Here is a 115,343-nt window from a genome sequence, read left to right on the forward strand (position 1 = left end):
GTTGTGAATGGTATGGCAGGGTCATCCATGCCTGTTTACGGCTATCAACTCATGTCTGTTCGCTGTCTGGTCACAGGAAAGTACGCAGAACTGAAACGACAAGACGGAATGAGCGAAGAGCCAGGAATCTTTCCACTTCTCGTGCGAGAAAAAACGGGAAGTGACGGATAAAACCAGATTCAAACTTAATAAGGTATGTTTAATTCGAAGTCACTACTAACTTAGCACGACTCAGACCGGGCGTCCAGAGATCCTGACAATTTAAGAATAACGTAAGGACAACAGACGCCACGAAACTGCCTGATACCTTAATCATTCGTCGAATGACAGACGCCTGACTATACAGCGCCTTTGTCATTCGACGTATAAAAGGTATTACGCCAGATTGGCGTCGAGAAACTCTTTCAACTGACCTTTAGACAGTGCGCCTACTTTGGTTGCCGCCACTTCGCCGTTTTTAAACAGCAGCAGAGTCGGAATACCGCGGATGCCATATTTAGGCGCAGTACCTGGGTTCTGGTCAATGTTCAGTTTGGCAACGGTCAATTTGCCCTGATATTCGTCAGCGATTTCATCCAGAATCGGAGCGATCATTTTACACGGCCCGCACCACTCTGCCCAGAAATCAACGAGGATAGCCCCGTCCGCTTTGAGTACATCCGTGTCAAAACTGTCGTCAGTCAGGTGAATAATTTTATCGCTCATATATAACTCCACAGGAATAAGCCTGGCGTGTTGGTGTAGCATTAACCAACGAGGTGCTGATGTTAACTTCGCCAACAAAGGTTGACTTTATTTCACCGGATACGCTTTCGTAAAGCAATAGTAAGCTGATATTCTACCACACTATGAGCAAAACACATTTAACAGAACAGAAGTTTTCCGACTTCGCCCTGCACCCACAGGTGGTTGAAGCCCTTGAAAAAAAAGGGTTTTATAATTGTACGCCCATTCAGGCACTGGCCCTTCCGCTAACGCTGGCGGGTCGTGACGTTGCAGGGCAGGCGCAAACCGGTACCGGGAAAACGATGGCGTTTCTGACGTCAACGTTTCATTATTTACTTTCTCATCCCGCGATCGACGATCGCAAGGTGAACCAGCCGCGCGCGCTGATCATGGCGCCGACGCGTGAATTAGCCGTACAAATTCACGCAGACGCGGAGCCGTTGGCGCAAGCGACAGGCTTAAAATTAGGCCTGGCTTACGGCGGCGATGGTTACGACAAGCAGCTTAAAGTGCTGGAAAGCGGCGTTGATATTCTTATTGGTACGACGGGCCGACTGATCGACTACGCCAAACAAAATCACATTAACCTCGGCGCCATTCAGGTCGTCGTACTCGATGAAGCCGATCGCATGTACGATTTGGGTTTTATTAAAGATATCCGCTGGCTGTTCCGCCGTATGCCGCCGGCTGCGCAGCGTCTGAACATGTTGTTCTCCGCCACCCTGTCTTATCGGGTTCGCGAGCTGGCGTTTGAACAGATGAACAACGCCGAATATGTTGAAGTGGAACCGGAGCAAAAGACCGGCCACCGCATTAAAGAAGAGCTTTTCTACCCCTCTAATGAAGAGAAAATGCGTTTACTGCAAACGCTGATCGAAGAAGAGTGGCCGGATCGCGCCATTATTTTCGCCAACACCAAGCATCGTTGCGAAGATATCTGGGGACATCTGGCGGCAGATGGCCATCGTGTTGGTCTGCTGACCGGCGACGTCGCGCAGAAAAAGCGCCTGCGGATTCTGGATGAGTTCACCCGCGGCGATCTGGATATTCTTGTGGCGACCGATGTCGCGGCGCGCGGGTTGCATATCCCCGCCGTAACGCACGTCTTTAACTACGATCTGCCAGACGATTGTGAAGACTATGTTCACCGTATCGGTCGTACCGGTCGCGCTGGCGCCAGCGGGCATTCCATCAGCCTGGCTTGCGAAGAGTATGCGCTGAATCTGCCCGCCATTGAGAGCTATATCGGCCACTCGATTCCGGTCAGCAAATACAATCCGGAAGCGCTCATGAACGATCTGCCCAAGCCGTTGCGTCTGACGCGTTCGCGTCCTGGCAATGGTCCGCGCCGCGCTGGCGCTCCGCGTAATCGTCGTCGTTCAGGTTAAGAAAAGTTATGCCATACACAAAATCAATTAGCCTGTATCAAGGCGGCAAGAAAACAAATCCCGATGAGCTTACTTTAGTAAATGATTCAGGGGAGAGTACGCAGCCAACACGGATACAGGTTGAAGGATGAAGTGTATGAATTCCACCTCGTTGTATGCCGCCATTGATCTCGGTTCCAATAGTTTTCATATGCTGGTCGTGCGCGAGGCGGCGGGAAGCATCCAGACGCTGACCCGAATAAAACGTAAGGTGCGTCTGGCCGCGGGTCTGAACAACGACAACCACCTTTCAGCCGAAGCGATGGAACGCGGCTGGCAATGCCTGCGTCTGTTTGCTGAACGTTTGCAGGATATCCCGCAGCCGCAAATCCGCGTGGTTGCCACCGCAACATTGCGTCTCGCCGTCAATGCGGGTGAATTTATCGCGAAAGCGCAGACTATCCTTGGTTGTCCGGTGCAGGTTATCAGCGGCGAAGAAGAGGCGCGGCTGATTTATCAGGGGGTCGCTCATACCACCGGCGGCGCAGATCAGCGACTGGTGGTGGATATCGGCGGCGCCAGCACTGAACTGGTTACCGGCACTGGCGCGCAAACCACGTCGCTATTTAGCCTGTCGATGGGCTGCGTAACGTGGCTTGAACGCTATTTTAGCGATCGTAATCTGGCGCAAGAAAACTTTGATGATGCGGAGAAGGCCGCGCGCGATGTACTGCGTCCGGTCGCCGATGAACTGCGTTTTCATGGCTGGAAGGTCTGCGTGGGTGCCTCCGGCACCGTACAGGCATTGCAGGAAATCATGATGGCGCAGGGGATGGACGAGCGCATTACGCTCGCCAAACTGCAGCAGCTAAAACAACGCGCGATACAGTGCGGGCGTCTGGAAGAGCTGGAAATCGAAGGCCTGACGCTGGAGCGCGCGCTGGTTTTCCCAAGCGGGCTGGCTATTCTGATCGCGATATTTACCGAGCTGAACATCCAGAGCATGACGCTGGCAGGCGGCGCGTTACGCGAAGGGCTGGTGTATGGGATGTTGCATCTGGCGGTAGATCAGGATATCCGCAGCCGCACGCTGCGAAACATTCAGCGTCGGTTTATCGTCGATACCGATCAGGCAAATCGCGTGGCGAAGCTGGCAGATAACTTCCTCAAACAGGTAGAAAATGCCTGGCATATTGAGCCTATCAGTCGTGAACTGTTGCTTAGCGCTTGCCAGTTGCATGAGATCGGTCTGAGCGTTGATTTTAAACAGGCGCCCTATCATGCCGCCTATTTAGTACGCCATTTGGATCTGCCTGGCTATACGCCCGCGCAGAAAAAATTGCTCGCCACCCTCTTACTGAATCAGACCAATCCGGTCGATCTCTCTTCGCTTCATCAGCAAAACGCGGTACCGCCCCGTGTTGCGGAACAGCTATGCCGTTTGCTGCGACTGGCGATTCTTTTTGCCGGTCGCCGTCGTGACGATCTGGTACCAGAAATTACGCTACAGGCGCTAAATGAAAATCTGACGTTAACCTTGCCTGGCGACTGGCTGGCACATCACCCGCTGGGTAAAGAGTTGATTGATCAGGAAAGCCAGTGGCAAAGCTATGTACACTGGCCGCTGGACGTTCGCTAACCGTAGTTTGATTGCCGGATGACGCTTCGCTTATCCGGCCTACGATTTCGCTCGCTTTGCCGCCATCATGGCTTTCAGATTAGCCAGGTGACTTTGCCCTTTTTGCATTCGCTCCTCAGCGCTTACCACTTTGCGCTCCTGCTCCCAGATTAAATCATCCTGCGGCAGTTCTAACAGGAAGCGACTGGGTTCCGGGCGCACCAGTTCCCCATACTGACGGCGCTCTTTACATAATGTAAAGGTGAGCTCTTTCTGCGCACGAGTGATCCCGACATAGGCCAGCCGACGCTCTTCCTCAATATTGTCTTCGTCAATGCTGCTTTGATGCGGCAAAAATCCTTCTTCCATTCCCACCATATAGACATACGGGAATTCCAGTCCTTTCGACGCATGAAGCGTCATCAACTGTACCTGATCCAGCTCTTCTTCGCTCTCGCCGCGCTCCATCATATCGCGCAGCGTAAAGCGTGTAACCACCTGGGTGAGCGTCATCGGCTCATCGAGTTCGTTGCCTTCCAGCATCTCAGTCATCCAGCTAAAGAGCTGGTTAACGTTTTTCATACGCATTTCCGCCGCTTTGGGGCTCGGCGAGGTTTCGTACAACCAGGATTCATAGTCAATACCGTGGATGAGATCGCGCACGGCGGCGACAGGCTCGCGTTCGGCCAGACGCTGGATTTCCCCCAGCCAGTGGGTAAAACGCGTCAATGAATCGTAACCACGCCCGGTCAGCTTTTGGCTAAGCCCCATATCAAAGCTGGCGGTAAACAGGCTTTTATTACGCGTCATTGCCCATTCACCCAGCTTTTGCAGCGTGGCCGGACCGATTTCGCGTTTTGGCGTATTCACGATGCTCAGGAAAGCGCTGTCATCATCCGGGTTGGTCAACACCCGCAGGTAGGCCAGCAGGTCTTTAATCTCCGGACGGGAGAAGAATGAGGTGCCGCCGGAAATTTTGTACGGAATGCGGTTCTGCATGAGGAATTTTTCAAATACCCGCGACTGATGATTCCCGCGATACAGAATGGCGTAATCCTTGTACTGGGTCTTGTTCACAAAGTGATGGGCAATCAGTTCTCCGGTAACGCGCTCAGCTTCATGCTCTTCATTGTTTGCGCTTAACACTTTGAGTTCCGCGCCGTAACCGAGTTCGGAAAAGAGGCGCTTTTCAAAGACGTGCGGATTGTTGGCGATGAGAATATTCGCCGCTTTCAGGATGCGGCCCGAAGAACGATAGTTTTGCTCCAGTTTAATCACCTGCAGCGCCGGAAAGTCCTGGCTCAGTAACACCAGGTTTTGCGGACGCGCCCCGCGCCAGGAGTAGATAGACTGATCGTCATCGCCTACGACCGTAAAGCGCGCGCGTTGCCCAACCAGCAGCTTAACCAACTCATACTGGCTGGTGTTAGTATCCTGATATTCATCCACCAGTAGATAACGAATTTTATTCTGCCAGCGCTCGCGCACCTCGTCATTGCGTTGCAGCAGCAGCGTCGGCAGCAAAATCAAATCATCAAAATCGAGAACGTTGCATGCCTTCATATGGGCGTCGTAAAGCCCGTAGCAGTGGGCAAAAATACGATCGCGTTCACCTTTCGCCCCCGCCGCTGCCTGTGCAGGCGTTTTGAGATCGTTTTTCCAGTTGGAGATCGTGGAGATCAGCTGTTGCAACAGAACCTTGTCGTCTTCGATCAGGCCTTCGGTCAGCTCTTTGAGCAAGGCGACCTGGTCGGTATCGTCAAACAATGAAAAGTTCGATTTCATCCCCAGCGCAGCGTACTCGCGCTTAATAATATCCAGCCCTAGCGTATGAAAGGTGGAGATCATCAAACCGCGCGCTTCCTTACGGCCGAGCGTCTGCCCGACGCGTTCTTTCATCTCACGCGCTGCCTTGTTGGTAAACGTCACCGCCGCAATATGCCGGGCCTGATAGCCGCATCCGCGGATCAGGTGGGCGATTTTATTGGTAATTACGCGAGTTTTACCAGAACCCGCTCCTGCCAGCACCAGGCAGGGTCCGGTGACGAATTCGACAGCGTGTTGTTGGCCGGGATTTAAACGCATGGGAATAGTGCTCAATCTTCGAACGGGGGAGGGATTGTAGCAGAAAGCGAGGCCCAGAGAAGACCAGGCTGCTTTTTCAGGCAGCCTGGAAAAGGTCAATCAGCAGGCTCTGGCGGCAAGCGGCGTATAGCCATTACGCTGTGCGCTCTTGATCCAACTGAAAGAACCCATTAGCGCGATCGCCGTCAGCAGAACATACTCAAGCGACATCGCATAAACGCCCTGTACTGCATGATTTCCAACGGGCAGTATTTGAGTAATTCATAGAGCACTGGGTCGCGTACGACCTGGCGTAGCCCTAAAAGCCAGTCGTCTGGAAATTCTGCGTTTTTCATTATGTTCATGGTATCTCGCCCCTTGTCAGAAAGGACAGGACCGCCGTCCCGCACATCCGAAATACGCCTGCTAAAAATGCCGCTTATCTCCCAGTTCATTAAATCAGGCGGGACATCTGTCCTGTAATGGCGAAGAGTATATGTCTGACGGCCTAAGGAGTGATAAAGTGACGGCCAATCTTTGCGACGTGAGAACACAATAATGGCAAAAATGGCAGCAGCACTGCATATCCTTGTAAAAGAAGAGAAACTGGCTTTAGATCTTCTGGAGCAAATTAAAAACGGCGGCGATTTTGAGAAGCTGGCGAAGAAGCATTCTATCTGCCCATCCGGTAAAAAAGGCGGTCATTTAGGCGAATTTCGTCAGGGCCAGATGGTTCCGGCATTCGATAAAGTAGTCTTTTCCTGCCCGGTACTGGAGCCAACCGGCCCGCTGCATACCCAGTTCGGTTACCACATCATTAAAGTATTGTATCGCAAATAAAAAACCGGGTAGCGGCTACGCCTTACCCGGCCTACATCGTCTGCTTGATTTTGTAGGTCGGGTAAGCGCTAGCACCACCCGACAAGGTATATCAACCCGCTACCGCAATACGCTTCATATCCGTCATATAGCCGCGCAGTTTCTTACCTACCTGCTCAATCGCATGGCTACGAATCGCGTCGTTCACGTCGCGAAGCTGTGCGTTGTCTACCGCGCCTTCCGGGATAGCACTACCCAGATCGCCCGGTTGCAATTCCGCCATAAACGGTTTCAGCAGCGGTACGCAAGCGTAAGAGAACAGGTAGTTACCGTATTCTGCGGTATCGGAGATAACCACGTTCATTTCGTACAGGCGCTTACGGGCGATGGTGTTCGCGATCAGCGGCAGTTCGTGCAGTGATTCGTAGTAAGCGGATTCTTCGATGATGCCGGAATCGACCATGGTTTCGAACGCCAGCTCAACGCCCGCTTTCACCATCGCGATCATCAGCACGCCTTTATCGAAGTACTCCTGCTCGCCGATTTTACCTTCAAACTGCGGTGCGGTTTCGAACGCGGTTTTACCGGTCTCTTCACGCCAGGTCAGCAGTTTCTTATCGTCGTTCGCCCAGTCAGCCATCATGCCGGAAGAGAATTCGCCGGAGATGATGTCATCCATGTGTTTCTGGAACAGCGGCGCCATGATCTCTTTCAGCTGTTCGGACAGCGCGTAAGCACGCAGTTTCGCCGGGTTAGACAGACGGTCCATCATCAGGGTGATGCCGCCCTGCTTCAGCGCTTCGGTGATGGTTTCCCAGCCGAACTGAATCAGTTTTTCCGCGTATGCCGGGTCGGTGCCTTCTGCCACCAGCTTGTCGAAGCACAGCAGAGAACCGGCCTGCAGCATACCGCACAGAATAGTCTGCTCGCCCATCAGGTCGGATTTCACTTCCGCCACGAAAGAAGATTCCAGTACGCCCGCACGGTGACCACCGGTGGCCGCCGCCCAGGCTTTAGCAATCGCCATGCCTTCGCCTTTCGGATCGTTTTCCGGGTGAACGGCGATCAGCGTCGGCACGCCGAAACCACGTTTGTACTCTTCACGCACTTCGGTCCCCGGGCACTTCGGCGCCACCATCACCACGGTGATGTCTTTACGGATCTGCTCTCCCACTTCCACGATGTTGAAGCCGTGGGAGTAGCCCAGCGCTGCGCCGTCTTTCATCAGCGGCTGTACAGAACGTACAACGTCGGAGTGCTGTTTGTCCGGCGTCAGGTTAACCACCAGGTCAGCCTGCGGGATCAGCTCTTCGTAGGTGCCTACTTTGAAGCCGTTTTCGGTCGCTTTACGCCAGGAGGCGCGCTTCTCAGCAATAGCTTCTTTACGCAGGGCGTAGGAAATATCCAGACCGGAGTCACGCATGTTCAGGCCCTGGTTCAGACCCTGAGCGCCACAGCCGACGATGACCACTTTTTTACCCTGAAGGTAGCTCGCGCCGTCGGCGAATTCGTCGCGGCCCATAAAGCGACATTTACCCAGCTGCGCCAGCTGCTGGCGCAGATTCAGTGTATTAAAGTAGTTAGCCATGATGGTGTACTCCGTGATGTTGTGTTGTCGCGCTTATTGTTCGGTTTACAGATTGCTATCTGTGCGAATGAACCCACATTACAACAGGAAATTTATTGCGGAAATTGATATATTCACAACGTTATGTTGCGGTTTATGCAACGTCAAAAACCGGAGGTCTGTCTGTGGATTTACGCGATCTAAAAACCTTCCTGCATCTGGCGGAAAGCCGCCACTTTGGCCGCAGCGCGCGGGCGATGCACGTCAGCCCCTCCACGCTCTCCCGGCAGATTCAGCGGCTGGAAGAAGATCTCGGCCAGCCGCTGTTTGTGCGTGATAACCGCACGGTCACGCTGACCGAAGCGGGTGAAGAGCTGCGAGTGTTTGCCCAACAGACGCTTTTGCAATATCAGCAGTTGCGCCATACCCTCGATCAGCAGGGGCCATCCCTTTCCGGCGAACTGCATATTTTCTGCTCGGTGACCGCGGCATACAGTCATCTGCCGCCGATCCTCGACCGCTTCCGCGCCGAACATCCCTCGGTGGAAATTAAGCTCACCACCGGCGACGCCGCCGACGCCATGGACAAAGTGGTCACCGGCGAGGCCGATCTGGCGATTGCCGGTAAGCCGGAAACGCTGCCCGGTGCGGTGGCGTTTTCGATGCTGGAGAATCTGGCAGTGGTGCTGATCGCCCCGGCGCTGCCCTGCCCGGTGCGTAATCAGGTTTCGGTCGACAAGCCAGACTGGTCGACGGTGCCGTTTATCATGGCCGACCAGGGGCCGGTACGCCGTCGCATTGAGCTATGGTTCCGCCGGCATAAAATCAGCAATCCGCAGATTTACGCCACCGTCGGCGGTCACGAAGCGATGGTCTCAATGGTGGCGCTGGGCTGCGGCGTGGCGCTGCTGCCGGAAGTGGTGCTGGAAAACAGCCCGGAGCCAGTGCGCAACCGGGTGATGATTTTAGAACGCAGCGATGAAAAAACGCCGTTTGAACTCGGCATCTGCGCGCAAAAAAAGCGGCTGCATGAGCCGCTAATTGATGCGTTCTGGAAGATTTTACCGAATTAGTTTTACGGCCCTACCATTACCCGAACAGGCTTCCCAATACGGCTAAGCATATTCACCAGAGCATCAATGGTGAATTTGCTGCATTTCTTGTTGACGACATCCGAAACGCGCGGTCGGGATATATGCAAAACTGTAGCAACCTCGGCTTGCTTCATCTGGTTTTGCGTAATCCAGAGGGTAATTTCTTCCATTAGCTGTTGTTTAATGGCTAACGTGTTTTCGATTTCATTCAGGGAATCAGCGTAAAACTTTTCTGCGTCCTGCTTATGAAACCCCAAATCAGCAAAAACATTACCGCCAGATGGCGTCACATGGCGAATATCACTATCAGTTTTGGCAATCACAAGCTGTTTCTCCGTTGTTGCACCACCCGGTTATAACGCGTTCTGGCGATGTTTTTATCATGCTGACTGGTTTGTTGCGTCTGTTTTTGGAAACTATGCAAAACGTAGAGTGCTTCTTCAAACTTAGCGACATACATAACGCGATAGATACCATTGTTGTCACGAATACGAATTTCATTTACCCCAGCCCCAATTTCTGAAAACGGTTTCCAGTCATCGGGTTCAATTCCATACTGAATTTTGTGAAGCTGATAACCGACTGCTTTACGTACCGTTATGGGAAAAGCCAGGAGACCCTCCAGAGAAGATCCCACCCATCGAATTTCTTTTTCATTGGAGAGAGCTCGGGTGAGTAACATAACACCCTTGTGTATAAAATTTTATACATTGCTTTTAACAGGTGCAAATGATGGCGGTGCTAACGATATGGTGAGCCGAGTTTCACCACAAGCAGATTGGGCGCCTTCTGGAAAACGTCTCGCAAAATTAAATGAGTGGATGCTCCGGGCTGGCAGAAAAGCCGAATAACTGAGGGAAGATCATATCTGGATATCAGGCCCACTTTACTTTGTGGGCCTGAAAAACTAAACGCTGAATTAACCCGCCAGAAAGAACCGGAACGCCGGGTTATTGCTCTCATCATGGCATTCATAGCCCAGCTCATGCAGCCGGGTTTCGAAATCCGGCTCATGATCGCCTAACTCGAACGCCGCCAGCACGCGGCCATAATCGGTACCGTGGCTGCGGTAATGGAATAGCGAAATATTCCAGTGCGTGCCAAGCGTATGCAGGAATTTGAGCAACGCGCCGGGCGACTCCGGAAATTCAAAGCTGTAGAGGCGTTCCTGTAGCGGATGGGATGGACACCCGCCGACCATATAGCGCACATGCAGCTTCGCCATTTCATCGTCGGAGAGATCCACTACGCTATAACCGCCGTCGCACAGTTGGGTGATAATCTCTTTTCGCTCCTCCAGCCCCTGACTGACGCGTACGCCGACAAAAATACAGGCATTTTTCGCGTCGGCAAAACGGTAGTTAAATTCGGTGACCATACGCCCGCCAAGCAACTGGCAGAATTTGAGAAAGCTCCCCTTTTCTTCCGGAATGGTCACCGCCAGTAACGCTTCGCGCTGTTCCCCCAGCTCGCAGCGTTCAGACACATAGCGCAAGCCGTGGAAGTTGACGTTGGCGCCGGAAAGGACGTGCGCCAGGCGTTCGCCGCGAATATTGTGCAGGGCGATATATTTTTTCATCCCCGCCAGCGCCAGCGCGCCGGACGGCTCCGCCACCGCACGCACATCTTCAAACAGATCTTTCATCGCCGCGCAGATAGCGTCGCTATCGACTGTAATAATGTCGTCGAGATATTCCTGGCACAGGCGGAAGGTTTCGTCGCCGATGCGTTTTACCGCCACGCCTTCAGCAAATAACCCAACGCGCGGGAGATCCACTGGATGACCGGCTTCCAACGCCGCTTTCAGGCAGGCGGAATCCTCCGCTTCGACGGCAATCACTTTGATTTGCGGCATCAATTGTTTGATCAGTACCGCTACGCCCGCCGCCAGGCCGCCGCCGCCAACCGGCACAAAGACACGATCGAGATGCGAATCCTGCTGAAGCAGCTCCAGCGCCAGCGTGCCCTGCCCGGCGATCACCATTGGGTGATCAAACGGCGGCACCCAGGTAAAACCCTGCTGCTGCGCCAGTTCAATAGCTTTCGCTTTCGCTTCATCAAAATTAGCGCCGTGCAACAGCACTTCGCCGCCAAAACCGCGTACCGCATCGACTTTAATATCCGCCGTTGCTTTTGGCATGACGATCAGAGACTTCACGCCAAGCCGCGCGGAGGAAAACGCCACGCCCTGTGCATGGTTCCCCGCCGACGCGGTAATCACGCCGTGGGCTTTTTGTTCTTCGGTCAATCCGGCCATCATCGCGTAAGCGCCGCGCAGCTTAAAGCTATGTACCGGCTGCCGGTCTTCGCGTTTGACGAGAATAACGTTATCCAGACGTGACGAGAGCTTTTCCATTTTTTGCAGCGGCGTCACCTGCGCCGCTTCGTATACTGGCGCGCGTAGCACCGCGCGCAGATACTCCGCCCCTTCCGGCGCGACTGACAGTGGTTGAGACTCCGCCATCATCAACCTCCCAGTTTCGATTTATCGCGCACCGCGCCTTTATCGGCGCTGGTCGCCAGGCTGGCGTAGGCACGCAGGGCAAACGAAACCTGACGCTGACGATTTTTCGGCGTCCAGGCTTTGTCGCCACGAGCCTCCTGCGCCTCACGGCGTGCGGCGATTTCAGCCTCGTTCAACTGCAACTGAATGCTGCGGTTCGGGATATCAATCGCAATAGTGTCGCCATCTTCAATCAACGCAATAGTGCCGCCGCTGGCCGCTTCCGGCGAGACGTGGCCGATGGAAAGACCCGAAGTACCGCCGGAGAAACGCCCATCGGTGATGAGCGCGCAGGCTTTGCCCAGCCCCATCGACTTCAGGAAACTGGTCGGATAGAGCATTTCCTGCATTCCCGGCCCGCCTTTCGGCCCTTCGTAGCGGATCACGACTACATCGCCTTCCACTACTTTGCCGCCGAGAATCGCCTCTACCGCGTCGTCCTGGCTTTCATACACTTTAGCCGGGCCGGTAAATTTAAGGATGCTGTCATCCACGCCTGCGGTTTTCACAATGCAGCCGTTTTCGGCGAAGTTGCCATACAGCACCGCCAGACCGCCGTCTTTGCTATAGGCATATTCCAGCGAGCGGATGCAACCCGCTGCGCGGTCGTCATCCAGCGAATCCCAGCGACAATCCTGCGAGAACGCCTGGGTAGTACGGATACCGGCAGGGCCAGCACGGAACATTTTTTTAACCGCTTCGTCCTGCGTAACCGTGATGTCGTACTGTTCCAGCGTTTGCGGCAGCGTCAGGCCTAATACGTTTTTCACGTTGCAGTTCAGCAGCCCGGCGCGATCCAGCTCGCCTAAAATACCCAGCACACCGCCGGCACGGTGAACATCTTCCATATGATATTTCTGGGTACTTGGCGCCACTTTACACAGCTGCGGCACCTTGCGGGACAGCTTGTCGATATCACTCATGGTGAAGTCGATTTCCGCTTCCTGCGCCGCCGCCAGCAGGTGAAGAACGGTGTTGGTCGAACCGCCCATCGCGATATCCAGCGTCATCGCGTTTTCAAACGCGGCTTTGCTGGCGATGTTACGCGGCAGTGCACTTTCGTCGTTTTGCTCGTAATAGCGTTTAGTCAGTTCAACAATCCGCTTACCGGCATTGAGGAACAACTGCTTACGGTCAGCGTGAGTTGCCAGCAGCGAGCCGTTGCCCGGCTGCGACAGGCCCAGCGCTTCGGTCAGGCAATTCATGGAGTTAGCGGTAAACATGCCGGAGCAGGAGCCGCAGGTTGGACAGGCGGAGCGTTCAACCTGGTTACTTTGATCGTCAGAGACTTTCGGGTCCGCTCCCTGAATCATGGCATCAACCAGATCCAGCTTGATAATTTTGTCTGAAAGCTTGGTTTTCCCGGCTTCCATCGGTCCGCCAGAGACAAAGATCACCGGAATATTCAGGCGCAGCGAGGCCATGAGCATCCCTGGGGTGATTTTGTCGCAGTTGGATATACACACCATCGCGTCAGCGCAGTGAGCGTTCACCATGTACTCAACGGAGTCGGCGATCAGCTCGCGCGACGGCAGTGAATAGAGCATACCCCCGTGCCCCATGGCAATCCCGTCATCCACGGCAATAGTGTTGAACTCTTTCGCCACCCCGCCGGAAGCTTCAATCTGTTCGGCGACCAGCTTACCGAGATCGCGCAGATGAACGTGACCCGGCACAAACTGAGTGAATGAGTTCACCACGGCGATAATCGGTTTGCCAAAATCACTGTCGGTCATTCCGGTGGCGCGCCACAGCGCGCGGGCACCCGCCATATTACGACCATGGGTGGTGGTGGCGGAACGGTACTTAGGCATGCTTTATTTACTCCCCATCTTTTCCCTTCATACTTCACGCCACAGGTGCGTTGGCTGCCTCACTCACCCCAGTCACTTACTACAGTAAGCCCTGGGGATTCGCTGCGTTACCGCCTTCCTGTGACGCAAATTATTTTGGGAAAATATTAATTTTATTTATTATGAATTTACCGGATCCAACCAGCCCCATTTATCCTCGGTTTCTCCAGTGAAGAGACCAAAGAAGGCTTGTTGGATACGCTTGGTGACAGGACCGCAGCGGCCTTCGCCTACCTGGATACCATCAACGCTGCGTACCGGAGTAATTTCTGCCGCGGTTCCGGACATAAACACTTCGTCGGCCAGATACAGCGACTCACGGGACAGCACCTGCTCGCGCACTTCAATACCCAGCTCTTTCGCCAGTTTGATGATCGCATCGCGAGTAATGCCTGGCAGCGCGGAAGAGGTAAACGGCGGAGTAAACAGCACACCATCTTTTACCTCAAACAGGTTTTCACCTGCGCCTTCGGAGATATAGCCGTTTACATCCAGGGCGATGCCTTCCTGATAGCCGTGGCGGCGCGCTTCGCTACCCACCAGCAGTGAGGAAAGATAGTTCCCGCCCGCTTTGGCGGCGGTTGGAATGGTGTTCGGCGCAGCGCGATTCCAGGAAGAAACCATCGCATCGATCCCCTGATCCAGCGCTTCGGCACCCAGGTATGCCCCCCACGGGAACGCGGCGATGATGACGTCAGTGGTGTATCCCGGGGGCGGGTTAACGCCCATACCGACATCGCCGACAAATACCAACGGACGGATATAGGCGCTGGTCAGGTTGTTTTTGCGGATCACTTCGCGGCAGGCTTCCATCAGCTCATCAATACTCTGGGAAACCGGAAAACGATAAATTTTTGCTGAGTCGCGCAGGCGCTGCATATGTTCACGATGACGAAACACTACCGGGCCTTTGTGAGAGTCGTAGCACCGAATCCCTTCAAATACCGACGTACCGTAGTGCAGCGCGTGAGACATTACGTGAACCTTCGCGTCTTCCCAGCGCACCATCTCGCCATTGAACCAAATATAATCAGCTTTTTTCGTCGTCATTTTTCTTCCTTTTGCGCTCAGGCGCGGATTTGTTGTGATGTGGCAGCGCTCTGGCAGATCGCGACATGCGCAACATCTACCAGTTTACTTAACTGACTAAACAGTAAGTCGACCGACCGGGGACTGGCAACGGTCAATTCAATATTTATATTCTGCGCATCGGTCGCGGCTTCCATATTCATGGAGCACACCTGAAAACCACGATGGCGCACCACGCGTAAAACACGTTCTAAGGTTTCTGGATTAAAGCGTGCCGATACATTGACCTGATGTTGCATCATGATAATTTCTCCAGCATTTCAGAGTTACTGGCGCCAGGCGGCACCAACGGCCAGACATTTTCAAGTTCGTCGATTGAGACGTGAAGCAGGTACGGCCCTTCGCTTGCCAACATAGTGTCGAGTGCCGCTTCAACCTGGTCTTTACGAGTAATGTGCTGGCCTGGAATGCCGAAGGCGCTGGCCAGCATGAGGAAATCGGGGTTATCGGTCAGGGTGGTTTCGCTATATCGCTCCTGGAAAAACAGTTGCTGCCATTGTCGAACCATCCCTAACCGCTGGTTGTCGAGTAAGACTATCTTCAACGGTAACTGCTTGCGTTTTACGGTGCCCAACTCCTGAACATTCATCATGAAGGAGCCGTCACCGGAGATACAGATAACGGTATCATTCGGTCGCGCTACCTGCGCGCCAACGGCCGCCGGTAAGCCGAATCCCATCGTCCCCAGACCGCTGGAGGTGATGAAGTTCTCCGGGCGGGTGTAAGTCATATGCTGGGCTGACCACATCTGATGCTGCCCCACATCCGTCGTCACCACGCTGTCTGCGGGTTTGCGTTCCGACAATTGTTTCAACAACAACGGCGCATAGATAGTCTCGCCAGGATGATCATAGCGCCAGGCGTGTTCTGCGCGCAGCTCTGCACAGGACTGACGCCATGCGTCGATCTTCAGCGGTTGCTGTAATGCCGGCAACAGCGAATTTAAATCGCCCTGCAACGCGACGTGTGCCTGACGCAGTTTGTTCATTTCCGCCGGGTCGATATCCATATGGATTACGCTGGCGTTCGGCGCAAACGTATTCAGCTTACCGGTCACCCGGTCATCAAAACGTGCACCCACTGCGATCAGTAAATCACACTCTTGCACCGCGAAATTAGCCGCTTTAGTACCGTGCATTCCCAGCATGCCCAGATAGTACGGATAATCAGCTTCAACAGCCCCTAGCCCTTTCAGCGTGCAGGTAACTGGCATTTGCGTTACCGCGATAAATTTACGCAGCGCCGGAACCGCCTGCGCCATACCAACACCACCGCCGACGTACAGCATGGGTTTTTTCGCCTGTTCCAGCATCTGGCGCACCTGTTCAACATCAGCCTGCGGGAAGGTCGCTTCGTTATCAACGGTAGTAAACCAGGGTTCCAGCTCACCGCTGGCCAACTGGATATCTTTCGGGATATCCACCAGAACCGGGCCAGGACGGCCAGCGTTGGCAACTTCAAAAGCCTCTGCCATGATACGAGGCAGCTCTGCCAGCGACTGCACCAGGAAGCTGTGTTTGGTACAGGCCAGCGACAGGCCTAACACATCCACCTCCTGGAACGCATCGGTGCCGATGAACGGGGCGGAAACCTGACCCGTGATCGCGACGACGGGGACCGAATCTAACAACGCATCCGCCAGGCCAGTGATCAGGTTAGTGGCGCCAGGGCCGGAGGTGGCGATACAAACACCGGTTTTGCCGGTAGAACGGGCATAACCGATTGCCGCCATTGCCGCACCCTGCTCGTGTCGGCACAACAAATGCTCCACACCACCGTCATACAACGCGTCGTAAACCGGCATAATTGCGCTGCCAGGATAACCAAATACGGTTTTCACCCCCTGCGCTCGCAAAGCATGTACCACCCACTGTGCCCCGTTCATAGTTACATCCCCGTCGTAAATCTTGAGAAACAGAACTTTATGCTGTTATTCACGCTCTGCTCCTCGCTTAAGTTTTTCAGGCCAAAAAAAACCCCCGGACCTTTCGGTGCGGGGGTCTTAGTTCGTTAAGGCTTGATTTCTAAGCCTTTCCTCGTCCAAGTGCAGCCCCGCACGGTGGGATAATAATCACCACCACGCTAATCACGACCAGGCTAATCACTCGTAGAAGGGCTGTCATTTTTGTCTATTCTTGCATCTTGTTCGAAGGAATACCTAAAGAGTTACCATAGGTTTTGCCAATAGCACAAGATATTTTTTTAACCACGTTTCAGATAATGCAGGTGAATGCCTAAAAGTGCTTTGTTTTTTATAAGAAAAATTAGCAACTGAAAAATTTTCACGTTTTCCTCCCCCTTTTGGCGCACTCTACACCCTGTTTTCCTTCTTTTCGCTTCTGCGAGCGTTCTCCCAGTTTGATGTTTCTTACCTGAAAATGACGCCAAAATTCGGGAATCAGCCGCTAAAAAACAAAAAGTCAGTAATTCGATTTTCTCTTCTATTCCGCATAATCCACGTAACAGGAGGGATTATGTCACTGGCGATTGTTCATACTCGCGCCGCACTTGGCGTCAATGCGCCGCCTATCACTATAGAGGTGCATATCAGTAATGGATTACCGGGATTAACCATGGTTGGCCTACCGGAAACCACGGTAAAAGAGGCGCGTGACCGGGTACGTAGTGCGATTATTAATAGCGGATATGAATTTCCGGCTAAAAAAATAACCATTAACCTTGCTCCAGCCGATCTACCGAAAGAGGGCGGAAGGTATGACCTGCCTATTGCTGTTGCGCTTCTGGCCGCGTCTGAGCAGCTTACAGCGTCGAATCTTGAGGCATATGAGCTGGTGGGTGAGTTAGCGCTTACAGGCGCATTACGCGGCGTTCCTGGCGCAATATCAAGTGCAACGGAAGCCATCAGGGCCGGCAGAAATATTATCGTCGCAACAGAGAACGCGGCGGAGGTTGGGCTTATCAGCAAAGAAGGATGTTTTATCGCCGATCATCTACAAACCGTCTGCGCCTTTCTGGAAGGGAAACACGCCCTGGAAAGACCTTTAGCTCAGGATATGGCATCGTCTACCGCAACTGCCGATCTTCGCGATGTGATCGGTCAGGAGCAGGGTAAACGCGGCCTGGAGATTACAGCGGCAGGGGGACATAATCTGCTATTGATCGGCCCGCCGGGTACGGGTAAAACCATGCTGGCCAGTCGACTGAGCGGGATTCTTCCACCATTAAGCAATGAAGAGGCGTTGGAAAGCGCCGCGATCCTCAGTCTGGTTAATGCCGATACGGTACAAAAACGATGGCAGCAACGTCCCTTTCGCTCACCTCATCATAGCGCCTCACTTACTGCTATGGTCGGCGGCGGCGCAATACCCGCCCCGGGAGAGATATCGCTGGCGCACAACGGAATTTTGTTCCTTGATGAATTGCCTGAATTTGAACGACGCACACTGGATGCGCTACGTGAACCTATAGAATCCGGTCAAATTCATTTATCCCGTACCAGAGCGAAAATAACGTACCCTGCCAGGTTCCAGTTAATCGCCGCAATGAATCCCAGCCCGACCGGACATTATCAGGGAAACCATAATCGCTGCACGCCAGAACAGACACTACGTTACCTTAATCGGTTGTCAGGCCCGTTTCTTGATCGTTTTGACCTTTCGCTTGAGATACCGCTTCCACCGCCCGGGATTCTTAGCCAACACGCCTCAAAGGGTGAGAGCAGCGCTACGGTAAAAAAGCGGGTCATCGCCGCCCATGAACGGCAGTACCGACGCCAGAAGAAGTTAAACGCGCGTCTGGAGGGTCGCGAAATCCAAAAATATTGTGTTTTGCACCACGATGACGCCCGCTGGCTTGAAGACACGCTGGTGCATCTTGGATTATCCATTCGCGCCTGGCAGCGTTTACTAAAAGTGGCCAGAACCATTGCCGACATAGAACTGGCTGACCAGATCTCGCGTCAGCATTTGCAGGAGGCGGTAAGCTATCGGGCGATAGACAGGTTGTTAATTCATTTGCAAAAGCTGCTGGCGTAAAAAAAGGGCATTACGCCCTTTTTATTAATCATCAGCTTCGGTGTAGTCTTCTGCGCCTTCAACTTGCGGCTTGCCGCCAGACAAGGTGTGGAAGCGTTTTGGACGCTTGATACGCGTCATATACTTGGACCAGACGCGTTCTGCATCCGTTACCGGCTCGCGTTCACCGCGACATACCGCTACAAACAGCTTCTCTTCTTCAGTCACAGGCTCACGCTTGCCAAGATCCAGATCATTAAAGGCATGACCATGACGCTCAAGCAGTTGTGCCTCTTTAATCGTGAAATCACCGTGACGAGAGAATCCACGTGGATAATGTTTATTGTCAAAATATCGATTAGTCGTCGTAAAGCTTTCCGCCATCCTGCACGCTCCTAATTCTTTGTCTGAGCTATTTATGGCGCGGAGTATTAGTTACGCTTGACAGAGTGTAAAACAAAACATTTAAATCATAACGACAAATAATTTTGTGGAGAGCACAGTGGATACGGAATTGTTAAAAACTTTCCTGGAAGTTAGCCGGACACGCCATTTCGGGCGGGCCGCAGAAGCACTTTACCTGACGCAATCCGCGGTGAGCTTTCGTATCAGGCAACTGGAGAATCAACTGGGCGTAAACCTTTTTACGCGGCACAGAAACAATATCCGTTTAACCACGGCTGGCGAAAAACTTTTACCGTATGCGGAAACGCTGATGAATACGTGGCAGGCGGCACGTAAAGAGGTGGCGCATACCTCACGCCATAACGAGTTTTCCATCGGCGCCAGCGCGTCTTTATGGGAGTGTATGCTTAACGCCTGGCTGGGGCGACTGTACCAACTACAGGAGCCGCAAAGCGGCCTGCAGTTCGAAGCCAGAATCGCTCAACGGCAATCGCTTGTGAAGCAACTTCATGAACGCCAGCTTGATCTCCTCATTACTACCGAAGCGCCCAAAATGGATGAGTTCAGCAGTCAGCTGTTAGGGCACTTCACTTTGGCGTTATATTGCAGCAGCCCTGCCCGTAAGAAATCAGAACTCAATTATCTGCGGCTGGAGTGGGGACCAGACTTCCAACAGCATGAAACAGGGCTGATCGCAGCAGATGAAGTGCCGGTATTAACAACCAGCTCAGCCGAACTCGCCCGACAGCAGCTTAGCGCATTAAATGGCTGTAGCTGGCTTCCTGTAAACTGGGCAAATGAAAAGGGCGGATTACATACCGTTGCCGACAGCGCAACGCTTTCACGGCCACTATACGCTATTTGGCTGCAAAACAGCGATAAATACTCGCTGATCTGCGATCTGTTAAAAACGGATGTGCTGGATGAACAATGAAAATGATGAAAAGAAAAAGAAGGGAACTTACGATTACCTGATCAGATAATCAGGTAATTTTAGGCAAAAAAAAATCCTTAGCAGATGCTAAGGATTATTTCTGGCAGGGGCGGAGAGACTCGAACTCCCAACACCCGGTTTTGGAGACCGGTGCTCTACCAATTGAACTACGCCCCTAATTAGGGTGGCGGAACGGACGGGACTCGAACCCGCGACCCCCTGCGTGACAGGCAGGTATTCTAACCAACTGAACTACCGCTCCACCGAATTCTTTTACAACCACTGATTTTTACATCAGTTTACTGCTTAATTTGATGCCTGGCAGTTCCCTACTCTCGCATGGGGAGACCCCACACTACCATCGGCGCTACGGCGTTTCACTTCTGAGTTCGGCATGGGGTCAGGTGGGACCACCGCGCTACTGCCGCCAGGCAAATTCTTTGTGCTCTGTACGCAATTCTTTATCGCATCAGCGGCGTTGCCTGCGCTCGTAAACTCAGTCACATACTTCTGTATGCTCCTTCCTTTCCTTCGCTTGCCGCCTTGCTGCTGCGCAAATTATTGCGTACTCAACTCTGAATCACTGCTGAAAATCGTCTCTCATCCGCCAAAACATCTTCGGCGTTGTAAGGTTAAGCCTCACGGTTCATTAGTACCGGTTAGCTCAACGCATCGCTGCGCTTACACACCCGGCCTATCAACGTCGTCGTCTTCAACGTTCCTTCAGGAGACTCTAAGTCTCAGGGAGAACTCATCTCGGGGCAAGTTTCGTGCTTAGATGCTTTCAGCACTTATCTCTTCCGCATTTAGCTACCGGGCAGTGCCATTGGCATGACAACCCGAACACCAGTGATGCGTCCACTCCGGTCCTCTCGTACTAGGAGCAGCCCCCCTCAGTTCTCCAGCGCCCACGGCAGATAGGGACCGAACTGTCTCACGACGTTCTAAACCCAGCTCGCGTACCACTTTAAATGGCGAACAGCCATACCCTTGGGACCTGCTTCAGCCCCAGGATGTGATGAGCCGACATCGAGGTGCCAAACACCGCCGTCGATATGAACTCTTGGGCGGTATCAGCCTGTTATCCCCGGAGTACCTTTTATCCGTTGAGCGATGGCCCTTCCATTCAGAACCACCGGATCACTATGACCTGCTTTCGCACCTGCTCGCGCCGTCACGCTCGCAGTCAAGCTGGCTTATGCCATTGCACTAACCTCCTGATGTCCGACCAGGATTAGCCAACCTTCGTGCTCCTCCGTTACTCTTTAGGAGGAGACCGCCCCAGTCAAACTACCCACCAGACACTGTCCGTAACCCGGGTAACGGGTCCACGTTAGAACATCAAACATTAAAGGGTGGTATTTCAAGGTCGGCTCCATGCAGACTGGCGTCCACACTTCAAAGCCTCCCACCTATCCTACACATCAAGGCTCAATGTTCAGTGTCAAGCTATAGTAAAGGTTCACGGGGTCTTTCCGTCTTGCCGCGGGTACACTGCATCTTCACAGCGAGTTCAATTTCACTGAGTCTCGGGTGGAGACAGCCTGGCCATCATTACGCCATTCGTGCAGGTCGGAACTTACCCGACAAGGAATTTCGCTACCTTAGGACCGTTATAGTTACGGCCGCCGTTTACCGGGGCTTCGATCAGGAGCTTCGCTTGCGCTGACCCCATCAATTAACCTTCCGGCACCGGGCAGGCGTCACACCGTATACGTCCACTTTCGTGTTTGCACAGTGCTGTGTTTTTAATAAACAGTTGCAGCCAGCTGGTATCTTCGACTGACTTCAGCTCCGTGAGTAAATCACTTCACCTACGTGTCAGCGTGCCTTCTCCCGAAGTTACGGCACCATTTTGCCTAGTTCCTTCACCCGAGTTCTCTCAAGCGCCTTGGTATTCTCTACCTGACCACCTGTGTCGGTTTGGGGTACGATTTGATGTTACCTGATGCTTAGAGGCTTTTCCTGGAAGCAGGGCATTTGTTACTTCAGCACCGTAGTGCCTCGTCATCACGCCTCAGTGTTAAAGTGAACCGGATTTACCTGGAACACACACCTACACGCTTAAACCGGGACAACCGTCGCCCGGCCAACATAGCCTTCTCCGTCCCCCCTTCGCAGTAACACCAAGTACGGGAATATTAACCCGTTTCCCATCGACTACGCCTTTCGGCCTCGCCTTAGGGGTCGACTCACCCTGCCCCGATTAACGTTGGACAGGAACCCTTGGTCTTCCGGCGAGCGGGCTTTTCACCCGCTTTATCGTTACTTATGTCAGCATTCGCACTTCTGATACCTCCAGCAACCCTCACAGGCCACCTTCGCAGGCTTACAGAACGCTCCCCTACCCAACGAACGTATCCTTAAACCGACTCGACTTTGTATACGCTTTGACGTCGCTTCGCTCCGTCAATCGTAACCCGCTGAATCGCTTTAAGTGATACGTTCGCTGCCGCAGCTTCGGTGCATGGTTTAGCCCCGTTACATCTTCCGCGCAGGCCGACTCGACCAGTGAGCTATTACGCTTTCTTTAAATGATGGCTGCTTCTAAGCCAACATCCTGGCTGTCTGGGCCTTCCCACATCGTTTCCCACTTAACCATGACTTTGGGACCTTAGCTGGCGGTCTGGGTTGTTTCCCTCTTCACGACGGACGTTAGCACCCGCCGTGTGTCTCCCGTGATAACATTCTCCGGTATTCGCAGTTTGCATCGGGTTGGTAAGCCGGGATGGCCCCCTAGCCGAAACAGTGCTCTACCCCCGGAGATGAATTCACGAGGCGCTACCTAAATAGCTTTCGGGGAGAACCAGCTATCTCCCGGTTTGATTGGCCTTTCACCCCCAGCCACAGGTCATCCGCTAATTTTTCAACATTAGTCGGTTCGGTCCTCCAGTTAGTGTTACCCAACCTTCAACCTGCCCATGGCTAGATCACCGGGTTTCGGGTCTATACCCTGCAACTTAACGCCCGGTTAAGACTCGGTTTCCCTCCGGCTCCCCTATTCGGTTAACCTTGCTACAGAATATAAGTCGCTGACCCATTATACAAAAGGTACGCAGTCACACAGGTAAACCTGTGCTCCCACTGCTTGTACGTACACGGTTTCAGGTTCTTTTTCACTCCCCTCGCCGGGGTTCTTTTCGCCTTTCCCTCACGGTACTGGTTCACTATCGGTCAGTCAGGAGTATTTAGCCTTGGAGGATGGTCCCCCCATATTCAGACAGGATACCACGTGTCCCGCCCTACTCATCGAGCTCACAGCACATGCGCTTTTGTGTACGGGGCTGTCACCCTGTATCGCGCGCCTTTCCAGACGCTTCCACTAACACACATGCTGATTCAGGCTCTGGGCTCCTCCCCGTTCGCTCGCCGCTACTGGGGGAATCTCGGTTGATTTCTTTTCCTCGGGGTACTTAGATGTTTCAGTTCCCCCGGTTCGCCTCATTAACCTATGGATTCAGTTAATGATAGTGTGACGAATCACACTGGGTTTCCCCATTCGGGTATCGCCGGTTATAACGGTTCATATCACCTTACCGGCGCTTATCGCAGATTAGCACGCCCTTCATCGCCTCTGACTGCCAGGGCATCCACCGTGTACGCTTAGTCGCTTAACCTCACAACCCGAAGATGTTTCTTACGATTCATCATCGTGTTGCGAAAATTTGAGAGACTCACGAACAACTTTCGTTGTTCTGTGTTTCAATTTTCAGCTTGATCCAGATTTTTAAAGAGCAAAACTTCGCAGTGAACCCTTTCAGGTACACTCTGAAGTATTTTTTCGTAAACACTCACGAGATGGTGGAGCTATGCGGGATCGAACCGCAGACCTCCTGCGTGCAAAGCAGGCGCTCTCCCAGCTGAGCTATAGCCCCATCGTGTAGTCAGAACCTCTTTACCGATAATTTTTCCTGAGACAAGGCGTGGAATAACGAAGCATACATCAGTATGTGAGTTATTTCACAACGCAGTATTCAGGGAAAATTTGGTAGGCCTGAGTGGACTTGAACCACCGACCTCACCCTTATCAGGGGTGCGCTCTAACCACCTGAGCTACAAGCCTGTAGAGGTTTTACTGCTCGTTTTTCATCAGACAATCTGTGTGAGCACTGCAAAGTACGCTTCTTTCAGGTAAGGAGGTGATCCAACCGCAGGTTCCCCTACGGTTACCTTGTTACGACTTCACCCCAGTCATGAATCACAAAGTGGTAAGCGCCCTCCCGAAGGTTAAGCTACCTACTTCTTTTGCAACCCACTCCCATGGTGTGACGGGCGGTGTGTACAAGGCCCGGGAACGTATTCACCGTGGCATTCTGATCCACGATTACTAGCGATTCCGACTTCATGGAGTCGAGTTGCAGACTCCAATCCGGACTACGACGCACTTTATGAGGTCCGCTTGCTCTCGCGAGGTCGCTTCTCTTTGTATGCGCCATTGTAGCACGTGTGTAGCCCTGGTCGTAAGGGCCATGATGACTTGACGTCATCCCCACCTTCCTCCAGTTTATCACTGGCAGTCTCCTTTGAGTTCCCGACCTAATCGCTGGCAACAAAGGATAAGGGTTGCGCTCGTTGCGGGACTTAACCCAACATTTCACAACACGAGCTGACGACAGCCATGCAGCACCTGTCTCACAGTTCCCGAAGGCACAAATCCATCTCTGGATTCTTCTGTGGATGTCAAGACCAGGTAAGGTTCTTCGCGTTGCATCGAATTAAACCACATGCTCCACCGCTTGTGCGGGCCCCCGTCAATTCATTTGAGTTTTAACCTTGCGGCCGTACTCCCCAGGCGGTCTACTTAACGCGTTAGCTCCGGAAGCCACGCCTCAAGGGCACAACCTCCAAGTAGACATCGTTTACGGCGTGGACTACCAGGGTATCTAATCCTGTTTGCTCCCCACGCTTTCGCACCTGAGCGTCAGTCTTTGTCCAGGGGGCCGCCTTCGCCACCGGTATTCCTCCAGATCTCTACGCATTTCACCGCTACACCTGGAATTCTACCCCCCTCTACAAGACTCAAGCCTGCCAGTTTCGAATGCAGTTCCCAGGTTGAGCCCGGGGATTTCACATCCGACTTGACAGACCGCCTGCGTGCGCTTTACGCCCAGTAATTCCGATTAACGCTTGCACCCTCCGTATTACCGCGGCTGCTGGCACGGAGTTAGCCGGTGCTTCTTCTGCGGGTAACGTCAATTGCTGCGGTTATTAACCACAACACCTTCCTCCCCGCTGAAAGTACTTTACAACCCGAAGGCCTTCTTCATACACGCGGCATGGCTGCATCAGGCTTGCGCCCATTGTGCAATATTCCCCACTGCTGCCTCCCGTAGGAGTCTGGACCGTGTCTCAGTTCCAGTGTGGCTGGTCATCCTCTCAGACCAGCTAGGGATCGTCGCCTTGGTGAGCCGTTACCTCACCAACAAGCTAATCCCATCTGGGCACATCTGATGGCAAGAGGCCCGAAGGTCCCCCTCTTTGGTCTTGCGACGTTATGCGGTATTAGCCACCGTTTCCAGTAGTTATCCCCCTCCATCAGGCAGTTTCCCAGACATTACTCACCCGTCCGCCACTCGTCAGCAAAGCAGCAAGCTGCTTCCTGTTACCGTTCGACTTGCATGTGTTAGGCCTGCCGCCAGCGTTCAATCTGAGCCATGATCAAACTCTTCAATTTAAAAGTTTGATGCTCAATGAATTAAACTTCGTAATGAATTACGTGTTCACTCTTGAGACTTGGTATTCATTTTTCGTCCGAGGACGTCAAGAATCCGTATCTTCGAGTGCCCACACAGATTGTCTGATAAATTGTTAAAGAGCAGGTGCGACGCGGCTTTCAGCTCACCGTCGCGAGGTGGCGTATATTACGCTTTCCCGCTTCAGAGTCAAGCGTTTATTTTCGCTTTTCTCCGTGAGGTTCTGGTCTGAACCCCGCTGACCCGGCGGCCTGTGTGCCGTTGTTCCGTGTCAGTGGTGGCGCATTATAGGGAGTTATTTCTGCCTGACAAGAGGAAATTTAAAATAATTTCTCAAGTGCCTGGTATTTACCCAAAACGCCATTAAACCGGCAGTTTTTCGAGCGTTTCAAAGCCATAACGCTGTAAAATGGGTAATAATTGTTCAGCTCCTGGCGTCATTGCCATGCAATAAGCAATATTGGCATCGGTTGATTTCGCATCCGGCGCTTCATGTTCCAACAGCCAGGCTGTACGACGCGCTATCGCCGCGCCGGAATCCACTAACCTCGTCCCTTCAGGCAGGACTTGCAAAAGCTCGTCCCGTAATAGAGGGAAATGCGTACACCCCAGAACGACCGTGTCAGGCGGCTCCGGCATTCGTAGCCATGGGCGTAATATGCGGCGCAGCTCTTCCAGCGATACCGAGTCGCCATGTAGTTTAGCTTCCGCCAGTTCCACCAGTTCTGCCGACCCCAACATCGCTATCTGACATTCATTGGCGAAGCGCGCAATCAGCTCGTGAGTATAAGGACGTTTGACCGTGGCTCTCGTCGCCAGTAGCCCGACGACGCCATTTGCGGTCAGCCGCGCCGCTGGTTTAATCGCAGGCACAACGCCCACCACCGGGAAGGCAAACTTTTCACGTAATGCGGGAAGTGAGACCGTACTGGCGGTATTACAGGCAATCACCGCCAGTGAAAGGGGATAGCGCTGCTGTACCGCGGTCGCAATCTCGACAACGCGCTCAACGATAAACGTTTCGCTCTTTTCCCCGTAGGGGAAAGCCACGTTATCGAAAGCATATATATAGTGGAGATCCGGCAGGAGCCGCCGAATCTCATCATAGACCGACAATCCACCGACGCCGGAATCAAATACCAGCACGGTGGGACGTGGTTCAGAAGGTGTAGCTGCCAGACAAGGTGTATTCTCGTCCTGCAGTTTGGTAGCCATAAACTGTCTCGTAATCTTTGTCGAACAGGTTGGCTATTTTACCACGAACTGTCAGATGTGAGGTGACCGGATATGCAACCGTAAGATCCCATAAACTGACGCCGCCCATTTTTACTGTCCGGTATGGGTAAGCGGAGTAATCCGAATCATAGCGGGAACCAAGGTATTGATATGTCACCCCCCAGTCAAAATCGTAAACGTCCCAGTCAAGTTGATATTTTGCCATCTGTTTGGAACGCCGCGGTAATGGCGTATCGGTAACCGCATTACGCGCATCAACGTAATCGTAACTGACCGTATGCGTTAACGGTCCGGTATCGAAATTCGCCGTCGCCTCAATACCTTTAATGCGCGCCTTACCTTCGTTGTAATATTTTTGCAGATGATCGTCATAATCGATCATGTCATTAATATCGTTACGATAACCTGAAATACGCCAGCTGACGCCAGCGGTTAGCCCTTCAAATGCGCCTTCCCACTGTTTACTCTTTTCAGGATTCATGTTCGGATTACCGTAATACCCATACAGCTGGCCCAAATTAGGCGCTTTGTAGGAGGTTCCGTAGGAGGCAATAAAGCGATAACCTTCTATAAACTCCCATCCCGCGCTGGTTTGCCATGTACCATGACGACCAAACTGGGAGTTGTCATCACTGCGCGCCGCCGCTTCCAGAGTGAAGTCACCCAACTGTTGTAATCCTGTCAGGTAAACCCCGGTATTACGCTGGTCATATCCCTCGGGCACATAGCCGGTACCTGGCGTGGTAGTCTGTTTCTGCCAGTCTACGCCCGCCCCAACATTACCGTGCCCCACGACCACACTGTTGGTCCATTGAACATTGTACTGTTTCATCTCATCCAGCGTGGCGGAGGTATCATACCGGCCATAGTGCGGATCATAGTTGTAATCTTTACTGTGGCTATAGCTTGAAACCAGCTGAGACTGAATACGTTCGCCATTAAAGCGCAGCCCGGCGTCCCAGCTTTGGCTATAAAGTTTGCGTGTATCAATCAGCGGCGAGCCCGGCGAGTAATAGGCGTCGTAATCGGTACGGTTATCGTAGCCATAACCACGCACGAATCCGCTCCAGCGATCAGAAAAGGTATGCTCTAACGCGCCATAAAGCGTTTTACTCAAAAAGCCGTCCCGGTCAGGCTGCGCCTGCATCCCGGTACCGCCTTTCGCTACCACGTCAAACCCTTTGGTGTATTCGTAATCGCCGATCAACGTCGCCCGCGTGTTTTCGCCAAGTTGCTGTTGCGTCGAGATGTCGTAATTCTGGTAGCTATTGCTTCCCCATCCAGCGGTTAATTCTGTGCCTGGGTTATCGCGCGTCGTAATGATATTCACTACGCCGCCGATAGCATCGGAACCATAAATAGCGGAGCGCGGACCGCGAATATATTCAATGCGCTGTACCAGCGACACCGGGAACTGGCTGAGATCGGCGGACCCGCTCACGCCTGCTAAATTCAGACGCACGCCGTCAATCAATACCAGTACATGGCTGGAGTTGGTGCCGCGAATGAAAATGGAGGAGTTTTGTCCGGCGCCGCCGCTCTGCGCAATATCGACGCCAGGCAAACGGCGCAGAACATCATTTACGGAGGTCGATTGCCAGCGTTCAATATCCTGACGCGTCACGATGGTAACGGGCGCCAGAACCGCGCTGCGCGGCTGCTGAAAACGGTTGGCGGTGACAACCAGGGTATCCGGGCTAGTGTCCTGCGCCCAAGCGGAAAAGGCCGTGACGGAGAACGCCGTCAGCAGCGTAGCTTTTTTAATCATTGTAAAGCATCCACAATATAAGAAGGATCCCGCAGGCTTCATCGATAGTACGCGATGATGAAAAACCAGATGCGACGTTAGCCGGCAGGTCTTCGGGCTTGGAGGGTTATCCGTTGACTGGATAGCAGAAATGATGACTTCCCGCCGGAGGCAGTGTCTGCTTACGCTCTCATCTCACCTTTCCTTACCGCTGCGCGTCAGCTCCAGATTTTCACTGGATTCCCTATTAACTCACAGGACCGGCCCACGGATGCTACCGTCTGTCACAACACCCTGTCCAGACCGCGCATCACAAATCAGAAATCATCAATAGCTGGACATCCACTGAGCAATCCCTACAATCCCCGCGTACTTTTATTATTCAGGATGCGATATGACCCCCGAACATCTTCCGACAGAACAGTATGAGGCGCAGCTGGCCGAAAAAGTGGCGCGCTTGCAGAGTATGATGGCGCCGTTTTCTGGCCTGGTTCCGGAAGTATTTCGCTCGCCGGTCAGTCACTATCGTATGCGTGCGGAATTTCGCCTGTGGCATGACGGCGATGACCTGTACCACATTATGTTTGATCAGCAGACCAAAAGCCGGATTCGCGTTGACACCTTCCCGGCGTCCAGCCAACTGATTAATACCTTAATGAAAGCGATGATTGCCGGCGTGCGCGATAATCATGCACTGCGGCATAAGCTGTTCCAGATCGATTATCTCACGACCTTGAGCAACCAGGCGGTAGTGTCGTTGCTGTACCATAAGAAGCTGGACGAAGAGTGGCGTGAAGCCGCCACTGCGTTACGCGATGCTTTACGCGCGCAAGGTCTGAACGTACACCTGATTGGCCGGGCCACTAAAACTAAAATCGAATTGGATCAGGATTATATTGATGAGCGTCTGCCTGTGGCAGGTAAAGAGATGATCTACCGCCAGGTCGAAAACAGCTTTACGCAGCCAAACGCCGCCATGAATATTCAGATGTTAGAGTGGGCGCTGGAGGTGACGAAAGACTCAAAAGGCGATCTGCTTGAGTTGTATTGCGGCAACGGCAATTTTTCTTTAGCGCTGGCGCGCAATTTTAACCGCGTGCTGGCAACCGAAATCGCCAAACCGTCCGTCGCTGCCGCACAGTACAATATTGCCGCTAATCATATTGATAATGTGCAAATTATTCGCATGGCGGCGGAAGAGTTTACCCAGGCGATGAATGGCGTTCGTGAGTTTAACCGCCTGCAGGGGATCGACCTGAAGCGCTATCAGTGCGAAACCATTTTTGTCGATCCGCCGCGCAGCGGTCTGGACAGCGAAACGGAAAAAATGGTGCAGGCTTATCCACGTATTCTGTACATTTCCTGCAATCCGGAAACGTTGTGCAAAAACCTGGAAACGTTAAGCCAGACGCACACGGTGTCTCGCCTGGCGCTATTCGATCAGTTCCCGTATACGCATCATATGGAATGCGGGGTATTACTCACCGCAAGGTAAAATGTACGTCGGATGGCCGGTTATACCGCCATCCGGCATTCGCACACTATTCCGCGGTGTCCTGCTTGCGGTTACGCAGTTTAAAGCCAATCCAGAATACCAGAATCACCGACAGCACCGCCGGGAAGAAATTAGAGCCAATATCCGGATATTCTGCACGCACGACGGTGCTATACAGTAAAACGCCAAGAATGAAACAAGCGGCGGCCAACCCCGGCAAACCTACCGGCATAGTACGATTTTGGTAGCGCTGATGCAGGCAATATACCGTCAGCACCAGCGAGATAACCGGGAATACGGAGAACGGCACAATAGCGCTAAACAGCGCCGCGAATGTGCCGTTAATCGATAAGCCAGCGATGAGCGCCAGCAACAGCGTACCTTTATCTTGACCTGACTGTTTCATTACTCGTCCTTCACGTTATTCGGAATGATGTGCTATTTTCTCTTGCTCACGGCGATACCAGTAATACGCTCCTTTCGCAATCATGCGCAGTTGCAATACCAGCCGCTCTTCTAATTGCCGACGCTGTTCAGCACCGATGTCCAACGCCTCTGCGCCCGCGCTAAAGACAATAGTCACCATCGCTTCGGCCTGGGCTTCAGTAAACGCGCGCGGCATATGGTTTTCGAGTTCCAGATAGTCGGCAAGTTCCGCAATAAAATGCTGAATCTCCCGCGCGACGGCGGCACGAAACGCCGCTGAAGTGCCGGAACGCTCGCGCAACAACAGACGGAAGGCGTTGGGGTTGTTGCCGATAAACTCCATAAATGTGGAGACCGACGTGCGAATGACGCTGCCGCCTTTCGCGATGCGCTGTCGCGCCTGACGCATCAACTGACGCAGCATCAGACCGCTTTCATCCACCATCGTCAGACCGAGTTCATCGACATCGCGAAAATGACGGTAAAACGACGTTGGCGCAATGCCCGCTTCACGCGCCACCTCACGCAAACTCAGGCTGGCAAAACTCCGCTCAGCGCTCAGTTGGCTGAATGCGGCTTCCACCAGCGAACGCCGGGTTTTTTCTTTTTGTTGCGCTCTAACACCCATCACAATGTCTGAATCCTTCCATATGCCTTATTCGGTACTATACCAGAGAATAAAAGTAACGGGTTCACACTGGATTGTGAATGATTGTTTACAGACAGTTTGTGCTCCGGCTTCGCAAAAAAGCACAACGATAATTGGGTTAAAGCTGGGCAAATGTTATCATCGTGTTTATTTTATGTATAAAAACAGGTGAGTAATACCATGCCACATTCCTGGGATTATGATGCAGTCGTCATAGGGTCAGGCCCCGGCGGTGAAGGCGCTGCAATGGGTCTGGTTAAGCAAGGAGCACGCGTCGCGGTGATTGAGCGTTATCATAACGTTGGCGGCGGATGTACCCACTGGGGCACCATCCCATCCAAAGCCCTTCGCCACGCCGTCAGCCGCATTATTGAATTTAATCACAACCCGCTCTATAGCGACCACTCCCGTCTCCTTCGTTCTTCTTTCGCCGACATCCTTAATCATGCCGATAACGTGATTAATCAACAAACGCGTATGCGTCAGGGGTTTTATGAGCGTAACCACTGTGAAATATTGCAGGGCAACGCCCATTTTATTGACGAACATACCCTGGCGCTGGAATGCCATGACGGCACGGTTGAAACCCTGACGGCAGAAAAATTTGTTATTGCCTGTGGTTCGCGTCCTTACCATCCCAATGATGTGGATTTCTCGCATCCGCGCATTTATGACAGCGACTCAATCCTGAGTCTCCACCATGAACCGCGCCACGTTATTATTTACGGCGCCGGCGTTATCGGCTGCGAATATGCGTCCATCTTCCGCGGTATGGATGTGAAAGTGGATCTGATCAACACCCGCGATCGCCTGCTGGCCTTTCTCGATCAGGAGATGTCCGACTCTCTCTCTTACCATTTCTGGAATAGCGGCGTGGTTATTCGCCACAATGAAGAGTATGAGAAAATCGAAGGCTGCGATGATGGCGTCATCATGCACCTGAAATCCGGCAAAAAACTGAAGGCTGACTGCCTGCTCTATGCTAATGGCCGTACCGGTAACACCGATTCGCTGGCGCTGGAGAATATTGGTTTGGAAACAGACAGCCGTGGACAGCTCAAAGTCAACAGTATGTACCAGACCGCCCTGCCGCACGTCTATGCGGTGGGCGACGTGATTGGCTATCCCAGTCTGGCCTCCGCCGCCTACGATCAGGGGCGTATTGCAGCGCAGGCGCTGGTGAAAGGCGAAGCGACCGCGCATCTCATCGAAGATATCCCCACCGGGATTTATACCATTCCGGAAATCAGTTCTGTCGGCAAAACCGAGCAGCAGTTAACGGCAATGAAAGTGCCTTACGAAGTGGGCCGCGCGCAATTTAAGCATCTGGCGCGAGCGCAAATCGTCGGCATGAACGTCGGCACGCTAAAAATTCTCTTCCACCGCGAAACCAAAGAAATTCTGGGGATTCACTGCTTTGGCGAACGCGCCGCCGAAATTATTCATATCGGCCAGGCGATCATGGAGCAGAAAGGTGGCGGTAACACCATCGAATACTTCGTTAACACCACCTTTAACTACCCAACCATGGCGGAAGCTTATCGGGTTGCGGCGTTGAACGGCTTAAACCGCCTGTTTTAACGCCTTGTCGAAATGGCCATCCATTGCGCCACGGATGGCCTCTGCCAGTTGCTCATAACGGCTACGCAGCGGCGATCCCGGGCGATAAACCAGCCCCACGGTACGACGCGGCTCCGGCTTAATGCATGGCAGATAAACCACGCCGTCGCGCTTACGCTCCTGCGGTACGGCCAGCGCGGGGAGTAGTGTAATACCACTGCCCGCCGCCACCATGTTGCGCAGCGTTTCCAGACTGGTCGCCCGGAAATGGGTATCTTCATCCGCTCCCGCTTCAAAACAGAACCCCATCGCCTGATCGCGCAGACAGTGGCCATCTTCCAGCATCAGCAATTTCTCGCCCGCCAGATCGGACATCGGCACGCGATCGCGATTCGCCCACGGATGATCCTCATAAATAGCCAGCATCATGGGCTCATCAAACAGCGGCACTTCGATAAACGCCTCGCTCTCTTTCACCAGCGCCAGAATAGCGCAGTCAAGCTTGCCGCTATCGAGTTGCGCTAACAGCTGATGCGTTTGCGCCTCATGCAGATACATTTCCAGCTTCGGGAAAGTCTGGTGCAACATTGGAATGATAAGCGGCAGCAAATAGGGACCAATTGTTGGGATTAAACCAATATGCAGCGGGCCGGACATCGTCTCGCCTTGTTGGCTCGCCATCTCCTTGAGCACCTTGACCTCACGCAGTACGGTACGCGCCTGATCCACCAGCAGTAAGCCCGCCTGGGTAAACAGCACTTTACGGCTCGTACGCTCCAGCAGCATAACGCCCAGCTCATCTTCCAGCTTACGTATTTGCCCACTAAGGGTTGGCTGGCTGACGTGACAGGAGTCCGCCGCTCGCCGGAAATGGCGATGTTCGGCTAACGCCACCAGATATTCAAGATCACGAATATTCATTATTCATCCTCCGTCGCCACGATAGTTCATGGCGATAGGTAGCATAGCAACGAACGATTATCCCTATCAACCTTTCTGATTAATAATACATCACAGAACGGAGCGGTTTCTCGTTTAACCCTTGAAGACACCGCCCGTTCAGAGGGTATCTCTCGAACCCGAAATAACTAAAGCCAACGTGAACTTTTGCGGACCTCTGGTCCGCTTTTTTTTGCGTAAAAAAGCCCGGCGTCGCTGATGCTCGGCCGGGCAGTATTACCTGATAGCGTTACGCTTATAAGGCCTACAACGCGAGGCGCGCCCTGGCATCGTCGATGGCCTGCGCCACCTGCTGCGGAGAAACGCCGCCTTTTGCCGCCCGTTTATCCAGACACGACTGCAAAGACAACATCGGATACACATCGTCGCCAATCACGTGGCTGAATTTCTGTAAATCGGCCAGCGGCAACGCTTCCAGCGGCTTACCCTGGCGAATGGCTTCTACCACCGCTTCGCCGACAATATGGTGCGCTTCGCGGAACGGCACGCCTTTCGCGACCAGGTAATCCGCCAGCTCCGTGGCGTTGGCATACCCCTGTTGCGCCGCGTCCTGACAACGTGGGCGTTTCACCTGAATACCGTCCAGCACCAACGCCGCCATATGCAGGCAGTCAAGCCAGGTATCGAGCGCATCGAACAGCCCTTCTTTGTCTTCCTGCATATCTTTGTTATACGCCAGCGGCAGACCTTTTAAAGTCATCATCATGCCGGTTAGCGCCCCTTGTACGCGACCGCACTTACCGCGAATCAGCTCCAGCGCGTCCGGGTTTTTCTTCTGCGGCATTAACGATGAACCGGAAGTCACGCGGTCAGAAAGCTCTACAAAACCCGCTTCACCAGAATTAAAGAAAATCAGATCTTCCGCGAAGCGTGACAGATGCACCATGCCGATAGCCGCATCAGAAAGCAGTTCCAGTACGTGGTCACGATCGGACACGCTGTCCAGGCTGTTGCGGGTCGCAGACGCAAAGCCCAGCCAGCCTGCCAATTGTTCACGGTCAATTTCATAGGCCGTTCCCGCCAACGCGCCGCAACCTAGCGGACTCACGTCCAGACGTTTAAGCGTGTCCTGCAGGCGGCTTTCATCGCGCGCCAGCATTTCGACATACGCGAGACACCAGTGGGCGAAAGTCACTGGCTGCGCGCGTTGCAGATGGGTATATCCCGGCATTACCGCGTCCTGGTTCGCCTGCGCGGTTTCCACCAGCGCGCTCTGTAGCTGGCGGTTAGCGGTAAGCAGTTCCCTCACCGTCTCTTTGCACCACAGTTTCAGGTCCGTCGCCACCTGATCGTTACGGCTGCGCCCGGTGTGCAGCTTTTTACCCAACTGACCCACTTTGTCGATGAGCTTACCTTCCACCCAGCTATGGATATCTTCCGCATCGCTTTGCAGGATTTGCTGCGGATTCACGCGAACCTCTTCCAGCAGCACGTTCAGCGCCTCTTCCAACTGTCGTTGCTCATCGGCAGTCAGTACGCCTACCGTGACCAATGCTTTGGACCAGGCCACAGAACCGACAATATCCTGCTCCGCCAGACGGTAATCGAAGCGCAACGAATCATTGAATTGTTTAAACCGCTGGTCTGCCGCCTGTGTAAAACGCCCACCCCAAAGTGCCATAATAGACTTCCTTAAATTCTTCGAATTTCACTGCCGGATGGCGCTACGCTTATCCGGCCTATAATTTCTGTTCACGCAGGCCCGATAAGGCGCAGCCGCCATCGGGCGAACAAATAGTTAAGCCAGAATACGCGTGCCAATCGGCGTACCGTTAAACAGCGCCGGCAGTTGCTCCGCATGACGCCAGGAAGCGATATCCACCGGGCGACCCAGCGCCCGCGCAGCATCGAGAGCCGCATTCACTTTCACAATCATCCCGTCGGTAATAATGCCCTGGTCGATAAGCTGCTCGGCTTTGGACGCCGTCATTTCGGCGATACGCTGGCCTTTGCCGTCCAGAATACCGCTCACGTCAGAAAGCAGGATCAGATCGGCCCCCAGCGTCGCCGCCAGCGCGGTTGCCGCCTGATCGGCGTTGACGTTCATCAGTTGGCCGTCGTCTGTTACGCCAATGGAGCTGACCACCGGCAGAAAGCCGTTTTCCAGCAGCATGTTAATCAGCTTCGGCGACCCCGGTTGCGCCAGCCCGACGTGGCCTAACGCTTCATCGAGTTGGGTCACGTTTACGCTGTCGCCATCGCCCAGAAACAGACCAACAGAGGCGATATGGTGTTTCTTCGCCCAGGCCAGCAGAGTTTTGTTAGCGGTTCCCGCCAGCGCGCCGGTAATGATGCCAATCTGATCGGCAGGCGTCACGCGCAGGCCGTCTTTCTTTTTCACTGGCAAATTAAGCCCTTTCATCAGCTCATCCACCACGCAACCGCCGCCGTGAACAATCACCAGCGGACGCTGATGGGACTCACGATAGTTGACCAGCGCGGTAAAAAGACGTTCCAGAGCCTCTTCGCTATCCAGTAATACGCCACCCAGCTTGATAATTAATGGATTCATCATTTCACCCTTAAATAAGAGACTGCGTTTCAGCGAAGCCAAAACGAATATTAGCGCACTGCACCGCCTGCGCCGCTGCGCCTTTCAACAAGTTGTCTTCGGTTGCCACCACAATTAGATGTTCGCCCTGGACGGCAAAACCAATATCGCAGAACGGCAGCCCGACGACGTTCTTTAACGCCGGAACGCCTTTGTCATACAGGCGCACCAGCGGTTTGTCGCCATAGGCTTTTTGCAACACGTCGGCGACCTGCGCATGGGTTACTCCCGCTTTCAGGCGGCAGGTAATGGTTTCCAGAATCCCGCGCGGGAAATTCCCCAGATGCGGGGCGAAGATGACCTCCGCGCCCAGATGGGCAGCGATTTCCGGCTGATGACGATGCGTAAACACGCCATACGGTTGCAAACTCACTTCACAGAAACTGTTCGATATTGCCGCCTTGCGCCCCGCGCCGCTCACCCCGCTGGTGGCATTAATTACCGGCCACTGCGTCAGATCGAGAAGCCCGCCGTCAATCAGCGGTTTTAGCGACAACTGCGCTGCGGTTGGATAGCAACCAGGAACCGCAATCAGATTCGCCGTGTTCAGTTTATCGGCATTCCACTCCGCCAGACCGTACACCGCCTGCTCCAGCAGCTCAGGATATTGATGAGTAAATCCGTAGTACTTTTCATAGAAGGCGCGATCGTTTACCCGAAACGCGCCGGAAAGATCGAATACGACGCATCCGGCCTGTAAAAATTGCGGCGCCAGATCGTGGCTCACTTCATGCGCTGTCGCCAGGAACACCACATCAACATCTGCACTAAAATCACGTACATCCGACATCGGTTGCAATGGCAGGTCGACAATCCCTTTTAACTGCGGATGTAAATCAGAAATTAACTTTCCTGCATCATTGCTTTGCGCTGAGACGGTCAAAGCGGTTATGGTCATATGTGGGTGGCGATTTACGTAGCTTACAAGCTCTGCGCCCGCATAACCGCTAGCGCCTACAATCAGCGTATTCAACATCGGGTTCCTTTATGCTCAACGTTAATGTATTTTTATTCATAATTAATGCATGAATATTGATACTATCATGACCTGAGGTGTGTCAACAATGAAAAACGTTTTACCGCCATTTATCGAGATTTACCGCGCTTTGATTGCCACACCGTCGATAAGCGCAACCGAAGAATCCCTGGATCAAAGTAATGCGTCTTTAATCACTTTGCTTGCAGGCTGGTTCAGCGATCTTGGTTTCAACGTAGAGGTTCAACCGGTTCCAGGAACGCGAAACAAATTTAATATGCTCGCCAGCACCGGACATGGCGCGGGCGGTTTGCTGCTGACCGGCCATACCGACACGGTTCCCTTTGATGACGGACGCTGGACGCGCGACCCGTTCACGCTGACCGAGCATGACAATAAGCTCTATGGCCTGGGCACTGCGGATATGAAAGGCTTCTTCGCTTTTATTCTGGACGCGCTACGTGACGTTGACGTCACAAAGTTGAAAAAGCCGCTCTACATTCTGGCGACCGCCGATGAAGAGACCAGCATGGCGGGGGCGCGTTATTTTTCCGAAACCACGGCATTACGTCCGGACTGCGCGATCATTGGCGAACCGACGTCGTTGCAACCGATACGCGCGCACAAAGGGCATATCTCTAATGTCGTTCGCGTCCTGGGGCAGTCCGGTCACTCCAGCGACCCGGCGCGTGGGGTTAACGCCATTGAACTGATGCACGATGCGATTGGCCATATCATGCAACTGCGTGACTCGCTGAAAGCGCGGTATCACTACGAGGCGTTTACCGTTCCGTATCCAACGCTGAATCTGGGCCATATCCACGGCGGCGATGCCTCAAACCGTATCTGCGCCTGCTGCGAATTGCATATGGATATTCGTCCACTGCCGGGCATGACGTTAAACGACCTTAATGGACTGCTTAACGACGCGCTGGCCCCGGTAAGCGAACGCTGGCCGGGCCGCCTGACGGTGGCGGAATTACATCCGCCGATTCCAGGTTACGAGTGTCCACCGGACCACCAACTGGTTGAAGTAGTAGAAAAACTGTTGGGAACAAAAACCGACGTGGTGAACTACTGTACTGAAGCGCCGTTTATGCAGACATTATGCCCAACGCTGGTGCTTGGTCCGGGCTCAATTAATCAGGCGCATCAGCCGGATGAATATCTCGAAACGCGTTTTATTAAGCCAACCCGGGAATTGATTACCCAGGTAGTACACCATTTTTGCTGGCATTAATGCATATTGCCCGGTGACGTGATGTTTACCGGGCCTACCCCGTCTTGTAGGCCGGATAAGCGCAGCGCCATCCGGCGTCTCTACGCCACATGTTCATAAGCATTTCTTATTTGGCACGATGCGAATTAACTTTAATAAATTACCGCCATTTTTTCGTTTGCTGAACCGATTTCGCAGTAATTGACGCCACGGGTTTTACGTGGCTTTATAAAAGACGGCTAAAAAGCAAAGTCCGAAAAATTTTACGTCACAGCAAGGCGGCAAACGAGCCCATTCCGCAGAACTGGCATACGGGCGAACGCAGCCACTGCCGCTGTGGCATGAAAGAGACAGGGCAATTACATTAAAGATGGGGTGTCTGGGGTCATATGAACGAACAATATTCCGCGTTGCGTAGTAATGTCAGTATGCTCGGCAAGGTGCTGGGAGAAACCATCAAGGATGCGCTGGGAGAACACATTCTTGATCGCGTAGAAACAATCCGTAAGCTATCCAAATCTTCACGCGCCGGCAATGAAGCTAATCGCCAGGAGCTGCTCACCACGCTACAAAATTTGTCTAATGACGAGCTGCTGCCAGTTGCGCGCGCGTTTAGTCAGTTCCTGAACCTGGCCAATACTGCCGAGCAATACCACAGCATTTCGCCAAAAGGCGAAGCCGCCAGCAACCCGGAAGTGATTGCCCGCACTCTGCGCAAACTGAAAAACCAACCGGACCTCAACGACGCAACCATCAAAAAAGCGGTAGAGTCGCTGTCGCTGGAGTTGGTGCTAACCGCCCATCCGACAGAAATTACCCGCCGTACGCTTATTCACAAGATGGGTGAAATCAATAACTGTCTGAAACAGCTTGATAATACCGATATCGCCGACTACGAACGTCACCAGGTGATGCGTCGCCTGCGCCAGTTGATTTCCCAATCCTGGCATACGGATGAGATCCGCAAGCAGCGCCCAAGCCCGGTGGATGAAGCCAAATGGGGCTTCGCCGTGGTTGAGAACAGCCTGTGGCAGGGCGTACCTAACTATCTGCGTGAACTGAACGAACAGCTGGAAGAAAATCTCGGCTACAAATTGCCGGTGGATTTTGTGCCGGTACGTTTTACCTCCTGGATGGGCGGCGACCGTGACGGCAACCCGAACGTGACGGCGGATATAACCCGCCACGTGCTCTTGTTAAGCCGCTGGAAAGCCACCGATCTGTTCCTGAAAGACACTCATGTTCTGGTATCAGAACTGTCGATGGTCGACGCCACGCCGGAGCTGCTGGCGTTAGTGGGCGAAGAAGGCGCGTCTGAGCCGTATCGCTACCTGATGAAAAAATTGCGCGCCCGTCTGATGGCGACCCAGTCCTGGCTGGAAGCGCGTCTGAAAGGCGAGAAGCTGCCCAAACCGGCTGGCCTGCTGACGCAAAACGAGCAGCTCTGGGAACCTCTGTACGCCTGCTACCAGTCGTTACAGGCCTGCGGCATGGGCATTATCGCCAACGGCGAGTTACTCGACACGCTCCGCCGCGTGAAGTGTTTCGGCGTACCGCTGGTGCGTATTGATATCCGTCAGGAGAGCACCCGCCATACCGAAGCGCTGGGCGAAATTACCCGCTACCTCGGTATTGGCGACTACGAAAGCTGGTCGGAAGCCGACAAGCAGGCCTTCCTGATCCGCGAGCTGAACTCCAAACGTCCGCTGCTGCCGCGTAACTGGGAGCCGAGCAACGATACCCGCGAAGTGCTTGAAACCTGCAAGGTTATTGCCGAAGCGCCAAAAGGATCGATCGCCGCCTACGTAATTTCAATGGCGAAAACGCCGTCTGATGTACTGGCTGTGCATCTGCTGCTGAAAGAGGCAGGTATCGGCTTTGCCATGCCGGTCGCGCCGCTGTTTGAAACCCTCGACGACCTGAACAATGCCGACGACGTGATGACCCAGTTGTTGAATATCGACTGGTATCGCGGACTGATTCAGGGTAAGCAGATGGTCATGATCGGCTACTCCGACTCGGCGAAAGACGCCGGCGTCATGGCCGCGTCATGGGCGCAGTATCAGGCGCAGGACGCCCTGATCAAAACCTGTGAAAAAGCCGGCATCGAGCTTACCCTCTTCCACGGCCGCGGCGGTTCTATTGGCCGTGGCGGCGCGCCAGCCCACGCGGCGCTGCTTTCGCAACCGCCAGGCAGTCTGAAAGGCGGTCTGCGCGTGACCGAGCAGGGCGAGATGATCCGCTTCAAATACGGCCTGCCGGAAGTCACCGTCAGCAGCCTCTCGCTCTACACCAGCGCAATTCTGGAAGCAAACCTGCTGCCGCCGCCGGAACCGAAAGACAGCTGGCGTCATATTATGGATGAGCTTTCCGTCATCTCCTGTGAAACCTACCGCGGCTACGTGCGCGAAAATAAAGACTTTGTACCGTACTTCCGCTCCGCGACGCCGGAGCAAGAGTTGGGCAAATTGCCGCTCGGCTCACGTCCGGCGAAACGTCGTCCAACTGGCGGCGTCGAATCGCTGCGCGCGATTCCGTGGATCTTCGCCTGGACGCAAAACCGCCTGATGCTGCCAGCCTGGCTGGGCGCGGGTACTGCGCTGCAAAAAGTGGTGGAAGACGGTAAACAAAGCGAACTGGAAGCCATGTGCCGCGACTGGCCGTTCTTCTCCACGCGTCTTGGGATGCTGGAAATGGTGTTCTCGAAAGCCGACCTGTGGCTGGCCGACTATTACGATCAGCGTCTGGTGGCGAAAACGCTATGGCCGCTGGGCAAAGAGCTACGAGACCTGCTGGAAGAAGACATTAAAGTGGTGCTGGCGATTGCCAACGATTCGCACCTGATGGCCGACTTACCGTGGATTGCGGAGTCCATTCAGTTAAGAAACGTTTATACCGATCTATTAAACGTGTTGCAGGCCGAGTTGCTGTATCGTTCCCGTCTGACTGAAGAGCAGGGCAAATCGCCCGATCCTCGCGTCGAACAGGCGTTGATGGTCACGATTGCGGGCGTCGCCGCCGGTATGCGCAACACCGGCTAACGCAAAAAGAGAGCCGCTCTCACGCAGTTATGTGGGGGCGGCATGAAATACTGCTGTCATCCTCGTCATTTTTTCAATATATTCCTGTCTGCATTTTATGCATTTGTAAATCTTTCTTAGCAAAACGTGCGGCATAAAGCAGGTTTGCTTCAGATTCTTTTAAGGTTCAGGCGTTACGTTTGGCGCTACGATTAAAGACAGGCTCTCATTATGCAATCCACATTACTCCAGACTAAACCCGCGTTTAGCTGGAAAGCCCTGGGCTGGGCACTGCTCTACTTTTGGTTCTTTTCCACCCTCCTGCAGGCCATTATTTATCTCACCGGATACAGCGGGACAAACGGTCTGCGGGATTCGCTACTGTACAGCTCACTGTGGCTGATCCCGGTCTTTCTGTTTCCAGGCCGCATCCGGGTTATTGCGGCCGTTATTGGCGTCGTACTCTGGGCCGCCTCGCTGGCGGCGCTGAGCTATTACGTAATCTACGGGCAGGAGTTCTCGCAAAGCGTGCTGTTTGTGATGTTTGAAACCAACGCCAATGAAGCCAGCGAATATTTAAGCCAATATTTCAGTCTGAAAATTGTTCTTGTCGCGCTGGCTTATACGGTGGCGGCGATTTTGCTGTGGACACGTCTGCGCCCGGTTTATATTCCATCGCCCTGGCGTTATCTGGTGTCGTTTGCCCTGCTGTACGGGCTGATCCTCCATCCCATCGCGATGAATACCTTTATCAAGCATAAGTCGATGGAGAAAACGCTGGATAGCCTGGCGTCACGAATGGAACCCGCCGCGCCGTGGCAATTTATTACTGGCTACTATCAGTACCGTTTACAGCTCGCCTCGCTGAATAAACTGCTGAATGAAAACGATGCCCTGCCGCCGCTGGCTAACTTCCAGGACCACTCCGGCGATGCGCCGCGCACACTGGTACTGGTGATTGGCGAATCGACCCAGCGTGGCCGTATGAGTCTGTACGGTTATCCGCGCGAAACCACGCCGGAACTGGACGCGCTGCATAAAACCGACCCCGGGCTGACCGTGTTTAATAATGTGGTAACTTCGCGACCGTACACCATTGAGATCCTGCAACAGGCGCTAACGTTCGCGGACGAAAAGAACCCGGACTGGTATCTGACGAAGCCATCGCTGATGAATATGATGAAACAGGCCGGGTATAAAACCTTCTGGATCACTAACCAGCAGACGATGACGGCGCGTAATACCATGCTGACCGTGTTCTCTAAGCAGACTGATAAGCAGTTCTATATGAACCAGCAGCGCACTCAAAGCGCACGCGAATATGACAGCAACGTGCTGGAGCCGTTTAAAGCGGTGTTAGCCGACCCGGCGCCGAAAAAATTCATTATTGTGCATCTGCTGGGAACGCACATTAAATACAAGTTCCGCTATCCAGAAAACCAGGGCAAGTTTGATGGTAAAACCGACCATGTTCCGCCGGGATTAAGCAGCGAGAACTGGAATCGTATAACGATTACGACAACGCGAACCTGTATAATGACTATGTTGTCGCCAGCCTGATTAAGGACTATAAAGCGACCGATCCGAACGGTTTCCTGCTCTACTTCTCCGATCACGGTGAAGAAGTGTATGACACGCCGCCGCATAAGACGCAGGGACGAAACGAAGATTCGCCAACCCGTCATATGTATACGGTGCCGTTCCTGCTGTGGACCTCAGAGAAATGGCAGGCAGCGCATCCGCGCGACTTCTCACAGGATGTCGATCGTAAGTACAGCAGTTCCGAGCTTATCCATACCTGGTCTGACTTAGCGGGCCTGACCTATGATGGCTACGACCCGACGCGCTCCATCACCAACCCGCAGTTCAAAGAGACCACGCGCTGGATTGGCAACCCGTATAAGAAAAACGCGCTGATTGATTATGATACGTTGCCGTATGGCGATCAGGTCGGTAATCAATAGCCTGTATGTTGCCCGATAACGCTAACGCTTATCGGGCCTGGCGTGCTTCTCTCCCGTAGTCCGGATAAGGCGCAAAGCGCCGCTATCCGGCAATAATCGCTTGAGGACATCGGTTTTCGACGTTACTGTTTCCTCTGTTTGCGATCGGCAGGGGATTATCATGTATCACGACGTCAGCCACCTTCTCTCCCGTCTCATCAACGGCCCGCTGCCGCTGCGCCAGATTTATTTTGCCAGCGCCAGCGGCCCAGCGCCGGAACTGGCGTACCAGGTGGATTTTCCGCGGCTGGAGATTGTGCTGGAGGGCGAGCTTACTGACATGAGCATTACCGCCCCGCTCATTCCTTGCGATGTTCTCTACGTTCCGGCTGGCGGCTGGAACATCCCGCAATGGCAAACGCCCGTCACCACCCTGAGCATTCTGTTTGGCAAACAGCAGTTAGGTTTCAGCGTAGTCCACTGGGATGGTCAGCAGCATCAAAACCTCACGAAACAGCACGTTGCGCGCCGCGGCCCGCGTATCGGCTCGTTCCTGTTACAAACGCTTAATGAGATGCAGATGCAGCCGCAAGAGCAGCAAACGGCCAGATTGATTGTCGCCAGCCTGCTAAGCCATTGCCGCGATCTGCTCGGCAGCCAAATCCAGACCGCCTCCCGCAGCCGCGCGCTTTTTGAAGCCATTCGGGAGTATATTGATGAACGCTACGCCGCGCCGTTGACGCGCGAATCGGTAGCACAAGCGTTTTATATCTCGCCAAATTACCTCTCGCACCTGTTCCAGAAAACGGGGGCCATCGGCTTTAACGAATACCTGAACCATACGCGACTGGAACACGCCAAAACGTTGCTGAAGGGCTATGACCTGAAAGTGAAAGAGGTGGCGCACCGTTGCGGCTTTGTCGACAGTAACTATTTCTGCCGCCTGTTTCGCAAAAATACGGAACGCTCGCCGTCGGAGTATCGCCGCCAGTATCACAGCCAGCTAACGGAAAAGCAGATTACTCCAGGATAAGGTGGGTATGTTGCGGCGCGGAAAGGAGTTTACGCACAGCGCTCATTACCCGCTGTGGCTCCCGCAAAAAAGCGCTGATCCCCGACTGGACATAGCGACTCCGGGTAAATCGCTCCACGCCCGCCAGCTCGATATCGGTAATGAGCAACACGACATCGGCACGGCGGATATCCTCTTCCGTTAAGCGGTTCTCTGTACCGAGTGCCCCCTGGGTTTCAATCTTGATGCTCCACTTCTCCTGCTGGCAAAGTTTTTCCAGCCGTTCAGCAGCCATATAGGTATGCGCTACACCGCTCACGCAGGCGGTCACTGCCACCAGATGCCGTACAGGTACTGCCATATTAACCTCCTGTGGTGACCTGAAATCCTGCTTGCTCCGCCATCTCCCGAAACAGAGCGATCTCTTGCACCGACGGCGCGGGAATATCTTTCATCATCCATGATTTTCCAAGCAGCCGGTATTTCGGCTCGCCGTACTGATGAAACGGTAGCAGGTGAACCTGCTTTATTCCTAATGATCTCAACAATGTTAACGCGCACTGCAGATTCTCTGCGTTAAGCGTAAAGCCAGGAATCAACGGCAAACGAGGGATCACCGTGATTCCCTCGCTAACCAGTAACCGTAAATTCTCCAGTACGCGCGGCAGATTCATGTTGATCACCTCGCGCGCCCGCTCCGCATCCATAATTTTCAGATCAAACAATACCTCATCACACGCCCTTGCCAACGGCAGTAGACGGCTGGCCGACGTATCGCCAGCCGTTTCAATAGCACAAGGAACGCCCCAACGCCGCAATCGCTGTAAGAAGCGCGTGGCGAACGGCGCCTGCATCAGCACTTCGCCGCCAGAAAGCGTCACCCCGCCGCCGGAAGTACGAAAGAAGATGTCGTCTTTCAGCACTTCGCGTTCCAGTTCATCCAGCGTAATATCACGCCCAATACTCTCAAACGCGCCGGAAGGACATTCGTCGGCATCCCGCAGACACGGCGTGCAACGCAGGCATTTATTTTCCCGGCGCACCGTTTCAATGCGCGGCGAGATAGATTCCGGATTAGCGCACCACGGACAGGTATGCGGACAGCCCTTAAAAAAGACCACCGTACGAATCCCCTGCCCGTCATTCAGCGAATAGCGCTGGATATTGAAGATACGCGCGGTCTCCTCATCGCGCGCCCCCACAACCTCACAACTGATGCGCGGTGCGGCGAATAATGTCATCCTGAATCTCCTTCGACAGCTCGACAAAGAAGGCGCTGTAGCCCGCCACGCGCACCACCAGCCCAGCGAAATCCTGAGGCCGTAGCTGCGCTTCGCGCAATGTGTCGGCATTCACCACATTAAACTGGATGTGCTGCAGTTTGAGCTGGGTAAACGCGCGCAGGAAATCCGCCAGCTTGCGCAGTCCCGCCTCTCCTTCCAGAGTCGCAGGAGTAAACTTCACGTTCAGCAACGTACCGTTCGACAGCAGCGTGTTATCCAACTTACTTACTGATTTTAGTACCGCCGTCGGCCCTTGCATATCCTGTCCGAGCATCGGCGACAGGCAGCCATCCGCCAGCTGTTCTCCGGCAAAACGCCCGTCCGGTGTCGCGCCGACCACCGCTCCCAGCGGCACATGCGCGGAAACCGTGTATGAACCCGGCGTAAACTGGCCGCCGCGCGGATTCTGGTATTTTTCCACCTCTTTGCAGTAATACCGCAGCAGTTCGGCGCTGATGTTATCGACATTATCAATGTCGTTGCCATATTTTTCGAAGCGGTTGATAAGCCTGGCGCGGATCTTTTCCCCTTCTGGCGTGGCGAAGTTGTTTTTCAGGATCGACAGCAGCGCATCAAAACTCAGGCGCTGCTGATCGAATACCAGCCCATTGAGCGCATGAAGGGAATCACTCAGGTTGGCGATACCGATGCCCTGTACGCCCGAAAAGTTATAGCGCGCGCCGCCGTCGGTGATGTCTCGCCCTTTCTCCAGGCAGTCGCTGATAAACGAAGAGAGCAGCGGCACCGGCGCCCAGTCACGATGGCCGATATCGCAAATATTGCTGCCTTCTACTATTAGTGTAATGTAGTGACTGATTTTGGCGCGAATATGCGCCAGCAACGCCTCATAAGTAAGAGTGTCGTTGCCCTCATTTTCATACAAGCTGATTTCCATCACTTTCAGCAGATTAAACATGGCGATGTCATGCAGCCCGTAGGTTCTGCCCGGAATCGACAGCTCAACACATCCCACCACCGCATAATCGCGCGCATCCTCCAACGACACGCCACGGTTAAGGAACGCGGGAACCACCACTTCGTCATTGAAAATCTGTGGAATGCCGGTACCGAGGCGAATGGTCTCGGCGGTCTTGAGCAGGAACGGCGTATCAATCAGCGCGTTAGTGCGCACGCCGAGATTCGGCTGCGGCAACTGCACGCTCTGGTAGGCATCCAGGCAGAGAAAAGAGAGCACGTTTACCGCGCTGCGTCCGCTTTCCGTCAATCCGCCCAGCAGCGCGGTGTAACCCGTCGGGAAACCGGCAAAATAGCGCGCGCTACTGGTGGAGCGCAGCAGCACGATATCGTTGCATTTCACCCACAGCGACTCGAGCAACTCTTTCAGGAACGCCGGATCGTCGCCCTGAGTGAGCGAAGTCTGATAAAACGGCAGCATGTACTGGTCGAAGCGCCCGAGCGACAGCGAACTGGCGTTGGACTCGTACTGCAAAATAATGTTCATGTACCAGAACAGCTGACATGCTTGCCAGAACGTCTGTGGTTTGTGCTGCGCGTTATGCCGCGAATTGGCGGCAATGGTGAGCAGTTCCTGACGACGACGAGCGTCCGGGCAGCGCTCCGCCTGGTGTTCCGCCAGTACGGCATAACGCAGGATGTGGCGTTGCGATGCCTCAAGTAACAACAGAGCGGCCTGATAAAAGTCGTTTTCCGGCTGTTGCTCGCAGCGCGCGCGCATCTGCGCCGCCAGTTCACCCAGCCCGTTATTGAGCAAGCGTGGATAATCAATAATGATATGCCCCTGCCCTTTATCCGTCTGGTTAATGCTAAAAATCTGGGTGCTGACGGCGGCTTTCACCTCATCGGTCATCTGCCCGTTAATAAAATCTTTCATCGACCGTTTTTCCCAGTACGGGAATAGAACCTCACGATAGAGGCGCTTATCCTCTTCGCTGATATCAAAACGGTCCTGCGGACGCGTCGGGAACCGATCCAGCTCGTTAAGCAGCCAATACGGGTCCATTTCCGGCGACATAATACCCGCGCGCGGCTTAACGGTTCGGTTTCCGGCAATCAGCTCCTCGTCACGAATCGAAATTTCAACATGTTCAAGGATATACGCCGTCGCTTTGGCGCGGCGCAAAATGACCGGTTCGCCCTCCGTCTGCTGATGGCTGGCGGTATAAAGCAGCGCGCGCTCCAGAGAAATTTCACGGTGATTCTGAAACAGAGCGGCTTTGAGGCGTTGAATACGATGGGTCATGAGGAGCTCCTGTGGACACGAGCGCCGGATGGCGGCATAAATCTCTTATCGGGCCTGTGAGCAGGCCCGATAAACTTGCGCCATCGGGCATTTTAACGTTACGCGGTTTGCGAAAGATGGGCGTCAATCTTGTTCATAATGGCGTCGGCGCGTTTTACCGCGTCGCTGATATTGACGCGAACGATAGTTTTACCCGCAAACCGCTCTTCGAACTTGATGCCGATATCTTTAGTCAAAATCACCATATCGGCGCTCGCCACATCCTCTGCCGTCAGTTCATTTTCCAGCCCAATCGAGCCCTGAGTCTCCACTTTCACATCCCAACCTTTCGCTTTGGCTGCGCTTTCCAGCGCTTCAGCCGCCATATAGGTATGCGCAACACCAGAAGGACACGCGGTTACTGCAATAATTTTAGTCATGGCTTATTCCTCGCTTAATTCATCTCAAAATCTAAATCCAGGTCGTCTTCTTTTTCGTCAACTTGCGACACATTCTTACGCGTCAGGCTTTTCAGCACGTTAACGCAGACTGCCGTTACCACCGCGCCCACGGCGACTGCCGCGACATAACCCAGCTTGCCTTCCACGACTGGCAGAACAATTAAACCGCCCCAACCGGCATAACACTGCGCGCCAAACAGCGCGGCCATTACCGCACCGCAAGCGGAGCCCACCATAATGGATGGGATCACGCGCAGCGGATCGGCAGCGGCGAAAGGAATCGCCCCTTCCGTTACGCCCACGCAGCCCATGACCAGCGCGGCTTTACCGGCTTCGCGCTCTTCAACAGAAAAATTCTTGCGGCCAATCAGCGTCGCCAGCCCCAGTCCCAGCGGCGGTACGCAGATGCTCACCGCGGCGATAGCCACCACGGTATATACGCCCTGCGCCACGCAAATCAGCATGAACGCATAAGCGACTTTATTAACCGGGCCGCCCATATCAAAAGCCAGCATCAGCCCCATGATCACCGCCAGCAGCACGATGCTGCCCTGCTGCATCCCTTGCAGCCATTGGGTCAGGCTGCTTGTCAGCGCACCGATCGGTTCGCCCAGCCCCCACATCATGATGCCCGCGGTGATAAAAGTGCCAACGATGGGAATCACAAAAATAGGCATCACAGAACGCAGCACCTTATGCACCGGGATTTTCTTCAAGTAATGCACCACGATCCCGCCGATAAGTCCGGCGATAAGTGCCCCGAAAAAGCCCGCGCCGAAGCTGTTACCCACCCAGGCACCAATCGCGCAAGGAGCCAGCGCGGAGCGTTCGGCAATGGAGTAGCCAATGTATGCGGCGAGGAAAGGCACCATCAGCGTCAGCCCGGCGACACCAATATCAAACAGTTTTTTAAGATTCGGATCGGTAGCGGCATCGGGTACGGCGCCCTTGCCATATAGCATGACGGAGACTGCCAGCAAAATTCCGCCAGCCACCACAAAGGGGATCATATGCGAAACACCGGTCATCAGGTGCTGGCGGGTATTTTTCAGGATCTGTACCAACTCTTTCATAAGTCGCTCCCGGGCTGGATAAAGCCCATGTCCATAAAGTTACTGCGGAAAACAATAGGCAATCCATTGTCGCGCAGACAGTGGATAAAAAGGCCATTTACTGGATTTTTGTAATATCAGTATAAAAATGCGATCCGCTTCATAACTTCTGAAAAAGGTAAAACCTGCGCTACCACGCTAAGTTGTGAGACAACTCGCACTTTTTGCGCTACATTACATTTATCCAGCTTTTGACAGATTTGTCACATGGCGTATTCCGGCTACCTCCTTTTATGCTGTAGCGAGAGAATCGTTATGGGAGAGAGGCAATGCCCCTGATTGTGGAATTTACCTGTGAACTGCCGAATGGCGTACATGCGCGCCCGGCAAGCCACGTAGAAACGCTGTGTAATACCTTCACGTCGCAAATTGAGTGGCACAACCTGCGCACCGATCGCAAAGGCAGCGCCAAAAGCGCGCTGGCGCTGATTGGCACCGACACGCTGGCTGGCGACCACTGTCAGCTGGTGATTTCCGGTGCCGATGAACAGGTTGCCTGTCAGCGTCTGAGTCAATGGCTGCGCGATGAATTCCCACTCTGCGACGCGCCGCTGGCGGAGATTAAAAACAGCGAACTGGAGCCGCTTCCGGCGTCGTTGACCCAGCTGAATCCGCAGATTTACCGCGCCCGTAGCGTGTGTAGCAGCAGCGCGGGCGGCGTACTGACGCCACTCTCTTCCCTGGATCTCAATGCGCTCGGCGAACTCCCGACCGCCAACGACACAGAGACGGAACAAGCCGCGCTGGACAATGGCTTAGCGATGTTGATAAAGCATATTGAGTTTCGTCAGCTCGACAGTGACGGTGCCGCCAGCGCGATTCTGGAAGCCCATCGTTCGCTGGCAGGCGACGCTTCACTGCGTCAGCATTTACTGGACGGCGTTCTGCGCGGTTTAAGCTGCGCGCAGGCAATCGTGGAAAGCGCGAACCATTTCTGCAATGAGTTCGCTCGCGCCAGCAGCAGCTATTTACAGGAACGCGCGCTGGATGTTCGTGACGTTTGCTTCCAGTTACTGCAACACATTTACGGTGAGCAGCGCTTTCCGGCGCCGGGCCAGTTGACCCGGCCATCTATCTGTATGGCGGAAGAGTTGACGCCAAGCCAGTTCCTCGAACTGGATAAAACCTTTCTCAAAGGTCTGCTGTTAAAAAGCGGCGGCAACACTTCGCACACGGTGATTCTCGCCCGCTCATTCAACATTCCCACCCTGGTTGGCGTGGAGATTGAGGCCTTAACACCGTGGCGTCAGCAGACGGTTTATATTGACGGCAACGCAGGCGCGATTGTCGTTGCGCCTGACGAGCCTGTCACTCGTTACTATCAGCAGGAAGCCCGCGTGCAAGACGCCCTGCGCGAACAGCAGCGCATCTGGCTGACCCAGGAAGCGCGCACCGCTGACGGCATCCGCATGGAGGTCGCCGCCAACATCGCGCACTCCGTCGAGGCGCAAGCGGCCTTTAGTAACGGCGCGGAAGCGGTTGGCCTGTTCCGCACAGAAATGCTGTATATGGACCGCGCCTGCGCGCCGGACGAAAACGAGCTGTACAATATTTTTTGCCAGGCGCTGGAGTCCGCAAAGGGACGCAGCATTATTGTGCGCACAATGGATATAGGCGGCGATAAGCCCGTTGATTATCTGAATATTCCTGCCGAAGCCAACCCATTCCTCGGCTATCGCGCCGTCCGTATTTATGAAGAGTACGCTTCTCTGTTTACCACCCAGCTACGCTCGATCCTCCGCGCGTCCGCCCACGGCAACCTGAAAATCATGATCCCGATGATCTCCTCTATGGAAGAGATTCTGTGGGTCAAAGAGAAGCTGGCGGAAGCCAAACAGCAGCTGCGTAATGAACATATCCCGTTCGATGAGAAGATCCCACTCGGCATTATGCTGGAAGTGCCGTCGGTGATGTTCATCATCGATCAATGCTGTGAAGAGATTGATTTCTTTAGTATTGGTAGTAACGATCTAACACAATACCTGCTGGCGGTAGACCGTGATAACGCCAAAGTCACTCGTCACTACAACAGCCTGAATCCCGCCTTCCTGCGCGCGTTGGATTTCGCGGTGCAGGCGGTACATCGTCAGGGCAAATGGATTGGTCTGTGCGGCGAACTGGGGGCCAAAGGTTCGGTTCTGCCATTGCTGGTAGGTCTGGGGCTGGACGAGATCAGCATGGGCACGCCGTCGATTCCCGCCGCCAAAGCGCGGATGGCACAACTCGACAGCCGAGCCTGCCGCCAGTTGTTGAATCAGGCGATGGCCTGCCGCACCTCGCTGGAGGTGGAGCATCTGCTGGCGCAGTTCCGCATGTCGCAGCAGGATGCCCCGCTGGTTACCGCCCAATGCATAACGCTTGATAGCGACTGGCGCAGCAAAGAGGAGGTGATTAAAGGCATGACCGACAATCTGCTGCTGGCGGGCCGCTGCCGCTACCCGCGCAAACTGGAAGCCGATCTATGGGCGCGCGAGGCGGTATTCTCCACCGGACTGGGCTTTAGCTTTGCCATTCCGCACAGCAAATCGGAACATATCGAACAGTCCACCATCAGCGTGGCGCGCCTGAACGCGCCGGTACGCTGGGGAGATGACGAGGCGCAGTTCATCATTATGCTGACGCTTAACAAACACGCCGCGGGCGACCAGCATATGCGTATTTTCTCGCGCCTGGCCCGCCGCATCATGCACGAAGAATTCCGCAACACGCTGGTTAACGCCGCTTCCGCCGACGCTATCGCCAGCCTGCTGCAACATGAACTTGAACTGTAAAGGAAAGACTATGGAACTCTATCTGGATACCGCTAACGTGGCGGAAGTTGAACGTCTGGCGCGCATTTTCCCGATTGCCGGCGTCACCACCAATCCAAGCATTGTGGCAGCCAGCAAAGAATCTATCTGGGATGTGCTGCCCAGGCTGCAAAACGCCATCGGCGAAGAAGGCACTTTATTTGCGCAGACCATGAGCCGCAACGCGAAAGGGATGGTGGAAGAAGCCAAACGACTGAATAACGCCATCCCCGGCATTGTGGTTAAAATTCCGGTGACCGCCGAAGGTCTTGCAGCGATTAAATTGCTGAAAAAAGAAGGCATCGTGACGCTGGGCACCGCCGTCTACAGCGCGTCGCAGGGCCTGCTGGCGGCGCTGGCGGGCGCAAAATATGTCGCTCCCTACGTCAACCGCGTTGATGCGCAGGGCGGCGATGGCATTCGTATGGTTCAGGAGCTGCAAACGCTACTGGAACATCACGCTCCCGACAGCATGGTACTGGCGGCCAGCTTTAAAACACCGCGGCAGGCGCTGGATTGCTTACTGGCAGGTTGCCAGGCGATTACCCTTCCTTTAGATGTAGCGCAACAAATGCTCAATACGCCTGCGGTAGAGTCAGCAATAGAGAAGTTTGAGCAAGACTGGAAAAACGCTTTTGGTAATCTGAACCTGTAGGAGAGAAATGTATGGATCGCATTATTCAGTCACCAGGTAAGTATATTCAGGGTGCAAACGTCATCGCGCGTCTTGGCGATTATTTAAAACCAATGGCGAACAACTGGCTGGTTGTGGGCGATAAATTCGTGCTGGGATTTGCCGAAGAGACGCTGCGCAAAAGCCTGACGGATGCCGGTTTGTCAGTAGAAATCGCCCCGTTTGGCGGCGAATGTTCGCAAAATGAGATCGACAGGCTGCGCGCCGTCGCCGAAAAAAGTCAGTGTGGCGCCGTACTGGGTATCGGCGGCGGTAAAACGCTGGATACCGCCAAAGCGCTGGCGCACTTTATGAATGTCCCGGTCGCTATCGCGCCGACCATCGCCTCTACCGACGCACCGTGCAGCGCACTCTCGGTTATTTATACCGATGCCGGTGAGTTTGACCGTTATCTGCTGCTGCCGCATAACCCGAATATGGTCATTGTCGATACGCAGATAGTGGCGGGCGCGCCGGCGCGTCTGCTGGCAGCCGGTATCGGCGATGCGCTGGCGACCTGGTTTGAAGCGCGCGCCTGCTCACGCAGCGGCGCCACCACAATGGCGGGCGGCAAGTGTACACAGGCCGCGCTGGCGCTGGCGGAGCTATGCTATAACACGCTGATCGAAGAAGGCGAAAAAGCCATGTTGGCCGCCGAACAGCACGTCGTCACGCCAGCGCTGGAACGCGTCATCGAAGCCAACACCTACCTGAGCGGGGTCGGTTTTGAAAGCGGCGGTCTGGCCGCAGCGCACGCGATTCATAACGGTTTAACGGCGATTCCGGATGCGCACCACTATTATCACGGTGAGAAGGTCGCTTTCGGTACGCTGACGCAACTGGTGCTGGAAAACGCGCCGGTCGAAGAAATCGAAACCGTTGCGGCGCTGTGCCATTCCGTTGGCCTGCCGATTACGCTGGCGCAACTGGATATTAAACAGGATATTCCGGCAAAAATGCGCACCGTCGCGGAAGCCTCCTGCGCAGAAGGTGAAACTATTCATAACATGCCTGGCGGCGCAACGCCGGATGAAGTGTACGCCGCGCTGCTGGTCGCCGACCAGTACGGTCAACGCTTTTTGCAGGAATGGGAATAAGGTCTGAGCAATACTCCTGACGATAGTCAGGAGTATTTCAGCTTGCTGACCCAACAGAATTCAGTTGCCGAATATCGACACAGGCACCTTATCTGGCCTTGTTATCCAATCATCCAGGCCGGGTAAGCGAAGCGCTATCATCAGGTATTCCATAGCCTGGAATCAGTCCATTTTGTCCTGAAATAGACTTTTTTATCACGCACCATTCTCTCCGCGGAAAGTCAAATGACGTACTGACACACTTCACGGACGAAGAAGATGAAATTCGCACAGGCGCTTATCGGTATTCTTGCTGCTTTTTTTATTAGCCATATCTCTCATCATTCGCCACGCTCTGATACCAGACCAATAACCGTTCAGGCGCAAACTAATGCTGCAATCGCCCAAAGTGCCGGGACACAAATAGGTAAGACGCTATTTTATGATGCTGCCTATGTTCGTCTGGATTATCCGAATGGCGATCTTCCGCTGGAGCGTGGAGTATGTGCAGATGTCGTCATCCGCGCGCTACGCAGTCAGCAGGTTGATTTACAGAAACGGGTACATGAAGACATGCAGGCGCATTTCTCTGCCTACCCGAATAACTGGAAGCTGAAACGCCCGGACAGCAATATCGACCATCGCCGCGTTCCGAATCTGGAAACCTGGTTCCAGCGTCAAAACAAAGCGTTGCCGGTGACAGATAAATATAGCGATTATCAACCGGGAGATATTGTCTCCTGGCGGCTGGATAACGGCCTTGCGCATATTGGCGTGGTGTCCCTGAACGTCACGCCTGAAGGGGTGCCGCTGGTTGTGCATAACATAGGCGCGGGAGCACAGGAGGAAGATGTATTATTTAACTGGAAAGTAACGGGGCATTTTCGTTATTTTTCGCATTAAACGCGGAAAACGTCAGCGACTACCGAATAGCAGCCGCTGACGAATTAACCTATCAGATTATTGCAGATCGAAACGGTCCAGGTTCATCACTTTCACCCATGCCGCGACGAAGTCCTTCACAAACTTCTCGTGCGCATCGCTACACGCGTAAACTTCCGCCAGCGCGCGCAGTACGGAGTTGGAACCAAACACCAGATCGGCGCGGGTCGCCGTGTATTTCACCTCGCCAGTCAGACGATCCCGGCCTTCGAACAGCTCATTAGATTCGTCGGTCGGTTTCCACTCGTAACGCATATCCAGCAGATTAGCGAAGAAGTCTGTGCTGAGCACGCCCGGTCTGTCGGTAAAGACACCGTTCTGGCTGCCGTCAAAGTTGGTTCCCAGCACACGCATCCCGCCAACCAGTACCGTCATTTCCGGCGCGGTCAACGTTAACTGCTGCGCTTTATCAATCAACAGCGATTCGGTCGTCGACACATCCAGACGCGCACGATAGTTACGGAATCCATCGGCAATCGGTTCAAGCAGCGAGAACATCTCGATGTCGGTCTGATCCTGACGCGCATCCACCCGGCCCGGCGCAAAAGGTACGCTGATGCTGACACCCGCAGCAGCGGCCGCCTGCTCGATACCGACCACGCCCGCCAGCACAATAATATCGGCCAGCGAGGCTTTATTCGTCGTTTTCTGGATCTCTTCTAATACCGGCAGAACGCGAGCCACAACGGCGTTGACATCCCAGTCGCGCTGAGGCGCCAATGCCAGACGCGCGCCGTTAGCGCCGCCACGCTTATCGCCGCCGCGGAAAGTAGACGCGGATGCCCAGGCAACCGAAACCATCTCGCTAATAGAAAGCCCGGATGCAGCGATCGCCGCTTTCAGGTTGATAATGTCTTCCTGCGTTGGCTGATAGAGCGGTTGCGGCAACGGGTCCTGCCAGATCAGATCTTCTTTCGGCACTTCCGGTCCGATGTAACGCGCTTTTGGTCCCATATCTCTGTGCGTCAGTTTGAACCAGGCACGAGCAAAGGCTTCATTAAAGGCCTGCGGATCGTTAAGGAAACGGCGGGAAATCTTCTCGAACTCCGGATCAAAACGCAGCGTCAGGTCGGTGACCAGCATGGTTGGCTTACGTTTTTTCGACGGATCGAACGGGTCCGGGATGATATCCGGCGCGTCTACCGCTTCAAACTGGATAGCGCCAGCCGGACTACGGGTTTGTACCCACTCATATTTGAACAGGTTCTCGAAGAAATAGTTGCTCCACTGGGTCGGCGTCTGCGTCCAGACCACTTCCAGCCCGGAGGTGATAGCATCCGCGCCAACGCCGCTACCATAGCTGCTGGCCCAACCTAAGCCCTGCGCTTCAATCGGCGCGGCTTCCGGATCGGCCCCTACATGGGATGCCGCTGCCGCGCCGTGGGTTTTACCGAGGGTATGCCCGCCAGCGATCAACGCCACGGTTTCTTCGTCGTTCATCCCCATATTGCCAAAGGTAGCGCGAATGGCGGCGGCGGCAGAAAGTGGTTCGCCGCTGTGATCCGGCCCTTCCGGGTTAACGTAGATAAGGCCCATCTCGGTCGCGCCCAGCGGCGCTTTTGCCAGCGCTTCAGGGTGTCGGTGAGTCAACCAGGCTTTTTCATCGCCCCAGTTCACATCCAGATCCGGTTCCCAGACATCTTCACGCCCGGCGCCAAAACCGAAGGTACGGAAGCCGGAGTTTTCCAGCGCCACGTTACCCGCCAGAATAAACAGGTCGGCCCAGGAAATTTTCTGGCCATATTTCTGCTTAATCGGCCACAACAAACGACGCGCCTTATCCAGGCTGACGTTATCCGGCCAGGAGTTAAGCGGCGCAAAACGCTGTTGACCACGACCCGCGCCGCCACGACCATCAATAGAACGGTAGGTGCCAGCGCCATGCCAGGCCATACGAATAAACAAACCGACATAGCTGCCCCAGTCGGCGGGCCACCACGGTTGTGAATCGGTCAGCAGCGCCTTGAGATCCCCTTTCAGGGCGGAGTAGTCTAACTTGCTAAACTCTTTGCGGTAGTCAAAGTCTTCACCCAGCGGGTTAGAACGGTTGGAATGTTGATTCAAAAGATCCACACGAAGCTGGTTCGGCCACCAGTCGCGGCTGGCAGTCCCTGCGCCTGCGCTTCGGTCATGCCCCCCCTGATGGAAAGGACATTTTCCAGTGGATAACGTGTTATGGGTATCGTCGGTCGTGCTCATATCTCAGCTCCCTTTTAAAGTGTTACCGTTACGATATACACCAGGAGCAAATAGATATAGTTGAATTAATCCACAGATTCAATAGCTAATACCTTTTATATTTTTAGTTACAGAGATGTAGATCAATATGAGGTGTAATAAAGCTCCCGGCAGGGAGCTGGAGGTTATAAACCCGGTCTTACGCCCAGTGTGTGGCAAATGGCATAACTCATTTCCGCACGATTCAACGTGTAGAAGTGGAAATCCTTCACTCCTTCACGGCTTAAAATTTTCACCATGTCCATCGCAATGTTAGCGCCCACCAGCTTGCGGGTTTCTGCGTCATTATCCAGCCCCTCAAACATCAGTGACATCCAGGACGGAATGCGGACATTGGTCATATCGGCAAATTTTTTCGCCTGTTTAAAGTTAGACACCGGTAAAATGCCGGGAATAATCTCTACGTCGATACCGGCAGAAACACAGCGGTCGCGAAAACGCAGGTAGCTTTCCACATCGAAGAAAAATTGGGTTATCGCGCGGTTAGCGCCAGCATCCACTTTACGCTTCAGATTAAGCAGATCGGCCTGCGCGCTTTTCGCTTCCGGATGTACCTCCGGATAGGCTGCTACTGAAATATCGAAATCGGCCACCTCTTTGAGCAAACCAACCAGATCGGCGGCGTACATCTCCGGCTTACCGCTGTCCGGCGGCAAATCGCCGCGCAAAGCGACAATGTGGCGGATACCGTTATTCCAGTAGTCGCGGGCGATGGTGCGCAGTTCATCGCGGGTGGCGTCAATACAGGTAAGGTGCGGCGCGGCCTCAAGCCCAGTACGCTCTTTAATGCCTTTAATAACGCTATGAGTGCGGTCGCGCTCCCCGGAGTTGGCGCCATACGTTACCGAAACAAACTTCGGTTTCAGACTGCTCAGGCGATCGATGGAGTTCCACAGGGTTTGCTCCATTTCACTGGTGCGCGGCGGGAAAAATTCAAACGAAACGTTAATCTGACCCTGTACTTCCGCCAGGCTCTGATTCAGGGCTTCCCGCTGGTTGGCGTGAAAAAAGCTCATACCTTACCTCATCAATCGCATGTTATTATTTGTTGTGTTGTAAACATCTATCCGTTTAGACGTCCAGATGTAAAAATGACGGAAAAGCAGAAGGACGTCAACTGAAAAATCACGCTAAAGAATGAGGAATATTCAGCAAAGTTGAAAAAACTTCATTCTCCATCATCTTGAGCAATACCTTCTTCATACGGTTCCGGGTGTTCTTCAACACATAAAAAATAAGGCGTAAATGATATGATTCAACGGCTTTGGCGACGCAGGGACGGGGGAACCAGAAGATGAACACAGCGAATTTCGAGTCGATACATATCATGATCGACGCGCAAGTGTGGCGTAACCTGCCGCTGCATCTGCGCCTGTACCACGCTTTTCGTCAGTTGGTCATTTCCGGCGCGCTGGTCGATGGCGCAAAACTGCCGTCCGCTCGCGCGCTGGCGCAGCAGCTTCGCCTGTCCAGAGATACGGTTGAAAATGCCTATTCCCAGCTTCAGCGCGACGGCTTTATGACCCGCAGGCAAGGGGCCGGGAGTTTCGCCAGCCGCCAGGGGATTCCGCATATTCAGGGGCAGCACAGCCTGCCGCCAGGGGATTCCGCATATTCAGGGGCAGCACAGCCTGCCGCCATCGCCTCGCCAGACGCCCACACTTAGCGCCCGCTGGCAGACGATTGCCGATCGCGCCGTATCTTTCGATGCCCGCCGAGTGCAGACGTTTACGCTCGGCCTTGCGGAAACGCGAAACTTCCCGCAAACCATTTGGCAGAATTTTGCCCGCCAGATCCAGCGCGAGCGGGCGCATACGCTAATGCTGCATGGCGATCCGCAGGGAGAGCCGGAACTGCGCCAGCAAATTGCTCATTATCTCAATTTTGAACGCGGCGCGAAGGTCGACGCGCAGCAGATTGTGATTGTCAGTGGCGCGCGTCAGGCATTCTGGCTATGCGGGCAACTGCTGGCAGAGGCCGGACAGTCGGTGGTGATGGAAAATCCAGGCTATCCCGGCGCACGTCAGGCATTCTCTGCCGCACAGCTCAACCTTCTTCCCATTGAAGTCGATAGAGACGGTATTCGGGTGGATAAACTGCCGCCTGCGCCGCTGGTTTACGTTACGCCGTCGCACCAGTTTCCCTCCGGTCATTTGCTCTCTCTGGCGCGGCGTCATGCCCTGATTGACTGGGCGCGGACGCATAATGCCTGGATTATCGAAGATGACTACGACAGTGAATTTCACTACAACGGCGCGCCCGTCGCCTGTATGCAGGGGTTAGATCGCGAGCAGCGCACCCTGTATGTCGGCACCTTCAGCAAAACGCTCTACCCCGGTCTGCGCATTGGTTATCTGGTGGTGCCTGCGTCGCTGGCCGCGCATTTTGCCGCTGCGCGTAATTTGCTTGATGGCGCAACGCCCGCGTTGACCCAATTGACGCTGGCGCGATTTATCGCATCCGGCCATTTTGCCGCCCATATCCGCACCATGCGCAGTATGTACGCGGTACGGCAGGCGTGCCTGGCGCAGGCCATCAATCAGCATCTTAGTGACTGGGTGACGCCGGTCGTGACGCCCGGAGGATTACAAATGCCCTGCTGGCTGCATGAAGGTATTGACGAACAACAGACCCTTAACGCCGCGCGGCGGGCCGGGTTAAACATCGCCGGGATGCGCCAGTTCTGGCTGACGCACCCCGCGCCCACGGGCTGGCTGCTGGGATTCGCCGCGTTTACCCCCTACGAGATTGAAAATGGAGTCAAGCTTCTGCGGGCTGCATTATGCGCCGAAAACGCCCGCCAAGCCGGGTCATAATCTCATAAGGGATGGTATCGCAGGCGGCGGCAACCTCTTCCAGCGTCTGGCTCACGCCAATAAACTCCACAACATCGCCAGGCGTTGGCATGATGGCGCTGGCGTCCACCATAAAGCTGTCCATGCAAACCCGCCCCAATACCGGTAACCGAACCCCGCGCCAGCACACGCCCGCCGGAGGACGCAAATTACGTGGAATCCCATCAGCGTATCCGGCGGATACCGTGGCGATACGCAGCGGGCGAGTAGTAGTAACCGTACTGCCGTAGCCAATCGGCGTCCCAACTGGCACGTCTTGCACACGCAGAATGCTCAGCGTCAGCGTAAATGCCGGTTTTAACGGCGTTGAAAACCACGGCTGGGCGACGCCGAACAGCGCAACGCCCGGACGGCAGAGATCTTCCCGCCAGGCCGGATGCAGAAACATACCGCAGGAATTTGCCAGCGAATAACGGCTGGTTGGGAATGCCTCTTTTGCCTGCTGGAGTAGCGTATGCTGATAGACATTTAACGCATGATCCGGCCTGTCGGCGTTCGCCAGATGGCTGATGATATAGTCTGGCGCAGCCCAGCCACGCTGGCGAAAAATCGCGGCCAGCCGCGACATGCCGGAATCAAGCTGGATCAAAACCGGACGCCGCTGCGACCGCGCCTCCTGTAGTGCCAGCCACGCCATCACCTGGTCAACAGAATTCAGCAACGGCGTGATCTGTTGCGCGCAACAAAGCGGCATCGCCTGCGGCATGACGCCATTAAGCAACACCACCATCGCGTCAGCCGACAGGATTTTACGTAGCGCCACCCCTTCAGAAAGTTGCGCGACAAAAAAGATCCGGCAATTGGCCGCATACAGGGCTGGCGCAATCGCCTCCGCCCCCAGACCATAGCCATTGGCTTTCAGTACTGCGCCGCATTGCGCGGGGGCGACATGGCGCGCCAGCGTTTGATAATTGTCAACGACAGCGGCGAGATCTACACAAAGAACGCCGCACGCCGCCTGAATTTCAGCAAGTTTCATCATTGGTAAGGCAACGGATAGTTGGTGGTTAATTTAGTCACTTTTTGCCGAATATCGGCGCAAATATCTGTAATATTCGGCGTCTTGATGGCAAAAATAATTTCACTGATCCAGCCCGCGATCAGCGTAAAATCATCGGCATTCATTCCGCGGGTGGCACAGGCTGCGCTGCCAATGCGAATCCCGGAGGTAATCGACGGCGGCTGCGGATCGCCTGGCAGCGTGTTTTTATTGACCGTGATCCCCGCCAGTTCGAGAAAGTATTCCACCTGGGCGCCGGTTAACCCCTGCGGGCGCAGGTCGATAATGCCCAGATGGCAGTCGGTACCGCCCGTTAACAGCGTCAGGCCGCGCTGCGCCAGTTGCTGACACATCGCTTGCGCATTTTCGATTACCTGCCCGGCGTAACGTTTAAATTCAGGCTGTAGCGCTTCGCCAAGCGCCACCGCTTTAGCCGCGATAACGTGCATCAACGGCCCGCCCTGCAAGCCGGGAAAGATGGCGCTGTCGATTTTTTTCGCCAGCCGGGCGTCGTTGGCCAGAATCATGCCGCCACGCGGCCCGCGCAACGTTTTATGCGTGGTGGTGGTAATCACATCGGCATACGCCAGCGGCGAGGGGAAACAGCCGCCCGCCACCAGCCCGGCAAAATGCGCCATATCCACCAGCAGTATCGCGCCGACGGCATCGGCAATGCGGCGAAAGCGGGCAAAATCATAGTGTCGTGGGTAGGCCGATCCCCCGGCGATAATCAGCCGCGGGCGCTCACGCTTCGCGATCGTCTCAACCTCATCCATATCAATAAGACCGCTATGCGCATCGACGCCATAATGAAAGGCGTTAAACCATTTACCGGATTGATTGACCGGCGAACCGTGAGTGAGATGGCCGCCGCATTGCAGGCTCATGCCCAGAATTTTGTCGCCGGGTTTCAGCAGCGCCAGATATACCGCCTGATTCGCCTGGCTGCCGGAGTGAGGCTGCACGTTAACGTAACGCGCGCCGAAAAGTTGCTGCGCGCGGGTTATCGCCAGCATCTCAACCTCATCAATGAACTTACAGCCGCCGTAGTAGCGGTGCTGGTAATAGCCTTCGGCGTATTTATTGGTTAACACCGACCCTTGTGCCGCAAGAACGGCAGGGCTGGCGAAATTCTCCGAGGCAATCAGTTCCAGCGAGTGCTGCTGGCGCTGTTGCTCTTTGTTAAGCAGATCAAAAAGCGGATCGTTGTTTATCATGCGGTTCCCCCGAAAATTCATCATGCGATGATTTTCGCAGGGAAAGTTTCCCCTGCACCCCGCCACTTTTTACGCAGGACGCAGACCACCGGATAGAGGGGTAAATTTCAGCAGGAACATGCCGGGAACACAGCGCGTAACCCGGCAAAATTGCAGGCGCTACGCCAGACGGTTGATATCCGCGGTCCACGAATGATCCAGGCCAGACATACCGCCGTCCGGCCTGAATGCGCTAAAGGCCATTGCGCACAGGCAAGTAACCCCTTACTTCTTCACATCCGCAACGCGCATTCCTTTGAGCTGCTCATCCGTGATGGTGTTGCCCGCCTTAAAGTAATCGACTATCGCATTCGACACATAGTAGCCGCCGGAGGTATTCCGCGCCTGGCCTTCCGTGAATGCCGCAAAACCGTCGCCGCCGTCGGCAAGGAAGCTGTTGGTAGCGATGTGATAAACCGCCGCATCATCAATCGGCTTGCCATTGAGCGTCAGCACGGTAACCCGCTGGCCGACAGGTTTGCTGCTGTCATACTTCATCTCCAGCCCTTTAGACACCTGCAATACGCCGTTGCTTAAGCCAGCGCCATGCTCCATCAGGCTGCGCAATTGTTTACCGGTTAAATCCATCGTGACCAGTTCATTAGGGAACGGGAAGGTACTGATTACCGCCCCCATCGTCACCGCGCCAGCCGGGATTTCGTTGCGGATACCGCCAGAGTTAGTAAGCGCTAACTGGGTGTCTTTCCCCGCCGTAAAAAGCAGCGCATCCGCCGCCAGATTCCCCAGCGACGACGATTCGCCATACGCGCGGGTCAGCTCAACCGGCGACTGCGCCACCGTTTGCTGCACGACTTTATCGAGCTTTTTGTTCCAGCCGTCGATCACCTGTTTCGTTTGCGGATCTGGCTTCCACTCATCAGCAAAAATGGTCTTCAGCTCGAAGTTCTTCACGGTAAACTGATGCGGCTTTTCCTGGTAGTCCAGCACCAATTTGCCGACATCAATGCCGCCGCTGTCCGTTGAAAGAATCAGCGTATTACCGACTTTAATCGGTTCCGGCGTACCGACATGCGCGTGGCCGGTAATCAAAATATCCAGCCCTTTTACCTGACTTGCGGTCTGAATATCTTTATCCAGCGCGCGTCGCACATCGGTATTCCCCATGCTGGACTGGCGGGCCGGGGTGCCTTCGTGGATCAGCGCGACGGTCAGATCGACTTTACCTTTAAGTTCATCAATGTAACGTTGCAGCCACTTAATCTCATCGCGTGCCTCAATGCCCACGCGCGTCGCGGCGGATACCGTATCATTAAAAGCAAAGACACCGTGTAAGCCGATTACGCCAATCTTGACGCCATCTTTTTCAACAATGGTGTACGGCTTATCCCAGAAGGATTTACTGCTGTCCTCATAAAAAATATTGCCCTGCACGATAGGGAATTTTGCTCGGCTCAGTTGCAACAATGTATTGTCCCAGCCATGATCGAACTCATGATTACCGATAGTGGCAGCGTCATACTGCATGGTATTCAAAATATCGATAATCGCTTTACCCTTCGTCAGGCTGCTGATATACGGTCCGGTAAAGTAATCTCCGGCATCAAAAAACCACGTCGCCTTATTTTTGGCTTTTTCCTGCTTCACCAGCGTAGTGATATTGGCCCAACCGCCAATATCGCGTTTACCGTCAGCAATCCACGGTACTTTATAAGGCTCCACATGGGCGTGTAGATCGTTGGTGTAAATAATGGTGACATCTTTGGCGCAGGCCCAGAACGGCAGCGTGAACAAAATACCGGCAGCAAGCAGTTTTACTTTCATAAATAAGTCCCTTTCAGTCATATAAAGATTCGCTACGTTACGTTCTGAAAGGTTTTTTTATGTGAGAGTCCTCACACCCGCGTACCGCTTTATGAAGGCAGAATCAACGACCTGCCAAAATCGTTGGTAAAATGAATGCCGCCTCTGTTCACCATTAATGCCTGCAAAAGCGCTGGTTGTCGCAATCTTGGGCTGCCTGACTCGCCGGATTATGTGTGGCCGGACTATCGCCTGGGTTATCCGGCATTGCATTGTCGAGCCTGCGGCAGTTATCCGCCGCTCTTCAACGAGGGGGAATTTCGCCGCTGGGCGTCTGCTTATATCGCGCAATATGCCAAAGAGCATGGTCACTTTTGCCCCGATTGCTATCAAAAAACATGGATTCGTTATGGACGTAATCCCGGCGGAACGCAGCGACTTCAGTGCCAGTACTGTAAGAAAGTCTGGACGCCAAAACAGCACGCGCTGAATGTCGCCGAAACGCCGGAACAGATTTGCAGTATTCCGCTGCTCGTACCGTTTCAGGGAGCGAATGCCTTCCAGCAATTGTACTTTTTATTCAGTTTTGACGCTGTTCGCGGCAATATTCTTCACCTTTCCAGCAATTTCACGTTACTGTCTGCCGGAAAAAGTTTGCATTACCACTGGAAAGGAATTGCGCCGCCCGAGGGCGAGAAGGGCGATATTATTCACCGTATCGCCATTAAAGAACGGCAATTTTTACAGCGCAGCCAGTTCGATGAGATTCAGTATGGCCCGGCGGCGCTTAAACGGAACGCGCAAGGAACAATACTTCGCCCGGTCATTACGGCGCATGGTCATTTTCGGGTGCTGAAAAACCGTTTTCCTGATGTCACGACACACATCATTGCCCATGAGTGTTTTTTGCGCGGCGCGGTCATTACGGCATGGGCGGAGCGGTTTCGCCAGCGTCTCTCCTCGCTGTGGTTCGTTGAGGAAGAGATAAACGATGACGATTGCCGCGCAGAGTGGCAACTGTTAGGCAAAACATGGCAGGGATGGTGGCAAAATCAGTGGCAGCTCTGGGGGCAAGGTCACAACCGCAAAATGGTCTGTTCGTTAACCGGTTCCCACTTAGAACAAGGTGTCGCCGTTAATCTGGCGGCTAGTCGCCGCTTTGTTACCTGGCTATGGCAACAGCCTGAATTCCAGCAAAGCGCCCACTATTCCGCCAAACGCGTCACGCAAATTCTGTATTTGCTGACGGAAAAATATAACTCACAATGGAATCACATTTAACCCAATGATGTAATGCCACGCATAAAAAATCACAGATTATCATTCAGAAGGCGCTATAGATTTAATCACCTCACATCCTACTTTTATACGCTGAAAAAGAATAGAACTATTTGATAAAATGGCCCTTCGTTTTAAGTTAAAATTGGCTATAAACGTTATTCACATAATCAATATTTATTATCAATTTAAATAGTTCTATACATTCTTATTTTCTATGGAAAACAAGGGATAAATATGGAAATTACTTTACCGTCAATGTCAGATAAAAAATGGACCTGCGCCGATCTCCTGAGTAGCTATCGATTCTGGGGGATCACTTTTTTCTTTTTGGTGCTCTCTTTTATCAGTTCGCTGGGATCGTCGTATGGTGTTTATTTTTGGAGTAAATCACTGTCTATTCCAGCCGATCGTATTGGTGTTATTCTCGTTTGCGGCCAACTGGGATACCTCCTAGGTATGGTTGCCAGCTGGTTTGTCTGCCGTATAAAAAATTGTTACCCCTTCTACTTTGTTGCGCTCCTGTTAATCATTGGCGTGGTCTGTTCCTTCTGCATAAATGGCCCGTCTGACGTAGTCAGGCTTATCATAGCGCAGTTTTTAATTAATCTGGGTATGGGGATCGTAACGCTGTTAGTCCCCATGCTGCTTTTCAGCGCTATCGGCAGTGCTCAGACATTTGTTATTTTATTTAGCCTCTGCTTACTGTTCAAATTTATCATCGCTGGCTATCTGTCTATATTTATATACTCAATTCCTTATATAGGAATAACCGTAATTACTTTAGCGGTTATCGCGCTTTTGCTACTATTACCGCTCAAAAAAGAACTTTTCTATATTGCACCGCCCAAAAGGTTCTCATCAACCCAGCGACCTGAGTGCGCAGAACCCGTTGTCGTCGCATTATTGGCCTTTTTCATTCCATTTTATATTATTTATTGGTTCTTCAGAATTCACCGGGAAATACAATTTGTGGCGCCTTCGCCCCGACTCATGACCGCATGTGGCGCGGGATGGCTGTCAGCCATTATGCCGTTTGGCACAGCCATATTGTGTCTGACGCTTAGCGACGAAATCCGCGCTCTGCTGGCGAATAAAAACGAAGATGGCGGAATACGAACCGGCTGGACACTATTCTGGGCGTTACTGCTGCCACCCGTCGGCGCGGCGATTATCCAGGCAAAAATGAACCGTTTTATTACCGCTAATACCGCGGATACTGCTGACAGAGGATAAACATGGAAGGTTTTGAGTTATTTCCAAAAATTAAAGGCGCGATCAAATGGATGGCCGAGCACAGTGACTCGGTAATTCATTTTGGCTGGAATGTTGTTGCCGCCATCATTCTACTTTTCATCGGTAAGTTAATAGCTCGCTTACTATCGAGGGGGCTGGAAAAATTACTTCTCAGGCGGCAAGTGGATGCCACTATTGTCCACTTTTTCTCCGCGCTGGTTCGCTACATCACGATAGCTTTCACGGCAGTAGCCGCTCTTGGCCGTGTCGGTATAGAAACCTCCTCAATTATTGCCGTTATCGGCGCGGCGGGTTTAGCCATTGGTCTGGCGCTGCAAGGGGCACTTTCCAACTTTGCCGCAGGCGTACTGCTTGTCTCCCTGCGTCCTTTCCGCGCCGGGGAAATTGTACAAATTGGCCTGGTTATCGGCACAGTAGAAAAGGTCCATATTTTCTCCACCACTCTGCTCACTGCGGATAGCAAAGAAGTTGTCATCCCGAATGGTAAAATTATTGCTGATAATATTATCAACTATTCACGACACCCCTATCGACGTATTGATCTGATTATTGGCGTGGATTACCAAAGCCGTATTGCTGACGTAAAAAGCGTGATACATCGTATTATTGAACAAGATCATCGCATTGATAAAACCCGCGATATTACGGTCCGCCTGGGCGAACTTGCGCCCTCTAGCCTGAATTTCTATGTTCGCGTATGGGTGCCCAACGCTCAGTACTGGAGTACTTACTACGATCTTCTGGAAAATATCAAGGAAGCGATGGATGAAAACGGCATCAATATTCCTTACCCCCGGATGGATATCCGGGTTGAGAATGTAAAAAGCATCACGCCATAATGTTTCGTCAGCAATCGGATGGCGCTTCGTATATCAGTATCTACAGAATGACTGCATAACGTATTGATGAGGGAGCGAAGCGCAACCCGGCGCTTCGCTCACGAACTTGCCTTTATTACAGCAACTGCGCCAGGCGGTTGATATCCGACTGAATCGCCCCGGCGGTCACATCGCGGCCCGCGCCCGGCCCACGGATCACCAGCGGGTTATCGCGATACCAGCGGCTTTCAATAGCAAAGACATTATCGCACGGCAGCAGCGCCGCCAGCGGATGTTCCGGACGCACCGCTTCAACGCCGACGCGCGCTTTGCCATTGGCGTCGAAACGCGCCACGTAACGCAACACCAGCCCCAGTTCGCGGGCTGCCTCCAGACGCTGCACCATCTGTTCATTCAGCGCGTCGCCGTTTTCGAAAAAGTGATCGATAGACCCTTCTTCACAGTGCGCCGGCACCAACGATTCTACACGCACCTGATCCGGCTCGATGTCGTATCCCGCCTCGCGCGCCAGAATCACCAGCTTACGCATGACATCTTTTCCGGAAAGATCGACGCGCGGATCGGGTTCGGTCAGCCCCTGCTGCCAGGCCTGATCCACCAGATCGGTAAACGGCACCGTGCCGTCAAATTGCAGGAACAGCCAGGATAGCGTCCCGGAGAAGATCCCGCTGATCGAGAGAATCGTATCGCCGCTGTCAATCAGATCCCGCACCGTGTGGTTGATCGGCAATCCCGCGCCCACGGTGGCGTTATACAGCCAGTAACGCCCGGTTTTTTCAAACGCGTCATGAATCTGGCGATACTTATCGCTGGCGCTTGCGCCCGCCAGTTTATTGGCGCTAATCACATGAAAACCGTGGCTGGCGAAATCAAGATACTGATCGGCCAGTTGCTCGCTTGCTGTCACATCCAGCACCACTAAATCATCATACGGATGCGCACGCATCCACAGGAATAGCGACTCTTCGTCCTGCTCAACGGCTTCATCATCAAAGAATGCCAGCGCGCGGCTGGCATCCAGCCCTTCATAATTCAGCAGGCTACGGCGGCTATCCACCACGCCCGCCAGCACAAATTCAAAGCCAGTACGCGCGGAAAGCGTGCTTTGTTCACGGGCAAACAGTTCCAGCCAACGGGAGCCGATGTTCCCCTTACCGAACAGCATCAGGCCAATGCGTTTTTCGGCGCGGAAAACCGACTGATGCAGCCCCTGAATCAGGCTCTCAGTTGGGCCGGTACGCAGCACCGCCACCAGACTGATGCCCTCCTCCGACTGCCAGGTAAATTCCACTGGCTGACCTTTAAGCTGCTGCCAGAAGCGATGGCAGTGTAGCGGATTGCGAGTAACGCCCGCACCGACCATCGCCACCAGCGCCAGCCCCTGCCGCAGGCGCAATTCGCCCGGCAGCCCGACATCGTCGAGGAGTTTCAGTACGCTATCCGCTACCTCGGCGGTATAGCAGAACTGCAATAGCTGGCGATCGCGATGCACGCCCACTGCCAGCGGACGCGCCTGCGCCCGTTTTAAAATTTGGTCGAGCTCTTTATGCGCCAGCCTGAAATCCTGGCTGGCGGGCACCTGAAACTCAATCAGACAGATATCATCGTGACTGGTCACGATACGCGCGCCCGTCCCGGAAGCCAGCACTCGTTCAATTCGGGTTGACCCTTGATCCGGCGTGTAGCTACAGCGCAACTGCAAATCGATATCGCTGCCGGACACTGGCTGTAGCGTACGGGCGTGCAGAACAGGCGCCGCCAGACGCGCCAGCTCGCTGGCTTCGTCCAGACGCAGCAACGGCAGCAGGCAGGCATCTTTCACTTTGCGCGGGTCGGCACTATAAACGCCCGCGACATCGCTCCAGATGGTCACGCGGGAAACGCCCGCCAGCGCGCCGATTTGCGTGGCGGAATAGTCGGAACCGTTCCGGCCTAACAGGACCGTTTCGCCGTCATGATTGCGGCTGATAAAGCCGGTCACGACCAGACGTTTGCCCGGATGCTGCGCCAGTAGCTGTTGCAATAAAGGATAAGATAGCCCTTCATCAACCTGCGGCTGTGCGGCGCGTTCGGCGCGTAAAAATGCGCGCGCGTCCAGCCAGGCGGCATCCAGCCCCTGCTGATTCAGGACGGCGGACATCAATCTCGCCGACCAAATTTCGCCGTGTCCGACAATCTCAGCATAGACGGCATCCGTTACGCCGCCGTCGAGCAAGGCGGCAAGACGTTCCAGATCGCTGATAAAAGCGCTGGTTAAGTCATCTGCCGCGTCGGCGGGAAGCAGCCCGCTAATCAGATCGCACTGGTAGCGGCGTAACGTCTGTAATACCTGATGCGCAGAAAGGCGATCGGTCTGGCTTAACTTGAGCCAGCTAATCAACTGGTTGGTGGTACTGCCTGCGGCGGACACTACCATCATATCGTCAGGCTGCGAATACTCCGCCATAATGCCTGCGACACGCAGGTAACACTTCACATCCGCCAGACTACTGCCGCCAAATTTATGCAGTTGACGACCTTTCGCCCCTGCCTGCGCAATCACACTCATGTTTACCCCTTGTTTGCAGCCCGGAAGCCATTTTCCAGGTCGGCAATTAAATCTTCGCCATCTTCAATACCGGTGGAGATACGCAGTAGCGTTTCGGAGATCCCGGCGGCGGCACGCGCCTGCGGCGACATACCGGCATGCGTCATGGTGGCGGCGTGAGAGATCAAACTTTCCACTCCCCCTAAAGATTCCGCCAGCGTAAACAGCGACAGCCCGCCCAGAAAACGACGCAGCGTCTCCTCATCCCCATCCAGTTCAAAACTCAACATTGCGCCAAAGCCTTTTTGCTGGCGCGCGGCAATTTCATGCCCCTGATTTTCCGGCAGCGACGGGTGATACAGTTTTTTCACCAACGGCTGGGTTTGCAGATATTTCACAATCGCCTGCGCGTTGCGCTGCGCCAGCTCCATACGCGGCACCAGAGTTCGCAAACCGCGCAGCAGCAGATAGCTATCAAACGCCCCGCCGGTCACGCCAATATTATTCGCCCACCACGCCAGTTCAGTGACCACTTCCGGATCTTTCGCAATCACCACGCCGGCCACGACATCCGAATGACCGTTGAGATATTTCGTGCATGAATGCAACACCAGATCGGCACCCAACGCCAGCGGATTTTGCAGCGCCGGGCTTAAAAACGTGTTATCAACGACGCTCACTGCGCCCGCCTCGCGCGCCAGCCGACAGATTTTCGCAATATCCACCACGCGTAACAATGGATTACTTGGACTTTCTACCAGTACCAGCTTCGGTTTTTCTTCCAGCGCCGCCTGTAAGGCGCGTTCATCGCCCTGATCGACAAACCGCACACGATAACAGCCGCGTGTCGCCAGACTGTCAAACAGACGATAACTGCCGCCATAGCAATCATGCGGCGCGACCAGCAGATCGCCCGGCTTGAGGAAAACGGTGGTGACCAGATGAATCGCCGACATGCCGGTATTCGTCAATACCGCGCCCGCGCCGCCTTCCAGTTCCGCTAATGCGCGCTGAACAACATCACGCGTGGGATTACCGCGGCGGGAATAATCATGCGCGCGCGGCTCATTGAAACCGGTAAAGTTATAGGTACTGGAGAGATGGATTGGCGGCACAACGCAGCCGTATTGTTCGTCATCGTTTAATCCGCTACGCACTGCGATAGTGGCCTGTTTACGCGTCATATGAAGATATTCCTGGCTGAGTCGGTGAAAGTCAGGCCACAGATTAACCACTACCACAATAGACGTCAATACATCTGGACATCTAAACTTCTTTGCGTATAGATTGAGCAAACCGCAAATAGCCGTTAAAATTATATGCATTAGCGCACATCTGCGACCGCTAACTTCGTGTCAGGGCCGCGCCACTACGGTAAACTACGCGCGATTATGGTCCGGGCTCAGGTTCAGACCTCAATATTAATGACGAAGAGGATTAAGTATCTCATGGCTGAATGGAGCGGCGAATATATCAGCCCATACGCTGAGCACGGTAAGAAGAGTGAGCAAGTCAAAAAAATTACGGTTTCCATTCCTCTGAAGGTGTTAAAAATCCTCACCGATGAACGTACGCGTCGTCAGGTGAACAACCTGCGCCACGCCACCAACAGCGAGCTGTTGTGTGAAGCATTTCTGCACGCCTTTACCGGGCAACCCTTGCCGGATGATGCCGATCTGCGAAAAGAGCGCAGCGATGAAATCCCGGAAGCGGCAAAAGAGATCATGCGTGAGATGGGGATTGATCCGGAAACGTGGGAATACTGATAGCAAAGCATGCGGTCAGAACGCCTCTGGCCGCGCTTTTTTAACGATTCCCCTTGTACACGGCTATCTCCGACATTGTTCTAAATGTTCATCTTCCCGAATAGCCCTCGGTGGATAAATTTGTCAGACATGATAAGTTTCTCTTCGTTATTTTCCTGGAAAAAATTCCCGGCATGTTATAACCGATATAATTTTATTATATTTAAACTTCTAATATTTATTTAATGTTTCACGTAGCAAAGCGCATATGAATAATAATACAGCGCCATATATTTACTGAGCAAATAGTATAACGATGAGTATTGTTAAAAAGACCATGGACACCTCATATTTGTGACCAACATCATTATTCCCCTCCGCGGATTGTTTTACTTTTTTAAATGTTTTTTCATCTCCGATAAATAAGAAGGTTAATATATATTCATTTTATCGATAATATCGAATGGGGAAATAAATATGTTATTTACAAGGAAAGTCTTACCTGTATTATGCTGCCTGTGTTTGAGCGGCAGCGTTTTGGCCTCAGGCGTTTTAGACCCAAACAGGCCAATGGTCGCATCAGCATATGTCATTCCAGTCCATGAGGGGCCATTAGGTATGGTCGATGTCGCTCCCTACGGCGGCGTTTTCCCATTAACAGCAATCATTAATAAAGCCAATCATAATGTACAGGACGTGAAGGTTACCGTTTTAGGGAAAGGGGAAAAAGGTATCCCGATCAGTTATGATGTCGGCCCGCAGGCTATAAATACCCATGACGGCATACCTGTATTTGGCTTGTATCCAGATTATGTCAATAAGGTTAAAGTTGACTGGACTGAAGAAGGTAAAAAACAAACTTATACGTGGTCCATTTACGCCGCACCGGTATCATTACCCTCTACTACCGGGCAAACTGCCGTTCTTCCTACGGTAGAACCGGTTAAAGTCGATAGCTCGCTTAAAAATCGCTTATATCTTTTTAACCATATAACGGGGATGCCAAGAGCCGGCCACATTATGCATGCCGCAGGCGGCGCGGCGAACTGGGATTATACCGGTATCAACTGGATTAGCGATACGAATGGCGATGTTCGTGGCTATATGAATATTGATAAATTCCGTAACCAGGATGATATAACGCGTTTTGGTTCCATGATGAGCTTCCATCAGGTTAACGATGGCAATCTTATTTTTGGCCAGGGTCAACGTTACTTTAAATATGATTTCTTAGGCCGCGTTATTTCTGATAAACGACTGCCAAAAGGATTTATTGATTTTTCGCACGCCATTACCGAAACGCCGAAAGGCACCTACCTGCCGCGTGTCGCAAAAGAAAATTATCCATTAAATGGTAAATACACCATCAATACTGTGCGTGATCATATTCTTGAAGTTGACCAGAACGGCGATACCGTCGATTACTGGGATCTGCCAAAAATCCTCGACCCCTATCGTGACGACGTTATTCTGGCGATGGATCAGGGAGCGGTATGTTTGAGCGTCGATGCCGAACATTCCGGTCAGGTCATGACCAAAGAGCAGCTTGCAAAACAACCCTTCGGCGATATCGCGGGCTCCGGCCCGGGCCGCAACTGGGCGCATGTTAACTCCGTCAGCTACGATCCTCGCGACGACAGCATTATCATTAGCTCGCGCCACCAGTCTGCCATCATCAAAATTGGCCGCGATAAAAAAGTGAAATGGATACTTTCCGATCCATCCGGCTGGAAAGGCGAACTGGCGAAAAAAGTGCCGAAACCCGTAGACAGCAACGGTAAACCGCTAACCTGCGAAGCTCACCACTGCGACGGTGGATTTGACTGGACATGGACACAACATACCGGTTGGTTAGTGCCATCCAAAAGCACCGGAGGTAAAACCGTCGTGACCGCCTTTGATAACGGCGATGCGCGCGGCATGGAACAACCGGCCATGCCGTCAATGAAATATTCCCGCGGCGTGGAATATCAGATTGACGAAAAAAATATGACGGTTTCCCAAATGTGGGAATATGGTAAAGAGCGCGGTTTTGACTGGTACAGCGCCATTACTTCCGTCACGGAATATCGCCCGGAAACCAAAACGATGTTCATGTACTCGGCCACAGCGGGAATGAGCGGTACAAAACCGATCGTTTCCGTTCTGGATGAAGTCAAAGACGGTACTCAGGATGTGATGCTGGAGCTAAAAGTACACAGTAACCGTGCCGGTATGCTGGGTTATCGGGCGCTGATTATCGATCCAGAGCAGATGTTTAAAAAATAAAGCGAGATAGTAAAAGTAAAACAGGCGGAAGCTAACTTCCGCCTGAATGGTTAAAACGTATTGTAGTTATGACATTCGCCTTATTGCCCTCGAAGAGGAATGCAAAAATATCAATGAATTACCAATCCGGCACCGACCCGATAAGCGCAGCGTCATTAGACAAACGCCACAACATACCGCGCCTTTGCTGGTGATATGTCATGAAAAATCTCTTTATCGCCTGGTTAAGTTTATTGCTATATGGCTGCACAACCTTTCCACAAGCCGTAAAACCTACGACAGGCGGACAGCCCTACCCGACGGAAATCTATATCGTCAGTCATGGCTGGCACACGGGAATTATTGCGCCGGCCCATGATGTTAATACCGTTCTGCCACAGCTTAAAAAACGGTTCGCTCAGGAGACGCAGTGGTATGAAATCGGCTGGGGCGATAAGGGCTTTTATCAGTCACAAGAAATAACCACCGCGCTTACGCTCCAGGCCATGTTCTGGTCATCCGGCGCGGTTATGCACATCGTCGCCTTTTCCGGTAAACCAGAACGCTATTTCGCCGGTAGCGAGATAAAATCACTGCTTCTGCACACAAACCAGCGTAACAGTCTGATGCGCTATCTGGGCCGCAGCTTTGCGCGTGACGAAGAGGGTAATCTGATTCCGTTAAAACAAGGAATTTACGGCGATAGCCAGTTTTACGCCGCGAATGGCCGCTACGGCATACTCAATACCTGCAATAAATGGACAGCGAAGGGGCTGGAAAGCGCGGGACTAACTATAAATCCTTCGTTAAAACTCACGGCAGGAAGCGTAATGAAAGCGATTACGGATCACAGAATGTGTCTGAACAAATACTGTTATCCCTAGAAAACAAAAAAAGCGCCCTGCGGCGCTTTTTTTTCTGGCGGTAACTTATTTGCTGCCAGGGATGCTGAAGCGCTTGTTGAAGCGCTCAACACGACCACCGGTATCAACAACACGCTGCTTACCAGTGAAGAACGGGTGGCATTTGCCGCACACGTCCAGGTTCAGGTCGTGACCCACGGTAGAGTGGGTTTTGATAACATTACCGCAAGAACAGGTTGCAGTAATTTCTACGTAATTCGGGTGAATACCTTTTTTCATGGGGAACCTCAGTGTAAGGCCGCGTCGCTCTTCCAGCCCTAACGCCAGACACCACGCGAAGTTAATAGTAAAGGGTTTGATGCTCACAACACGCACCAAAGGCGGCGAATCATACAGAATTTGACCACCGTATGCAAACTGATCCGCGCTCCCTTATCGTAATGTGTATACTACCCGACGAAATTTCAAGTCAGGAAGATGCTATGTCCGTCGCGCACGTTGCCTTGCCCGTTCCGCTTCCCCGAACCTTTGATTACCTGCTGCCGGAAGGCGGGGTCGCCAAAGCCGGGTGCCGCGTGCGTGTGCCGTTCGGCAAGCAGCAAGAGCGCGTGGGCATTGTCGTCTCGGTTAGCGACCACAGCGAATTGCCGCTCGATGAATTAAAATCGGTCATTGACATCCTGGATAACGAACCAATCTTTTCTCCCTCCATCTGGCGCTTACTCCTCTGGGCGGCGGATTACTACCACCACCCCCTCGGCGACGTTCTGTTTCACGCTCTGCCGGTTTTACTGCGTCAGGGAAAACCAGCCAGCAACGCGCCCCTATGGTATTGGTTCGCCACCGAAGAGGGGCAAGCCGTCGACATCAACAGCCTGAAACGCTCCGCCAAACAACAACAGGCGCTGGCGGCGCTACGGCAAGGAAAGATCTGGCGCTATCAGGTAGCCGAGCTTGATTTTACTGACGCCACGCTGCAAACGCTGCGGCGTAAGGGGCTTTGTGAGCTTGCCAGTGAAGCGCCCGCGTTTACCGACTGGCGGGAGCATTATGCCATCGCAGGAGAGCGCCTGCGGCTGAATACCGAACAGGCGACAGCAGTCGGCGCAATTCACAGCGCGTCGGACGGTTTCTCCGCCTGGTTGCTGGCAGGCGTAACCGGTTCCGGCAAGACCGAAGTGTATCTGAGCGTGCTGGAAAACGTCCTCGCCCAGGGCAAACAGGCGCTGGTGATGGTGCCGGAAATCGGCCTGACGCCGCAAACGATCGCCCGTTTTCGCGAACGTTTTAACGCGCCGGTGGAAGTGCTGCATTCCGGGCTAAACGACAGCGAGCGTCTTTCGGCATGGCTGAAAGCGAAAAACGGCGAAGCGGCGATTGTCATCGGCACGCGCTCCTCGCTGTTTACGCCGTTTAAAAATCTTGGCGTGATTGTCATCGACGAAGAGCACGACAGCTCTTATAAACAGCAGGAAGGGTGGCGCTACCATGCCCGCGATTTGGCAGTGTATCGCGCCCATAGCGAGCAGATCCCGATTATTCTCGGCTCCGCCACCCCAGCCCTGGAAACGCTATGCAACGTGCGGCAGAAAAAATACCGGATGCTGCGTCTGACGCGGCGCGCAGGCAACGCCCGCCCAGCCCTGCAGCATGTGCTGGATTTAAAAGGCCAGCGTCTTCAGGCGGGACTGGCGCCCGCCCTTATCGCCCGTATGCGCCAACATCTCCAGGCCGACAATCAGGTAATTTTATTTCTTAACCGCCGGGGATTCGCGCCCGCGCTGCTTTGCCACGACTGCGGCTGGATTGCAGAGTGCCCGCGTTGCGATCACTACTACACGCTGCACCAGGCGCAGCATCATTTACGCTGTCATCACTGCGACAGCCAGCGTCCGGTACCGCGTCAGTGCCCCTCCTGCGGCTCCACACATATGTTACCGGTTGGGTTAGGGACGGAACAGCTGGAGCAGGTGCTGGCGCCCTTCTTCCCCGGCGTGCCGATCTCACGAATCGACCGTGATACCACCAGTCGTAAAGGCGCGCTGGAGCAGCATCTGGCGGAAGTTCACCGCGGCGGAGCACGCATCCTGATAGGCACACAAATGCTGGCGAAAGGCCATCACTTTCCGGATGTCACGCTGGTGGCGTTGCTGGATGTCGATGGCGCGCTTTTTTCCGCAGATTTTCGTTCGGCGGAACGCTTCGCCCAGCTCTACACTCAGGTTTCCGGCCGCGCCGGGCGCGCGGGCAAACAGGGCGAAGTGGTGCTCCAAACGCACCATCCTGAGCATCCCCTGCTGCAAACGTTACTGTATAAAGGCTATGATGCGTTTGCGGAGCAGGCGCTGGCGGAACGGCAAACGCTCCAGCTTCCGCCGTGGACCAGCCACGTCATTATTCGCGCAGAGGATCATAACAATCAGCAGGCGCCCGTCTTTCTCCAACAGTTGCGTAATCTGATTCAGGCCAGCCCGCTATCAGACGATAAGCTGTGGATCTTAGGTCCGGTTCCGGCCCTCGCGCCAAAACGCGGCGGCCGCTATCGCTGGCAAATTTTACTTCAGCATCCTTCACGGATTCGCCTGCAACACATCATCAGCGGCACGCTGGCGTTGATCAATACGCTCCCGGAAGCGCGGAAAGTTAAATGGGTTCTGGACGTCGATCCGATTGAAGGATAGTCCTCACGATGCGAGGCGGATCGTAAAATTAAAGATCCATCACACTTTTTATGAAAATTCTGTAACCGCTTCCACGCACTATCTGATAAAAATGTTTTCGATGAGTGTTACCAGGGATAGATCTGCGCCAGCAGTTCCCAGGCGAGGAGAAAGAGTGAAATCGAACAAGCAGGTTACTGCCGCTACGATGAAGGATGTTGCGTTGAAGGCGAAAGTCTCTACGGCAACCGTATCCCGCGCGTTAATGAACCCCGATAAAGTCTCCCAGTCGACCCGTAGCCGGGTTGAACAGGCCGCGCTTGAAGTGGGTTATTTCCCGCAGTCGATGGGGCGAAATGTAAAACGCAATGAATCCCGTACGATTTTGGTGATTGTCCCGGATATTTGCGATCCCTTCTTCAGTGAAATTATCCGCGGTATCGAAGTGACCGCGGCAGAACAGGGGTATCTGGTGCTGATTGGCGATTGCGCCCATCAAAACCAGAAAGAAAAAACCTTTCTTAATCTCATCATCACCAAACAGATCGACGGCATGGTACTTCTCAGTTCCCGACTGCCCTTTGACGCCAGCGTTGAGGAGCAGCGCAATTTGCCTCCGATGGTGATGTCGAATGAGTTCGCGCCGGAGCTTGAATTGCCGACGGTACATATCGATAACCTGACCGCCGCGTTCAACGCCATGAATTACCTGTTGGATTTGGGCCACAAGCGGATTGGTTGTATTGCGGGGCCGGAAGATATGCCGCTCTGTCACTATCGCTTACAAGGTTACGTACAGGCATTAAGACGCAGTGGCATTGTGGTCGATCCGCATTACATCGCCCGTGGCGACTTTACCTTTGAAGCCGGGGCAAACGCATTAAAGCAGTTGCTTGAGCAACCGTTGCCGCCTACCGCCGTCTTTTGTCATAGCGACGTAATGGCGCTGGGCGCCCTCTCCTGGGCCAAGCGCCAGGGTCTGAAAGTACCTGACGATCTGTCGATTATCGGCTTTGACAATATCGCGCTGGCCGAGTTTTGCGACCCTCCGTTGACAACCGTGGCGCAGCCGCGTTTTGACATTGGTCGCGAAGCGATGCTGCTGTTGCTCGATCAGATGCAGGGGCAAAATGTGAGCAGCGGCTCGCGTTTAATGGATTGCGAGCTGATTATTCGCGGTTCTACGCGCGCTTTACCCTAAAGTAAATAGCTTTAAGACTCACCTGTCTGGTCAAAGGCCCGCCGCTTCAGTAACATGACGGGCTGACGAACGAATAAATACAGCGAAACGATAGTGGCACAACGAGATTATGTACGTCGCGGCCAACCGGCTCCTTCGCGGCGCAAAAAGAGCACCTCACGGAACTCACGGAAGAAGCAAAGCAACATGCCTGCCGTCTCGCCGGCAATGGTCGCGATTGCGGCAGCCGTCCTTGTGACCTTTATCGGCGGTCTGTACTTCATTACTCACCATAAGAAAGAAGAGTCCGAAACGCTACAAAACCAGAAAGTCACCGGCAATGGGCTTCCGCCAAAACCGGAAGAGCGCTGGCGTTACATCAAAGAGCTGGAAAGTCGCCAGCCAGGCGTGCGTACGCCAACGGAACCGTCCGCCGGCGGTGAAGTCATGAACCCGAATCAGCTCACCAGCGAGCAGCGTCAACTTCTGGAGCAGATGCAGGCGGATATGCGTCAGCAGCCAACGCAACTTAACGAAGTGCCGTGGAACGAGCAGACGCCAGAACAACGCCAGCAAACGCTACAGCGCCAGCGTCAGGCGCAGCAGCAGCAGTGGGCTCAAACGCAGCCTGTTCAGCAACCACGTACGCAGCCGCGGGTAAACGAACAGTCGCAAACGCGCACGGTACAGTCCGCCCCGGCGCAACCCGCGCGCCAAAGTCAGCCGCCGAAGCAGACGGCCTCGCAGCAACCTTATCAGGATTTGCTGCAAACGCCGGCGCATACCAGCGCGGCAGCGCCAAAAGCCGCGCCCATTACGCGCGCGCCTGAAGCGCCGAAGGCGACAGCAGAGAAAAAAGATGAACGTCGCTGGATGGTGCAATGTGGTTCATTCAAAGGCGCCGAGCAGGCAGAAAGCGTCCGCGCTCAGCTGGCGTTTGAAGGCTTTGACTCCAAAATTACCACCAATAACGGCTGGAATCGCGTGGTTATCGGGCCGGTGAAAGGTAAAGAAAATGCCGACAGCACCATTAACCGTCTGAAGATGGCGGGCCATACAAACTGCATTCGACTCGCCACCGGGGGTTGAAACCCTCAAAATCTCCCCCATCTATACTTGCATTATGCCCCGTACGCCGTACGGGGCCGCAATTCAGCATTAGTAACCAAGGGGTCTGCTCGTGACAACAATAGTAAGCGTACGCCGTAACGGCCACGTGGTAATCGCCGGTGATGGTCAGGCCACACTGGGTAACACAGTAATGAAAGGCAACGTGAAGAAAGTCCGCCGCCTCTACAACGACAAGGTCATTGCGGGCTTTGCGGGCGGTACTGCGGATGCATTCACGCTGTTCGAGCTGTTTGAACGTAAACTGGAAATGCATCAGGGGCACCTGGTCAAAGCCGCCGTTGAACTGGCGAAAGACTGGCGTACCGACCGCATGCTACGCAAACTGGAAGCGTTGCTGGCCGTCGCGGATGAAACCGCTTCGCTCATCATCACGGGTAACGGCGATGTCGTGCAACCTGAAAACGATTTAATTGCTATCGGCTCCGGCGGTCCTTATGCCCAGGCTGCCGCTCGCGCTCTGTTGGAAAATACCGAGCTCGGCGCGCGCGAAATTGCTGAAAAGGCGTTGGATATTGCAGGCGATATCTGCATTTACACCAACCATTTCCACACCATTGAAGAATTGACCGCCAAAGCGTAAGGACCCCTCATGTCTGAAATGACCCCACGCGAAATTGTCAGCGAACTGAACAAACACATTATCGGCCAGGATAACGCAAAGCGTTCCGTGGCGATTGCATTGCGTAACCGCTGGCGTCGTATGCAGCTTGATGAAGAGCTGCGCCACGAAGTAACGCCGAAAAATATTCTGATGATTGGCCCGACCGGCGTCGGTAAAACCGAAATCGCCCGTCGTCTGGCAAAACTCGCCAACGCACCGTTCATTAAAGTCGAAGCCACCAAATTCACCGAAGTGGGCTACGTCGGGAAAGAAGTGGACTCTATCATCCGCGATCTGACCGATGCCGCTGTGAAAATGGTTCGCGTACAGGCTATCGAGAAAAACCGCTATCGTGCGGAAGAGTTGGCGGAAGAACGTATTCTCGACGTACTGATCCCACCCGCAAAAAATAACTGGGGCCAGGCCGAACAGCAGCAGGAGCCTTCTGCCGCCCGCCAAACGTTCCGCAAAAAACTGCGCGAAGGCCAGCTCGACGATAAAGAGATCGAGATTAACCTCGCCGCCGCGCCGATGGGCGTAGAGATTATGGCGCCTCCGGGCATGGAAGAGATGACCAGCCAGTTGCAGTCTATGTTCCAGAACCTGGGCGGTCAGAAACAGAAACCGCGTAAGCTGAAAATTAAAGACGCGATGAAACTGTTGGTTGAAGAAGAGGCTGCTAAGCTGGTCAACCCGGAAGAGCTGAAACAGGACGCTATCGACGCGGTTGAACAGCACGGCATCGTGTTTATCGATGAAATTGACAAAATTTGTAAGCGTGGCGAAACCTCCGGCCCGGATGTTTCACGCGAAGGCGTACAGCGCGACTTACTGCCGCTGGTAGAAGGCTGCACGGTTTCGACCAAACACGGGATGGTCAAAACGGATCATATTCTGTTTATCGCCTCTGGCGCGTTCCAGGTGGCGAAGCCGTCTGATCTGATCCCGGAACTGCAGGGCCGTCTGCCGATTCGCGTTGAACTTCAGGCGCTGACCACCAGCGATTTCGAACGCATTTTGACCGAGCCAAACGCGTCCGTCACCGTGCAGTATAAAGCGCTGATGGCAACTGAAGGCGTCAATATCGAGTTCACCGATTCCGGTATTAAACGTATTGCCGAAGCCGCCTGGCAGGTTAACGAAACCACCGAAAACATCGGCGCGCGCCGTCTGCATACCGTACTGGAGCGTCTGATGGAAGAAATTTCCTATAACGCCAGCGATCTGCACGGCCAAAACATCACAATTGATGCGGAATATGTGAGCAAACATCTGGATGCGCTGGTCGCAGATGAAGATCTAAGCCGTTTTATCTTATAATCGCGTCCAATGCATTTTCATCACTGTTGATGGGGCTGAAAAGCCCCATTTTTATTGGCGCTAAATATGACTGAACAACAACAAATTAGCCGCACCCAGGCCTGGCTGGAAAGCTTACGACCCAAAACCTTACCCCTCGCCTTCGCAGCGATTATCGTCGGTACGGCCCTGGCATGGTGGCAAGGCTATTTCGATCCTCTGGTCGCGCTGCTGGCCCTTATCACCGCCGGGCTGCTGCAAATTTTATCCAACCTCGCCAACGATTATGGCGACGCTGTCAAAGGCAGCGATAAACCGGATCGCATCGGGCCGCTGCGGGGGATGCAAAAAGGCGTCATCACCCGGCAGGAGATGAAGCGGGCGTTAATCATTACCGTCGTGCTGATCTGTATCTCCGGACTGGCGCTGGTGGCGGTCGCGTGCCATACGTTAACCGATTTTATCGGCTTCCTGATTTTGGGCGGGCTGTCGATTATCGCCGCCATCACCTACACCGTGGGTAATCGGCCCTACGGCTATATCGGGCTGGGTGATATCTCTGTTCTGGTATTCTTTGGCTGGCTAAGTGTCATGGGGAGCTGGTATCTCCAGGCGCATACGCTGATTCCGGCGCTGATTCTCCCGGCCACCGCCTGCGGTTTACTGGCGACGGCAGTGCTGAATATTAATAACCTGCGCGATATTAATAGCGACAGAGAGAACGGCAAAAACACCCTTGTAGTACGACTGGGCGATGTCAACGCGCGTCGTTATCACGCCTGCCTGTTGCTAGGAGCGCTGCTCTGTCTGGCGCTGTTTAATCTGCTCTCGCTACACAGTCCGTGGGGATGGTTGTTTATTCTGGCCGCGCCCTTGCTCATTAAACAAGCGCGCTACGTAATGCGCGAAAGGGAGCCTGCGGCAATGCGCCCGATGCTTGAACGTACCGTTAAAGGCGCGTTGTTAACCAACCTGTTATTTGTGATTGGGATACTCTTAAGTCAGTGGGCCGTTTAACTGACAAATATCAATTAACAATTGATGATTTTGCCAACAGTATACTTAGCGCGATATACTAAAAATTCTCGCAGCAACTGAACGTTAAGCCTATGAAATACGATACCTCCGAGCTTTGTGACATCTATCAGGAAGATGTCAACGTCGTGGAACCGCTGTTCTCTAATTTTGGAGGGCGGTCGTCGTTTGGCGGACAAATCATCACGGTAAAATGTTTCGAGGACAACGGGTTGCTGTACGATCTGCTCGAACAAAATGGCCGTGGTCGGGTTCTGCTGGTCGATGGCGGCGGTTCTGTCCGTCGTGCATTAGTCGATGCGGAGCTGGCGCGTCTGGCCACGCAAAATGAATGGGAAGGGCTGGTTATCTATGGCGCGGTGCGTCAGGTGGACGATCTGGAAGAGCTGGATATCGGCATTCAGGCGATCGCCGCCATTCCGGTTGGCGCCGCAGGTGAAGGCATTGGGGAAAGCGATGTGCGCGTCAATTTCGGCGGCGTGACGTTCTTCTCCGGCGATCATCTCTATGCCGACAACACCGGGATTATCCTTTCCGAAGACCCGCTTGATATCGAGTGATCAAAAAAGGCGCCGTAAGGCGCCTTTTTTATGCGTTGTCGCTGATTGCCGGATGGCAGCTTACGCCTTATCCGGCCCACCGGTATCCGCATTCTAAATCCTCTATAGATTTCGCGTCAGGGCAAGGCGGCAAGTAAGTGAATCCCCAGGAGCATAGGCCACTATGTGACTGGGGTGAACGCACGCAGCCAACGCCGCCATAACGTGAAATATGACGAGGATTAGACTTCTTCCATACGACCAAGCAGCGCCTGCAAACGTTCCTGCCAGCCGCTCTGCTGTTCCTTCAGAGAATTATTTTCACGCTCGAGTTCTTCACGCTGATGCTGTGCAGACTGCACTTCCTGCGTCAGGCTGTTGTTCTTTTCTTTCAGCTCTTCAATTTCCATCTGTAACAGGGTGATGGTGTCAATCGCCTGCTGTACTTTTGCTTCCAGTTTCTCAAACACTTCTAAAGACATGATCTTACCTCTCCTGAATTGCAAGGCGACGCTTCACGTAAACGCGCACAATATATAGTGTCGATTGTATGAAGCCCCGCTCTCGCTGTCCAGCGACATACCGCGTAGATCGCGGTTTGCAGCAATTTTCATCCATCTCCTGGTAACATTCATTCAATAACTTAAAAGTGTTAACATATTGGTTAATGAAATGATTCAATTCACTCTCTTCTGCTGTCTCAAAATGCGCCTCATGGCGCGATAACGCTCATTTTATTGACGCAGTACACACATTTTGATTTCGATATTTCTCGTTTTTGCTCGTTAACGATAAATTAACAGTGTGCCTACAGGGCATCGTGGATGTCCATGACCTCCTCGCATACCAATAATCATTACATACTCTTCAGGATCCGATTATGAGTCAAACATCAACCTTAAAAGGCCAGTGCATTGCTGAATTCCTCGGTACCGGGTTGTTGATTTTTTTCGGTGTGGGTTGTGTCGCTGCGCTTAAAGTTGCCGGAGCTACTTTTGGACAGTGGGAAATCAGCGTCATCTGGGGTCTGGGAGTAGCGATGGCTATTTACCTGACGGCAGGTGTTTCTGGCGCACACCTGAACCCGGCAGTGACCATCGCACTCTGGCTATTTGCCTGTTTCGACAAACGTAAAGTTGTTCCTTTTATTATTTCTCAAGTTGCCGGCGCCTTTTGCGCAGCGGCGTTAGTTTACGGGCTTTATTACAATCTTTTTGTGGACTTCGAACAAACCCACCATATCGTCCGTGGCAGCGTTGAAAGTCTCGATCTCGCAGGCATTTTCTCAACTTACCCGAATCCTCATATCAATTTTGTGCAGGCCTTCGCGGTTGAAATGGTGATTACCGCTATTCTGATGGGGCTGATTCTGGCGCTGACCGACGACGGAAACGGCGTACCTCGCGGTCCGCTTGCGCCACTGCTCATTGGTTTACTGATCGCCGTTATCGGTGCCTCTATGGGGCCGTTGACCGGGTTTGCGATGAATCCGGCGCGTGACTTTGGCCCCAAAATGTTCGCCGGGCTTGCCGGCTGGGGTGAAATTGCGTTTACCGGCGGTAGAGACATTCCTTACTTCCTGGTGCCACTGTTTGGCCCCATCGTCGGCGCCATTCTGGGCGCGTTTGCTTATCGCAAATTTATTGGCCGTCATTTGCCGTGCGATACCTGCGTCGTGGAAGAGAAGGACTCCACCGCGACCACACAACAAAATGCTTCGCTGTAATCTGATTACGGGACAAAATTATGACTGAAAAAAAATATATCGTTGCGCTCGACCAGGGTACCACCAGCTCCCGCGCGGTCGTTATGGATCATGACGCGAATATCGTCAGCGTATCACAGCGTGAATTTGAGCAAATTTATCCTAAGCCAGGCTGGGTAGAACACGACCCGATGGAAATTTGGGCGTCCCAAAGCTCAACGCTGGTAGAAGTGCTGGCTAAGGCCGATATCAGTTCCGATCAGATTGCCGCTATCGGTATCACCAACCAACGTGAAACCGCGATCGTCTGGGAACGTGAAACCGGCAAACCGATATACAACGCTATTGTCTGGCAGTGCCGTCGTACCGCCGATATTTGCGAACAGCTTAAACGCGACGGCCTGGAAGATTACATCCGCGACAATACCGGTCTGGTCGTCGACCCGTACTTCTCTGGCACTAAAGTGAAATGGATCCTTGACCATGTGGAAGGTTCGCGCGAACGCGCGAAGCGTGGCGAGCTGCTGGAAGGAATTAGCCGGAAAGGCCATATTGCCACGACGGAAACGCTGCTGATCCGCGGCAAATCACGCACCATCCGCCGCATTCAGTCTATCCACTATCTTGATCGTAAAGATCCGGATGTACAGGCGCATATCCTCTAGCGCATTTGTTAGTTAGAGCCTTCCAGCCTCGCGGGGCTGGAAATCTTTCTCCTGACGAACGAAGATAAGGTTAGCGATTCAGAACAGGAGAAAACCATGGCCGATTGGGTAACAGGTAAAGTCACTAAGGTGCAAAACTGGACTGACGCACTGTTCAGCCTGACCGTTCACGCCCCCATTAATCCTTTTACTGCAGGCCAATTTACCAAACTCGGACTGGAGATCGATGGCGAGCGCGTTCAGCGCGCGTATTCCTATGTCAATGCGCCTGACAATCCGAATTTAGAGTTTTATCTGGTGACGGTGCCGCAAGGAAAGCTCAGCCCGCGGCTGGCGGCGCTAAAACCTGGCGATGAGGTGCAAGTGGTCAGCGACGCGTCGGGTTTCTTTGTACTGGATGAAGTGCCTGACTGCGAGACGCTATGGATGCTGGCGACCGGAACCGCTATTGGCCCGTATTTGTCTATTCTGCAATATGGGCAGGATGTCGCGCGCTTTAAAAATCTGGTCTTGGTCCACGCCGCACGCTTCGCCGCCGATTTAAGCTATTTGCCGCTAATGCTGGAACTGCAACAGCGTTATGAAGGCAAGCTGCGCATCCAAACGGTGGTCAGCCGGGAGAGCGTGCCAGGCTCGCTCACCGGACGCGTGCCAGCGCTCATTGAAAACGGCGAGCTGGAAAAAGCCGTTGGATTACCGATGGATAAAGAGACCAGCCACGTCATGCTGTGCGGGAACCCGCAGATGGTGCGCGATACGCAGCAACTGCTGAAAGAGACCCGACAGATGACTAAACATCTGCGCCGCCGACCGGGGCATATGACGGCTGAACATTACTGGTGATGTTTTACCGAATGGCGGCTGGGGCTTATCCGGCCTGCAAATCATCACCAATCTGTAGGCCCGGCAAGCGTCAGCGCCACCGGGCAAATTACGGTTTACCGCCCGCTACAGCTCTGCTTTAAACTTCACGTCCTGTGTCGCTTTCCCAAACTTATTTTCCCCCTGAACACCGACAAACGCGCCCAGATCGATAAGCATCATCACCAGGATCAGCGTCGGAATAAATCGCCCGACGACCCACTGCCACATCCCCGGCAGCATCGCCCAGTTTCCGGCCAGCAGCATCCACGCCAGAATCATCAGCAACGCCCACGCGCCGGAGCGTCCCCGGTCATGCAGACGTTTGACCATGACGGCGGCGGTCGGCCACAGCAGGCACACCAGGCAAAATGCCGCCGTTTGGATATCAAGCAGATTTTTCCCCGCCAGCGAAAATAGCGCCAGCATCCCGGCAAACCAGAGGCCGATCCAAATCCAGAAATCACGGCGTCCGATACGCCCTTTAAATGAGAATAACCATTGCTGTATGGTCATGTAAGTTCCTTATATTTTGCCTTCCGCTACAGTTTACCCTTTTGACAAGCCCGACAGTTATCGTTTTAATCGTGAGCAGTCCTAACGAAAGGTAAGATTGATGAAGCCAGGATGTACTCTGTTTTTACTGTTGTTTTCTGCTCTCACCGCCAGCATAACGGCGCACGCGCAGCTCTCTTCATCGACCACGACAGCGCCCTATCTGCTGGCGGGCTCGCCAACCTTTGATCTTTCTATTAGCCAGTTTCGTGAGAACTTTAACCGCCAGAATCCCGATCTGCCGCTCAATGAATTTCGCGCCATTGAGAATAGCCGCGATAAGGCGAATCTGACCCGCGCCGCCAGTAAGATTAACGAAAATCTGTATGCCTCCACGGCGTTGGAGCGCGGTACGCTCAAAGTGAAAAGTATGCAGATTACCTGGCTGCCCATTCAGGGGCCGGAACAGAAAGCGGCGAAAGCGAAAGCGCTGGAATATATGGCCGCCATTATTCGTACTGTCGCCCCGTTGCTGACAAAAGAGCAAAGCCAGAAAAAACTGCAAAAGATGCTTATCGCCGGTAAAGGTAAACACTATTACGCCGAGACAGAAGGCGCGGTACGTTATGTTGTCGCAGATAACGGCGAAAAGGGGCTGACCTTCGCGGTTGAACCGATTAAGCTGGCGTTATCTGAAAATCTGGAAGGGGCGAATTGATGACAAAAAGCAAAGCCTTTCCGGGGATGAATCTCTATACTGTTTCACAGACCATGCTGCTCTGACGAGCGGCCATCTTCCTTAATTCGCTGACTAAGCGTGGAGAAATGAAATGCGACATCCTTTAGTGATGGGTAACTGGAAACTGAACGGCAGCCGCCACATGGTAAACGAACTGGTGGCTAACCTGCGTAAAGAACTGGCGGGCGTAGCAGGCTGCGACGTGGCAATCGCTCCGCCGGAAATGTATATCGATCTGGCGAAACGCGCTGCTGCCGGCAGCCACATCATGCTGGGCGCGCAGAACGTTGATCTGAATCTGTCTGGCGCATTCACCGGTGAAACTTCGGCTGAAATGCTGAAAGATATCGGCGCGCAGTACATTATTATCGGCCACTCCGAGCGTCGTACTTATCACAAAGAATCTGACGAACTGATCGCCAAAAAATTCGCCGTACTGAAAGAACAAGGTCTGACGCCGGTACTGTGCATCGGTGAAACCGAAGCGGAAAACGAAGCGGGCAAAACAGAAGAAGTATGCGCACGCCAGATCGACGCGGTACTGAAAACGCAGGGCGCGGCAGCCTTTGAAGGCGCGGTTATCGCTTACGAACCCGTATGGGCGATCGGTACCGGTAAATCTGCAACGCCTGCGCAGGCGCAGGCAGTGCACAAATTCATCCGTGACCACATTGCTAAAGCTGACGCGAAAATCGCTGAACAGGTCATTATCCAGTACGGCGGTTCTGTTAATGCCTCCAACGCAGCCGAACTGTTCGCGCAGCCGGACATCGACGGCGCGCTGGTAGGCGGCGCTTCTCTGAAAGCTGACGCCTTCGCCGTGATCGTGAAAGCAGCAGAAGCTGCTAAACAGGCTTAATTGCCAATCTATGTCTGATGGCGCTGCGCTTATCAGGCCTACCAGCCGAGTGCTTATGTAGGCCTGATAAGGTAAAGCCGCCATCCGGCATTTATGCTGTGGAGGGTAAGAAAGTAGTATCCCCGGCAACCTTAAACATCGCCCTCCAGCTCCGCGTATTCTCAACCAGCCGATCATCACGAAATAACGCACTACCAGAAACAACACGATTGATGCCCTGTGCAATCAGCGAAGGCAACTGATCCTGCGTTAACGACCCATCAATAACGATAATTTTACCTTCGCGTTTATCACCAAGTAGACAGAGAAGCTGCGCCACGCGCTCGTGCAAATCACTGGAGCGCATTTTACTGCCGTATCCAGGGTTCACTGCCAGTAGTTGAATAACCTCAACGTCGCTCAGAATGGGGATAATGACATCCAGAGGCGTTGCCGGGCATAAACTAATCCCCCGGATCACCGGCATTTCACCGCCAATAACGGGCACGGTCTGCTGACCAAGCCAGCTTAGCGTATGATGCAGATGAATATCGCCTTCTGCCTGAAGCGTGATGCAGTGTGCGCCCGCCTTCACGCAGGCTTGCGCCGCCGTCCATTGGTCCGCTACCATCAAATGAACATCTTTGATAAAAGTTTGCGGCAGTTGCCCAACTGCCCATGGCCCAACGGTAAACTGCGGGCAAAATTGACCATCCATCAAATCCAAATGCAACAGCGGCTGGTTTAACGCTTCCAACTGTTGCAGATAGCGATGCAACGCAATCCACTGCCCTGCCAGAATACCCACACTAAGCGGATATGACGCTAACAATGCCACACATGCTTCGCGCGTTAATCCGGCAAACTGGCTGTTCATGAGCACTCCTTAAGGCATCAAACCCATAAAAACTTTTTTTGTCCGCGGACCGGTCATCAACGGTTCAAGCTGCTCCACGCAAGTTTTATAGTGTGGCGTTGTCTTGTGAAAAGCGACGGCCTGTTCATCAACGTAGGCTTCATAAATATAAAATCGCGTAGGCACCTGCGGATCCTGCAGAACATCAAAACGCAAGTTACCCGGCTCTTTAATTGAGCCCAGATGATTCTGCCGAAAAACATCGATAAATTGTTCAACCTTGTCATCATGAACGTTAATTTCAACCAGCGTAACGTGCATCATTAACCCCTGATTATTCCAAATAAAATAACAGTCATCCCCATCTCCTCGCATCGATAAAAGATGGGGAAGCGATCTCATTTAACCTTTCTCACTCAAAAACAGCTCATAAGCACGCTCTGCTGTTTCGTTATGATGAACGACGGCATGTACCGCTTTAATCATGGCTACCGGATCTTCTGACTGGAATATATTACGCCCCATATCTACGCCAGAAGCCCCCTGGTCAATCGCCTGATAGCACATTTCCAATGCTTCACGTTCAGGCAGTTTTTTACCGCCGGCGATGACAATCGGCACCGGACAACCTGCCGCAATACGCTCAAAACCTTTATCGACATAATACGTTTTGATAATTTGCGCCCCCATTTCCGCAGCGATACGCGTTGCCAGTGAAAAATAACGCTGGTCGCGAGCCATATCTTTACCCACTCCGGTCACTGCCATTATTGGCATCCCGACGCGTAACCCGGCATCAATCAGTTGAATAATATTTTTAATCGACTGATGTTCATGCTCACTACCAATATAAACCTGTGCGGCAGCAGCACAGCTATTCAACCGCACAGCGTCATCCATCGCCACCGCAACCGCCTCATTGCTTAATTCAGTGAGAATAGAATTCGCCCCGGACGCACGTAAAACGACTGGTTTATTGATTGCCGGAGGTACCACACTGCGTAATATGCCGCGAGTACACATTAAGACATCAGCATATTCAAAGAGCGGCGCAATATTAATATCAATACGCTCAAGTCCGGTTGTCGGCCCCTGGAAATATCCATGGTCAAAGGCCAGCATGACCGTTTTTCTGGTTTTGGGGTTAAAAATCCTCGCCAGTCTGGACTGCATTCCCCAATCCAGCGCGCCACAGCCTTTTAATGCGAACAAAGTGTTAGTTTGTGGTTTATCGGTGTGAAAATCTTTGCCATCTTTAATATCATCTAAATCAGCCATTCTTTACTCCGTCGATACATAACAGTTATCAGAAATCATATTTGTCGATATTGTCTTTGTTGAAAATGACACGCTCCGGCAATAACACAATGCCGTTACCTTTTGCCTCATAGTGATATCCCTGCTCACTATTAGGTGAAACGGTGACTTTGCCGATGCCGGGAATATCCAGTGAGTCACCGACATTCATTGGCATATTTTTCAGCAACGCGTTGGCGACATATACGGAAATTTTTCCCTGTTGGACGACATCCCACAGGCCAAACTCTTTAACAGTGCCGCGCTGAACATAAGGGCGCATCACATTCGGCGTACTAAAACCAACAATCGCGAGATTATTACGTTTAAGGTTCTCCGCCGCCTGTGCCGCAGCAGGTAAAGCGTTAGCGTCAGGCGCGATGATGGCATCCAGATCGGGATACGCTTTGATGATACCTTCCGCCGTCTGGAGCGATTTCGTGGCATCGTTATAGCCAAACTGGGTAGTGACTATCTCCCACCCCGGATGTTCCTGGCTAATTTTGGCTTTAGCTTCTTTTACCCACTGGTTCTGGTCGGTCACCGTTGGGCTGGAATAGAAGAAAGCGACTTTCGCTTTCTCTTTGTCCACCTGATGAGCGACCATCTCTACCAGCATGCTGCCGAGCTGTTTTGGAGTCCCTTGATTGATATAGTAAGAACGGCACTCCGGCTTGGTATCGGAATCCCAGGTTAATATTTTCACGCCTCTTTGCATTGCCCGCTTCAACGCCGGGCACAGGCCATCAGGCGAAACGGCAGAAACGATAATGGCGTCATACCCCTGATTGACAAAGTTATTCACCAGTTGAACCTGGCCTGAGACGCTGGGCTCTGTAGGGCCATCGTAAGTTACGTCAATGCCCAGCGCTTTTCCCGCTTCCTGCGCGCCATTGCCGCCGCTGGTAAAAAAGCCCACGCCAACCAGTTTGGGAATAAAAGCAATCCGCTCTGCCGCCTGTACGGTCATTACCGCAGATGTCAGACCAAACGCAGTGAGTAAGGCGATCATTTTAATGCTGTGTCTTGCCATTTTTTTCTCCATAAATTTCAAAAGGAAATCATGCCTGATGCGCATTGCGACGGCGTGAGTACCATTCAAGGATTTGGTGACGATGCAAACTGACGGAACGACCAACGACAACAACAATGAGAAGCGCACCGGACAATGCGCTGGAAATTTGATTCGGCACTCCGGCCATCTGTAGCCCCTGCTGTAAAAATCCCACCAGCAGCGCCGCCAACGCGGACCCCATAATCGACCCGGAGCCGCCATAAATATTGGCGCCTCCCAGCACAACCGCCGTAATGGCCGGCATCAGGAAAGAGGCGCCCAGATCCGAACGTGCGGAGCCAAAGTAAGAAACCAGTAATACGGCGGCGATAGCGGAGGCGCATCCGGTCATGGCATACACGGTATACAACGTGCGATTCACCGGGATCGCGCTGTACTGCGCGACACGGGCGCTCTGGCCAATCAGGAAAACGTTGCGTCCCATATGCGTGCGATGCATGAGCAGCCAGAAAAACAGACAGCACACAAGAAAAAAAATAAGCGGCATGGGAATACCAAGAAATGAAATATTGGCAAAATCAGTGAACGCTGTGGGAAATCCACCAATACCTTCATAACCTGTGGCGCCAGCCATACCAGATAACAATAATGCGCTACCACCAAATAAATACATGGTTCCCAGGGTAATCACCAACGGGTTTACGCCGGTATAAATAATAAGTCCGGCATTTATCAGCCCACATATTGCGCCGAGTAGTAGGGTAATAATAATCGCTAAAGGTAGCGGCATACCGAGCTGAAACAGCACACCCAGGGTAATCGCGCATAGCCCGATTGTAGAACCAAATGAAATATCCATACCACCGCTGACAATAACCATTGTTAGCGGCAAAGCGACAATACCGATACAAATAAAATCGCTAGTGCTAAAAAGTAAGACATTAATATCTAATAAACGTGGATTAATCACACCGAAAGCCAGAATTTCAAAGATCAATAAGGCTGCCAGCGCAATTTCCCAGCTATAGCGTCGCCATGGATTCATCATGCCACCTCTTTGTTTTTATTCTGTTGTGCGTGCGTTTTTGCTTCCGTCTGTAGTGGAGTGGGTGGTGATATAAAACGGGCATATTTCTGGCGGCGCAGATTGCGTTGTAATGCGCAACGCAGCCGCCCATCGAATACCAGTACGCCCAACAATACCAGGCCAGCAATAAAATCGTTCCACCAGGCGGGGATGCGCAGCAGCACTAACACACTATCGATTTGCGTAAGAAAATAAGCGCCGAGAATAGCGCCGATGACCGTGCCTGACCCGCCTAACAGGCTAATTCCCCCCAATACGCAGGCCGCGATGGCTTTCATTTCCAGCCCCGTGCCGGTTTGATTGGGAATGAAGCCAATCTGCGAGGCAAACACGATTCCAGCCAATGCCGCCATACCGCCATTAAGTGAAAATGCCATGATGCGTACCATCTCGGTACGGACACCCAATTGCCGGGCGCCCTGCAGGTTATCGCCGGTGGCGTAAAAATTGCGGCCAAAGGCGGTTTTCGCCAGGAGCCAGGCCATAAGCAGCGCTAACACCAGGGTAAACCAGCCGATTGCGGAAATTCCCAGAAACACCGGAGCAGAGAGTTGCTTTAAGCCTGCGGGTAATCCTTCAATCCATTTCCCCCCTGTCCATAGCAGCATGATCCCACGATACAAGCCCAGCGTTCCCAGCGTGGCGACAATGGCGGGTATCTTCAACCAGGCAACCAGTACGCCATTAAAAAATCCGGCGACAATTCCTAATATTAGTGTGGCCAGGCAGGCGACCGGCAGGCTATAGCCGGCGTTTAACATCACTCCCAGCAATACCGCGCACATGCCTGTCGTCGAGCCCACCGATACATCAATATTGCGGGTGAGCATTACCATCGTCGCGCCAATCGCCAACAGCATCAAAATTTGCGCGCTACTGAAAACCATTGTCAGCGTTTGCACGCTCAAATACTGGCTATCCAGCGCGCCAGGAAACACGAATAAACAGACTATTGCCAGCAGTGCCGTCGCTTCCCGGTTATTTTGGATGAATTTCAACATGTTGCCTCCGACGCACCATGTTAGCCAAACGCAACGTGCATGATGGTATCAACGTTAATTTCCTCGCCGCATAACGCAGGCCCCCCCAGTTCCCCCTGGTGCATGACATATACGCGATCGGCCATCTGCTCTATCTCTTCCAGATCGGAGGAAATAAACAGCACCGCGACATTTTGTTGCGCGATACTGCGTAACAGCTGATAAATATCGCTGCGGGCGGAGACATCGACACCGCGGGTCGGTTCATCGACAATCAGTAATTGCGGAGAGGCTTCCAGGCATTTGGCAATCAATACTTTTTGCTGGTTACCGCCGGATAAAGTACGCGCCGCCTGTTCGGCATTATTGAGTTTGATATTTAACGCGCGGTGGTAACGTTCAAGGGTGGCGTTATCCCGCTGGGGCTTTATCCAAAATCCTTTTTGGTTGTGGGTCAGCGAACAGACATTCCATGCCAGGGAAGCGTCAAGATACAGCCCGGATGACTGCCGATCTTCCGGCAAATAGACCAGGCCGAGCTGCAACCGCTGTTGGGTTGTCAGGGCGTTAATTTCTTCGCCATTGAACAGCATCCGCCCCGCATTGACCGGTCTAATACCGTACAGCGTTTCAGCCAGTTCTGTGCGTCCCGCGCCGACCAACCCGGCCAGACCAAGGATTTCGCCTGCCCGCACCTCAAGGTTGATATTCATAAAACCTTCGCCCGTCAGTGACTCCAGCGCTAATACCGTCGCACCACGTTCGTTCTGCGGGCGGCTGCCAGGCAATTCCAGCCACAACTTTTGATTCGCGGAAAGACTGACGCCCTGCGTTGCCGGGGTGATAGCTTGAATAATCTCGTCGGTAGAAAGGTCATGCGTTTTTCCGAATAATGCGATTTTACCGTCACGCATCACGCTAACGCAGTGAGCTAACTGTCTAATTTCTGGTAGCTTATGAGAAATAAATACAATTCCGACACCCTTTTTCAGCAACTCTTGCAGACGCGTAAATAACCGGTCAGTTTCGGCTGGCGTTAACGACGCCGTGGGCTCATCAAGAATTAAGATTCGCGAGTCGCGCATCAAGCCGCGCATAATTTCAACGATCTGGCGGTCTGCAACATCAAGCGTACCCGCAGCGCTCGCCGGATCGAGTTGGCATCCCATCGCCTTTAATAGCTGCTGCATTTTTTCCGTGGAGGCCTGACGTCCCTGCAAGCCAAACAAGATATTTTCCCGCACAGATAAACTCGGAAATAACAGAGGCTCCTGGGGAACCAGGTAAATGCCATACTGGTGCGCCTTCAGAGGCGTTAAATGACTGCAACGCACACCAGCAATATCGATAGTCCCTCCATCTGGCGGGACTATACCGGCAATAATCTTCATTAATGTTGATTTACCCGCACCATTGCCGCCAAGCAATGCGTGCACCTCTCCCGCATGCAGAGTAAAGTCAATTCCCTTTAGTACTTCGACGCCGGAATAACTTTTATAAATGTTCTGCACACAAATCAGAGGGGATGCAGTATTGTGACTGATTTGCATGTTGCCTCCGCTCCCTCAATGTTGACTGACGGGACTGAACAAATGTTTTTTGAAAAAGAAATTGTTCAAAACGGTAGTAGTTATTTGGTTAAAAAACTCTCATCCAGATCACGTTTTATGAATAAATGAATTTTTAGATGATAAACGTTCAGATTTGGCGCGTTTTTGTGGCGTTAATCACGGTTATTTCGGAGTGATAACTGAACAATTGTGTTAATGATTTAGAAATGTTCAAAGTAAAAGCCAGGTTATGACAATGAGCGATAATACGTTGGTATCTGATTATGGAATGTGCGAAGAAGAGCAGGTGGCGCGTATTGCCTGGTTCTACTATCACGATGGATTGACGCAGAGTGAAATCAGCGAGCGTCTGGGGCTAACCCGGCTAAAGGTTTCTCGTCTGCTGGAGAAAGGGCATCAGTCCGGTATTATTCGCGTACAAATCAACTCCCGCTTTGAAGGGTGTCTTGAGTATGAAAATGCCTTGCGCAACCACTTCGCATTGCAGAATATCCGCGTGCTGCCGGCATTACCCGATGCCGATATTGGTCTGCGCTTAGGAATCGGCGCCGCCCATATGTTGATGGAGTCTCTGCGGCCACAGCAACTGCTGGCCGTCGGCTTTGGCGAAGCCACGATGACCACATTAAAACGCCTCAGCGGATTTATCTCGGCGCAACAAATCCGACTGGTCACGTTATCCGGCGGCGTGGGGCCGTATATGACAGGAATAGGCCAGCTTGATGCCGCTTGTAGCGTAAGTATTATGCCCGCGCCGCTGCGCGCATCATCGCAGGAAATTGCCTGCACGCTGCGCAATGAAAATAGCGTGCGGGATGTGATGCTCACAGCGCAAGCTGCCGATGCCGCCATCGTGGGGATTGGGGCAATTAACCAGAAAGATCAAGCCAGTATCTTAAAATCCGGTTATATCACTCAGGGTGAACAACTCATGATTGGCCGCAAAGGCGCAGTAGGCGATATTCTGGGCTATTTTTTTGATGCTCATGGCGAAATTATTCCAGACATCAAAATCCATAACGAATTAATTGGCCTGAAGTTAAATTCACTTTCCACGATCCCAACCGTGATTGGCGTCGCCGGCGGCGAACAAAAAGCAGAAGCTATTATTGCCGCTATGCGCGGTAACTATATCAATGCGCTGGTTACCGATCAGAAAACCGCAGGGAAAATAATTCAACTTATTGAAAAATAACAAATAAAATAACACTCACCTCAATTCAATAAACAATAACTGACAGGATTTTATGTAACGATGTAAAAATAGCCGAGGGTAAAAAAATGGCTCGACTCTGTACCCATACTGAATCAGGACATTACCTGATGGCTCTTGACGCCGGTACCGGTAGCGTCAGAGCAGTAATTTTTGATCTACAAGGAAAGCAAATAGCTGTCGGTCAAACGGAATGGCAGCATCTGGCCGTGCCGGATGTGCCTGGTTCGATGGAGTTTGATCTTGCCAAAAACTGGCAACTGGCTTGCCAGTGTATCCGTCAGGCACTACAGAAAGCCGCCATCCCTGCAACGGCTATCGCTGCCGTATCGGCCTGCTCGATGCGTGAAGGCATTGTTATTTATGACAGTAACGGCGAACCAATTTGGGCCTGCGCTAATGTTGACGCCCGCGCGGCACACGAAGTCAGTGAATTAAAAGAGCTGCACGATAACACCTTTGAGGAGGAAGTTTATCGTTGCTCCGGGCAAACGCTGGCGCTCAGCGCTATTCCGCGTCTGCTCTGGCTTGCCCACCATCGTCCGGATATTTATCATCGCGCGTCAACCGTCACTATGATCAGCGACTGGATGGCCTTTATGCTCAGCGGCGAACTGGCGGTCGATCCCTCCAACGCAGGCACGACGGGGTTATTGGATCTGGTGACCCGCAACTGGAAACGTAGTCTGTTACAGATGGCGGGCCTGCGTTCTGACATTCTCTCGCCGGTAAAAGAAACCGGGACGCTGCTCGGTCACATTTCACAGAAAGCGGCTGAACAGTGCGACCTGCAAGCGGGTACGCCGGTCATCGTTGGCGGCGGCGATGTGCAGTTAGGCTGTCTGGGGCTGGGCGTCGTACGCCCGGCGCAAACGGCCGTGCTGGGCGGAACCTTCTGGCAACAGGTCGTCAATCTTCCCGCGCCGGTCACCGACCCAAACATGAACGTTCGCATCAATCCTCATGTGATCCCCGGTATGGTACAAACCGAGTCTATTAGCTTTTTTACTGGGTTAACGATGCGTTGGTTCCGCGACGCCTTTTGCGCCGAGGAAAAACTAATCGCTGAAAGGTTAGGTATTGATGCGTATTCCCTGCTGGAAGATATGGCCAGCCGGGTGCCTCCCGGCGCGTACGGTGTGATGCCCATCTTCTCTGACGTTATGCGTTTTAAACGCTGGTACCATGCCGCACCGTCGTTTATCAATCTGTCTATCGATCCTGAAAAGTGTAATAAAGCGACCCTATTTCGCGCGCTGGAAGAGAATGCCGCCATTGTTTCCGCCTGCAATTTACAGCAAATTGCCGCGTTTTCCGGCATACAGGCCGACTCGCTGGTTTTTGCCGGCGGAGGATCTAAAGGCAAATTATGGAGCCAAATCCTTGCCGACGTTACGGGACTCACCGTTCACGTACCTGTCGTCAAAGAAGCTACCGCGCTAGGGTGCGCTATTGCCGCAGGCGTTGGCGTGGGTGTCTGGCCATCGCTGGCGGAAACGGGAGAAAAGCTAGTGCGCTGGGATCGGGAGCATAAACCTAATCCTGAAAATTTCGCTGTCTACCAGCAGGCCAGAGAAAAATGGCAGGCCGTTTATCAGGATCAACGCGCGCTGGTCGATGGTGGCTTAACGACATCCCTCTGGAAAGCGCCAGGCCTGTAACAGGAGAATAAGCATGCAAAAAACGAATGAGAAGAATCATGAATACCGCTTTGGCGATAATGGCCCTAAATACTTAATCCGTGGGCCGGGCTGCGATATGGGCGTCGTCATACTACAACCAGGGCAGTCATTCCCTAACCATCGCCATAATACCGCTTGTGAGGTTTTTTATACCCTAAGCGGTGAAGTGTGCCTGTATCTGGAAGGAACACCTCATATCCTGCAAACTGGAGATGTTTTACAGTGCGAACCTGGGGAGGCGCATTATCTCATTAATAACGGCGATAAACCCTGGAAAGGCGTGTTTATTAAATCGCCGCATCTGGAAAATGACAGCCACCCCGCAGATCCACCGGCCTGGTAACGCCCGCGCCATCGCCAGATTTTGCCGGATAGCGCCACAAGAGCCTTGTCCGGCCTCCAAACGGCATTCGTTAATGCAATATCAAGCTGTCATTTGATGACCTGTTGGTTCAAGATATCACACTGATGATCCTGAATTTCCTCGGCAGAAGCGCGATTGAAGATCAGTAAATTACGCTCGGTCGCCAGCAAGACAAAAGAGCCATCGCTTTGGCGTACCACCGCCAGCGCGATACATCACAGCATCCCCGCCCGCGCAGGAACTTTCCCTGGTCCCATCGCCACCACAGCAGCAAAAAATAGCAGTGCGGTCATAAACTCCGGCAGTAGCGAAGTCGCCCACAGAAGGATAGTAACGCCAACGATGATGGACGGGAGGAACAGAGGATGGGACAACCAGAGCGACATACCTGTCTCCTGACGATTTTTTCAGCAAGAATACGACGGACAGTCAGGCAGGTAAACGCCAGATATAGTGGGGTTATCGCAGGATTAAGTGGACAGATCAGTGATAATGAATTTCACCAAAGTATTCAGACAGCACGTAATAGCGGCAATACTCAAAAGGGCTGTCCTTCCCGGCCTGAAACGTCTGTCTGGCGACGGATAACAGCGGTTTATTGGCGGCGATTTGCAATTTTTCGCACAGGTCAGCGGAAGGTAAAATCGCCTCAACTTTTTCTATCGCCGAGTCGCTTGTGACGTTTAATAACGAATAAAGCGACGTATGCTCCAGCGCCTGCGGTGTAAGTTGCAGATCGGGAAAGAAGCTAAGATCGAGATAGATCTTTTCATGGTTAAACGGACGGTTATTCAGGCAACGAATACGCGAAATATAGAGATAGTGATGCTGTGCGGGCAGGCTCAAGCCGTCTGCCTGAGCGTCGCGCGCGCGGCGCGGCGCGATTTCCAGAATACGGTTCTCAATCGCCACGCTGGCGTCCTGGAGATCGCGGGTAATACCGCGAAACGTGTGCCCGTAGCTCACGCCTTCCGGTACCGAGCACACCACCGAACCACTCCCGCGCTGGGAGGAAATAATACCCGCATTGATTAATTCGCTCCAGGCCTGTTTAACCACAATCAGCGAGACGTTGTAGGCTCTGGCAATCTCTTTTTGCGTCGGCAGCTGGCTGCCTAAAGGCAGGGATCCATTTTGGATCTGCTGACAGATGATAAAAAATAGTTGCTTATAAAGCGGAGTAAAGCTCGTTTTATCAACCTGCAAGCTGCGCACCTCACGTCTTCGCCAGCAGGGGACGTTTTACCGTCCCCGGCAGGGTGAAGTCGCTACCCTGCGATTTGCCTGGCCAGTTCTGCCAAATCGAAATGATTCATACGATCCAAAGTCGTTAAATAATCGGCGGGAAAAGCCTCCACGCCATGGAATGCGCCGGAAATCGCCCCGACCATGGTGGCGACAGTATCAGTATCATTGCCGATATTAACGCCGGAGATAATAGCATCTACGGCAGAATTCGGACAACACGCGAACAGGCCAAAGGCCGCCGGCACCGCTTCACTCACGTGCAGCCCGGAGCCAATAATATCAGCAAGTTCCACCACCGCCGTTTCCCAATGGCGATGACGTTTACCGATATCTACGGCCAGTTCAATGCGTCGGGCAACGGAAGGACCTGCCACCATCATCGCCCCTTGCTCCTGCGCCAGCAGATAGCCCCTTTGCGCACCGTAAATACCGGCGGCAATAATGCTGTCTGCATTGGTCTGCGCTCTTAACGCCTCGCTGGTTGCCGCCGCCATCGCCGCTGCGCCGGACATCGCCAACACGTTATTATGCGTAAAACGGCAAATCTGCAGCGCGCAGTCAATCGCCGCGTCAATATCACCCGGGTGCAGCACCGCCGCTGGCCAAATCTTCATGGCGGCGCCGTTCGTTGCCTCCGCGTTACCCTTATTAATAATCTGTACCGACTGTTTCTCGCCTTCCAGCTCACCCTGTAAAGAGGCGCGGTTATCATTGAATATTGCCTTCATTGCCGCACGCGTCGTCGGGCCGGTAAAGTTGGCGTAGTACGGGTAATCCAGCCACTGCTGAAAAGCCTCGCGCATCGCCTCGTCGCTGACCTGGCGTTGATGGCGCAGCAGCGCATCCATGATGTACTTCGCCTGAATAAAATCATCCGTGCACATCCCCGCTTCGTTGCAGCGGCCAAACGTGTCCGCTGGCGGTTTTTGAAAGGTCGTCACCCAGCCGCCAAAATAGTCTTTTATTTGCTGCTGGGTGCGTACTTCCGTCGCGGCTCCCATCGCGTCCGCGGCGGCGGCGCCCACCAGGCATCCCAGTATTTTGTTTTGATCAACGTGCATGATGACTCCTTATTTCACGGTCATGGCTTGTGCCAGCGAATGGCTGGAAAGAAAAGTGTTTAGCTGGTCGGGAAACGGTAAAGCGGTCATTGCGCCCTTTGCCGTTACCGCCATGGCGCCGCAGGCGTTGGCATTGCTGATAGCCTCCGCCAGCAGGGCATGGTTCCAGCAATTTGCGCGGGAAAGGGTGAACAGCAGGCCGCCGACAAAAGCATCGCCTGCCCCAGTGGTATCGACGACATCGACGCGTGGTGCGGGAAAATGGAACTCCCCCTCGGCGGTAATCAACAGCGCGCCATCGGCCCCCAGCGAAATGATCGTGGTGTCACAGCCTAGATCGCGCAGGTAATAACGCGCATCCTGCCAGTGACTGGCCCCGCTGAGCTGGCACAGCTCATCTGCCGAGACTTTGCAGATAGAAGCCAGTGCGGCGGACCGGGCGATCAGGTCAGGGATTTCATCGGTATTGCGCCACATCTTGCTGCGTAAGTTGACGTCGAATAACACGTAGCCACCGGCTTCTCGCATGCGTCTCGCCCCTTCCAGACATGCTTCGCGAGCGGGACTGTCGGTGAGGCCAATTGAACTGAAGTAAAACCATTCGTACTGCCTGAACGGCGGCAGGTCCTGCGGCGAAACGTAGATATCAGCCCCCGGATGTACCAGATAGGTAAAGCTGCGCTCCCCATCAGCCGTCAGGTTGACGATCAGCACCGCGCTGGTCAGGGCCGGATCCATGCGTAGAAACGTGACATCCACGCCGTTATCCTGAAAAACCTAGCGCAGGAAGCGACCGGCGTCATCGTCGCCAAGACAGCCAATAAAACCGCACTCTCCGCCCAGCCTGGCAACGCATACCCCCACGTTCGCCGACGCTCCGCCGGGGCATTTCAGATAGCTGTTCTGTTTTTCCGGCACCAGATCAACGGAGGCATCGCCGATAACCCAAACCTTATTCATGGCCTTCATTTGCGCCTCCTTATGCCTGTTTCTGCGCCAGGGCGAGCTGAATATCACGATAATATTCGTTGTTAATCAGATACTTTTTCATAAGCAGCCCAACCGCAAGGTGGAACAGAGCAGGAATGAGCGTCATCATCAGCGCAATACCGGTGAGCGAACGTGCGGTCTGTTCAACATCGGCCTGATAGCCAAAGTGGCTCAGCAGGAATCCGAGTATCCCGCCCGCGATCCCCATCCCAAACTTCTGGAAGAAGAGGATGCCGCCAAACGCCAACCCGGAAACGCGCAGACCGGTTTTCTTTTCTCCGTAATCCACCGCTTCGGCGATAGAGGACCAGAACACCGGCATTTGCATATCGCAGAAGAAATTAATAAGAAAATAGAACGCAAACGCCAGGATAAGATTTTCACGCCCGACGGAGAAATACATCAGCGCGCTCAGGATAAAGGTAATAATCTGGGTGTAGCGGAACATCTTAATTTTGTCCCAGAACTTGGTTATCCAGGTGGTAGCGATCATCGCTAAAATAGAGGCAACGACGCCGGTAGTCAGGAAGGGTGAAATCAGACTATCTCCGCCGTTCAGATAATACTTGGCGTAATAAGCGGCAACGGAACCGCGAATAACATAACCGCACATCAGCAGCAGAATAACAACGCCGAGAATAATCCACTGATCGTTGCGTAACAGATATTTAAACTGTTTCCCCACCGATAACGACGTAATTTCCGGCTCGCTGCGTTCACGCGTGGTAAGAAAACAGAAGATAAACAGCAAGGCGCCCATCGCCCCCATCAGCCCCATCGAAAACTGGTAACCCAGCGCCTTGTTGCCCTGCCCCAGCCAGACGGCAAGCATCGGTACGACGATAGTCACCAGGAAAGCGGCAATCTTGGTCATCACAAAACGATAGCCGTTGGCGCTTAACCGTTCGACGGGGTCGCTGGTAATGACGCCAATCATCGAAATATAGGGAATGGTGATCGCAGTATAGACCAGGGTCATAAGAATATAGGTGCCATAGGCCCACGCCAGCTTGGCCATATAAGCCATGTCAGGCGTAATAAACATCAAATACACGGCGAAACCAAAAGGAATAGCAAACCACAGCAGCCACGGGCGATAACGCCCCCAGCGCGTGTTCAGTTTATCGGTAAGAACCCCCATGGCCGGATCGATAATGGCATCAATCATCCGCACAACCACAAACAGTACGCCAACATCAGCGGCGCTCAGGCCGTAGATATCGGTATAGAAATAGGCGAGGAGCAGCTGCATGGCGATAATCGCAACGTTTATCGCCATATCTCCCGCGCCGAAGCCGATTTTTTCCACAATAGAAAGTTTCATGTTGATATTCCTTTACGCTTAGCAGCACAAATCTGGTGAACAATTAATGATGTCACTACATGAAATAAAAACGTTTTTATATAAGCCATCCACCAGACAATCTATGGAGGCTATGAAGAGAGTGTAACGAACCATCAAAAGATATAAAGGTATACCTTTATATCTTTTGATCGGTTTCACATATTTTTATAGACACGATCTTACCCCAGTTTTAAACCGGGATAAGAATCAATAAGATAATGAGCAGGGGGGTGTAACGAAAATCAGCGGGAAGACAAAATGGCGCAACTATGGTCCTGAATCTCTTCCGCCGATGCGCGATTAAGCGTCAGCAGGTTACGCTCGGTCGCCAGCAGGACAAAAGAGTCGTCGCTTTGGCGTACCACCGCCAGCGCATAGCGTCCCATATGATCGCGCGCTTCCGGCACCTCTTCCGCCAGCATCATAAACGGACTACGCTGCGCCAGTTCGCTCTCAGTTACCCGGCGCGCCAGGTATTCATGCCCCATCAGGCCACCCGGCAGCGGAAGCCAGCGAGTGCTGATGCGCGTGAGATCGTTATCCAGTTGTTCCCGAACGTCAGGACGGATGCAAGAAATATGGATATGCAAATGGTCCTGTGAACGACCAAGCCGCGAATTAATCGCCAGCGAGACCGCGCTATCCGGAATATCATGCCCGTATTTTTTACTCATATAGCCGCGAGCCTGCCAGGCCAGCCAGAAAAAGTTGGGCGTAGCGGGTTCCAGCAATAGCGGGCTTTCTGTACCGTTGATACGGTAGGTGGGCATCAATAAATATTGCAACGGACCGTGACGATCTTTAAAGACGACATAGCCGGCGCGAGGTTTGACTTCCGCGCAAGGCGCTGGGTTTTGATGCTGTAACTGATCGGGCAGGCATTGTTCAAGCACGATTTCCCGTAATGCATCAGGATTGCCGGAAAATTTCCAGTAACCGACGCCCGCCGCGGCGACAATCACTATCACCGCCAGTAAAAAGTAGCCTGTTTTTTTCATGATATGCGTTCCCTGTGACCCATAGACGGGGAAGAGTAACGCAAAATTGTGGCAAAGAAAAAACCCGGTAACATAATACGTTACCGGGTTTATAAACGGTTTAGCGTTTGCTAATTTGGTCGAACGTACCGCCATTAGCGAAGTGATCTTTTTGCGCCTTCGCCCAGCCGCCAAACACCTCGTCAATGGTGAATAGCTTCAGCTTCGGAAACGCATCGTCGTATTTTTCGCCACGTCAGCATCGCGCGGACGGTAGAAGTTTTTCGCTGCTATCTCCTGCCCTTCCGGCGAGTAGAGATACTTCAGATACGCTTCCGCCACCGCATTCGTCCCTTTCTTCTCAACGACTTTATCCACCACGGACACGGTCGGCTCTGCGAGAATAGATTCACTCGGGGTCACTATCTCGAATTTATCTTTACCCAGTTCATTCGTCGCCAGTAGCGCTTCGTTTTCCCAGGCAATCAGCACATCACCGATACCGCGTTCAACGAAAGTATTGGTTGAGCCGCGCGCGCCGGAGTCCAGCACTTCAACGTTTTTAAACAGGGCTTTGACAAAGTCCTGCGCTTTGGCCTGATCGTTATTGTTGTGGTGCAGGGCGTAGCCCCATGCCGCCAGATAGTTCCAGCGTGCGCCGCCGGAGCTTTTCGGGTTTGGCGTAATCACCGACACACCGGGTTTAATCAGATCATTCCAGTCATGAATTTGTTTTGGATTGCCTTTGCGGACCAGGAAAACGATGGTGGAGGTGTAAGGTGCTGAGTTATCCGGCAGACGCTTGATCCAGTTTTTATCGATACGACCACGTTCCGCAATAGCGTCCACATCGTAAGCCAGCGCCAGCGTCACGACATCGGCTTCAATGCCGTTAATAACGGAAGTCGCCTGTTTACCCGAACCGCCGTGCGATTGACGGATCACGACGTTGTCGCCGGTTTCCTGCTTCCAGTGCGCGCTAAACGCTTTGTTGTACTGCTCGTACAGCTCACGCGTTGGATCGTATGATACGTTAAGTAACTGAATATCCTTTGCCAGAATGCTGGTTGACGCCAGCAATAATGTGAACCCCACGCCCCACTTTTTCATCGCCCGACTCGCTTATGTTGTGTTGTGATGAGCAAAGCGTGCCAGAAAGAGATCCAAACATTAAAGAATAAAAAAAGATTGGCTATAACTTCGAGGAATAAATCTGAGGGATTGCCGGATGGCGGCTAGCGCCTAATCCGGCCTACACGTTTCTGCAACCTGTAGGCCTGATAAGCGTAGCGCCATCAGGCGCGCAAAAACAATCAGTACAGTTTTTTCGCGCACTCCATCCAGTCGCTTTTGAACGGACGCTTCATGTTTTCAATCGCATCGATGATGTCATGATGAACAAGCTGCTCGTTCTGGATACCGACACAACGACCGCCATGGCCTTCCAGCAGCAGGTCAATAGCATACGCGCCCATACGGGAAGCCAGAATGCGATCGTAAGGTACCGGGGAACCACCGCGCTGAATGTGGCCGAGCACCGTCGCACGCGTCTCACGGCCCGTTTCTTTTTCAATAAAGTGCGCCAGTTCGTCAACATCGCACATATGCTCAGTAATAGCGACGATAGCGTGTTTTTTCCCTTTCGCGATCCCGGCTTTGATTTCGGCCACCAGATCTTCGCGATTAAATTCAACTTCCGGCACCACGATAAACTCACAGCCGCCAGCAATAGCCGCCGCCAACGTCAGGTCGCCGCAATAACGGCCCATCACCTCAACGATAGAGATACGCTGGTGAGAAGAGGAGGTGTCACGCAGACGGTCAATCGCTTCCACTACAGTGCCGAGAGCAGTGAAATAGCCGATAGTGTAGTCGGTGCCTTTGATGTCGTTATCGATAGTGCCTGGCAGACCGATGCACGGGAAGCCCATTTCAGTCAGACGTTTTGCACCCATATAAGAACCGTCGCCGCCAATAACTACCAGCGCATCGATACCGCGTTTTTTCAGGTTTTCGATCGCGACAGCGCGAATATTTTCGTCACGGAATTCCGGGAAACGGGCAGAACCGAGGAAAGTACCGCCACGGTTGATCATGTCAGATACGCTGTAACGGTCAAGCTGAACCATACGATCTTCATACAGGCCCAGATAGCCGTCATAAATGCCCATGACTTCCAGCCCTTCCGTCAACGCTGCGCGCACAACACCGCGGATTGCCGCGTTCATGCCCGGCGCATCACCGCCGCTTGTCAACACACCGATTTTCTTAATCATGACTACCTCTGAACTTTGGAATGCAAAATGAAATCTATTGCCGGAAGCCGATTTCGCACTTCGAAACGATCCAACGAATATACAGATAGTATAACAATCCCTTCCTGCTGAATTGATTCAGGTCAGGCCAAATGGCGGTAATTTATACACAAAATGCTGGCCTGGCTCACTTTTTAACAATCAATTATACAAGCTCGAACTTCCTGCCTTCCCTGGGAACGACTGAACAGGGATCCTGATGAATAATGACATCTGAACCCGGAAAACGCTGTAAAATCGCCTGCTCTACCTGGTCAGCCACAAAATGCGCCTGAACGAGCGGCAGATTATCTTCCATTTCCAAATGAATCTGAATAAAGCGAGTCGGCCCTGACTGCCGCGTGCGGAGATCGTGCGCGCCGCTGACTCCCGGCCATGACGTCACGATATCAATAATTTCCTGTCGTTCCGCATCGGGCAGCGCGCGATCCAATAATGACTGCACCGCCTCATACCCCATACGCAACGCGCTATACAAAATATAGATGCCGATACCTAACGCAAACAGGGCATCCGCACGATGCCAACCGTACCAGGATAACCCCAGCGCGATAAGAATCGCTCCGTTCATCATAACATCAGACTGATAATGAAGCATATCCGCCCGTACCGCCTGACTTTGGGTCTTGCGTACCACCCAGCGCTGAAACGTGACCAGTATAATAGTGCATATCAGAGCGATGACGGTAACGCCAATCCCCACGCCGGGGTCGTTCATTGGCGTCGGCTTAATCAGATTCTGAATACTGGTCAAAAACAGAAACAACGCCGAACCGGAAATAAACATACTTTGCGCCAGCGCCGCCAGCGACTCCGCTTTACCGTGCCCAAACGTGTGTTCATCATCTGCGGGTTGCAGCGAATAACGCACGACCAACAAATTCGTCAATGACGCGGCAATATCCACCAGCGAGTCCACCAACGCCGCCAGAATACTCACCGATCCCGTATACCACCACGCAAAAATTTTGATCAAAAGTAACGCTGATGCCATCGCTGTTGCCGCGATAGCCGCCCGGCTAACCAGCCGTCCATAGGTTTGATTCATAAATACTCCCGCTATCTTCTGCCGGTAGTATAACGGATGGTTTAAAACAGTAAGCTAATAACAGAATGACAAACTGGAGATAAAAAAAACCCCCACATCATGTGGGGGAAGACAGGGATGGTGTCTATGGCAAGGAAAACAGGGTTGTTACTGGGGACGTGAGTTGCTACTACTCAATAATTTCAACGATGAACTTTTTTGCCATTGCGCCACGTCGCGCAGTTGCTCCATTCGTTGCTGATGCTTTTCATTCAAAACCGCTTGCTGCTCCGGCGTTAACAGGCGATACATCTGGTTACGCACGCGGGCCATTTCGACCTGGCGGGCAACCTGCTCTTGCGCCATTTTTTCTGCCTGAGCGCGCACAGCGCTTTCATCAAATTTTTCTGCGGTGACAAGCCGATGCATTGTCTCCATTTCGCTAACATTAACAGGAGGCTGTTCGTGCCTTGCCTGTTGCATAAGATCTCGCATCTGCTGACGCTGATGTTCGGTTAAACTTATGCCGTCAAACATATGATTTTGCGCGCTACGCTGCGTGGCCCCGTCACCGGGGTGCCAGTTATCGCTTGTAACAACTTCAGCTGCGTGGCTTAAAAAACTGAATGCCAGCGTTGAGGCCATAACAGCAGCGGTAACTTTGCGCATCGCTTGCTCCCAAAATCTTTTCTGTCGCGATTCAACGAGAGACAGTTTACGATTCGGGCTGCAAACATGCGTCAGGGGGTGTAAAACAACGTAAAGTCATGGATTAGCGACGCCTGATGACGTAATTTCTGCCTCGGAGGTACGTAAACAATGAATAAAATCCTGTTAGTTGATGATGACCGAGAGCTGACTTCCCTGTTAAAAGAGCTCCTCGAAATGGAAGGTTTTAATGTCCTGGTGGCCCACGACGGCGAGCAGGCGCTTGAGCTTTTGGATGACAGCATCGATTTACTTTTGCTTGACGTCATGATGCCGAAGAAAAACGGTATCGATACGTTGAAAGCGCTTCGCCAGACACACCAGACGCCTGTCATTATGCTGACCGCGCGCGGCAGCGAGCTGGATCGCGTTCTCGGCCTTGAGCTGGGCGCGGACGACTATTTGCCCAAACCGTTTAACGACCGCGAGCTGGTAGCGCGCATCAGGGCTATTTTGCGCCGTTCCCACTGGAGCGAACAGCAGCAGAGCAGCGACAACGGCTCGCCGACGCTGGAAGTCGATGCGCTAAGCCTTAATCCGGGTCGCCAGGAAGCCAGTTTCGATGGCCAAACGCTGGAGCTGACCGGTACGGAATTCACCCTGCTCTATTTGCTGGCGCAACACCTCGGCCAGGTGGTTTCCCGTGAACATTTAAGCCAGGAAGTGCTGGGTAAGCGCCTGACGCCGTTCGATCGCGCCATTGATATGCATATTTCTAACCTGCGCCGCAAACTGCCGGAACGCAAAGACGGTCACCCGTGGTTTAAAACATTGCGTGGTCGCGGCTATCTGATGGTTTCCGCTTCATGATAGGAAGTTTAACCGCGCGCATCTTCGCCATCTTCTGGTTGACGCTGGCGCTGGTGCTAATGCTGGTACTGATGTTGCCCAAGCTCGATTCACGCCAGATGACCGAGCTGCTGGACAGCGAACAGCGCCAGGGATTGATGATAGAGCAACATGTAGAAGCTGAACTTGCGAACGATCCGCCCAACGACCTGATGTGGTGGCGTCGCCTGTTCCGCGCGATCGATAAGTGGGCGCCGCCTGGACAGCGGTTATTACTGGTGACCTCTGAAGGACGCGTGATCGGCGCTGAACGCAGCGAAATGCAGATCATTCGTAACTTCATTGGTCAGGCGGATAACGCCGATCATCCGCAGAAGAAAAAATATGGCCGCGTAGAGATGGTGGGGCCGTTCTCCGTTCGTGACGGAGAGGATAATTACCAGCTTTACCTGATTCGACCGGCCAGCAGTTCGCAATCCGATTTTATTAATCTGCTGTTTGACCGCCCGCTCCTGTTGCTCATTGTCACGATGCTGGTCAGTTCGCCGCTCTTGCTATGGCTGGCATGGAGTCTGGCGAAACCGGCGCGTAAGTTGAAAAACGCGGCTGATGAAGTGGCGCAAGGCAACCTGCGTCAGCATCCGGAGCTGGAGGCGGGTCCGCAGGAGTTCCTCGCCGCTGGCGCCAGTTTTAACCAGATGGTGACGGCGCTGGAACGGATGATGACCTCGCAGCAGCGTTTGCTGTCAGACATCTCCCATGAGCTGCGAACGCCCCTTACGCGCCTGCAACTGGGTACCGCGCTGCTGCGTCGTCGTGGCGGCGAAAGCAAAGAGCTGGAGCGTATTGAAACCGAAGCGCAGCGTCTGGACAGCATGATCAATGACCTGCTGGTGATGTCGCGTAACCAACAGAAAAATGCGCTGGTCAGCGAAACGATGAAAGCCAATCAGCTATGGGGCGAAGTGCTGGATAACGCCGCCTTTGAAGCCGAACAGATGGGCAAGTCGTTAACGGTAAATTATCCGCCGGGGCCGTGGCCGCTCTATGGCAACCCAAACGCGCTGGAAAGCGCGCTGGAAAATATAGTTCGTAATGCGCTGCGCTATTCACATACGAAGATTGAAGTCGGCTTCTCGGTGGATAAAGACGGTATTACGATCACGGTCGATGACGACGGGCCGGGCGTCAGCCCTGAAGACCGCGAGCAGATCTTCCGTCCGTTCTATCGCACTGATGAGGCGCGCGACCGCGAGTCTGGCGGCACCGGGCTGGGGCTGGCGATTGTCGAAAGCGCCATGCAGCAGCACCGCGGCTGGGTGAAGGCTGACGATAGCCCGCTGGGTGGGTTGCGGCTTACGCTGTGGCTACCGCTGTACAAGCGAACCTAATGTTATTCATGGCTCGGTAATACTTTCTCTTACCGAGCCTTAACCATTTAAAGCGTATCGAGGATGCTGTCCAATTCATCACCATTCACGCCATACTTTTCCGTTATGAACTTAAACTGTTGATACAACTCAGCTAAAAAATCCTCATCCAGAGACCGCTCCCAAAGCTCCTCGATAGATTTGAGGTGATACTCTTCGAATAAGATGTGCTTAACTTCTTCCGTACAAGCCTCGAGAATATGTGCGTCCATAATTTACATATCTTTTGTGAATAATTAATAGGTTACCAGCGGAATAAGGCAAACGCCGTCATCCGGCAATGTACACCTGACAGCCTGACGGCGCTACGCTTATTCGGCCTACGCACCACGCTATCGGGAGATTTCCGGCGCTAAAATCCACTCGGCGCTGTCATTCCACACGTCCATCCGGGTAATTTTGCCATCGCGCACTTCGAAGCGGTCGATAAAGCGGTTATCGGCAAACGGGCGACCGTCGGGCCATTCGCCATACAACGTACCGTTGGAATAAATCACAACGTAATCATCATGCTGCACCGCATCAAACTCGCCCAGCGCCTTCTTCACCCACTTGTAGCGAGCGCCGTTAAACTGCGCGATATCTGCCGCGCCCGCCATCGCCCGGCCTCCGGTGAAGGTAATTTTCACCTCCGGGTGCATATACGTTGCGGCGCGTTCAGCATCGGGAATCATCGAGGCCACCAAAAATTCTTTTACGATCGCCACCGCATTTTCAGCTTCAGTCATAACCCTTCCTTTCATTTTGGCGGAGTTTTATCCCCCCACAGTCGTCTGGCGCTATCTTCAATTTTGCCGCTCAAACGACGCTTTTGCATGGTGCGGCTCCAGCTCGCCGACAGCCCGGCGGCGCTCAACAGCCGGTGATATTGTTCGTCATCAAACGGCATAGACCAGGCGATAACACCCGCTTCATGAACCGAGACATCGCTCAGACGCGACGCCAGCTCCAGCGGCGCATCGCTGGAGACCTTACCAGGCGCAATGACCCGATACAGCCAGCCGGTTTTTCCGCTGTTCTGCATAAGGAGGGCCATGTCGCTGATGGCAAAATGGAAATTAAGTTTAAAGCATGGAGAGCGCGGCTGAGTGACCTGGATCAACACCTCGCCCCAGCGGTAGATGTCGCCAATAAACACGTTGTGTTCGGTCATTCCGTCCGTCGACAGATTCTCGCCAAACGCCGGGGCGCAAAACAGCGTCGCCTGCTCGGGGAACTGGCGAATCCAATCAGCATAGTGTTCGCGGGGGTAATGGCATAGCGCGCGGTCGGGGCCGCCGTGGATTTTCTTTTCGGCCTGCTCATCGCCTGCCAGACCCAGCTCGGTCAGCATAAGTTCGCCATCGGCCTGCACTTTGGCGATAGCGCTCGGGCGGCTGCCGTCATAGTCACGAATTTTGCCAATAAACACGTCAACCGGATAATGCATCTGCTGCTCCTTACGCGGATACAAAAAAAGCGAGTCATCAGACTCGCTTCTACAGTCGTGCAATGCAAATTATTTTTTAGCGGCGAAACGCGCTGCTGCTTCGTCCCAGTTCACCACGTTCCAGAACTCTTTGATGTAGTCCGGGCGGCGGTTCTGGAATTTCAGGTAGTAAGCGTGTTCCCACACGTCCAGACCCAGGATCGGGAAGCCGGAAGCGCCGGAAATGGCTTCACCCATCAGCGGGGAATCCTGGTTTGCGGTAGAAACCACAGCCAGTTTGTCGCCTTTCAGCACCAGCCACGCCCAGCCGGAGCCGAAACGGGTTGCTGCTGCTTTTTCGAATTCAGCTTTGAAGTTGTCAACGGAACCGAAGTCACGCTCGATAGCCGCTTTCAGATCGCCCTGCAGGGTGGTGCCTTTTTTCAGGCCTTTCCAGAAGAAGCTGTGGTTAGCGTGGCCGCCCGCGTTATTACGCAGCACGGTTTTTTTGTCCGCTGGCACCTGGTCCAGTTTAGTAATCAGTTCTTCAACCGGCAGGTCAGCAAACTCTGGCAAGTTTTCCAGCGCCGCGTTAGCGTTGTTGACATAGGTTTGATGGTGTTTGGTGTGGTGAATCTCCATCGTCTGCTTATCGAAGTGCGGTTCCAGTGCATCATAAGCGTACGGCAGGGATGGCAGTGTATAACTCATAATCATCTCCATTATTGTCGAGCGGCACAGTGTTAACGCCGCGTAAGCAGTTGGTTCATTATAGTTAATTAAATGATATTGAAAATGATTATCAATGCCGTACTTTTTCCAGGGTTATAAACGTTACGGCATCCGCTGAAAAAAATCGTTTTTTACGCCTCCAACCGAAACCGCCTGTTGATGAATTCCTGGAAATCATGAAATGTGAAACAGGGTTTCAAAATCTTTCTTTTGGTGCCAATTTTTGTCAGCGGTGGCAAAATCAAGAAGGTTATAATTTCACCATGCAATTACATTCCCGGTAAATTATTACAATTGCGAGGGAATTATGAAGCAACCTGGTTTTATACGTCTGGCAACGTTGGCCTTACTCTCCACACTCTCTTTCTTCTCCCACGGCGAAACCATTTTACGCCTGGCCTACGCTGAAAATAGCCAGCCGGTAAAAGATGCGTTGCACTTCCTGGGGCAGCAAGTTGAAGAGAAAACGGGCGGCGATATCAAAGTACAGTACTTCCCGGACGGACAGCTTGGCGGCGAGCGCGAACTGGTGGAGTTGACGCAGGTCGGCGTCGTCGACATCACTAAAGTGTCGTCCGGGCTGATGGAGAGTTTTTCGCCTGAGTACGGCGTGTTCTCACTTCCCTACCTGTTTGCCACCGTCGAGGAATACTACCGCGTAATGGATAACCCACAGGTGATGGAGCCTGTTTATCAGTCCACCGCCGCACAGGGGTTTGTCGGCGTAGGCTGGTATGATTCCGGCGCGCGTAATTTTTATATGAGCAAAGCGCCGGTTAAACGCATTGAGGATTTACGCGGGAAGAAGATCCGCGTCATGCAGAGTGAGACGGCGATCCAAACTCTCAAACTGCTGGGCGCTTCGCCCATCGCCATGAGCCAGGCGGAGGTCTATACCTCGTTACAACAAGGCATTCTCGACGGCGCGGAAAACAATGAGTTCGCTCTCACCATCGCCCGCCACGGCGAAGTCGCCCGTTATTACACCTACGATATGCACACCCGCATTCCCGATATCCTGCTAATGAGTACCCTCACGCTGGAAAAGCTGACGCCGGAACAGCAGCGCATCGTCGAAGCCGCCATCAAGGCGTCGATCGAATTTGAGAAAGCCGCATGGGATAAGGAAATAGAGAAAACCAGGCTGGCGGCGGTAAAAGATTTCAACGTTGAATTCTACGAGATCGACAAAAAACCCTTCCAGAAGGCAGTACAGCCTATTTACGACGGTCTGAAAAACAAACCACGGCTTTACGGGCTGTATCAACGTATCCAGACAGCAAAAAATTAATCTAATCAGGAAATTAAGATGAACACATTCAGAAAAGGACTTGATTTATTGCTGGGAGCTATCTGTTGCCTGGTGCTGGCGATAATGGTTGGCATCGCCTGCTGGCAGGTGGTGAGCCGCTACATTCTGGGCGTTCCCAGCACCCTTACCGAAGAGATGCTGCGATTTCTCCTGGTGTGGGTATCAATGCTGGGCATGGCTTTTGTCGCCGGTCAGAAACAGCATATCAGCCTGACTCTCTTACTGGATAAGGTGTCGCCGACGATTCGTGGCTGGTGGGATATTATTCTGCAGGTCATTTTTATCGCGTTTTCCATTTGGGTATTGATTATCGGCGGCTTAAAGATTTCTGCGATTTCTATGCTGCAAATCTCCCCTGCGCTGGGCATTCCGATGGGAAAAATTTATTACGCGCTCCCCTGCGCGGGCGTACTGATCATCCTCTATGGGCTGCTGAATATCGTTGACGCCCTGAAAGCTATCCATTCCGCCACGGATACCACTGAGCACACTCTGGAGAAATCACATGATTGACCCTATTTTTGCGTCCTGTACGCTAATTGCCGTCTTTGTTGTTTTACTGGCCATGGGCGCGCCTATTGGGATCTGCACCGTTATCGCCTCTTTCAGCACCATGATGCTGGTACTGCCTTTCGATATTTCGATGTTCGCCACCGCGCAAAAAATGTTCTCCAGCCTGGACAGTTTTGCCTTGCTGGCCGTGCCGTTCTTCGTTTTGTCCGGGGTGATCATGAATAGCGGGGGAATTGCCGCCCGGCTGGTCAATTTTGCCAAACTGTTTACTGGCAAACTGCCCGGCTCGCTCTCTTATACCAACATCGTCGGCAATATGATGTTCGGTGCAATTTCCGGATCGGCAATTGCCGCCTCAACCTCCATCGGCGGCGTGATGGTGCCGATGAGCGCGCGCGAAGGTTACGATCGCGGCTTTGCGGCCGCGGTGAATATCGCCTCCGCGCCGACGGGAATGTTAATTCCGCCCACCACGGCTTTTATCCTTTATGCGCTGGCAAGCGGGGGAACATCGATTGCCGCTCTGTTCGCCGGCGGTCTGGTCGCGGGAGTGCTGTGGGGCGTTGGCTGTATGCTGGTCACGCTGGTGGTCGCTAAGCGTCGAAATTATCGGGTTTTCTTCACCGTCCAAAAAGGCATGGCGCTAAAAGTTGCCGTTGAGGCCATTCCCAGCCTGCTGCTGATCGTGATTATCGTCGGCGGCATTGTGCAGGGGATTTTCACCGCCATTGAAGCCTCCGCGATTGCCGTGGTGTATACATTATTGTTGACGAT

95 protein-coding genes, 4 tRNA genes, 3 rRNA genes, 10 pseudogenes and 1 riboswitch (1 of these 113 running past the window's edge) are annotated in these 115,343 nt (G+C 53.2%); of the genes and pseudogenes, 44 read left to right on the forward strand and 68 right to left on the reverse strand.

Annotation, left to right across the window (positions count from 1 at the left end; all coding sequences use genetic code 11):
- Window positions 1–44: 44 nt before the first annotated feature.
- Together ACQ29O_RS21455 and trxA are read right to left on the reverse strand one after the other, a co-directional pair.
- On the reverse strand, window positions 45–128 hold the full coding sequence (locus ACQ29O_RS21455; protein WP_134820045.1) for a rho operon leader peptide: 84 nt from the start codon (window positions 126–128) through the stop codon (window positions 45–47).
- Window positions 129–375: 247 nt separating this feature from the next.
- Window positions 376–705, reverse strand: coding sequence for a thioredoxin TrxA (trxA, locus tag ACQ29O_RS21460; protein ID WP_001280776.1), 330 nt, complete (start codon window positions 703–705; stop codon window positions 376–378).
- 143 nt (window positions 706–848) lie between these two features.
- Here trxA and rhlB point away from each other — a divergent pair, with 143 nt between their 5' ends.
- Both rhlB and gppA read left to right on the forward strand, forming a co-directional pair.
- On the forward strand, window positions 849–2,114 hold the full coding sequence (gene rhlB / locus ACQ29O_RS21465) for an ATP-dependent RNA helicase RhlB (protein ID WP_000047525.1): 1,266 nt from the start codon (window positions 849–851) through the stop codon (window positions 2,112–2,114).
- Between the two features lie 136 nt (window positions 2,115–2,250).
- Complete coding sequence (gene gppA, locus ACQ29O_RS21470) at window positions 2,251–3,732, forward strand: guanosine-5'-triphosphate,3'-diphosphate diphosphatase (protein ID WP_001089447.1); 1,482 nt, start codon at window positions 2,251–2,253, stop codon at window positions 3,730–3,732.
- 39 nt (window positions 3,733–3,771) lie between these two features.
- On the opposite strand, the gene rep is transcribed toward gppA, so the two are convergent.
- The 3 genes and pseudogenes from rep to ACQ29O_RS21485 form a co-directional block, all read right to left on the reverse strand.
- A complete protein-coding gene (gene rep / locus ACQ29O_RS21475) occupies window positions 3,772–5,796 on the reverse strand; it encodes a DNA helicase Rep (RefSeq protein WP_001238843.1) in 2,025 nt (674 codons plus the stop codon).
- A 99-nt stretch (window positions 5,797–5,895) separates the two neighbouring features.
- Window positions 5,896–6,033 (reverse strand): annotated as a pseudogene (locus ACQ29O_RS21480) (nicotinamide riboside transporter PnuC); the annotation flags it as partial.
- Window positions 5,985–6,140: pseudogene (locus ACQ29O_RS21485) on the reverse strand (Crp/Fnr family transcriptional regulator); the annotation flags it as partial. The pseudogenes ACQ29O_RS21480 and ACQ29O_RS21485, both read right to left, overlap by 49 nt.
- Window positions 6,141–6,333: 193 nt before the next feature.
- Between ACQ29O_RS21485 and ppiC the strand changes: the two are divergent.
- Complete coding sequence (gene ppiC, locus ACQ29O_RS21490) at window positions 6,334–6,615, forward strand: peptidylprolyl isomerase PpiC (protein ID WP_001096806.1); 282 nt, start codon at window positions 6,334–6,336, stop codon at window positions 6,613–6,615.
- Between the two features lie 91 nt (window positions 6,616–6,706).
- On the opposite strand, the gene ilvC is transcribed toward ppiC, so the two are convergent.
- Window positions 6,707–8,182 (reverse strand): ketol-acid reductoisomerase, encoded by a 1,476-nt coding sequence (ilvC, locus tag ACQ29O_RS21495; protein WP_000024943.1) that lies wholly within the window; start codon window positions 8,180–8,182, stop codon window positions 6,707–6,709.
- Between the two features lie 164 nt (window positions 8,183–8,346).
- Here ilvC and ilvY point away from each other — a divergent pair, with 164 nt between their 5' ends.
- Window positions 8,347–9,234, forward strand: a complete 888-nt coding sequence (gene ilvY, locus ACQ29O_RS21500; protein ID WP_001746534.1) for an HTH-type transcriptional activator IlvY — start codon at window positions 8,347–8,349, stop codon at window positions 9,232–9,234.
- Between the two features lie 2 nt (window positions 9,235–9,236).
- Here ilvY and ACQ29O_RS21505 read toward each other — a convergent pair whose 3' ends face one another.
- From ACQ29O_RS21505 to ilvL, 9 genes are all read right to left on the reverse strand, one after another.
- A complete protein-coding gene (locus ACQ29O_RS21505) occupies window positions 9,237–9,578 on the reverse strand; it encodes a helix-turn-helix domain-containing protein (protein WP_000560824.1) in 342 nt (113 codons plus the stop codon).
- Window positions 9,575–9,892, reverse strand: coding sequence for a type II toxin-antitoxin system RelE/ParE family toxin (locus ACQ29O_RS21510; RefSeq protein WP_000535855.1), 318 nt, complete (start codon window positions 9,890–9,892; stop codon window positions 9,575–9,577). Before ACQ29O_RS21510 ends, ACQ29O_RS21505 begins: the two co-directional genes overlap by 4 nt.
- A gap of 282 nt (window positions 9,893–10,174) precedes the next feature.
- Window positions 10,175–11,719, reverse strand: a complete 1,545-nt coding sequence (ilvA, locus tag ACQ29O_RS21515; protein ID WP_001746536.1) for a threonine ammonia-lyase, biosynthetic — start codon at window positions 11,717–11,719, stop codon at window positions 10,175–10,177.
- A gap of 2 nt (window positions 11,720–11,721) precedes the next feature.
- Window positions 11,722–13,572 carry a dihydroxy-acid dehydratase gene (ilvD, locus tag ACQ29O_RS21520; RefSeq protein WP_001127431.1) on the reverse strand — a complete coding sequence of 617 codons (1,851 nt, stop codon included), beginning with the start codon at window positions 13,570–13,572 and terminating at the stop codon, window positions 11,722–11,724.
- Window positions 13,573–13,731: 159 nt separating this feature from the next.
- A complete protein-coding gene (ilvE, locus tag ACQ29O_RS21525; protein ID WP_000208532.1) occupies window positions 13,732–14,661 on the reverse strand; it encodes a branched-chain-amino-acid transaminase in 930 nt (309 codons plus the stop codon).
- Window positions 14,662–14,678: 17 nt separating this feature from the next.
- Window positions 14,679–14,942 (reverse strand): acetolactate synthase 2 small subunit, encoded by a 264-nt coding sequence (ilvM, locus tag ACQ29O_RS21530; protein ID WP_000983260.1) that lies wholly within the window; start codon window positions 14,940–14,942, stop codon window positions 14,679–14,681.
- The gene (ilvG, locus tag ACQ29O_RS21535; protein ID WP_001746537.1) at window positions 14,939–16,585 is read right to left on the reverse strand and encodes an acetolactate synthase 2 catalytic subunit; all 1,647 of its coding nucleotides are present in this window, start codon (window positions 16,583–16,585) and stop codon (window positions 14,939–14,941) included. The genes ilvM and ilvG overlap by 4 nt, the downstream gene beginning before the upstream one ends.
- A gap of 2 nt (window positions 16,586–16,587) precedes the next feature.
- Window positions 16,588–16,638 carry a peptide IlvX gene (gene ilvX / locus ACQ29O_RS21540; protein ID WP_192930503.1) on the reverse strand — a complete coding sequence of 17 codons (51 nt, stop codon included), beginning with the start codon at window positions 16,636–16,638 and terminating at the stop codon, window positions 16,588–16,590.
- Window positions 16,639–16,724: 86 nt separating this feature from the next.
- On the reverse strand, window positions 16,725–16,823 hold the full coding sequence (gene ilvL / locus ACQ29O_RS21545; RefSeq protein ID WP_001311244.1) for an ilv operon leader peptide: 99 nt from the start codon (window positions 16,821–16,823) through the stop codon (window positions 16,725–16,727).
- A 351-nt stretch (window positions 16,824–17,174) separates the two neighbouring features.
- Here ilvL and ACQ29O_RS21550 point away from each other — a divergent pair, with 351 nt between their 5' ends.
- Window positions 17,175–18,695 (forward strand): YifB family Mg chelatase-like AAA ATPase, encoded by a 1,521-nt coding sequence (locus tag ACQ29O_RS21550; protein WP_000050219.1) that lies wholly within the window; start codon window positions 17,175–17,177, stop codon window positions 18,693–18,695.
- Window positions 18,696–18,719: 24 nt separating this feature from the next.
- On the opposite strand, the gene maoP is transcribed toward ACQ29O_RS21550, so the two are convergent.
- A complete protein-coding gene (gene maoP / locus ACQ29O_RS21555) occupies window positions 18,720–19,058 on the reverse strand; it encodes a macrodomain Ori organization protein MaoP (RefSeq protein WP_000840996.1) in 339 nt (112 codons plus the stop codon).
- A gap of 106 nt (window positions 19,059–19,164) precedes the next feature.
- Here maoP and hdfR point away from each other — a divergent pair, with 106 nt between their 5' ends.
- Window positions 19,165–20,013 (forward strand): HTH-type transcriptional regulator HdfR, encoded by an 849-nt coding sequence (gene hdfR, locus ACQ29O_RS21560; protein ID WP_001541181.1) that lies wholly within the window; start codon window positions 19,165–19,167, stop codon window positions 20,011–20,013.
- A gap of 101 nt (window positions 20,014–20,114) precedes the next feature.
- Here hdfR and ACQ29O_RS21565 read toward each other — a convergent pair.
- From ACQ29O_RS21565 to btuB, 9 genes are all read right to left on the reverse strand, one after another.
- A tRNA-Trp gene (locus ACQ29O_RS21565) sits at window positions 20,115–20,190 on the reverse strand.
- 8 nt (window positions 20,191–20,198) lie between these two features.
- Window positions 20,199–20,275: transfer RNA gene (locus tag ACQ29O_RS21570), tRNA-Asp, on the reverse strand.
- 54 nt (window positions 20,276–20,329) lie between these two features.
- A 5S ribosomal RNA gene (gene rrf, locus ACQ29O_RS21575) occupies window positions 20,330–20,445 on the reverse strand.
- A 196-nt stretch (window positions 20,446–20,641) separates the two neighbouring features.
- Window positions 20,642–23,630, reverse strand: a 23S ribosomal RNA gene (locus ACQ29O_RS21580).
- 182 nt (window positions 23,631–23,812) lie between these two features.
- Window positions 23,813–23,888: transfer RNA gene (locus ACQ29O_RS21585), tRNA-Ala, on the reverse strand.
- A 111-nt stretch (window positions 23,889–23,999) separates the two neighbouring features.
- Window positions 24,000–24,076, reverse strand: a tRNA-Ile gene (locus ACQ29O_RS21590).
- A 69-nt stretch (window positions 24,077–24,145) separates the two neighbouring features.
- Window positions 24,146–25,687, reverse strand: a 16S ribosomal RNA gene (locus ACQ29O_RS21595).
- Together the 16S, 23S and 5S rRNA genes with 4 tRNA genes alongside form the textbook arrangement of a ribosomal RNA operon.
- A gap of 382 nt (window positions 25,688–26,069) precedes the next feature.
- A complete protein-coding gene (gene murI, locus ACQ29O_RS21600) occupies window positions 26,070–26,921 on the reverse strand; it encodes a glutamate racemase (protein ID WP_000201800.1) in 852 nt (283 codons plus the stop codon).
- The gene (gene btuB / locus ACQ29O_RS21605) at window positions 26,866–28,710 is read right to left on the reverse strand and encodes a TonB-dependent vitamin B12 receptor BtuB (protein WP_000591406.1); all 1,845 of its coding nucleotides are present in this window, start codon (window positions 28,708–28,710) and stop codon (window positions 26,866–26,868) included. The genes murI and btuB overlap by 56 nt, the downstream gene beginning before the upstream one ends.
- Window positions 28,711–28,776: 66 nt before the next feature.
- Window positions 28,777–28,969: riboswitch (cobalamin riboswitch) on the reverse strand.
- A gap of 114 nt (window positions 28,970–29,083) precedes the next feature.
- Here btuB and trmA point away from each other — a divergent pair.
- Entirely contained in the window at window positions 29,084–30,184 is a 1,101-nt protein-coding gene (gene trmA / locus ACQ29O_RS21610; RefSeq protein ID WP_000186983.1) for a tRNA (uridine(54)-C5)-methyltransferase TrmA, read from the forward strand.
- A 46-nt stretch (window positions 30,185–30,230) separates the two neighbouring features.
- On the opposite strand, the gene ACQ29O_RS21615 is transcribed toward trmA, so the two are convergent.
- On the reverse strand, window positions 30,231–30,590 hold the full coding sequence (locus tag ACQ29O_RS21615; protein ID WP_000813838.1) for a YijD family membrane protein: 360 nt from the start codon (window positions 30,588–30,590) through the stop codon (window positions 30,231–30,233).
- A 15-nt stretch (window positions 30,591–30,605) separates the two neighbouring features.
- The gene (gene fabR, locus ACQ29O_RS21620) at window positions 30,606–31,241 is read right to left on the reverse strand and encodes an HTH-type transcriptional repressor FabR (RefSeq protein WP_000971958.1); all 636 of its coding nucleotides are present in this window, start codon (window positions 31,239–31,241) and stop codon (window positions 30,606–30,608) included.
- Between the two features lie 198 nt (window positions 31,242–31,439).
- On the opposite strand from fabR, the gene sthA reads away from it, so the two are divergent.
- On the forward strand, window positions 31,440–32,840 hold the full coding sequence (gene sthA / locus ACQ29O_RS21625; RefSeq protein ID WP_001120786.1) for a Si-specific NAD(P)(+) transhydrogenase: 1,401 nt from the start codon (window positions 31,440–31,442) through the stop codon (window positions 32,838–32,840).
- On the opposite strand, the gene oxyR is transcribed toward sthA, so the two are convergent.
- From oxyR to argC, 4 genes are all read right to left on the reverse strand, one after another.
- Window positions 32,823–33,740 carry a DNA-binding transcriptional regulator OxyR gene (oxyR, locus tag ACQ29O_RS21630; RefSeq protein WP_001025919.1) on the reverse strand — a complete coding sequence of 306 codons (918 nt, stop codon included), beginning with the start codon at window positions 33,738–33,740 and terminating at the stop codon, window positions 32,823–32,825. The genes sthA and oxyR overlap by 18 nt on opposite strands.
- A gap of 283 nt (window positions 33,741–34,023) precedes the next feature.
- Window positions 34,024–35,400, reverse strand: a complete 1,377-nt coding sequence (gene argH / locus ACQ29O_RS21635; protein WP_001230062.1) for an argininosuccinate lyase — start codon at window positions 35,398–35,400, stop codon at window positions 34,024–34,026.
- 117 nt (window positions 35,401–35,517) lie between these two features.
- The gene (argB, locus tag ACQ29O_RS21640; RefSeq protein ID WP_001575262.1) at window positions 35,518–36,294 is read right to left on the reverse strand and encodes an acetylglutamate kinase; all 777 of its coding nucleotides are present in this window, start codon (window positions 36,292–36,294) and stop codon (window positions 35,518–35,520) included.
- 7 nt (window positions 36,295–36,301) lie between these two features.
- Window positions 36,302–37,306 carry an N-acetyl-gamma-glutamyl-phosphate reductase gene (argC, locus tag ACQ29O_RS21645; RefSeq protein WP_000935329.1) on the reverse strand — a complete coding sequence of 335 codons (1,005 nt, stop codon included), beginning with the start codon at window positions 37,304–37,306 and terminating at the stop codon, window positions 36,302–36,304.
- An 88-nt stretch (window positions 37,307–37,394) separates the two neighbouring features.
- On the opposite strand from argC, the gene argE reads away from it, so the two are divergent.
- From argE to ACQ29O_RS21665, 4 genes and pseudogenes are all read left to right on the forward strand, one after another.
- Window positions 37,395–38,546 carry an acetylornithine deacetylase gene (argE, locus tag ACQ29O_RS21650; RefSeq protein ID WP_000800208.1) on the forward strand — a complete coding sequence of 384 codons (1,152 nt, stop codon included), beginning with the start codon at window positions 37,395–37,397 and terminating at the stop codon, window positions 38,544–38,546.
- A 368-nt stretch (window positions 38,547–38,914) separates the two neighbouring features.
- Window positions 38,915–41,566, forward strand: a complete 2,652-nt coding sequence (gene ppc, locus ACQ29O_RS21655) for a phosphoenolpyruvate carboxylase (protein ID WP_020937215.1) — start codon at window positions 38,915–38,917, stop codon at window positions 41,564–41,566.
- A gap of 210 nt (window positions 41,567–41,776) precedes the next feature.
- Window positions 41,777–43,509 (forward strand): annotated as a pseudogene (locus tag ACQ29O_RS21660) (phosphoethanolamine transferase CptA).
- Window positions 43,510–43,669: 160 nt separating this feature from the next.
- Window positions 43,670–44,521, forward strand: coding sequence for a helix-turn-helix transcriptional regulator (locus tag ACQ29O_RS21665; RefSeq protein ID WP_000274596.1), 852 nt, complete (start codon window positions 43,670–43,672; stop codon window positions 44,519–44,521).
- Here the strand turns inward: ACQ29O_RS21665 and ACQ29O_RS21670 are convergent.
- The 5 genes from ACQ29O_RS21670 to ACQ29O_RS21690 all read right to left on the reverse strand — a co-directional run bounded on the left by ACQ29O_RS21670 (window position 44,508) and on the right by ACQ29O_RS21690 (window position 49,517).
- The gene (locus ACQ29O_RS21670) at window positions 44,508–44,861 is read right to left on the reverse strand and encodes a PTS fructose-like transporter subunit IIB (protein WP_000290522.1); all 354 of its coding nucleotides are present in this window, start codon (window positions 44,859–44,861) and stop codon (window positions 44,508–44,510) included. The two genes, ACQ29O_RS21665 and ACQ29O_RS21670, sit on opposite strands and share 14 nt — an antisense overlap.
- Before the next feature lies 1 nt (window position 44,862).
- Window positions 44,863–45,741: a [formate-C-acetyltransferase]-activating enzyme gene (locus ACQ29O_RS21675; protein ID WP_000171732.1), complete on the reverse strand. Its 879-nt coding sequence runs from the start codon at window positions 45,739–45,741 to the stop codon at window positions 44,863–44,865.
- Window positions 45,707–48,004: a formate C-acetyltransferase gene (locus tag ACQ29O_RS21680; RefSeq protein ID WP_000149709.1), complete on the reverse strand. Its 2,298-nt coding sequence runs from the start codon at window positions 48,002–48,004 to the stop codon at window positions 45,707–45,709. Before ACQ29O_RS21680 ends, ACQ29O_RS21675 begins: the two co-directional genes overlap by 35 nt.
- 98 nt (window positions 48,005–48,102) lie before the next feature.
- Window positions 48,103–48,423, reverse strand: a complete 321-nt coding sequence (locus ACQ29O_RS21685) for a PTS fructose-like transporter subunit IIB (protein ID WP_000161258.1) — start codon at window positions 48,421–48,423, stop codon at window positions 48,103–48,105.
- 14 nt (window positions 48,424–48,437) lie between these two features.
- The gene (locus ACQ29O_RS21690) at window positions 48,438–49,517 is read right to left on the reverse strand and encodes a PTS fructose transporter subunit EIIC (protein WP_000661597.1); all 1,080 of its coding nucleotides are present in this window, start codon (window positions 49,515–49,517) and stop codon (window positions 48,438–48,440) included.
- A gap of 308 nt (window positions 49,518–49,825) precedes the next feature.
- Between ACQ29O_RS21690 and ptsP the strand changes: the two genes are divergently transcribed.
- From ptsP to ACQ29O_RS21710, 4 genes are all read left to right on the forward strand, one after another.
- Window positions 49,826–52,327 carry a phosphoenolpyruvate--protein phosphotransferase gene (gene ptsP / locus ACQ29O_RS21695; RefSeq protein ID WP_001128499.1) on the forward strand — a complete coding sequence of 834 codons (2,502 nt, stop codon included), beginning with the start codon at window positions 49,826–49,828 and terminating at the stop codon, window positions 52,325–52,327.
- A 10-nt stretch (window positions 52,328–52,337) separates the two neighbouring features.
- Window positions 52,338–53,000: a fructose-6-phosphate aldolase gene (gene fsa, locus ACQ29O_RS21700; RefSeq protein WP_000424871.1), complete on the forward strand. Its 663-nt coding sequence runs from the start codon at window positions 52,338–52,340 to the stop codon at window positions 52,998–53,000.
- An 11-nt stretch (window positions 53,001–53,011) separates the two neighbouring features.
- Window positions 53,012–54,115, forward strand: coding sequence for a bifunctional L-1,2-propanediol dehydrogenase/glycerol dehydrogenase (gene gldA, locus ACQ29O_RS21705; RefSeq protein WP_000374031.1), 1,104 nt, complete (start codon window positions 53,012–53,014; stop codon window positions 54,113–54,115).
- Between the two features lie 258 nt (window positions 54,116–54,373).
- On the forward strand, window positions 54,374–54,997 hold the full coding sequence (locus ACQ29O_RS21710; RefSeq protein ID WP_000666689.1) for a DUF1287 domain-containing protein: 624 nt from the start codon (window positions 54,374–54,376) through the stop codon (window positions 54,995–54,997).
- A 57-nt stretch (window positions 54,998–55,054) separates the two neighbouring features.
- On the opposite strand, the gene katG is transcribed toward ACQ29O_RS21710, so the two are convergent.
- Window positions 55,055–57,235: a catalase/peroxidase HPI gene (gene katG / locus ACQ29O_RS21715; RefSeq protein WP_000108108.1), complete on the reverse strand. Its 2,181-nt coding sequence runs from the start codon at window positions 57,233–57,235 to the stop codon at window positions 55,055–55,057.
- A gap of 164 nt (window positions 57,236–57,399) precedes the next feature.
- On the reverse strand, window positions 57,400–58,290 hold the full coding sequence (gene metF / locus ACQ29O_RS21720) for a methylenetetrahydrofolate reductase (protein WP_000007505.1): 891 nt from the start codon (window positions 58,288–58,290) through the stop codon (window positions 57,400–57,402).
- Between the two features lie 278 nt (window positions 58,291–58,568).
- Between metF and ACQ29O_RS21725 the strand changes: the two are divergent.
- Window positions 58,569–60,090, forward strand: a pseudogene (locus ACQ29O_RS21725) (PLP-dependent aminotransferase family protein).
- On the opposite strand, the gene ACQ29O_RS21730 reads toward ACQ29O_RS21725, so the two are convergent.
- From ACQ29O_RS21730 to ACQ29O_RS21740, 3 genes are all read right to left on the reverse strand, one after another.
- Window positions 60,035–61,111, reverse strand: coding sequence for an alanine racemase (locus ACQ29O_RS21730; protein ID WP_000976813.1), 1,077 nt, complete (start codon window positions 61,109–61,111; stop codon window positions 60,035–60,037). The pseudogene ACQ29O_RS21725 and the gene ACQ29O_RS21730 sit on opposite strands and share 56 nt — an antisense overlap.
- A complete protein-coding gene (locus ACQ29O_RS21735; protein ID WP_014341216.1) occupies window positions 61,108–62,346 on the reverse strand; it encodes a serine hydroxymethyltransferase in 1,239 nt (412 codons plus the stop codon). Before ACQ29O_RS21735 ends, ACQ29O_RS21730 begins: the two co-directional genes overlap by 4 nt.
- Before the next feature lie 264 nt (window positions 62,347–62,610).
- Entirely contained in the window at window positions 62,611–64,167 is a 1,557-nt protein-coding gene (locus ACQ29O_RS21740; RefSeq protein ID WP_000865260.1) for a bifunctional metallophosphatase/5'-nucleotidase, read from the reverse strand.
- Window positions 64,168–64,302: 135 nt separating this feature from the next.
- On the opposite strand from ACQ29O_RS21740, the gene ACQ29O_RS21745 reads away from it, so the two are divergent.
- From ACQ29O_RS21745 to mscS, 3 genes are all read left to right on the forward strand, one after another.
- Window positions 64,303–65,427 (forward strand): hypothetical protein, encoded by a 1,125-nt coding sequence (locus ACQ29O_RS21745; RefSeq protein WP_001134811.1) that lies wholly within the window; start codon window positions 64,303–64,305, stop codon window positions 65,425–65,427.
- 234 nt (window positions 65,428–65,661) lie between these two features.
- The gene (locus ACQ29O_RS21750; RefSeq protein ID WP_000406824.1) at window positions 65,662–66,660 is read left to right on the forward strand and encodes a hypothetical protein; all 999 of its coding nucleotides are present in this window, start codon (window positions 65,662–65,664) and stop codon (window positions 66,658–66,660) included.
- A gap of 2 nt (window positions 66,661–66,662) precedes the next feature.
- Window positions 66,663–67,520 carry a small-conductance mechanosensitive channel MscS gene (gene mscS / locus ACQ29O_RS21755; protein ID WP_020937216.1) on the forward strand — a complete coding sequence of 286 codons (858 nt, stop codon included), beginning with the start codon at window positions 66,663–66,665 and terminating at the stop codon, window positions 67,518–67,520.
- 115 nt (window positions 67,521–67,635) lie between these two features.
- Here mscS and metL read toward each other — a convergent pair whose 3' ends face one another.
- Together metL and metB are read right to left on the reverse strand one after the other, a co-directional pair.
- The gene (gene metL, locus ACQ29O_RS21760) at window positions 67,636–70,068 is read right to left on the reverse strand and encodes a bifunctional aspartate kinase/homoserine dehydrogenase II (RefSeq protein WP_000110811.1); all 2,433 of its coding nucleotides are present in this window, start codon (window positions 70,066–70,068) and stop codon (window positions 67,636–67,638) included.
- Between the two features lie 2 nt (window positions 70,069–70,070).
- Complete coding sequence (gene metB / locus ACQ29O_RS21765) at window positions 70,071–71,231, reverse strand: cystathionine gamma-synthase (protein ID WP_000197216.1); 1,161 nt, start codon at window positions 71,229–71,231, stop codon at window positions 70,071–70,073.
- Between the two features lie 264 nt (window positions 71,232–71,495).
- Between metB and metJ the strand changes: the two genes are divergently transcribed.
- The 3 genes from metJ to ACQ29O_RS21780 all read left to right on the forward strand — a co-directional run bounded on the left by metJ (window position 71,496) and on the right by ACQ29O_RS21780 (window position 74,923).
- Window positions 71,496–71,813: a met regulon transcriptional regulator MetJ gene (gene metJ / locus ACQ29O_RS21770; protein WP_000852811.1), complete on the forward strand. Its 318-nt coding sequence runs from the start codon at window positions 71,496–71,498 to the stop codon at window positions 71,811–71,813.
- A gap of 456 nt (window positions 71,814–72,269) precedes the next feature.
- Window positions 72,270–74,060 (forward strand): aryl-sulfate sulfotransferase, encoded by a 1,791-nt coding sequence (locus ACQ29O_RS21775; protein WP_020937218.1) that lies wholly within the window; start codon window positions 72,270–72,272, stop codon window positions 74,058–74,060.
- 200 nt (window positions 74,061–74,260) lie between these two features.
- The gene (locus ACQ29O_RS21780; RefSeq protein WP_000792803.1) at window positions 74,261–74,923 is read left to right on the forward strand and encodes a TIGR02117 family protein; all 663 of its coding nucleotides are present in this window, start codon (window positions 74,261–74,263) and stop codon (window positions 74,921–74,923) included.
- Window positions 74,924–74,968: 45 nt separating this feature from the next.
- Here ACQ29O_RS21780 and rpmE read toward each other — a convergent pair whose 3' ends face one another.
- On the reverse strand, window positions 74,969–75,181 hold the full coding sequence (rpmE, locus tag ACQ29O_RS21785; protein WP_000715284.1) for a 50S ribosomal protein L31: 213 nt from the start codon (window positions 75,179–75,181) through the stop codon (window positions 74,969–74,971).
- A 203-nt stretch (window positions 75,182–75,384) separates the two neighbouring features.
- Here rpmE and priA point away from each other — a divergent pair, with 203 nt between their 5' ends.
- The 7 genes from priA to rraA all read left to right on the forward strand — a co-directional run bounded on the left by priA (window position 75,385) and on the right by rraA (window position 83,368).
- On the forward strand, window positions 75,385–77,583 hold the full coding sequence (gene priA, locus ACQ29O_RS21790) for a primosomal protein N' (protein ID WP_000109382.1): 2,199 nt from the start codon (window positions 75,385–75,387) through the stop codon (window positions 77,581–77,583).
- A gap of 154 nt (window positions 77,584–77,737) precedes the next feature.
- Window positions 77,738–78,763, forward strand: coding sequence for a DNA-binding transcriptional regulator CytR (gene cytR, locus ACQ29O_RS21795; RefSeq protein WP_000841337.1), 1,026 nt, complete (start codon window positions 77,738–77,740; stop codon window positions 78,761–78,763).
- A gap of 93 nt (window positions 78,764–78,856) precedes the next feature.
- Window positions 78,857–79,831, forward strand: coding sequence for a cell division protein FtsN (gene ftsN, locus ACQ29O_RS21800; RefSeq protein ID WP_000068812.1), 975 nt, complete (start codon window positions 78,857–78,859; stop codon window positions 79,829–79,831).
- 91 nt (window positions 79,832–79,922) lie between these two features.
- Window positions 79,923–80,453, forward strand: coding sequence for an ATP-dependent protease subunit HslV (hslV, locus tag ACQ29O_RS21805; RefSeq protein ID WP_000208240.1), 531 nt, complete (start codon window positions 79,923–79,925; stop codon window positions 80,451–80,453).
- Window positions 80,454–80,462: 9 nt separating this feature from the next.
- Window positions 80,463–81,794 (forward strand): HslU--HslV peptidase ATPase subunit, encoded by a 1,332-nt coding sequence (gene hslU / locus ACQ29O_RS21810; protein ID WP_001293360.1) that lies wholly within the window; start codon window positions 80,463–80,465, stop codon window positions 81,792–81,794.
- Window positions 81,795–81,860: 66 nt separating this feature from the next.
- Complete coding sequence (gene menA, locus ACQ29O_RS21815) at window positions 81,861–82,790, forward strand: 1,4-dihydroxy-2-naphthoate polyprenyltransferase (RefSeq protein WP_000139637.1); 930 nt, start codon at window positions 81,861–81,863, stop codon at window positions 82,788–82,790.
- A gap of 92 nt (window positions 82,791–82,882) precedes the next feature.
- A complete protein-coding gene (gene rraA, locus ACQ29O_RS21820; protein WP_000872918.1) occupies window positions 82,883–83,368 on the forward strand; it encodes a ribonuclease E activity regulator RraA in 486 nt (161 codons plus the stop codon).
- A 221-nt stretch (window positions 83,369–83,589) separates the two neighbouring features.
- Here the strand turns inward: rraA and zapB are convergent, their stop codons facing one another.
- Window positions 83,590–83,829, reverse strand: a complete 240-nt coding sequence (gene zapB / locus ACQ29O_RS21825) for a septal ring assembly protein ZapB (RefSeq protein ID WP_000051370.1) — start codon at window positions 83,827–83,829, stop codon at window positions 83,590–83,592.
- Between the two features lie 398 nt (window positions 83,830–84,227).
- On the opposite strand from zapB, the gene ACQ29O_RS21830 reads away from it, so the two are divergent.
- The 4 genes and pseudogenes from ACQ29O_RS21830 (at window position 84,228) to fpr (ending at window position 86,560) form a co-directional block, all read left to right on the forward strand.
- Window positions 84,228–85,073, forward strand: a complete 846-nt coding sequence (locus tag ACQ29O_RS21830; protein WP_000084285.1) for an MIP/aquaporin family protein — start codon at window positions 84,228–84,230, stop codon at window positions 85,071–85,073.
- A gap of 20 nt (window positions 85,074–85,093) precedes the next feature.
- A pseudogene (locus ACQ29O_RS21835) lies at window positions 85,094–85,585 on the forward strand (FGGY family carbohydrate kinase); the annotation flags it as partial.
- A pseudogene (locus tag ACQ29O_RS21840) lies at window positions 85,568–85,717 on the forward strand (class II fructose-bisphosphatase); the annotation flags it as partial. The pseudogenes ACQ29O_RS21835 and ACQ29O_RS21840, both read left to right, overlap by 18 nt.
- A gap of 96 nt (window positions 85,718–85,813) precedes the next feature.
- On the forward strand, window positions 85,814–86,560 hold the full coding sequence (fpr, locus tag ACQ29O_RS21845; protein ID WP_000796303.1) for a ferredoxin--NADP(+) reductase: 747 nt from the start codon (window positions 85,814–85,816) through the stop codon (window positions 86,558–86,560).
- Between the two features lie 105 nt (window positions 86,561–86,665).
- Here the strand turns inward: fpr and ACQ29O_RS21850 are convergent, their stop codons facing one another.
- A complete protein-coding gene (locus ACQ29O_RS21850; RefSeq protein ID WP_000155231.1) occupies window positions 86,666–87,094 on the reverse strand; it encodes a DUF805 domain-containing protein in 429 nt (142 codons plus the stop codon).
- A gap of 100 nt (window positions 87,095–87,194) precedes the next feature.
- On the opposite strand from ACQ29O_RS21850, the gene ACQ29O_RS21855 reads away from it, so the two are divergent.
- Both ACQ29O_RS21855 and tpiA read left to right on the forward strand, forming a co-directional pair.
- Complete coding sequence (locus tag ACQ29O_RS21855) at window positions 87,195–87,791, forward strand: YiiQ family protein (RefSeq protein WP_000802241.1); 597 nt, start codon at window positions 87,195–87,197, stop codon at window positions 87,789–87,791.
- A 112-nt stretch (window positions 87,792–87,903) separates the two neighbouring features.
- Entirely contained in the window at window positions 87,904–88,671 is a 768-nt protein-coding gene (tpiA, locus tag ACQ29O_RS21860) for a triose-phosphate isomerase (protein WP_001216335.1), read from the forward strand.
- A 91-nt stretch (window positions 88,672–88,762) separates the two neighbouring features.
- On the opposite strand, the gene ACQ29O_RS21865 is transcribed toward tpiA, so the two are convergent.
- The 7 genes from ACQ29O_RS21865 to lsrA all read right to left on the reverse strand — a co-directional run bounded on the left by ACQ29O_RS21865 (window position 88,763) and on the right by lsrA (window position 95,434).
- Window positions 88,763–89,527: an epimerase gene (locus ACQ29O_RS21865; RefSeq protein WP_001088050.1), complete on the reverse strand. Its 765-nt coding sequence runs from the start codon at window positions 89,525–89,527 to the stop codon at window positions 88,763–88,765.
- A 9-nt stretch (window positions 89,528–89,536) separates the two neighbouring features.
- Complete coding sequence (gene lsrG, locus ACQ29O_RS21870) at window positions 89,537–89,827, reverse strand: (4S)-4-hydroxy-5-phosphonooxypentane-2,3-dione isomerase (RefSeq protein WP_001543603.1); 291 nt, start codon at window positions 89,825–89,827, stop codon at window positions 89,537–89,539.
- An 81-nt stretch (window positions 89,828–89,908) separates the two neighbouring features.
- Window positions 89,909–90,784 (reverse strand): 3-hydroxy-5-phosphonooxypentane-2,4-dione thiolase LsrF, encoded by an 876-nt coding sequence (gene lsrF / locus ACQ29O_RS21875; protein WP_000774146.1) that lies wholly within the window; start codon window positions 90,782–90,784, stop codon window positions 89,909–89,911.
- A gap of 28 nt (window positions 90,785–90,812) precedes the next feature.
- Window positions 90,813–91,835, reverse strand: coding sequence for an autoinducer 2 ABC transporter substrate-binding protein LsrB (gene lsrB, locus ACQ29O_RS21880; RefSeq protein ID WP_000090743.1), 1,023 nt, complete (start codon window positions 91,833–91,835; stop codon window positions 90,813–90,815).
- Between the two features lie 28 nt (window positions 91,836–91,863).
- On the reverse strand, window positions 91,864–92,865 hold the full coding sequence (lsrD, locus tag ACQ29O_RS21885) for an autoinducer 2 ABC transporter permease LsrD (protein ID WP_000981831.1): 1,002 nt from the start codon (window positions 92,863–92,865) through the stop codon (window positions 91,864–91,866).
- The gene (gene lsrC, locus ACQ29O_RS21890; RefSeq protein ID WP_000911134.1) at window positions 92,862–93,905 is read right to left on the reverse strand and encodes an autoinducer 2 ABC transporter permease LsrC; all 1,044 of its coding nucleotides are present in this window, start codon (window positions 93,903–93,905) and stop codon (window positions 92,862–92,864) included. Before lsrC ends, lsrD begins: the two co-directional genes overlap by 4 nt.
- Before the next feature lie 20 nt (window positions 93,906–93,925).
- Entirely contained in the window at window positions 93,926–95,434 is a 1,509-nt protein-coding gene (gene lsrA, locus ACQ29O_RS21895; RefSeq protein ID WP_001167247.1) for an autoinducer 2 ABC transporter ATP-binding protein LsrA, read from the reverse strand.
- 256 nt (window positions 95,435–95,690) lie between these two features.
- Between lsrA and lsrR the strand changes: the two genes are divergently transcribed.
- The 3 genes from lsrR (at window position 95,691) to ACQ29O_RS21910 (ending at window position 98,693) form a co-directional block, all read left to right on the forward strand.
- A complete protein-coding gene (gene lsrR / locus ACQ29O_RS21900) occupies window positions 95,691–96,650 on the forward strand; it encodes a transcriptional regulator LsrR (RefSeq protein WP_001283049.1) in 960 nt (319 codons plus the stop codon).
- Between the two features lie 86 nt (window positions 96,651–96,736).
- Window positions 96,737–98,329 carry an autoinducer-2 kinase gene (gene lsrK, locus ACQ29O_RS21905; protein ID WP_253336225.1) on the forward strand — a complete coding sequence of 531 codons (1,593 nt, stop codon included), beginning with the start codon at window positions 96,737–96,739 and terminating at the stop codon, window positions 98,327–98,329.
- A 13-nt stretch (window positions 98,330–98,342) separates the two neighbouring features.
- Window positions 98,343–98,693, forward strand: coding sequence for a cupin domain-containing protein (locus ACQ29O_RS21910; protein WP_001173083.1), 351 nt, complete (start codon window positions 98,343–98,345; stop codon window positions 98,691–98,693).
- Between the two features lie 89 nt (window positions 98,694–98,782).
- Here the strand turns inward: ACQ29O_RS21910 and ACQ29O_RS21915 are convergent.
- The 11 genes and pseudogenes from ACQ29O_RS21915 to cpxP all read right to left on the reverse strand — a co-directional run.
- Window positions 98,783–98,923: pseudogene (locus ACQ29O_RS21915) on the reverse strand (CDP-diacylglycerol diphosphatase); the annotation flags it as partial.
- Between the two features lie 51 nt (window positions 98,924–98,974).
- Window positions 98,975–99,100, reverse strand: a pseudogene (locus tag ACQ29O_RS21920) (hypothetical protein); the annotation flags it as partial.
- A 97-nt stretch (window positions 99,101–99,197) separates the two neighbouring features.
- Window positions 99,198–99,920 carry a GntR family transcriptional regulator gene (locus tag ACQ29O_RS21925; RefSeq protein ID WP_001535809.1) on the reverse strand — a complete coding sequence of 241 codons (723 nt, stop codon included), beginning with the start codon at window positions 99,918–99,920 and terminating at the stop codon, window positions 99,198–99,200.
- A 62-nt stretch (window positions 99,921–99,982) separates the two neighbouring features.
- A complete protein-coding gene (locus tag ACQ29O_RS21930; RefSeq protein WP_000557882.1) occupies window positions 99,983–101,023 on the reverse strand; it encodes an ADP-ribosylglycohydrolase family protein in 1,041 nt (346 codons plus the stop codon).
- A 9-nt stretch (window positions 101,024–101,032) separates the two neighbouring features.
- Window positions 101,033–101,992 (reverse strand): annotated as a pseudogene (locus tag ACQ29O_RS21935) (aminoimidazole riboside kinase).
- A 10-nt stretch (window positions 101,993–102,002) separates the two neighbouring features.
- Window positions 102,003–103,337, reverse strand: coding sequence for an MFS transporter (locus tag ACQ29O_RS21940; RefSeq protein ID WP_000777306.1), 1,335 nt, complete (start codon window positions 103,335–103,337; stop codon window positions 102,003–102,005).
- A 263-nt stretch (window positions 103,338–103,600) separates the two neighbouring features.
- A complete protein-coding gene (locus ACQ29O_RS21945; RefSeq protein WP_000750762.1) occupies window positions 103,601–104,356 on the reverse strand; it encodes a CDP-diacylglycerol diphosphatase in 756 nt (251 codons plus the stop codon).
- A gap of 100 nt (window positions 104,357–104,456) precedes the next feature.
- Window positions 104,457–105,445, reverse strand: a pseudogene (locus tag ACQ29O_RS21950) (sulfate ABC transporter substrate-binding protein).
- A gap of 203 nt (window positions 105,446–105,648) precedes the next feature.
- Complete coding sequence (gene pfkA / locus ACQ29O_RS21955; RefSeq protein WP_000591793.1) at window positions 105,649–106,611, reverse strand: 6-phosphofructokinase; 963 nt, start codon at window positions 106,609–106,611, stop codon at window positions 105,649–105,651.
- A gap of 184 nt (window positions 106,612–106,795) precedes the next feature.
- Window positions 106,796–107,698, reverse strand: a complete 903-nt coding sequence (gene fieF, locus ACQ29O_RS21960; RefSeq protein ID WP_001077320.1) for a CDF family cation-efflux transporter FieF — start codon at window positions 107,696–107,698, stop codon at window positions 106,796–106,798.
- Window positions 107,699–107,845: 147 nt separating this feature from the next.
- Window positions 107,846–108,346: a cell-envelope stress modulator CpxP gene (gene cpxP / locus ACQ29O_RS21965; protein WP_020937220.1), complete on the reverse strand. Its 501-nt coding sequence runs from the start codon at window positions 108,344–108,346 to the stop codon at window positions 107,846–107,848.
- A 150-nt stretch (window positions 108,347–108,496) separates the two neighbouring features.
- Here cpxP and cpxR point away from each other — a divergent pair, with 150 nt between their 5' ends.
- Window positions 108,497–109,195, forward strand: a complete 699-nt coding sequence (cpxR, locus tag ACQ29O_RS21970) for an envelope stress response regulator transcription factor CpxR (protein ID WP_001033731.1) — start codon at window positions 108,497–108,499, stop codon at window positions 109,193–109,195.
- Complete coding sequence (gene cpxA / locus ACQ29O_RS21975; protein WP_000580402.1) at window positions 109,192–110,565, forward strand: envelope stress sensor histidine kinase CpxA; 1,374 nt, start codon at window positions 109,192–109,194, stop codon at window positions 110,563–110,565. The genes cpxR and cpxA overlap by 4 nt, the downstream gene beginning before the upstream one ends.
- Window positions 110,566–110,612: 47 nt before the next feature.
- Here cpxA and ACQ29O_RS21980 read toward each other — a convergent pair whose 3' ends face one another.
- The 4 genes from ACQ29O_RS21980 to sodA all read right to left on the reverse strand — a co-directional run bounded on the left by ACQ29O_RS21980 (window position 110,613) and on the right by sodA (window position 112,723).
- A complete protein-coding gene (locus ACQ29O_RS21980; protein ID WP_000338671.1) occupies window positions 110,613–110,816 on the reverse strand; it encodes a hypothetical protein in 204 nt (67 codons plus the stop codon).
- Window positions 110,817–110,936: 120 nt separating this feature from the next.
- Complete coding sequence (locus ACQ29O_RS21985) at window positions 110,937–111,332, reverse strand: nuclear transport factor 2 family protein (protein ID WP_000133442.1); 396 nt, start codon at window positions 111,330–111,332, stop codon at window positions 110,937–110,939.
- A gap of 11 nt (window positions 111,333–111,343) precedes the next feature.
- Complete coding sequence (gene yiiM, locus ACQ29O_RS21990) at window positions 111,344–112,033, reverse strand: 6-hydroxyaminopurine reductase (RefSeq protein ID WP_000559218.1); 690 nt, start codon at window positions 112,031–112,033, stop codon at window positions 111,344–111,346.
- A 69-nt stretch (window positions 112,034–112,102) separates the two neighbouring features.
- The gene (sodA, locus tag ACQ29O_RS21995; protein WP_000122629.1) at window positions 112,103–112,723 is read right to left on the reverse strand and encodes a superoxide dismutase [Mn]; all 621 of its coding nucleotides are present in this window, start codon (window positions 112,721–112,723) and stop codon (window positions 112,103–112,105) included.
- 328 nt (window positions 112,724–113,051) lie between these two features.
- Here sodA and ACQ29O_RS22000 point away from each other — a divergent pair, with 328 nt between their 5' ends.
- The 3 genes in view from ACQ29O_RS22000 to ACQ29O_RS22010 are tightly spaced (at most 18 nt apart) and all read left to right on the forward strand, a layout consistent with a single transcriptional unit that may run on beyond the window.
- A complete protein-coding gene (locus tag ACQ29O_RS22000) occupies window positions 113,052–114,035 on the forward strand; it encodes a TRAP transporter substrate-binding protein (RefSeq protein WP_000812822.1) in 984 nt (327 codons plus the stop codon).
- Between the two features lie 18 nt (window positions 114,036–114,053).
- Window positions 114,054–114,569, forward strand: coding sequence for a TRAP transporter small permease (locus ACQ29O_RS22005; protein ID WP_001091413.1), 516 nt, complete (start codon window positions 114,054–114,056; stop codon window positions 114,567–114,569).
- Window positions 114,562–115,343, forward strand: partial view of a TRAP transporter large permease gene (locus tag ACQ29O_RS22010; RefSeq protein WP_020937221.1) — the 5' portion only. Its footprint extends 526 nt past the window's final position; only the first 782 of its 1,308 coding nucleotides appear in the window; the start codon lies at window positions 114,562–114,564; its stop codon lies beyond the right edge, outside the window. Before ACQ29O_RS22005 ends, ACQ29O_RS22010 begins: the two co-directional genes overlap by 8 nt.

Origin of the sequence: Salmonella sp. GDC200615, from assembly GCF_050574145.1 — a bacterium.
Lineage (GTDB): Bacteria > Pseudomonadota > Gammaproteobacteria > Enterobacterales > Enterobacteriaceae > Salmonella > Salmonella enterica.

Coding starts and splice junctions, on each gene's coding strand:
- sthA (WP_001120786.1), top strand. CDS start 31,440: ATGCCACATTCCTGGGATTATGATGCAGTCGTCATAGGGTCAGGCCCC.
- ACQ29O_RS21750 (WP_000406824.1), top strand. CDS start 65,662: ATGGAAATTACTTTACCGTCAATGTCAGATAAAAAATGGACCTGCGCC.
- cpxP (WP_020937220.1), bottom strand. CDS start 108,346: ATGCGCAAAGTTACCGCTGCTGTTATGGCCTCAACGCTGGCATTCAGT.
- argC (WP_000935329.1), bottom strand. CDS start 37,306: ATGTTGAATACGCTGATTGTAGGCGCTAGCGGTTATGCGGGCGCAGAG.
- rpmE (WP_000715284.1), bottom strand. CDS start 75,181: ATGAAAAAAGGTATTCACCCGAATTACGTAGAAATTACTGCAACCTGT.
- fsa (WP_000424871.1), top strand. CDS start 52,338: ATGGAACTCTATCTGGATACCGCTAACGTGGCGGAAGTTGAACGTCTG.
- ACQ29O_RS22000 (WP_000812822.1), top strand. CDS start 113,052: ATGAAGCAACCTGGTTTTATACGTCTGGCAACGTTGGCCTTACTCTCC.
- ACQ29O_RS21940 (WP_000777306.1), bottom strand. CDS start 103,337: ATGAAACTTTCTATTGTGGAAAAAATCGGCTTCGGCGCGGGAGATATG.
- rraA (WP_000872918.1), top strand. CDS start 82,883: ATGAAATACGATACCTCCGAGCTTTGTGACATCTATCAGGAAGATGTC.
- trmA (WP_000186983.1), top strand. CDS start 29,084: ATGACCCCCGAACATCTTCCGACAGAACAGTATGAGGCGCAGCTGGCC.
- argE (WP_000800208.1), top strand. CDS start 37,395: ATGAAAAACGTTTTACCGCCATTTATCGAGATTTACCGCGCTTTGATT.
- lsrF (WP_000774146.1), bottom strand. CDS start 90,784: ATGGCTGATTTAGATGATATTAAAGATGGCAAAGATTTTCACACCGAT.
- tpiA (WP_001216335.1), top strand. CDS start 87,904: ATGCGACATCCTTTAGTGATGGGTAACTGGAAACTGAACGGCAGCCGC.
- lsrD (WP_000981831.1), bottom strand. CDS start 92,865: ATGATGAATCCATGGCGACGCTATAGCTGGGAAATTGCGCTGGCAGCC.
- btuB (WP_000591406.1), bottom strand. CDS start 28,710: ATGATTAAAAAAGCTACGCTGCTGACGGCGTTCTCCGTCACGGCCTTT.
- rep (WP_001238843.1), bottom strand. CDS start 5,796: ATGCGTTTAAATCCCGGCCAACAACACGCTGTCGAATTCGTCACCGGA.
- gppA (WP_001089447.1), top strand. CDS start 2,251: ATGAATTCCACCTCGTTGTATGCCGCCATTGATCTCGGTTCCAATAGT.
- ptsP (WP_001128499.1), top strand. CDS start 49,826: ATGCCCCTGATTGTGGAATTTACCTGTGAACTGCCGAATGGCGTACAT.
- ACQ29O_RS21550 (WP_000050219.1), top strand. CDS start 17,175: ATGTCACTGGCGATTGTTCATACTCGCGCCGCACTTGGCGTCAATGCG.
- lsrB (WP_000090743.1), bottom strand. CDS start 91,835: ATGGCAAGACACAGCATTAAAATGATCGCCTTACTCACTGCGTTTGGT.
- ACQ29O_RS21985 (WP_000133442.1), bottom strand. CDS start 111,332: ATGACTGAAGCTGAAAATGCGGTGGCGATCGTAAAAGAATTTTTGGTG.
- ACQ29O_RS21980 (WP_000338671.1), bottom strand. CDS start 110,816: ATGGACGCACATATTCTCGAGGCTTGTACGGAAGAAGTTAAGCACATC.
- hslU (WP_001293360.1), top strand. CDS start 80,463: ATGTCTGAAATGACCCCACGCGAAATTGTCAGCGAACTGAACAAACAC.
- ACQ29O_RS22005 (WP_001091413.1), top strand. CDS start 114,054: ATGAACACATTCAGAAAAGGACTTGATTTATTGCTGGGAGCTATCTGT.
- metJ (WP_000852811.1), top strand. CDS start 71,496: ATGGCTGAATGGAGCGGCGAATATATCAGCCCATACGCTGAGCACGGT.
- oxyR (WP_001025919.1), bottom strand. CDS start 33,740: ATGAATATTCGTGATCTTGAATATCTGGTGGCGTTAGCCGAACATCGC.
- sodA (WP_000122629.1), bottom strand. CDS start 112,723: ATGAGTTATACACTGCCATCCCTGCCGTACGCTTATGATGCACTGGAA.
- ppiC (WP_001096806.1), top strand. CDS start 6,334: ATGGCAAAAATGGCAGCAGCACTGCATATCCTTGTAAAAGAAGAGAAA.
- cpxA (WP_000580402.1), top strand. CDS start 109,192: ATGATAGGAAGTTTAACCGCGCGCATCTTCGCCATCTTCTGGTTGACG.
- ACQ29O_RS21945 (WP_000750762.1), bottom strand. CDS start 104,356: ATGAAAAAAACAGGCTACTTTTTACTGGCGGTGATAGTGATTGTCGCC.
- ACQ29O_RS21735 (WP_014341216.1), bottom strand. CDS start 62,346: ATGATAAACAACGATCCGCTTTTTGATCTGCTTAACAAAGAGCAACAG.
- fieF (WP_001077320.1), bottom strand. CDS start 107,698: ATGAATCAAACCTATGGACGGCTGGTTAGCCGGGCGGCTATCGCGGCA.
- zapB (WP_000051370.1), bottom strand. CDS start 83,829: ATGTCTTTAGAAGTGTTTGAGAAACTGGAAGCAAAAGTACAGCAGGCG.
- ilvC (WP_000024943.1), bottom strand. CDS start 8,182: ATGGCTAACTACTTTAATACACTGAATCTGCGCCAGCAGCTGGCGCAG.
- ACQ29O_RS21910 (WP_001173083.1), top strand. CDS start 98,343: ATGCAAAAAACGAATGAGAAGAATCATGAATACCGCTTTGGCGATAAT.
- metL (WP_000110811.1), bottom strand. CDS start 70,068: ATGAGTGTGATTGCGCAGGCAGGGGCGAAAGGTCGTCAACTGCATAAA.
- lsrR (WP_001283049.1), top strand. CDS start 95,691: ATGAGCGATAATACGTTGGTATCTGATTATGGAATGTGCGAAGAAGAG.
- ppc (WP_020937215.1), top strand. CDS start 38,915: ATGAACGAACAATATTCCGCGTTGCGTAGTAATGTCAGTATGCTCGGC.
- mscS (WP_020937216.1), top strand. CDS start 66,663: ATGGAAGGTTTTGAGTTATTTCCAAAAATTAAAGGCGCGATCAAATGG.
- ACQ29O_RS21850 (WP_000155231.1), bottom strand. CDS start 87,094: ATGACCATACAGCAATGGTTATTCTCATTTAAAGGGCGTATCGGACGC.
- murI (WP_000201800.1), bottom strand. CDS start 26,921: ATGGCTACCAAACTGCAGGACGAGAATACACCTTGTCTGGCAGCTACA.
- ACQ29O_RS21690 (WP_000661597.1), bottom strand. CDS start 49,517: ATGAAAGAGTTGGTACAGATCCTGAAAAATACCCGCCAGCACCTGATG.
- ilvE (WP_000208532.1), bottom strand. CDS start 14,661: ATGACGACGAAAAAAGCTGATTATATTTGGTTCAATGGCGAGATGGTG.
- katG (WP_000108108.1), bottom strand. CDS start 57,235: ATGAGCACGACCGACGATACCCATAACACGTTATCCACTGGAAAATGT.
- argH (WP_001230062.1), bottom strand. CDS start 35,400: ATGGCACTTTGGGGTGGGCGTTTTACACAGGCGGCAGACCAGCGGTTT.
- argB (WP_001575262.1), bottom strand. CDS start 36,294: ATGATGAATCCATTAATTATCAAGCTGGGTGGCGTATTACTGGATAGC.
- ACQ29O_RS21745 (WP_001134811.1), top strand. CDS start 64,303: ATGCCGCCTCTGTTCACCATTAATGCCTGCAAAAGCGCTGGTTGTCGC.
- menA (WP_000139637.1), top strand. CDS start 81,861: ATGACTGAACAACAACAAATTAGCCGCACCCAGGCCTGGCTGGAAAGC.
- rhlB (WP_000047525.1), top strand. CDS start 849: ATGAGCAAAACACATTTAACAGAACAGAAGTTTTCCGACTTCGCCCTG.
- lsrG (WP_001543603.1), bottom strand. CDS start 89,827: ATGCACGTTACGCTGGTTGAAATTAACGTTCATGATGACAAGGTTGAA.
- ACQ29O_RS21930 (WP_000557882.1), bottom strand. CDS start 101,023: ATGCACGTTGATCAAAACAAAATACTGGGATGCCTGGTGGGCGCCGCC.
- ACQ29O_RS21710 (WP_000666689.1), top strand. CDS start 54,374: ATGAAATTCGCACAGGCGCTTATCGGTATTCTTGCTGCTTTTTTTATT.
- ACQ29O_RS21615 (WP_000813838.1), bottom strand. CDS start 30,590: ATGAAACAGTCAGGTCAAGATAAAGGTACGCTGTTGCTGGCGCTCATC.
- ACQ29O_RS21675 (WP_000171732.1), bottom strand. CDS start 45,741: ATGACATTATTCGCCGCACCGCGCATCAGTTGTGAGGTTGTGGGGGCG.
- ACQ29O_RS21830 (WP_000084285.1), top strand. CDS start 84,228: ATGAGTCAAACATCAACCTTAAAAGGCCAGTGCATTGCTGAATTCCTC.
- ilvM (WP_000983260.1), bottom strand. CDS start 14,942: ATGATGCAACATCAGGTCAATGTATCGGCACGCTTTAATCCAGAAACC.
- ACQ29O_RS21865 (WP_001088050.1), bottom strand. CDS start 89,527: ATGAACAGCCAGTTTGCCGGATTAACGCGCGAAGCATGTGTGGCATTG.
- ilvD (WP_001127431.1), bottom strand. CDS start 13,572: ATGCCTAAGTACCGTTCCGCCACCACCACCCATGGTCGTAATATGGCG.
- yiiM (WP_000559218.1), bottom strand. CDS start 112,033: ATGCATTATCCGGTTGACGTGTTTATTGGCAAAATTCGTGACTATGAC.
- cpxR (WP_001033731.1), top strand. CDS start 108,497: ATGAATAAAATCCTGTTAGTTGATGATGACCGAGAGCTGACTTCCCTG.
- ACQ29O_RS21665 (WP_000274596.1), top strand. CDS start 43,670: ATGTATCACGACGTCAGCCACCTTCTCTCCCGTCTCATCAACGGCCCG.
- ACQ29O_RS21740 (WP_000865260.1), bottom strand. CDS start 64,167: ATGAAAGTAAAACTGCTTGCTGCCGGTATTTTGTTCACGCTGCCGTTC.
- ACQ29O_RS21670 (WP_000290522.1), bottom strand. CDS start 44,861: ATGGCAGTACCTGTACGGCATCTGGTGGCAGTGACCGCCTGCGTGAGC.
- ilvA (WP_001746536.1), bottom strand. CDS start 11,719: ATGGCGGAGTCTCAACCACTGTCAGTCGCGCCGGAAGGGGCGGAGTAT.
- metB (WP_000197216.1), bottom strand. CDS start 71,231: ATGACGCGTAAACAGGCCACTATCGCAGTGCGTAGCGGATTAAACGAT.
- ACQ29O_RS21685 (WP_000161258.1), bottom strand. CDS start 48,423: ATGACTAAAATTATTGCAGTAACCGCGTGTCCTTCTGGTGTTGCGCAT.
- ACQ29O_RS21775 (WP_020937218.1), top strand. CDS start 72,270: ATGTTATTTACAAGGAAAGTCTTACCTGTATTATGCTGCCTGTGTTTG.
- fpr (WP_000796303.1), top strand. CDS start 85,814: ATGGCCGATTGGGTAACAGGTAAAGTCACTAAGGTGCAAAACTGGACT.
- ilvG (WP_001746537.1), bottom strand. CDS start 16,585: ATGAACGGGGCACAGTGGGTGGTACATGCTTTGCGAGCGCAGGGGGTG.
- trxA (WP_001280776.1), bottom strand. CDS start 705: ATGAGCGATAAAATTATTCACCTGACTGACGACAGTTTTGACACGGAT.
- ACQ29O_RS21680 (WP_000149709.1), bottom strand. CDS start 48,004: ATGACCCATCGTATTCAACGCCTCAAAGCCGCTCTGTTTCAGAATCAC.
- priA (WP_000109382.1), top strand. CDS start 75,385: ATGTCCGTCGCGCACGTTGCCTTGCCCGTTCCGCTTCCCCGAACCTTT.
- lsrA (WP_001167247.1), bottom strand. CDS start 95,434: ATGCAAATCAGTCACAATACTGCATCCCCTCTGATTTGTGTGCAGAAC.
- ACQ29O_RS21855 (WP_000802241.1), top strand. CDS start 87,195: ATGAAGCCAGGATGTACTCTGTTTTTACTGTTGTTTTCTGCTCTCACC.
- pfkA (WP_000591793.1), bottom strand. CDS start 106,611: ATGATTAAGAAAATCGGTGTGTTGACAAGCGGCGGTGATGCGCCGGGC.
- metF (WP_000007505.1), bottom strand. CDS start 58,290: ATGAGCTTTTTTCACGCCAACCAGCGGGAAGCCCTGAATCAGAGCCTG.
- ACQ29O_RS21730 (WP_000976813.1), bottom strand. CDS start 61,111: ATGATGAAACTTGCTGAAATTCAGGCGGCGTGCGGCGTTCTTTGTGTA.
- ilvL (WP_001311244.1), bottom strand. CDS start 16,823: ATGACAGCCCTTCTACGAGTGATTAGCCTGGTCGTGATTAGCGTGGTG.
- ACQ29O_RS21780 (WP_000792803.1), top strand. CDS start 74,261: ATGAAAAATCTCTTTATCGCCTGGTTAAGTTTATTGCTATATGGCTGC.
- maoP (WP_000840996.1), bottom strand. CDS start 19,058: ATGGCGGAAAGCTTTACGACGACTAATCGATATTTTGACAATAAACAT.
- gldA (WP_000374031.1), top strand. CDS start 53,012: ATGGATCGCATTATTCAGTCACCAGGTAAGTATATTCAGGGTGCAAAC.
- lsrC (WP_000911134.1), bottom strand. CDS start 93,905: ATGTTGAAATTCATCCAAAATAACCGGGAAGCGACGGCACTGCTGGCA.
- lsrK (WP_253336225.1), top strand. CDS start 96,737: ATGGCTCGACTCTGTACCCATACTGAATCAGGACATTACCTGATGGCT.